The organism is Enterobacter cloacae complex sp. HYC003_NIDB, assembly GCF_056673375.1.
In genome coordinates this window covers 2,359,801-2,470,829 of record NZ_CP114220.1, presented here as the reverse complement: position 1 = coordinate 2,470,829, position 111,029 = coordinate 2,359,801, and the positions used below count along the sequence as shown (strand labels likewise).

Below are 111,029 nucleotides of genomic sequence, written 5' to 3'. Positions count from 1 at the left end.
TTGCCCGGGCGCTCTCTTCGGATCCGGACATCATCGTGCTGGATGAACCCACCAGCGCGCTGGATATTTCCGTCCAGGCGCAGATCCTCAATTTGCTGGTTGCCCTGCAACAGCAGCGAAATCTGACCTACGTGCTGATCTCGCACAACGTCTCGGTGGTCCGTCACATGAGCGACCGGGTGGCGGTAATGTATCTGGGGCAGATCGTGGAGCTGGGTCCGGCGGACCAGGTGCTGGGCAAGCCACGGCATCCGTATACGCAGCTGCTGCTTGACTCCGTTCCCCGTACCGGAGAACCGCTGGACGAAGATCTGGCATTACGCAAAACCGATCTCCCCGGTAATCGCCGCCTGCCCGATGGCTGCTACTTCCGCGACCGCTGCCCGCTGGCAGCTGAAGGATGCGAACGGCCGCAGCCGCTTCAGCCCGCAGCCGGAGACCGAAGCGTACGCTGCTGGCGTAACCGCTAGATTTGCGCCATCCCGCCATCGACAAACAGCTCCGTGGCGTTTATAAAGCTGGCGGCATCGGACGCCAGAAACGCCACGGCTTTTCCGACTTCGCCCGGCGCGCCCAGGCGACCCAGCGGCACCTGGGCCGCCAGCGCATCGTATAATCCCTGACGCTGTTCTTCGGGAACCAGATCGCCAAGACCGGGCGTTTTCACGGGGCCAGGGCTGACGACGTTGACGCGTATCCCGCGGCCCTGTAAGTCCAGCGCCCAGGAGCGGGCAAAGTTACGCACGGCGGCTTTACTGGCGCTGTAGACGCTAAAATTCGCCGTCCCCTTAATTGAAACCGTCGATCCGGTGAGGATAATGGATGAACCAGAGGAGAGCAGCGGCAGCGCTTTCTGGACGGTAAACAGCACGCCGCGCACGTTGGTGGCAAAAATCCGGTCAAACTGCTCCTCGGTGATGGCGCCCAGCGGCAGCATGTCGCCGCCCCCGGCGTTGGCGAACAGAATATCGAGTCGTCCCTCTTCTTTAGCAATCTGCGCGTAAACCGCATCCAGATCGGCCATTCTGGAGACGTCCGCGCGGATAGCTACCGCCGCGGCGCCAATGTCTGCCCGCGCGGCATCCAGTTCGGCCTGACGACGTCCGGTGATATAGACCTTCGCTCCCTGCGCCGCCAGTTCCTGTGCCGTTGCGAGACCAATACCGGTGCTGCCGCCGGTCACCAGAGCGATTTTTCCTGCAAGCGTTGTATTCATACTCATAACCTTCTGTTGTGATGTAAAAGAGGAGCGTTTGCCCGCGTCAGGCAGACTTTAGATCTTGCGGGATTCGTGATAAACGGGCAAAAATGAAAATGAATTTTCACAGCAGGAAATAATCAGAGGAGATCTGTGTGGATCAGCTAATGGCAATGCGCGCCTTTACGCGGGTGGTTGAATCCGGAAGCTTTACCCGAGCGGCAGACTCCCTGAACATGCCGATAGCTACGCTGAGTAAGCTGGTAAAATCACTTGAAGCGCACCTGGAAACACGGCTGCTGCATCGTACTACGCGCCGGGTGGTCACGACGGCAGAAGGCATGGAATACTACGAGAAAGCGCTGCGGGTATTAATCGATATAGAGGACATTGATACCGCCTTTCGCGCATCGTGCTGCACGCCTAAAGGCCATTTGCGTATCGACGTGGGGGGGTCAACCGCCCGGGACGTGTTGATCCCCCTGCTGCCGGATTTTTTTCAGCGCTACCCGGACCTGCGCATCAACCTGGGGGTAGCCGACCGTCCGGTAGACTTAATCAGTGGAAACGTAGACTGCGTGATCCGCGGCGGCCCGCTGGATGACTCTTCGCTTATCGCCCGGCATATCGGTGACGCCCGGATGCTAGCCTGCGCGACGCCGGGCTATCTTAAGACTCACGGCATCCCTGCCTATCCGCAGGAGCTGCGCAACGGCCATAAGCTGATTAGCTACCTTTCCCCCGTTACCGGACGCGCATTCCCGTTTCGGTTCCTCGATCGGGGTGAACCGCTGGAGATCAGCGTTCCGCACCATCTTGGAGTCAATGAAAGCAACGCACACCTGGCCGCGGCGCTGGCGGGTTTAGGGATTATTCAGACGTTTGGCTATGCTGCGAGAGCGCATCTGGAAACGGGCGCGCTGGTAGAGATCCTGAGCGACTGGCGTCCTAAGGCGTATCCTTTTCACGTGGTCTATCCACAGAGTCGGCATTTAACACATCGCCTGAGAGTGTTTATTGCGTGGCTTGCCGAGGTCTTCCCTGCGGCGGTGAAAGGTTAGCCGGGCATTTGCCCGGCCAGATATCAGTTCAGTTTGTAATCCAGCGTGATTTCGGCTTTCAACAGCTGCGACACCGGACAACCCGCCTTCGCTTTCTGAATAATGCCGTCGAACTGCTGCGGATCGATACCCGGTACCGTCACCTTGCTTTGCAGCGCCACTTTGCTGATGGCAAAACCACTGTCGGTTTTATCCAGCGAGACATCCGCCGTGGTATCGATGGAATCGGCGGTATAACCCGCTTCGCCCAACATTAGCGACAGGGCCATAGAGAAACAGGCCGCGTGCGCTGCGCCAATCAGCTCTTCCGGGTTGGTCCCTTTTTCGCCCTCGAAGCGGGTGTTAAAGCCGTAAGGTTGCTGGTTAAGGACGCCACTTTCTGTTGAGACCGTCCCTTTGCCGCGTTTGATGTCGCCAGACCAGTGTGCTGAACCGTGCTTATGAATCGTCATTCTTGCTCTCCTTTTGGCTTACAAAGGGATAAGTATAGGACGCATAATCCATTTTGCAGGGAAGACAGATTAGTCCGAGCGCGTGGCAAGGTGGTTTGCCAGCGCGTCGAGGAACACACGCTGCGCCGCAGGCTGATAGTCTCGCGACTGATAAATACCAAAAATACCGATTGGTTTTGGCGTAAAGGCGCTGAGCACCGGCACCAGGCTGCCCTGCCGTAGCGCCGCGTCGGCCTCGCGCTCGGGCAGCATGGCAATACCACAGTGGTTTATCGCCGCCTCCATCAGCAGTGACGAGATGCTGGCGCTGAGATTGCCGCTGACCGCCGTCGTGATCGGCTCCCCTTCGGGCGTCAAAAAACGCCACGACTGACCGGCAAAAAAGCTGTAATGCAGGCAGTTGTGCCGGGCTAAGTCCTCCAGCTGCTCTGGAACGCCCCGGCTGGCAAGGTAGTGCGGCGAAGCGCAAAGTACGGACCGACACTCTCCCAGTCGGCGGGCGATCATGCCCGGTTCGGGGTTATCGGTGATGCGGATCGCCACGTCAATTCGCTCGCCCACCAGGCTTACCGGATGGTTATTAACATCCAGCTCAATGCGCAGCTGAGGGTAACGCTGCAACAGATCGGGCAGCACCGGAGCGATAATCTGCATCGCGGTGAAATGCGCGCAGGCGACGCGAAGCGTACCTGAGGGTAAATCCTTCACTGACTGATCTTCAATTTCCTGAGAAATTTGCGAGAGCGTACGCGTCTTTTGCAGGACCTTCTCTCCCGCCGCCGTCAGCGTCAGCTTGCGGGTGGAGCGATTCACCAGCCGCGCCCCGGCCCACTTCTCCATCTGCTCCAGATAACGGCTCACCATCGGACGGGAGATCCCCAGCGCCCGCGCCGCCGCGCTTAAACTCCCCAGCTCACAGATGCGGTTGTACACCTGGGCGGCAATAACGCGATCCATTTTGACCTCCATTTGCTCGATTTATGAAACTAAGCATCTCCTGTTTCAGGAATTCTGGCAAATGAAGAGATCCGTACAATAGAGACTTTCCTGAAGAACAGAGAGATGACCATGACCATCGCCCGCCTTGCTTTGCTGACAACCCTTTTCACTCCAGCCGTCTTTGCCGCGCCGTTGACCGTTGATACGTACAACCCGCAGGAAAAAGGCATTTTTGCCGTTTCTTCCACCCTGGTGTCTGGCCCGAAAGAGGCGGTACTGTTTGACGCCCAGTTCAGCGTGAAAGATGGCGAAGCGCTGGTAGAAAAAATTCGCCACAGCGGTAAAACGCTGAACAAAATCGTGATCACTTCCGGCGATCCGGATTTCTATTTCGGCCTGCAACCGCTGGTGAAAGCCTTCCCTAATGCCAAAGTTGTCGCCACGCAACAGGTGGTGGACCATATCAAGGCCACAAAAGACGCGAAGCTCGCCTTCTGGGGGCCACAGATGAAAGACGGCGCGCCGACGCAGCTCTACGTGCCGCAAGTGCTTGCCTCAACCACCTTTATGATTGACGGTGAGAGAGTGAATATTGAAGAGCCTGAGAGCTATGCGGCGTACGTCTGGATCCCATCCGCAAAAACCATCCTCGGCGGCACGGGCGTCTCATGGGGCATTCACGTCTGGACGGCAGATACCCAAACGCCGGAAAGCCGCAAACAGTGGCAGCAGACGCTGGATAGCATGGCAGCCCTTAAGCCCAAACACGTTATTCCGGGCCACTACCTGGGGACACCGCCAGCAGGTACCAGCGCTATCGACTTTACCCGTCGCTATCTACAGCAGTTTGAACAGGCCCTCACGGCAGATAAAGCGTCAACCGGCGTCATCAACACAATGAAAAAACAGTGGCCGAATCTGGCGGAAGCCAGTTCGCTGGAACTGAGTGCCAAAGTGAATACCGGCGAAATGAAGTGGTAATAGCCTGATTATCTCCTGCTATATTTAAATTTTTTATAGCAGGAGTTAACTATGCCATCTTCAGTAAGGGGCATCGACCATATCGGTATTACGGTGCCCGACATTGAAAAAGCCACCCTATTTTTTGAACGCGCTTTCGACGCCCAGGTTTTATATCATTCTGTCGATGCGCAAACCGATAATATTGATCAGCCCGCCCAGCAGCACACCTTAAAATTATTTCCCGGCACAAAAATTCACGCCATTCGCATGCTCGTCATGCCCCACGGACCCGGCATAGAACTTTTCGAAATGCATGGCCCTGAACAGGGAATGCCCGCTCGCGCCAGCGACTTTGGCCTCCAGCATTTTGCTGTTTATGTTGATGATTTTGATAAGGCGATAGCCGCTTTCACCGCTGCTGGCGGGGAGATGTTTACCGCGCCAAAGCCGCTCACGTTTCCGGATGAGCAAGGTGAAGGTAATGCTTTCTGCTATGGGCAAACCCCCTGGGGCAGCATTGTAGAATTGATTTCCTGGCCAACGCCCATGCCTTATGAAAAAACGACAAATTTACGCCGCTGGAAACCCTGAATTTTATTTCTGTGCTACGGGAGATGATATTTTTATTTCCAGGACGAATCTGAACCACAACGGCGAAAATATTTGCCAATCTGAATGCGAATTACGATTTTGCACGCCGTAACATTAAACAGACAACGACACGGAGGCAGCATGTTTACTTATTACCCGGCACATACCACAGCAGCACAACCCGAACTCGTTAACGCGATTGCGCAGGGTCTTCAGGCGGAGCACGGTGTTGTTACCGAAGATGACATTTTGATGGAACTGACCAGGTGGGTGGAAGCCACAGACAATGACATCCTCAGTGACATCTACCAGCAAACCATCAACTATGTCGTTAGCGGGCAAAATGCACCTTTGTAAAAACCTGCTAAGCTGGATCTGCAACCTAAGGGGTTACATTTCGTTTGCGTGAGCAAACTTGTCCTTAAAACTATCAACGGGATTGAGGAGTTAATATGAAATCGAACCGTCAGGCACGCCACATTCTGGGACTGAACTACAAGCTCTCAAACCAGCGCAAAGTGGTTATTGAAGAGGGGAGCGAAACGCAAGTGACCCACGCCACCGGCAAGAAACGTCAGGCAGGCAAGTAAGTTCCAGTACGAAATCCACAACACCATCGGTTACCCCGGTGGTGTTTTTGTTTATGTGTTGCGGTAATTAATATTTAGCTCCTTTATAATACCCCCCGACCGCACCCCGTAGCACAGGCCAGAAAGATGACAAACAGCAGTGTCAGGGACGGATCTTCTTAAAAAGAGTGAGTGACATGGACAACAAACTGAAAAAACATCGTTCCCTTTATATTCCTTACGCCGGTCCGGTTTTACTGGAGTTTCCCCTTCTGAACAAAGGCAGCGCCTTTAGCATGGAAGAGCGCAGCAGCTTTAACCTGCTGGGTCTGCTGCCTGAAGTGGTTGAAACCATTGAAGAACAGGCGGAACGCGCCTGGATCCAGTATCAGGGCTTTAAAACCGAAATCGATAAGCACATCTACCTGCGTAATATCCAGGACACCAACGAAACCCTCTTCTACCGCCTGGTGCAGAACCATCTCGAAGAGATGATGCCCGTCATTTATACCCCAACCGTCGGCGCGGCGTGTGAACGCTTCTCAGAGATCTACCGTCGTTCCCGCGGCGTGTTCATCTCCTATCAGAACCGTCACAACATGGACGACATTCTGCAAAACGTGCCTAATCACAACATCAAGGTGATCGTGGTAACCGATGGCGAACGTATTCTGGGCCTTGGCGACCAGGGCATTGGTGGGATGGGGATCCCCATCGGTAAGCTCTCGCTGTATACCGCCTGCGGCGGGATCAGCCCGGCCTACACCCTGCCGGTTGTGCTGGACGTGGGGACCAACAACCAGCAACTGCTGAACGATCCGCTGTACATGGGCTGGCGTCACCCGCGCATTACCGACGACGAGTACTATCAGTTTGTTGATGATTTCATCCAGGCCGTGAAGCACCGCTGGCCGGACGTGCTGTTACAGTTCGAAGACTTCGCACAGAAAAACGCCATGCCGCTGCTGAACCGCTACCGCGATGAGATCTGCTCGTTCAACGATGACATTCAGGGCACTGCGGCAGTGACCGTGGGGACGCTGATTGCCGCGAGCCGTGCGGCAGGCAGCCAGCTCAGCTATCAGAAAATTGTCTTCCTGGGTGCAGGCTCCGCGGGCTGCGGCATCGCCGAGCAAATTATTGCCCAGACCCAGCGCGAAGGCTTAAGCGAAGAGCTGGCTCGCTCCCGCGTCTTTATGGTGGACCGTTTTGGCCTGCTGACCGACGGTATGCCAAACCTGCTCCCGTTCCAGACCAAACTGGTGCAGAAGCGTGAAAACCTGAAAAACTGGGATACGGATAACGAAGTGCTCTCGCTTCTTGACGTGGTCCGCAACGTGAAGCCGGACATTCTGATCGGCGTATCCGGGCAGACCGGCCTCTTCACGGAAGAGATTATTCGCGAGATGCACAAGCACTGCGAACGCCCTATCGTGATGCCGCTGTCTAACCCGACTTCACGCGTGGAGGCAACGCCGCAGGATATTATCGCCTGGACAGAAGGTAAGGCACTGGTCGCGACCGGCAGCCCGTTTGATCCGGTGCTGTGGAAGGACAAACTCTATCCCATCGCACAGTGCAATAACTCCTATATCTTCCCGGGTATTGGTCTGGGGGTTATCGCCTCCGGTGCGTCACGCATCACCGACGAAATGCTGATGTCCGCGAGCGAAACGCTGGCAGGTCACTCACCGCTGGTGAATAACGGTGAAGGCCTGGTACTGCCGGAGCTGAAAGACATTCATAAAGTGTCCCGCGCAATTGCCTTCGCGGTAGGCAAAATGGCGCAGCAGCAAGGCGTCGCGGTGAAAACCTCTGCCGATGCGTTGCAGCAGGCGATTGACGATAACTTCTGGATGCCGGAATACCGTAGCTATCGTCGTACTTCTATTTAAGCATTGCCCCTCACCCAGCCCTCTCCCCAAAGGGGAGAGGGCTGGGTGAGGGGAATATACGGCACCTCCCACTAGCCAAACCCATTTTCCCCCGCTACACTCCCTTCATCCATTAACCTACTGAATATATAAGGAGGCCAATTATGCTGTACTGTGAAATTTTCAATGTTTCACATACATTTGGTGATCGCACCAGCTCAAGCGTTATCGGTATCGTGCTGCGATAACTTCCGCTTGAGCGAAGACACCAACCCCTGAAATCCCTTCTCTCGGGCTTACTGAGTTATCGTCAGCGATGTTTGACGAGGCATAAACATGCCTGTAACTCCTGGGTAAGCAACAATGAGCACTTTACTCACTGCACATTCTTTACGCGTTGATACGGCGTTCGGCACGCTCTTCGACTCTCTCTCCTTTACGTTGAAAAAAGGCGATCGCATCGGCCTGCTGGGTGATAACGGCTGCGGAAAAAGTACGCTGCTGAAAATCCTCGACGGGACGCAGTCCCCTGCTGCCGGAACCGTTTCACTGGCGGGGCATTGCCTGCTGGCGCGCGTGGAACAACATCTGCCGGAGGCCCTTTATCCCCTGACCATGCTGGATGCGGTGCTGGCGCAGCTGCCGATCGGTGAGCGCGACAGTTTGCGCTGGAAAGCCGAGACGCTGCTGGCCGGAATGGGCTTCACGACGCAGGAAACGGCGTTAACCTCCGCCACGCTGAGCGGCGGCCAGCATACGCGGTTGCTGCTGGCACGAGCGTTGATAAGCGATCCGGATCTGCTGCTTCTGGACGAACCGAGCAACCACCTTGACCTGCCGACCCTGCTGTGGCTGGAGCAGTTTCTACAAAACTGGTCCGGCAGCTTTGTGCTGGTCTCACACGACAGGCAACTGCTGGACGCGGTAACCAACGGCAGCTGGATCCTGCGCGATAAAAAGCTGCACGCCTTTGCCCTTCCCTGCACTGCCGCCCGTCTGGCGCTCGACGCAAAAGACGAAAGCGATGCGTTGCGCCATAAGGCAGAGCAAAAAGAGATCGACCGCGTCACGGCCAGCGCACGGCGTCTCGCGACCTGGGGCAAGGTCTATGACAACGAAGATCTCTCCCGTAAGGCTAAGCAGATGGAAAAACAGGTCGAACGCCTGAAAGAGACCCAGACGGAACTGACGGCGGGAAGCCCGTGGACCTTAACCCTGCGCGGGGACGCGCTTCGCGCCGACCGCCTGTTGGAAATGACTCACCTCGGCGTCCCCCCGGCGCCGGGTCTGCCAGACCTGTTTACTCTCAACAGCGCGCGGCTAAAGAGCGGCGATCGCGTGGCGATTGTGGGTCGTAACGGCTGCGGAAAATCGTCGCTGCTGAAGCTTATCTGGCGACATTTTCGCGACGAGATCGCGGACGAGCGGCTTAAGCGTCATCCGCGCGTCTCACCCGGCTACTACGACCAGACGCTGCACCAGTTGCCAGATGATGCAGCGCTGCTTGATGCACTGGAGCCTTTCGCGCCAGATCCGCAGACCCGTAAAATGGCGCTCATCAGTGCCGGGTTCCCGTGGGCGCGTCACGGGCAAAAAGTCAGTACGCTGAGCGGCGGGGAACGTTCGCGCCTGCTGTTCGTCGGCCTGACGCTTGCCCGTTATAGCCTGCTGATGCTGGATGAACCGACCAACCACCTGGACATGGAAGGCAAAGAGGCGCTGGCGGAAACGCTGCAACAGTTTGAAGGCGGAGTGCTGCTGGTGAGCCACGATCGTCAGTTAATTAGCCAGAGCTGTAACCGCTTCTGGCTGATTGAGGACGGCAGGCTGAGCGAATGGCACGATGCGGAGGCGGTGTTTGAGCGCCTGCGTGAGGACACCGCTCCGGTTGTACCTGAGGCATCGAATAACGCATTGAAGGCACCCTCTTCAGCGTCTGACGATCTGCTCGAACGCCTGGTTGCCCTGGAAACACTGCTGGAAGAAGATTTGGCGCGCAAGCCAAAACATCAAAAACCGCAGTTACAGGCGCAATGGCGAAAAGAGATTGAGGTAATAGAAGCGCAACTGTAAATCTGAGCCCGGCGGTGGCGTCGCCGGGCCAGTGTTTTTCACCCCAATTTATGAGGGGTACAGCCTTTTCTTAATCCGAAAATGCATCAAATAATGACATTATGTTGCGGTTACCTTGCATTACATCGCCAAAGTATTAATCCTTAATGGGTAATCAGACCTGCTATGCAGATACTCATCATGAAAGGAGAAACACATGAAGGCTGCTGTTGTCACTCAGGATCATCAGGTTAATGTCACAGAAAAAACCTTACGCGCGCTCAAACATGGTGAAGCGCTGCTGAAGATGGAGTGCTGTGGCGTTTGCCATACCGATCTCCATGTTAAGAATGGCGATTTTGGCGACAAAACCGGGGTGATCCTCGGCCACGAAGGGATTGGTATCGTCAAAGAGATTGGTCCTGGCGTCACGTCGCTAAAAGTAGGCGATCGTGCAAGCGTGGCGTGGTTCTTCGAAGGCTGTGGCCACTGTGAATATTGTAATACCGGCAACGAAACGCTGTGCCGTGACGTGAAAAACGCGGGTTACTCCGTTGACGGCGGCATGGCGGAAGAGTGCATCGTAACCGCGGATTACGCGGTTAAAGTTCCGGACGGACTGGACTCTGCGGCGGCCAGCAGCATCACCTGCGCCGGGGTCACCACCTACAAAGCGGTAAAAGTCTCTGACATCAAACCCGGCCAGTGGATTGCGATCTATGGCCTGGGCGGTCTGGGCAACCTCGCGCTGCAATACGCCAAAAATGTCTTCAATGCGAAAGTTATCGCCATTGACGTGAATGACGAGCAGTTGAAGCTCGCTGCCAGCATGGGCGCAGACTTAACCGTGAACTCCCGCAGTGAAGATGCGGCAAAAGTGATTCAGGAGAAAACCGGCGGTGCACATGCGGCGGTGGTGACGGCGGTAGCGAAAGCGGCCTTCAACTCTGCCGTTGACGCAGTTCGCGCCGGAGGCCGCGTGGTGGCTGTAGGCCTGCCGCCGGAAGCGATGAGCCTGGATATTCCACGTCTGGTCCTGGATGGGATTCAGGTAGTGGGTTCCCTGGTGGGTACCCGTCAGGATCTGCTCGAAGCCTTCCAGTTTGCGGCTGAAGGTAAGGTGAAACCGAAAGTTACAATGCGCCCACTGGAAGATATCAACGCCATCTTCAAAGAGATGGAACAGGGCCAGATCCGTGGCCGTATGGTGATTGATTTACGTTCTTAACCGCGGTGGCCGGGTAGCGGCTCTGCCCTGCCCGGCTTTTCACGTGGACGAACGGCGATCGGAAATCCATTCCTGAACCTCGATCTGGAACGTGTCCGGCGCTTTTCGATACATCTTCCGCGCCAGATCCAGGATGGTATGGCGCCCTAACTCCTCTTCCATCCGCTGCTGCGCGCTGTCCATGACCGAGCGCACCCCACACGGGCCGTCACAGACCCAGGCAGGTGGCGTTTCATCAAACACCGCCAGGCGCTGACGCACTTCCCGACACTCAAACATATTCTTCTCGCCGTCGATGGCGTGCGCCACGTCCAGCACGCTGATCAGCTCTGCCGGACGCGCCAGCCGGAAGCCTCCCCCTTTACCCTCGGTGCTGATGACCAGCCCCGCGCGTGATAAACGGGTGAAGATTTTTCCAAGATAGTCGTACGGCACGCCCTGCAAGGCCGCCATCTCCCGGACGCTCATCTCACGTTCATTGCCTTTTGCATCCACCATACACATCAGGCTATGAATGCCATATTCCACACCAGAACTGTAAAACGCCATGGCTCACTCCGGGTCATTGTTCGCTGCATTATAACGATTTTTAACTCAGAAAGAAGTTGTCGCAGTTAACTCCGACAAGTATAGTGGCAGTTATGTCAGACATACAGCCTGACGCACTAAAGGATCGAGTATGAAAAAGCAGATTTTAATTGTGGGTAGTGGGTTTTCCGGTATGTGGGCTGCGGTCAGCGCCGCGCGCCTTTCTGCTCTGGCGGGTAACAATAGCCTCAGCATTGCCGTGCTGGCCCCTGTTGCGGAGCTGCGCGTTCGCCCACGCTTTTATGAAGAGAACGTGTCGACGATGGTCGCGCCGCTGACCGAACTGTATGCTGAGCTGGGTATCGCCTTTATTGCGGGCGAAGCACAACGTATTGATACCTCGTCTAAAACCGTTTTGTATCTCGATTCAAACGGCGCGATTGCTGACGTCGCCTGGGAACGTCTGATCCTCGCAACCGGTAGCCAGACTAAACGTCCTCCTGTTGCCGGTCTGGCTGAATACGCCTTTGATATCGACCAACTCGACTCCGCCAGATTATTCGAGCAGCATCTTGATTCGCTGGTTTCGCGCCCCTCCACCCCGGAGCGTAATACCGTGGTCGTGTGTGGCGGCGGCTTTACCGGCATCGAACTGGCAACGGAACTCCCTGCCCGACTCCGTACTCGCTTCGGCGCTGATACAAAGACTAAAGTAATCGTAGTTGAAAGAGGTACAACCATCGGCGGGCGTTATAGCGAGGCGCTGCGTAACACAATTGAAGAAGCAAGCAACGCGCTGGGCGTTGAATGGCGTTTAAACAGTGAAATTGAAGCCATCGATGCCAGCGGCGTAACGCTGAAAAACGGAGAGCGCATTGCCAGCGCCACTGTAGTGTGGACGGCAGGGGTAGAAGCTAACCTCCTCAGCCTGCAAATTGACGGGGAACGCGATACTCAGGGACGGCTGATCGTCAACGACACGTTGCAGGTTCCTGCGCATCCGGAGGTTTACGCGACGGGTGATATGGCGCACGCCAAAACGGACGATGCGGGCAACACGGCGCTGATGACCTGCCAGCACGCGATCCAGCTGGGGAAATTCGCCGGACACAACGCGGCGGCCAGCCTGTTAAATCTGGAGCCGTACCCTTACCGTCAGGTGAACTACGTCACCTGTCTGGATTTAGGTGGCTGGGGCGCGGTATACACCGAGGGCTGGGAACAGCGCGTTAAATCCGTACGCGAGGAAGGCAAAAAGATCAAAGTCGCCATCACCAACGAACTGATTTACCCGCCAGCAGCAGACAAAGCGGTCGCTTTTGCCGCCGCTGACCCGCTGGCGAAATTCGTTTAGTCCCCTCCTGCGCCCGCGACCAGCGGGCAAAGTGTGTAATCAGGCCAGCGCACCTGCGTTGGCCTGACGCTTTTTGGCACATAAATAACCATACATCAGCAGAGAGGTCATCGCAGAGAAGGATAAAATCGCGGCCGGCAGCGTGACATAGCTCCAGCTAAAGCCGAGCGTAATCATCAATCCACCGAAATAGGCGCCAATTGCGCTGCCGAGGTTAAACGCCATTTGCCCGCCTGCGGCCCCCAGCATCTCGCCGCCTTTCGCATTTTGCAGCAGCAGAATTTGCAGCGGCGCAGAGAGCGCAAACAGCCCGGCGCAGCAGACAAATCCCATGACCAGTGAAGCTGTTTTAAGCTCGCCAAAGGCAAACAACGCCAGCAGCGAAGCCACAATCACCAGGTCGGTGGTGGCAGCAATGCGCAGCGGGCTAAAGCGTGACGACAGCTTGCCGCTGAAGACATTTCCCAGCACCATGCCCAGCCCCATCAGCATCATGATCGCGGTCATGACGCCCTCAGAAAAGCCTGATACGTTGACCATAAACGGCTTCACGAAGCTAAACCAGGCAAACACCCCGGCATTGCCAAACATCGTAGCGGCAAAAATCAGCCACGGTTCCGGTTTCTTCAGGAAGTGGAATTGTTCTGCCAGCCGGGTGGTTGTCGTGTCGTGAATGTCAGGCACCCACAGCAGAACAGACAGGATCACCAGCGCGTCAAAGACCGCAATCAAAAAGAAGGTGTAACGCCAGTTAAATTCATGTCCCAGCCACGTCCCGAGCGGCACGCCAAGCAGGTTGGCAACGGTCATCCCGGCAATCATCCCGGCCACAGCGACCGTCACTTTACCCGGCGGCGCGATTTTTGACAGGATTATCGCCCCCACTCCGAAAATCGCGCCATGCGGGAAACCAGAGATTAAGCGCCCCGCCGCCAGCCCCACGTAGGAGTCAGAGAAGGTAAAGAGCGCGTTACCGACGACGCACATCGCCACCAGAAACAGCAGCGTTGTTTTCAGCGAAAATTTGCTGGAGAACAGCGCCACAATCGGCGCGCCGATCACCACGCCAAAAGCGTAAAACGAAATCATATTTCCGGCGGAGGGAATCGAAATGCCCGTATCATGAGCCAGCTCGGTCAGCACGCCCATAATGCCAAACTCAGCCATCCCCAGGCCAAAGGTACCCAGTGCTAACGAAAAAATTGTCTTTTTCATACCGCGACCACTGTTAAAAAATATGCAGCGTGCATTATTGATTAAACTTGTATGGTGAACCAGTTCAAATCGGATTTCTGACACATTAATCCATTCATTCAGGCCGATTACACTCTTAGTACGGCCTCGATCCCGCGACCGGATACAAAGGGAGACCCACCATGGTCAGTAAGAAGAAAACCCATGTTGTTGATGATGTCGTTAAAAACGCGCCGCTCAAAACTAAAGCGTACGAGCAAGAGCTTCGCCGCCTCCATGTTGAACTGGTTAAGCTCCAGCAATGGGTAGTCGCCAAAGGGTTAAAGGTCTGTATTGTTTTTGAAGGGCGAGACGGCGCCGGTAAAGGCGGCGTCATCAAAGCCATCACCGAACGCGTCAGCCCTCGGGTGTTTCGCGTTGTTGCGTTACCGGCCCCCACCGATAAAGAGAAAAGTCAGCTCTATTTTCAGCGTTACGTTCCCCATCTGCCCTCTGCCGGGGAAATCGTTATTTTTGACCGCAGCTGGTACAACCGCGCGGGCGTGGAAAGAGTCATGGGTTTCTGTACCGAAGAGCAGGCCGAAAAATTTCTTGATGGAACGCCGGTAATGGAAAAAGCGATGGTCGATGCCGGGATCATTTTGTTGAAATACTGGCTTGAAGTAACGCCAAAAGAGCAGGAGCGCCGCCTGCGCGATCGCATTAATGATGGTCGCAAGATCTGGAAGCTGTCTCCAATGGATATTAAATCTTTCAATCTGTGGGATGAGTATACCCTCGCCCGCGACGCGATGTTTAAAGCGACCGACACCGCCTGGGCGCCGTGGTTTGTGGCGCGCTCAGAAGATAAAAAAAGGGTGCGGCTGAATATTATTTCGCATCTGCTTTCCCAGATCCCCTATAAAGAAATTCACGTAGACAAGGTGGATTTACCGAAACGCAAGATCGGCAAAGTGAAGCCTACAAAATATCCCTTCCGGTATATTGCAGAGCGATTTTGATATTACTGGAAGACGGCTCGCATAATGTAGATTACCAGGGGAAACAGTATTGTTTTTTGTTGGCTGCGGTTGATAATGACCGCACCAACAAAGGAGAAAACATGAAACCGAACCGCACAGAAAGATGTGTTACAACAAAGCCTTTTACGGGGAAAAAGCCTCGCCCACTCTCTACAACAGCAGAGCACAAGCGACAGCATCAACAGGATCAGGGATTTATTAAAGCGATGAATGAATTAACGGCCAAAGCAGGGCTATTATCGGATGACCCTTATTTTGGAGGGCTTTGATGTGTTTTCAGTTTGACGTTTATCGCAACCCATCAGACAGAACGCGTGAATACCAGCCCTATTTTATGATTATTCAGCACGATTTTTATGACGACTTATCAACGAGACTTATTGTACCGTTAAGCTATCATAATCATTTAAGAGGACATTCAAACGCTGCAACGCCACTGGTGAACATTGAATCCCAGACATATTTTCTTAATACAGCCAACATCACACACGTGGAGACAAAGAAACTTAATAATAAGAATTATGTATGTAATCTGCGCAGTGCAAGAAGTAGTGTTCTTGCAGGAATTGATGCGTTAATTACCAATACGTAGCTCAGAGCCGCGCAAGTGCAGCGCCGCCGGACAATGCCGACGGCGCGAGGTTTACTTCAACCCTTCCGAACTCTCTTTTTGCGCTTCAAGACGCTCAACGTCCCGATACCAGCGCGGATGGTGTTTTTGCGCCCAGCGGCGGCTCACCTTCCCTTCAATCATGCCTTTAATCGATCCTTTCACCCAGAAGGCCATATACATATGGATCAGGATGGCGTGAATCAGAATAATGGCCGAGGTCGCGTGGATCAGCAGTGCGTAGCGCACCACCTGGATCGGGAAATATTGGGCAAAATACGGACGCCAGATCATCACTCCGGTTACCAGCAGCACGAAAATCATGCTCATGATGGTCCAGAACATCATCTTCTGCCCGGCATTGTATTTGCCCACCTTCGCGACTTTATGCTCGTTGCCTTTCAGAACCTCAACAATCCCTTTAATCCAGGGAATATCCTGCTTGTCAGGGATGTTGTGATGAACGAAACGCACGAACATAAACATCAGCACCACGAAAATCAGCACGCCGAAGAACGGATGCAGAATGCGCCCCATCTGCGGTGTCCCGAAGGTTTCCGTGAGCCACTGTAGCGTCGGGAAGAAGAACGATATGCCGGATACCGCCACCAGGAAGAAGCAGATGACCACCGTCCAGTGACAGGCGCGATCGACAAATTTTGTGCGCACTATCATTTTCGACTTACTCATGATGCTCCTCCTCGTCGTCATCCACCTCTTTATTCGGCCCGATACCGATGTAGTGATAAATCAGCCCGGCAAAGGTGGCGATAAAGCCCGCTGCTGAGAGCGGCTTAAGCGCCCCTTTCCACAGGTTGATTGAGGTATCGATCGCCGGATCTTTCGGCAGATTGTGATACAGCTCCGGCTGGTCATTGTGGTGCAGAACATACATGACGTGCGTACCGCCGACACCCTGCGGGTTATAAATCCCGGCCTTGTCATAGCCGCGCGCTTTGAGCTTATCCACCCGCTGCTGTGCCACGTCCAGCATCTCTTTTTTGGTACCGAAGTGGATCGCCCCGGTAGGACAGGTCTTCACGCAGGCAGGCTCCTGGCCGACGCTGACGCGATCGACGCACAGCGTGCATTTATAGACCCGGTTATCCTCTTTATTGAGGCGCGGGATATTAAACGGACAGCCCGCAATACAGTAACCGCAGCCGATGCAGTTATCCTGCTGGAAGTCGACGATCCCGTTGGCGTACTGAATGATTGCCCCGGCAGACGGGCATGCCTTCAGGCAGCCGGGATCTTCACAGTGCATACAGCCGTCTTTACGGATCAGCCACTCCAGCTTGCCGTTCTGGTCGGTTTCGCTAAAGCGCATCACCGTCCAGGACTTGGCGCTCAGATCAGCAGGATTGTCATAGACCCCAACGCAGTGCCCCACCTCGTCGCGAATATCGTTCCACTCCGAGCAGGCCACCTGGCAGGCCTTACAGCCCACGCAGGAGGAGACATCGATCAGCTTGGCGACTTCTGCCTTGTAATCCCGCGCACGAGGCGCGGGCGTTATCGGGTTGGTCGCGGAGCGTTTAATAATGTCTTGTGTTTCCATCGCCATTTAATCGCTCCTTACGCTTTCTCGATGTTGACCAGAAACGCTTTATACTCCGGCGTTTGCGAGTTTGAATCGCCGACGTTTGGCGTCAGGGTATTGGCGATGTAGCCTTTCTGCGCTACCCCTTCAAAGCCCCAGTGCAGTGGTATACCGACGGTTTCCACCTGCTGGCCATGCACGTTCAGCGTTTGCAGACGACGGGTGACCACCGCCACCGCGCGAATAAAGCCGCGCTTGCTGCTGACCTTCACGCGATCGCCGTTGGCAATGCCTTTCGCCTTCGCCAGCGTTTCGCTTATCTCCACAAACTGTTCCGGCTGCGCGATGGCGTTAAGCCGCGCGTGCTTGGTCCAGGTATGGAAATGCTCGGTCAGGCGGTAGGTGGTGCCGACATACGGGAACTTATCCTTTTTACCTAAACGCAGCACGTCGTCTTCATAGATGCGTACCACCGGACTGGAGACCACATTCGGGTGCAGCGGGTTAGTGCCGAGCGGCGTTTCCATCGGCTCGTAGTGTTCCGGGAACGGCCCTTCCGCCAGTTTGTCGATAGCAAACAGACGTCCCAGCCCTTCCGGCTGCATGATAAACGGCCCGGTGTTGCTGCCCGGCGCGGCGGTGTTGAAGTCCGGGATATCGTTCCCCGTCCACTTCGTGCCGTTCCACTCGATCAGCATGCGTTTCGGATCCCACGGCTTACCGTTCACGTCTGCGGAGGCACGGTTGTACAGTACGCGGCGGTTTAACGGCCACGCCCATGCCCAGCCCAGGGTATTGCCCAGGCCTGACGGATCGGCGTTATCGCGATTGGCCATCTGGTTACCCTGCTCCGTCCAGCTGCCTGTGTAGATCCAGCAGGAAGAGGCCGTGGTACCGTCGTCACGCAACAGCGCGAAGCTATTGAGCAGCTGTCCTTTCTTCGCCACCAGATTGCCGTTGGCATCGTACAGGTCGGCCAGCGCCACGCCGTTGTTCTCTTTTGCCACCTCTTCGGACTCAGGATGATCCGGCTGCTTGTAGTTCCAGCTCATCTTCAGCAGCGGCTCAGCGCCTTTGCCGCCTTCGGCGCGGTACATCTCGCGCAGACGATGGTAAATCCCGGCCAGAATTTCGCCGTCATTACGCGCTTCGCCCGGCGCATCCTGACCTTTCCAGTGCCACTGTAGCCAGCGGCCAGAGTTGGCAATTGAACCGTCCTCTTCCGCAAAGCAGGTCGACGGCAGGCGGAACACCTCGGTCTGAATCGCTGCCGGATCGACATCGTTTGATTCACCGTGGTTCTGCCAGAACGTAGACGTTTCGGTGACCAGCGGATCGATAACCACCATGTACTTCAGCTTGCTCAGGCTGCGAACGACTTTATTTTTATCCGGGAATGACGCTACCGGGTTAAAGCCCTGGCAGATGTAACCCGTGACGTCGCCCTTATCCATCATGTTGAAATACTTGATGACATCGTAAGCCTGGTCCCATTTCGGCAACCACTCAAAGCCCCAGTCATTCTCTTTCTGCGCCGCGTCGCCGTAGAACGATTTCATCAGACTGACGGCAAACTTCGGATAGTTACTCCAGTAGTTCACCTGGTCCGGACGCGTCGCTTTTGGCGTGTTGGCGTCAAGCCAGCTTTGCCAGTCGGTCTGCTTCTCGGACGGCAGGGTCAGGTAACCCGGCAGGCTGGTCGACAGCAGGCCGAGGTCGGTTAAGCCCTGAATGTTAGAGTGCCCGCGCAGGGCGTTCACGCCGCCACCGGCCATCCCCATGTTGCCGAGCAGCAGCTGGATCATCGCCATGGTACGGATGTTCTGCGCGCCCACGGTATGCTGCGTCCAGCCCAGCGCGTACAGGAATGTAGTGGTTCTGTCGGCGGCACTGGTGGAAGCCAGCACTTCACATACTTTCAGGAAGTCCGCTTTCGGCGTACCGCAGATGTTTTCCACCACGTCCGGCGTATAGCGGGAAACGTGCTGTTTCAGCAAGTTCCACACGCAGCGCGGATCGCTCAGGGTCTCATCGCGTTTCGCGTAGCCGTTTTCGTCGAACTGATAGTTCCAGGATGATTTATCGTACTGACGTTTCTCTGCGTCATAGCCGCTGAAGAGGCCATCTTCGAAGGCGAAATCTTCCCTTACCAGCAGGCCGGCATTGGTGTAATGCTTAACGTATTCCGCGTTAATTTTGTTATTTTCGATCAGGTACAACAGCACGCCGGACAGGAACGTGATGTCCGTACCGGAGCGGATCGGCGCATAGATATCAGCCACCGATGCCGTACGCGTAAAGCGTGGATCGACGACAATCAGCGTCGCATCGTTGTTGTTTTTCGCTTCCATCGCCCAGCGGAATCCCACCGGATGGGCTTCAGCGGCGTTACCGCCCATTACCACCACGACGTTAGCGTTTTTGATATCAACCCAGTGGTTGGTCATCGCACCGCGACCAAATGTTGGAGCAAGACTTGCTACCGTTGGTCCGTGTCAGACGCGCGCCTGGTTATCAACCGCCAGCATGCCGAGGGAGCGCACAAATTTTTGCGTCAGCATGCCGGTCTCATTACTTGCCGCAGAGGCACACAGCATCCCGGTGGAGGTCCAGCGGTTTACCGTGATGCCCTGCTCGTTCTTCTCAATAAAGTTGGCGTCGCGATCCGCTTTCATCAGTTTTGCAATTCGGGAGAAGGCTTCGTCCCAGGAGATACGCTGCCAATTGTCAGAGCCCGGCGCACGATATTCCGGGTAGCGCAGACGGTTTTCACTGTGGACGTAGTCCAGCAGCCCCGCCCCTTTCGGGCAAAGCGCCCCGCGGCTCACCGGATGGTCCGGGTCCCCTTCAATATGATAAATCGCTTCTTTGGCGTTCTTTGCGCCATCACCCAGGCTATACATTAATAGCCCACAACCCACGGAGCAGTATGTGCAGGTGTTACGGATCTCTTTCGCGCGCAGCAGTTTATAGTTGCGTGCCTGAGCCAGCGCCATTTTGGGAGCGAATCCCAGCATTGCGGCTGTTGTTCCGGCCATACCGCCCGCGCAGATTTTAAAAAATTGTCTGCGGCTGACGTCCATTGCTGTCCTCGTTATCTGATAAGACTTCGCGCCGCAAACTAACAGCAAAGCCCCTGTTTTTTTTGCGTCAAATCAAGGTCGCCAGACTTCGCCCCCTTAATAGTCACTGCCGGTACGATTTGCTAATCCTTTCGGGTTAACAGGCTCTTTGAAAATTCGCCAGGTGTAGCAAATAGATGCTATAAGTTTTCCCTTTGATTTTTAGAAGACTGGCAGGGTAATGGACAGAAAAAGAGCAACGCTGACAGGCCTGGCGGCCATATTGTTGTGGAGCACCATGGTGGGTCTCATCCGCAGCGTCAGTGAAGGACTGGGCCCGGTGGGCGGCGCGGCGATGATTTACACCGTCAGCGGGCTGTTGTGTCTGGTGACGGTGGGTTTTCCCGATCTTCGGCGTTTTTCCACGCGCTATCTCATTGCGGGCAGCATCCTGTTTGTCAGCTATGAGATGTGCCTGGCCCTGTCGCTGGGGTATGCCGCGACGCGCTCACAGGCGATTGAAGTCGGTATGGTCAATTATCTGTGGCCAAGCCTGACGATTGCGTTCGCGATTTTGTTCAACGGGCAAAAAACCACCCTGTGGGTGATCCCTGGGCTTCTCATCTCGCTGTTGGGTGTGTGCTGGGTTTTAGGTGGCGAAAACGGTCTGCAACTGAATGACATCATGCAGAACGTCGTTTCCAGTCCGCTAAGTTATGGGCTGGCGTTTGCTGGCGCTTTTATCTGGGCCGCCTACTGCACCGTCACCAGCAAGTATGCCAAAGGGCAAAATGGCATTACCCTTTTCGTCCTGCTGACCGCCCTGAGCCTGTGGGTCAAATATGCCGTCAGCGATCAGCCCGAAATGGTGTTCAGCATCCCGGTTGTGGTGAAGCTATTGATGTGTGGGGTTGCGCTTGGCTTTGGCTACGCCGCCTGGAATATCGGTATTCTTCACGGTAACGTCACGGTGCTTGCGGCTGTCTCTTATTTCACGCCAGTTCTTTCCGCCGCACTGGCGGCTATTCTGCTGAGTTCTCCGCTTTCACTCTCATTCTGGCAAGGGGCATTGATGGTGTGCGCCGGATCGTTACTGTGCTGGTATGCCACCCGCAAATAGCATTTTTATTTTTGCCGGGTACCGAATATGCCCGGCAAAATATTAACAATATTTTAATATGTGATCACACCCTCGAATATAATTCGTAACATTAGAGAGTAATTAAATCTCTGTATAGAGTGCTGTCAGAAAGCCAGCGTTGTTGTGGAAATTGACATAAACTGACAACGCAGGTAATTAATTCAGCGCCAATATTCCCGCGCTATATAGCACAAAGTGCAATAGTTTATTTCTGAATATTTCTCTTAAAAAACAGGTTCTGGTTTCCCGAGAAATTTATAATCAACTGTTTTAAAAAAGGTTATCCTGCCACATGCTTTGACATTCCCTGCCAAACCCTTTTAATCCCACCAAAAAACTAAAACGTCCGACAACTATTCACAGCCATATTATCTTGATTGGTTAATAATCACTTTATGTCTATATATTAACCTAATTGGCCGATTTAAGGGCAATTTATCCGATCAGGATCACACTAATTGAAATTATCTTTAATATTTTGAAACTTATTATTGAAAGCAGTCTACGGAATTTTAAAAATAGTCTGCCATTGACGATAAGCCTCGTTTAAAAATCGCTCAGGTGGCTTAGGAAATACCTAAATAAAATTATAAGGATTATTTAAGATGAAACTTAAATTAGTTGCAGTGGCAGTGACTTCCATGTTGGCAGCTGGCGTTGTTAACGCGGCTGAAGTTTTTAACAAAGACGGTAACAAACTGGATCTGTACGGCAAAGTTACTGGTCTGCACTATTTTTCTGATGATGCTGGTAGCGACGGCGACAAAACGTATGTTCGTCTGGGCTTCAAAGGTGAAACTCAGATCAACGATCAGCTGACCGGATACGGCCAGTGGGAATATGAGTTCAAGGGCAATCGCTCTGAAGCTCAAGGTTCCGACGGCAACAAAACCCGTCTGGCGTACGCTGGTCTGAAATTCGATGAATTCGGTTCCTTCGACTACGGTCGTAACTACGGTGTGGCTTATGACATCGGCGCGTGGACTGACGTTCTGCCAGAGTTCGGTGGCGATACCTGGACGCAGACTGACGGCTTCATGACCGGCCGTACCACTGGCGTTGCAACCTATCGTAACACCGACTTCTTTGGTCTGGTTGACGGCCTGAACGTGGCTGCTCAGTACCAGGGTAAAAACGACCGTGACGATATCACCGAATCCAACGGTGACGGCTGGGGTCTCTCTTCTACCTATGAATTCGACGGCTTCGGTGTGGGTGCGACCTACGCGAAATCTGACCGTACCGACCGTCAGGTTCGTGCTGCAAGCGACCTGAACGCCGGTGGCGAAAACGCAGAAGTCTGGGCTGCTGGCCTGAAGTACGATGCGAACAACATCTACCTGGCAACCACCTACTCTGAAACCCGCAACATGACGGCGTTCGGTAACGGTCACGTTGCCAACAAAGCGCAGAACTTCGAAGTTGTGGCTCAGTACCAGTTCGACTTCGGTCTGCGTCCGTCCATCGCTTACCTGAAATCCAAAGGTAAAGACATCGGTTCTTATGGCGACCAGGACCTGGTTGAATACGTTGACGTTGGCGCGAGCTACTACTTCAACAAAAACATGTCCACCTATGTTGATTACAAAATCAACCTCGTGGATGACAGCCAGTTCACCAAAGATGCCAAAGTGGCTACCGACAACATCGTAGCTGTAGGTCTGACCTACCAGTTCTAAGATCTGTTAGTTCAAAAGGCCAGCCCTCGCGGCTGGCCTTTTTTATTACTGCTGCCCTCCGACCTTCGCCAGACTAAACCAGATCCCGACCGCCAGAATCAGCAGCATGCCTCCCGCACTGCCCAGGGCCACGCTGTGCGAGGTGATGAACGCGGTTTTCGCCGCCGTCATCACCGGCTCGGCCAGCGACGGCGTCAGCTCCTGCGCCACCTTCATCGCTTCACCGATGGACGACGAGGCTTTATCGGTCAGCGACGCGCTCAGCCCCTGCGGCAGTACAATAGACGCCGAAAAGCTGCGGGTTAACAGCAGACCGAAAATGGCGATCCCCAGACCAGCACCCAGCTCGTAGGACATGGTTTCGATCGCGCCTGCGGCGGCCGCTTTCTCTTTCGGCGCGGCAGCCATGATCGCTGACGTCGAGGCCAGCAGTGCGCTGGCGGCACTGAAGCCCAGCAGCACCATCAGGCTCCACGCCTGCCACTGTTGGGTGCTGAAATCGAGCGTCGACAGGCCGATAAAACTGACCGCGCTAAGCCCCATGCCTCCGGCCGCGACAATGCGCAGCCCCAGACGCCCGACCAGCACACCCGCGATCGGCCCGCTAAATCCGCTCGCCACCATCACCGGCAGCATAAATATCCCTGCTTCAAACGGCGTAAAACCATGCACGAACTGCAACTCCTGCGCCATCAGCAGTTCAAAGCCCACCAGCGCAATCATGGCGGTCATCGCCATGACCACGCCGCTTAAAATAATGCGATGGCAAAACAGGCGCATGTCGATCATCGGCACGCGCGCGCGTAGCTGGATACGGACGAAGATAAACAGCATTACCGCTCCGGTAAGCAGCGTACAGGCCACCATCCACGGCGACAGCACCCCTTTCAGGGCGGTTTTGGCGCTATAGACCAGCAGTAAAATCGCCACAATCAGCATAATGGCATGGCTGATATTGAGCGGCTGCTCGGGCCGCCCCTGCTGAGCAGGCACCAGGCGCGCAGCAAGCGAAACCACGATCAGCACGATCGGCACGTTAATCAGGAACACCGACCCCCAGTAAAAGTGCTCCAGCAGCATGCCGCCAATCAGCGGGCCAAACGCCGCGCCACCCGACCCAACGGCAGCCCAGACGCCGAGGGCGATATTACGGTGCCGCGCATCAATAAACAGGGTGCGGATCCCTGCAAGCGTAGCCGGAATGATCATCGCCGCGCCAATCGCCAGCGACGCGCGGGCGGCAATCAACCAGCCCGCGGACGGCGCAAAAGCCGCCGCTAACGATGACAGGCCAAACAGCACGCTGCCGATCATCAGCAGGCGCTTAAAACCTATGCGATCGCCCAGCGCGCCCATCGGCAGCACCATTCCCGCCATCACCAGCGAGTAAATATCAATAATCCACAGCAATTCGTTGCCGCTGGCACCCAGCGTCATGCTCAATGTTGGCGCCGCCACGTGCAGCACCGTCGCGTCAATCGCCACCGGGATATACACCAGCACGATAATCACTAACGCTAACCACTGACGAAACATAAATTTCCTTTTCAGTTAAAAACTGGACACATGTCCAGAATGCGATCCTACGTAAAGTTGAACGCTTGTCCAGCTCTTTGTTACACTCGTTTCGTTGCCATTGAGAGTGAGAAATTATGCGTTATCTGAGCAAGGACGAGCGGCGGGAAGAGATCCTCCAGGCCGCGATGCGCGTGGCGCTGACCGAAGGATTCGCTGCGATGACCGTGCGCCGCATCGCCACCGAAGCGGGCGTCGCCACCGGGCAGGTGCATCACCACTTTGCGTCGGCGGGCGAGCTTAAGTCGCTGGCGTTTGTCCGGCTGATCCGCGATTTGCTGGATGCTGAAATCGTTGGCGAAAACGCCGGCTGGCGTGAGCGCCTGCATGCCATGCTCGGCAGCGATGACGGCGGGTTTGAGCCCTACATTCGACTGTGGCGGGAGGCGCAAATTCTCGCCAGCCGGGATAGCGATATCAAAGGCGCCTACGTTTTGACCATGGAGATGTGGCACCAGGAAACGGTCGCGATTATCCGCGCCGGGGCGGAGGCCAACGCCTTTACGCTTGCTGACCAGCCGGAAAATATCGCCTGGCGTTTAATTGGTCTGGTATGTGGCCTGGATGGCATATACGTATTAAATATGCCTGAAATGGACGACGCGGCATTTAATAAGCATCTGGATAAGCTTATTTCCCTCGAATTGTTTTAATACTCCCATCGGGGTATTAATTTCCGCAAATAGTTACAATTAGTAACACATAAAGCGAACCCTGATTCCCATTCCAAACTCAGGGATTCGCTTTTTTATCTATCCTTTCAGATGTATCCCATAACATCCAAAAATTTCTACAAACTGCCGAAAGGTATATTTCTGTTTTCACTTCTTTTTTCTCTCCATTTGGGTAAGCAAGAGGGTGATATGTCACATCAAAGCGAGAAGAGTAATCAGCATCTGTTGAGTAACTGGAAACCGGAAAACGCGCAATTTTGGGAGAATAAAGGGAAACATATCGCACGTAGAAACCTGTGGATTTCCGTGGCGTGTTTGCTTCTCGCGTTTTGTGTATGGATGTTGTTTAGCGCTATTGCGGTAAATCTTAATAAGGTCGGATTTAATTTCAGCACCGATCAGCTTTTTATGCTAACGGCATTACCTTCTCTTTCCGGCGCGATATTGCGTGTCCCCTACTCTTTTATGGTGCCGATATTTGGCGGACGTTACTGGACCGTGTTAAGTACCGTTATCCTGGTCGTACCCTGTGTCTGGCTTGGGATCGCCATCCAGAATACCGCTACGCCTTACTGGGTCTTTATCATCATCGCACTGCTGTGCGGTTTTGCCGGGGCCAACTTCGCTTCCAGCATGGGAAACATCAGTTTCTTCTTCCCGAAAGCCAGACAGGGCAGCGCGCTGGGCATTAACGGCGGGCTGGGTAACCTGGGCGTGAGCGTGATGCAGCTGGTTGCGCCGCTGGTGATTTTTCTGCCGATGTTTACCTTTCTCGGCGTTCACGGCGTCCCCCAGGAGGATGGCTCGACGATGTGGCTGGCGAACGCGGCGTGGATCTGGGCCCCGCTGCTGATTCTTGCTACCCTTGCGGCGTTTTTTGGCATGAACGACATCGCCAGCTCGAAAGCGTCCATTGCCAGCCAGCTTCCGGTGCTTAAGCGCTTTCACCTCTGGCTGCTGAGCCTGCTTTATCTGGCAACCTTCGGCTCGTTTATCGGTTTCTCGGCAGGCTTTGCTATGCTGTCGAAAACCCAGTTTCCGGACGTAAATATCCTCCACCTCGCCTTCTTTGGCCCGCTGATCGGCGCCCTGGCGCGTTCGGCTGGCGGAATGATTTCAGACAGGCTGGGCGGCGTACGGGTGACGCTGATCAACTTCGTTTTTATGGCCATCTTTAGCGCCCTGATTTTCCTGACGCTCCCCGGGTCTGGTTCAGGCAGTTTTATCGCCTTCTATCTGGTCTTTATGGGCCTGTTCCTCACCGCAGGCCTGGGCAGCGGCTCGACCTTCCAGATGATCGCGATTATCTTTCGCCAAATCACCCTCGACCGCGTGAAAAAACAGGGTGGGAGCGACGAACAGGCACAGCATGAAGCGGTGACCGAAACGGCTGCCGCGCTGGGCTTTATCTCTGCCATCGGTGCGGTGGGCGGGTTCTTTATTCCCAAAGCCTTTGGCACATCCCTGGCAATGACCGGTTCCCCGGTGGGCGCCATGAAAGTCTTCCTCGTGTTTTACATCGTCTGCGTGCTCGTCACCTGGCTGGTGTACGGCCGCAAATCCTCACAAAAATAATAACTACCTCTTCGCCGGAGCGTGATGTCTCACCCTCCGGCCATGCTATCGAAGCAGGAGAAATGTCATGAGCAAACTGTTGGACCGCTTCCGTTACTTCAAAACAAAAGGCGACAGTTTCGCCGATGGGCACGGGCAGGTGTACCACACCAACCGCGACTGGGAGGACAGCTACCGTCAGCGCTGGCAGTTCGATAAAATTGTGCGATCCACCCACGGCGTTAACTGCACCGGCTCCTGTAGCTGGAAAATTTATGTCAAAAATGGCCTGGTAACCTGGGAAACCCAGCAGACCGACTACCCGCGCACCCGCCCTGACCTGCCTAACCACGAACCGCGCGGCTGCCCGCTGATGCGCCGCGCGATAAATGCACTCTATCTTGTGCGATAAATGGCATCCACGCGGCGTTTCATTATTTGAAAAAGAATTACATTTCAGGTTGCGTTATGACAGTCCCAACAGGGTGATAGCGGTAGATCGTTGACAGTCCAATATCATAGATAATTGCCAGCCGCTTTCTGTCATACCCTTTCTGGAGCAATCTTGCGATCTGCTCATGCTGCTCCTTCGTCAGTTTCGGGCGACGTCCTCCAACTCTCCCTTGTGCTCGCGCAGCAGCCAGTCCTGCCAGCGTGCGCTCAACTATCAGTTCACGCTCCATTTCTGCCAGTGCACCCATCATATGAAAAAAGAACCTTCCCATCGGAGTGCTGGTATCGATTGAATCCGTCAGACTGCGAAAATTGACACCTTTTGCGCGTAGCTCTTCTGTGAGAGCAATGAGGTGTTTCATTCTTCTACCCAACCGATCCAGCTTCCAGACCACCAATGTATCCCCTCTTTTAAGGCACTTTAAAGCGCGTTTCAGGCCTGGTCGTTCCGACTTGGTTCCGCTCATTTTGTCCTCAAAAATCTGTTCACATCCTGCGCACATTAATGCATTGCGTTGCAAATCTGTGTTTTGGTCATTTGTTGACACACGTATGTAGCCAATCAGCATTAAAAATACTCCCTTTTGAGTGGTTAAAGTACTGAGATAATGTGGGGAGGATTTGAGAGATAAACGTTGGTTTAGGAGAAGGCTCGGCGCTACCCGTTGGTGTGCCTGTTCCGTGGCCCACCGCCACACCGCCAGCAGGCTGGTTAAAGTGCGACGGGCGCACCTTTACAAAAGAACAATATCCTGTTCTGGCCAGAGTCTACCCGACCCTCCGTCTTCCCGATTTACGCGGTGAGTTTATCCGTGGATGGGACGACGGGCGCAAAGTTGATACAGGACGTAAGTTGCTGTCCGCACAAGGGGCAACGCTGTTAAGAACAGCAATGCTGGATTATTATAACCAGGACACTACGGGAACCTCGGGGATAGTCGGCATGGGATTCAACAATGAAGATTCCATTACAGACCTTCGTGAGGGCAGCTTTAAAATGCCGGACGGGACAACATTCAGCGATCCTGTCATGGCAATGTCAGACAATGGTATGCAGGCTACTATTCTGACCTCTATCAGAAGCGGGTATGCGAAGGGTATCACTGTCAGACCCCGTAGCATTGCACTTAATTACATTGTGAGGGCAGTTTAATGAGTAACACTGCAGTTCTGGATGAAAACGGTATCGCCACTGTAGCGGGCGATATCACTGTATATCACTATGACGAGGAAACCCGGGAATACACCTCATCCTCTGTGGAGTATCTCGCCCTTGGGGTGGGTACTCCGGCACATTCGTGCGCCGATGCACCGCCGGAGGCAATTTCGGGTTACGTGGTTTGTCGGACTGCCACGCTGAACGGGTGGGAGCATGTGCCTGATCACCGCGGCGAGACGGTATACAGCACGGAGAACGGTAACCCCGTTCTGATTACCCAACCGGGTGATTACCCGGCGGACACCACCACAAAACAGCCAGCCACGCCATGGGATACCTGGAACGGTGAGGCGTGGGTAACCGATACTGAACGGCAGCGAGCCGCAGAACTGGAGGTTGCCAGACAGCAACGCCAGCAACGAGTGAAACAGGCGATGGCGTCCGTCGATCTTATCAACCTCAAACTGCGTGCTGGTCGCAGTCTGACACCAGAAGAAACGGCAAAACTGAACGCCGTGCTGGATTATATCGACGAGCTGAACGCACTGGATATCAGCACGGCACCTGAAATCAGCTGGCCGGAAGCGCCACTGGCACTTGCCAGTTGAACGGTATCACGCCGCCCTCACGATATAGTTAAACGCGATATTGCGGGGGCGGGTTATGTTAAAGAATGCTCCGTTTAATTCGGCTTTTGCGCGACTGTTTGTTCCACCCAGCATTGCGTACCACAAATAATCGCTACGGTAATTCCCCGCAAACACCTTATCGCCGCCATAGTCAATATTATTTCCGTTACTCATGTACGAGATATCAAGCGAAGAATCGTTATCGTCATGACCGCCGACCAGTGTACCTTTCTGCCATGAAAGCAACTTACGCCCCTCGTCAATCTTGCGCCCGTCGTCCCATCCACGGATAAACTCACCGCGTAAATCGGGAAGACGGAGGGTCGGGTAGACTCTGGCCAGAACAGGATATTGTTCTTTGGTGAACGTAGCTCCGTTGCACTGTAACCAGCCTGCTGGCGGTGTGGCGGTGGGCCATGGAACCGGTACACCAACAGGCAATGCAGAGCCTTCCCCCAAACCAAGGTAATTGAGGACATCTTTTATACTGCCCTTAGCGATAATCGCGCGACCAATAGCTGTAAGGGTTGCCAGCGCTGCGCGGTCTGCTCCGGTAAAATAAGGCAACCGATCTGCTGCAGTGGCAAGTCCTGCCAGAGCAGTGAGCGTGGCATCTGCCGGTTGTTTTCCGTTTGCCAGATCGTATGCAGCCTTGACCGCTTTCGGTGTGGCGGCCAGTATTTCAGACGTGCTGTTGATGGCACTGCTCAATTGTACGGTGCCTTTTGCCGTCAGCGAGGCAGCAGGCACTCCCGTTATCTGACTCCACGGGTGAGTGTGGCTGACGGGCGCCTTGCCGGCTGCAAGGTCGTATGCAGCCTTGACCGCCTTCGGCGTGGCAGCCTCAGTTTCTGATTGACTGTCCGTGGCGCTGCTCAGTTGTACGGTGCCTTTTGCCGTCAGCGAGGCAGCAGGCACTCCCGTTATCTGACTCCACGGGTGAGTGTGGCTGACGGGGGCCTTGCCGGCAGCCAGGTCATATGCAGCCTTGACGGCCTTTGGTGTGGCGGCCAGCGTTTCAGAGGTGCTGTTGGTGGCACTGCTCAGTTGTACGATCCCTTTACGGGTCGTTGTTGCATCCTGGGCTGTGTATTTTCCCCGGGCCAGATCATACGCGATTTTCACAGCCTTCGGCGTGGCAGCCTCAGTTTCTGATTGACTGTCCGTGGCACTGCTCAGTTGTACGGTGCCTTTTGCCGTCAGCGAGGCAGCAGGCACTCCCGTTATCTGACTCCACGGGTGAGTGTGACTGACGGGTGCCTTGCCGGCTGCAAGGTCGTATGCAGCCTTGACGGCTTTTGGTGTGGCGGCCAGCGTTTCAGAGGTGCTGTTGGTGGCACTGCTCAGTTGGGTGAACCCCTTAGCTGTCAGTGTCGCGTCCGGGTGGTTACGGGAACGTACGTGTTCAGCCAGTGACTGTGCGGCTTCCTCCGTTTTTTTCTTCAGCCATTTCGTCCTGTTTGCCAGTTGCCGGGGGGCTCGATTTGATATCCCGTCAGCACCACCCAGAACCGGATCTGATGTCTCCAGTTGATAGATATTAGCGAATGGCCACAGACTGATACTCCAGGCTGGCCAGATGGCAGCGGGCCGGTGCAAATGCAGCGAGCGTCTGACGCAGCATCGCGGCCTGATCGTTAGTAATGGGCTGTTTCAGAATAACGCGATAAACCGCCCAGGCGGCTGCATCTCCATGAACAAACAGTCCGTTATAGCTGCGATTGCCGTCGTAACTGAGACGACCTGTGCCTTCAATCAGATCCACTTCACCAAAGCCAAAACGGCGGATAACTTCCCGGATTGACCACGGCGTCCCTTTATACCGGTGTAGTTCGATGGCTGCTTTTATAAGCATGCGGCGAACATCGTCCGATTCCGCCAGCTCCCAGCCATCGCCAGACAGTGAGAACTGCTCGCCCAGCCATGGCAGCGCAGAACTGTCGACGATATCGACGAGAAAGACCATCAGTACGCTCAGGTCGATGTTATCCAGCCGCCCTGCCAGTCTTCCCAGCGTCCTGAGACTGATATCACCCTCAAGCGGTGGCGGGAGTTGTAATGGCTCAGTCATCAGACACTCCACTCATGTTAAGTGTGATCGCCGTACAGTTTGCCCATTCGTTTTCTGCCACCACCCTCAGTGCCGGTGTCACCAGTTCAACCTGGTACACCCCGGAAACGGACAATGCACTGATAATCTGGCTGGGGACAATATCACGCCCCAGCGTGGCGGCATGTGATGCCACCCAGTTCTGTATGGCGCTGTTAGCGGCATCTTTTACAGACCTGGCATCCTGATCACGATAGATCGTAATCCTGGCTTCAATGGTGTAATCCACCTTCACTGGTGTTTTAGCCCGCACTGTATCAGTGAGTGGCCTGACTTTCTCATCAGAGCAGAAACTCTCTACCAGCGTGAGAACACCGCCGTCCGGCAGACCGGTACTGAGCAGCGGATACAGATCTACGGTCCCGGGAACCGGGGAAAGCACAGCAACATCGACAATGTTGGGATGGGCCTGCATGGCATGAAAGCGGTATGCGCCACGGCTTCCGGCATTGGTGAATGACTCCGGGGCCAGCCTGATACGCTCCCGGAGCCTGTCATCGTCTTCCTGTTCTGAACCGCCGGAACTAGCCGTCAGATTGCTCACCAGCAGGTCGACGTTATCAATCTCATCGAGTAACTGACTGACCTGCGCAGGTTGCCAGCCGTTACCAGCGGTACCGGGTTCGGTACAGGTGGACGTGACATTGACCAGCAGCAATCCGGCCTTCAGTACCACATCTGTATCGGTGGCGAAAATAACGCTGTCGGAAGCGCTGACGCGGGTGCCTGCCGGGATCAGCACATCAATGGCCAGTGCCTCATCTACGGAGAACTGGAGCGTGGTGGTGGCAGGCTGCGCGGCAAGACGGTATACACCGACCAGTTCACCGAGGTAATCAATCATCGGCTCACGGGCAAAGGCGACCAGATTCTGCTTTGCTGCCTCCTGTACCGCAACCCTGACCAGCATTTCGCGATAGGCCCACAGATCAATCAGCAGACGTTCTGCCTGTGCCGGGTACAGCGTTTTGCCGGTATCCGCTTCATACTTCGCAATCATTTCTGCCGTGATTTTGTCGGCATCGCGTTCAATAAAATCGGGTTCTGTCAGCGCCATAGCAGTTCCTGAGTCCGGGTCTGTCCGTCTGAGCCTTTCCAGCTCACCCGGAGCGTAAGATGTTCGCCGTCGACGGCGGGTTTAACTGACATAAGCTGGCAGCGGGGCTCCCAGCGCCGGATGGCATCGACGGATTCGCGCACCACATGCGGAATGGCCCGGTCTACAGGCCAGTCGATATAAAGATGCAGATTGCTGCCGAACTCCGGGCGATGCGGGTCGCTGCCGCGGGGAGTCCGCAGGATAATTTGAATCGCCTGCCGGATATCATCCAGCCCCCGGACAATTTCGCCGGGAGCCTGCAGGGCTGGTTGCCAGAATACTGAGGTCGTTTTCATGGGGGCAGTATTGCCCCCGTGCGGGAACGCTGATATTAAAGGCGTTTAAGAAGCTCAGTGGGAGTGGTGGCTGGAGTTTTCGCCATCAGACAGCATACTGCCCGTGGCATGGGCATTCCCTTTAATCTCGATATTGCCATGGATGGTCGCGGTAACACCTTTACCACCAGAACCCGCCATGCCTCCTTCGTAAATCAGCTTTCCCCTGACACGCAGATCTCCGGTAAGTTCGGTTTCCGGTGCGTCAATCGTGGCTTTCTGTGTTTTCAATACCACATCAGCACCACACTCAATGACAATATGCTCAATGCCGCCCCGGATGGTCAGAGTGTGCGTCTTCCGGTTGTAGCTGTACTCTGCACCATCAGCAAACCGGGTTCCCCGGATATTTTTGTCACTGAACGGTGGTTTATCGACGTCTGAATACACCGCGCCCAGAATAACACCATCCTCGCCGTTGGCATCGAGCAGCACCTCAACCTGCTCCCCCACGTCAGGGAGCCAGTAATCTTTGTTATCCTGGGTATTGCGCTGCAGCACGTTAAGCCAGTTTGTGCGCAGGTTATCGCATTCAGGCAGACGAACGCGGGCCTGAACCCTGTCGGCATCAACGGCACTGACCGTACCGACCTGACGAGTGACACCAGTCATTTTTTCTTCTCCTTAATCACCGTCGATGTACTGCCATCCGGGTGATAAACCGTGAGTTTCTGAGTTTTTTGTTTTTTCCCTCTTGTGACTGGCCCCCGTGCCACTTCCAGCTCTGTGGTGTAGCCGCTGTTACGGTCAAACGCATGGCGGGCAGTGGTTATGAGCCATGGCCCGGATAACTGCCCAAAACCCACCAGTTCAATTTTGTTGCCTGCTGTCAGTTGAGGTGTTCCCGTCAGCGTCAGGGAGCCGTTCTGCTGGTATTCGTTATGTCTGGCCAGTGCTGAATCCGCTTTAATCCGGGCACTGTCCGGGTCGCTGACGCGGCTGTTAACTTTAAGTGAGTCAGCGCTGGTAACCTTACCACCTTTGAGCTTTTTGTCGCTTTCACGGGTACCACCATCAGCTTCGTGGACGATCAGTTTTTTACTGCTGCTTTTCTGGTGTTTTACCTTTGCAGATTTATAGACCCGGTTGATGGTGTCACGCAGGGAAAAGCGGGCCACATCCTGCGGTTTTAACTGCCTGACCGTCTCCTGACTGCGCAGTGTGGCCAGATGAGAAAAAATCAGCTGGTCACTGACCACTTTCACTGCATAACCATACTCGCTGGCCAGCCGGCGCAGAAAACCCACGTCGGTTTCAGCATACTGGGTCACCCGGTCGATTCTGATGGACTCAATGCTGCCCACCAGTTTCAGCCGGTGCTTTCTGGCAATCCGCCCCGCAACAGCTGCCAGCGTGGTGTTCTCAAAACCACGGCTGGATTTAGTCCGCAGAGCACTATTAACCGAGGTGGCCACCCCACGGATAGAAACAACGGAAGCGGGCGAACTCACTTCGATCTCGTCTATAGAGAACGTACCGCAGGACAGCAGCTTCTCGCCCTGATAGCCCATTTTCAGCGTCAGCGTGTCACCCTTGCCCGGATACCACTTATCCAGCCAGCGGCCATCGGTGTCGTCCAGCTCCACCTCAATGGTATCGGACTCATTTTTGATGTTATCGCTCCAGGTCACACGGGTGACATAAGGCGCGATATCAGAGGTGATGTTTTTCTGCAGATACCACAGAGTGAACACCGGTGTCAGCACATCGCTGACGCCGGTTAACGCTGATGTGACTTGCGCAGTGCTGTTTATCTCAGCCATGGGGCAATATCCTCTTCTGTACGGGCTTCTTCAGTCTCAATCACCGGGATCAGTAACAACAGCCCGGAGGGCAGCACCGGCGTGATGGCCACGTGCGGATTGGCGGCAATAATCCGGGGATAGCCCAGCGGGTCACCGTAGTACTGCCATGCCAGCGAATCCCAGCGCTCTCCGTCACGGGTAACATGTTCAAGAAACATCACACACTCCTCGTCAGTATTCTGGCGGCCATTGCACTTAATCCCGGAGACATGCGGTTGAATGCTGTGCCGGCGGCGTTAAGCTGCCCGGAAACGGTATCCAGAGCACCTGCAATATTTCTTTTGTCCACACCACTCAGCGCAGACTGTGCCTGCTGTACATACGTGGCTGCTTCGCTGGCTGTTCTGGCCAGACTGATGGCATCGGGCATGGATTCAGAGAGTGCGTTAAACGCCGGAACACTTTTCCCCAGAGCCCCGGAGATATTACCCAGTCCGCTCATCAGCCCCGGCACACGGGTCAGTGCGACAACGGGGTTATCCTTCATTTTCTGTGTCACCCGAACGGCGCTGATAGTGGTCTGGAGTACAGACTGCGCCTGTTTCGCATAGTTGACGCCGTTGCGGATGAACTGCGCCACCCCTGAAGGTGAAGGAATGGCACCGGAGACCGCCCCGACACCCGGGAGCTTCGTGCGTATTGCCGGTGGTTGCAGAGGATTTTTCGGATCACCGGTGTATTCCCGGAGAGACACGGTGGCACTGACAGCCAGCACGTTACCGGTGCTGTCTGTCTGCTCGCTGGTTGCGGTCACATCGGTAATCACGAACCAGCCACGATAGTCACCGTTGCCGAAGACCAGCGCCAGTGCCTGATGGGCTTTCATGGCTGTTCGCAGTCTCGCCAGCTCCACATCGGGTACACAATAATGCTGATGGAAAACCAGAGTTATCTGGATTTCGTCCAGCCTGTCGCCGACGAACTGCAGGCCAGGCTTACCCCCGATGCGGGCATGCTCCGCATAATCGACGCCGAACGTGGCCTCGAAGCCGTCCCAGTAGGTAATCAGCTCAAACTCAATATCACCCAGTACGGCAAACATCAGCGGTACTCCTTACGTTGTTTCTGAGCCAGCAGACGCTCCAGCATTTTTTCCAGCTCATGCAGGCTCATATTCAGGGCGCCAGTCAGTCCGGCAGGCGCTGTGGTTTCCCTGCCATTGAGGAAAAACTGAGGATTAAAGCTGACCTGGATACCACCAGACGTTCCACCGCCGGTTGCAGCTGCACCACGGCCTGAATATCCGGCAGCCAGGATTTCAGGCGAGGGGATACGGGGAACATCCGGTGTCATCTCATTTGCCAGACGTTGCCCTGGTAAAATCGATGCCCGGGTGGAGAGCGGAATAGCGGGCATGGAAGACAAACTATTGATTACGGCTCCGATCGCATTTTTAGCAGACGACATAAACCCATTGATATCGGGCAACGGCATACTGAAGCGAACACCTGAAGTGTTATCCCGTATTTCTGGCCCCTGAATGCTCACGGGCATTTTGGGGAGCAGTTCACTGGCCATTCGCTGCCCGGCCAGAGCTGCAAGCGGAGTGGTCCGCTGCAGGCCAATGGCGGCCCCCTGCGCGATATTGTCACCAAAGCCCATAAACACGCGGCTCGGCGAATGAATGCCCAGCTTTTCGCTGAACCAGCCACTGATGCTGTCACCCATTCCGGTTACACTGGATTTGAGCGACTCCCATTTGTTTTTGATACCGTTAATCAGACCGTCGACAAGATGGCCACCGAAGTCGGTGAACTTTGCCGGCAGATCAACACCAAGATATTTCAGCGCAGCTGCAAAGGCTTTATAGAGCAGACCTGCCGGCGACCAGTTAATCAGCAGCTTACCAGTTCCCGCGATACCGCCGTTAAAGGCTTCCTGAATGTCAGCCCAGCACTGTTTAAACCAGCTACTGATGCTGTCACCCATTCCGGTTACACTGGATTTGAGCGCCCCCCATTTGTTTTTGATACCGTTAATCAGACCGTCGATAAGATGACCACCGAAGTCGGTGAACTTTGCCGGCAGAGCAACGCCGAAATATTTCAGCGCAGCCGCAAAGGCTTTATAGAGCAGGCCTGCCGGCGACCAGTTAATCAGCAACTTACCAATTCCCACAATGCCGCCGTTAAAGGCTTCCTGAATGTCAGCCCAGCGCTGTTTAAACCAGCCACTGACTGCCCCCCAGTTGCGGTAGATAAGGTAAGCTGCTGCCGCGACAGCGGTGATAACGAGACCGATGGGATTCATCATCAGCGCACGTCCAATCCAGAGAACAGCACGTCCGGCGAGCATAATTCCGCGAACCAGCCCCCCGGAGAGCACGCCACTCAGTGTTCTGGCTCCTCTGGCGACGGCGCTAAATCCGGTCACCAGCCAGCGGAGCTTACCGCCTTGCCCCAGTGCGAGCGACAGACGAAGCCAGTTGGCCCGAAGTAAAACAGCATTTTTCCAGACACTTACAAAGGGGGAAATAAGGAGATTCAGCCCCAGTTTGAGACCAATAGTCGCTATCTTAATCGCAAGGAGCGCACTGATGAGCTTAAAAGCCCCACTGACAAATTGCGGGTGAGTCGCTACCCAGTGTTTTGTCCCCTGAATGAGTGGGAGCAAGTCCTGAGTCAGAGAAATAAAAGATGGAGCTAATTGATCGCCCAGCGTAATTGCCAGATCGTGACTGCTGACCATAAGTGCTTTAGTGGCTTCAAGGGGAGATTTCAGCCGCTGATCATAAGCACTGGCAAGCAAATCGTTATCCGCAGCCCTGAGAGCACCGGCGCGGATCTCGCGATATCTGTCCATGTTGGCCAGCATCGGGCGGATAAATGCCATGACCTGCATATCCGCGAACATATCACCCAGACCAAAGTTTTTCGCCAGAGCCTGAAGTGCCTCATCTCTTGCCGTATCATTCTTTATTTTCATGGCGGATTTGAAGTCGGCCAGCGCTTCGGGGCTTTTGGCATTGAGGTAACGTTCTATAACACTCAACATCCCTTCAATCGGAGAGATCCCCGCAGCCTTATAACTCGCAATAGATCCCTGCAAATCAATACCCAGATCAGCAAACTGTTTCTGAGTATCGCGGGCAAAAATTTTGGTAAGAAAGTTTTTAAAATTATTGGCTGCCTCGTCGGTGGAACCTGCACCGATTTTTGCTATCTGGAGACTGGCCCCGATTTCAGCAACAGCCTCTTTTCCACTGGCAATACCCGCCATCATTGGGGCCAGGGACTGCATCCACTTGACCTGATCCGGGATTTCAAATGACCCCTGGTCACCGGCATAAGCCATAATATTCTGAACGGCACCAAAATCTCTGGCCGCACCTTTCAGGGAGTTTTGCCAGACTGCGGCCACTTTTGCCCAGTCCTGAGCAGACGTGCGTGTTGCCGTTGCCGCGCGGGCAATATCCGGCATCAGAAAACCGATATCTGACACATTATCAATATTGTCGCTGATGAGTGAACCCACCGCCTCCTGCAGCTCATCCTGATACTGATTGTATTTAAGCGCCCAGCCTTTTATCTGTCCGGCAAGTGCATCCCGCGTTTTATTGTCATATTTTGCGGTGATCGACATATCAATCATTTTGTCCTGAAAAGACATGGACTGCTGAACGGCAGGGGAAACCGTATGATAAACAGTCTGTGCCATGCTATACGCTTCAATCCCCTGACCATACAGCGCCATGCGGTTAGCTTTCAGCGCATCACTGGTAGCGGATGCCGCTGACAGACGGCGCTGCTGGCGCTCAATTTGCTCCATGGTGCGGCTTACCCGCAGCAGCTCGCTGTTGAGATGCTGCATCCGGGAAGAACCCAGTTGACCATAACGTTCTGTTGCACGGGTTAAAGCGTTCTGACGTTCCTGCAGGCGGCGTGAGGTATCGCTCAGGGAATCAAGCGCACGGCGGGTACCGCTCATTGCAGAACGGAATGTGCTGCCAATCATCCCGCCGATAACAACGCCGACTGAAAACTGTCCCGACATAGTGGTTAACCTCCGGGGAAGGTGAAAAGACGTGAGGGGATAACGCAGAACAGCCGCTACTGGCGGCTGTCTGTACTATGATTTGTCGCCGTACTCGCTTTTGATTTGCTCTTCAGCCTGCTCCAGCCACATCTCCAGATCGTCAGTATCGAGGGCATCAATCTCCCCCGGCTGAAACCGGAACCATCTCGCCAGCAGCCCCTGCGCCTGCGTCAGCGCCCTGGTTGCTCTCACCCATCCCCGTGATGAGCTGAAATCGTTTCTGTAACTGCAGGTAATCAGCCAGATCCATATTGTCGAGATCTTCCGGGAGAAGACCAGTACTGCGGGCAATCAGCGGTTCGTCCCAGTCTGCCGGGTTTTTGCTGATTTTGCGCACCTGCTTCAGGTCTTTTACCGTCAGGCGTTTCAGTTCAACCTGCTCAATTCTGGTGCCTGCAGCAGTGGTGAAGGGATAAGACAATTTAAAAGTATCGGATGGGGTCTGTGACATGATTGTGCTCCTGTGTAAGTTCAGGGCAGTATGTCGGGAGAAGCGCGTGACGGATATTAAAGGAGATTAAGAAGAAGGGGCCAGAGCCCCTGTGATGTCAGCAAGTGCGAAACCCCTTGCAGTTACGCAGGAAAGCGATGAGAAGCGTCTTTCCCTCAGATTTGCCGGTGCCGGAGAACCAGTGGTCGGGAGGCTCCCATGCTTCAATCAAATCCGCCAGTTTGCGGGCCTTTGAACGTGTGCAGTCAATCGGGTCATTGGTTTTACGGGTATTAAAAAGGGTTTCCACCCCCGGAATATCAAGGAGGGTAAACCACGTACCATTTGACATGCCCAGTGACGCACATCGCCCTCCTTTGTCAGTCAGTTCAACACTCACCGTCAGCCCCCGATATTGATTCGATAGTCAGTCAGTTGATCAACGCCACCGACGCGGAAGATGTTGGCCAGATAGTCCAGTTGCAGCAACTCTTCACCATCCAGTACCTGTCTGATATACGTGCAGGTGAAGCTACTGGAGAACTCGGCGTTCTCGTGCTGTTTGAACGTCCCCAGCGGGTTCTTCTTGAACATAATTGTCAGGAAGGTGACCAGCGGGATTTCGTCGATCAGCCCCTGCGAGCTGTAGCGCTGGACGCTGGAGCGACACTGCAGCGCCAGCGACTTGTACGGGTTCGCGGCAGACAACATCGCATCGCGGTAAAAGCTGTTCCATTTGATTTCGCCTTCCAGTTTGTCAAAACCAGCCGGGAGTTCCACCTTACCCACCATCCCCAGTGCCTTGTGCTCCTGCATAATCATGGAGACATCGGGGAGTTTAACTTCCTCAGCCCGTCCCAGCAGGTTAGTACCATCCAGATAGATGTTGGCATTCGTGATTCGGTTTATCTCAATCTTTGACATCAGTTGCCCCCTTTCAGGGTTAACAGGTATTCCGAGGTGATTTCAGTCTCAAACGTCAGTCGCTCCAGCGGCGGTGGTGGCGTATATTTGTAGCTCAGCAACAGGTGCCCGGCGGCCAGCTCCGTCTCCGGATTGCGGGCCGGATCAAACCAGCAACGGAAGCCCAGTACCGCACCATCACCAGTCATTTTGCGACCGTAGGCGTTGACCGACTCCGTCAGTGCATCAATCAGCGCCTGAGTAATCGGCATGTCGATGTACTGCTGGCTGAAGTAACGAATGGACTCGTTGATCACATCACCGGTGCGGCGAACGTTCTCAAAGTTACGCATATGGGTGACCGTTGGCCATGCTGCCGTCCGGTTACCCCACAGACGAAGGCCGCTGCCGTAACTGCTGAATACCGTGGTGATCCCCTGTTCGTTAAGCAGGTTCACCTCGCTCTGCGGATCGTCAATCATTGCCGACAGCTGGCGCTCCACGCCGGTGATCCCCAGAATTTCCTGATTGGAGGATGACCACCAGTACCCTTTGTCCAGGTCGACTTTGGCACGCAGGCCCGCCGCACGCTGGCTCAGTGGCTCCAGACGCTCCGTGTTCGTCACCGGGTCATATACCTTCACATGCGGGTAGCACAGGCGGACACGGTCAGAGCTGGTATTAAAGTTAATGGTGCCTTCCGGGCCACGTCCCGCCAGAGCCTGCGCAAAAGTGGTACCAACCGGAGCATCAATATAGGTTACTGCTCCCAGTTTCTCAGCCATGGCGATAAGCTCAACCGAGACGCTGTTCTGGGTGCAGAATACCGGAGCAATCAGGATTTTGGCGAAGTAGCCAAACAGGTTAAAACTGTCGTTAAGCAGCTTCATGCCGGTACGGTTGCCTGCAGCGTTAACGGTACCGATGATATCAGCCGGGGTGACTTTGGTCGGATCAGCATAGTTATAGCTGGCCTTCACCGTTGCATCTGCAGCAATGCTTTTACCCAGGTTAGTAATCACCCCGGTCTGTGCATCAAGCGAGTAGTCCTGACCTTCAACATAAGGCTGACCGTCGCTGTCCGGTTTCAGTACCAGCTGCGCGACCACCGGATTAGCCAGCCGGGCTCTGCCTGTCGCCTTGTCGAACGACACATTCTCACTGACCACAGCGATTTTATGCACAGACGGATCGAGTACGTTAATGACCAGAACGGTGCCTGCACCATGGTCATAAATCGCATCCAGCGCCTGCGGAATGGTAAAGCCGGTGAACTGGCTGCCAAATGCCGCAGCGTCTTTCTCAGACAGGCACTGTACCAGCGTATTGACATCCCCCATCGGGGCGGTACCAATCAGGCCAATAACGGCAGATTTCACCGTTTTAACCGGGCGGGCTCCGTTTTCCACCTCAATGGTTTCGACGCCATGCAGATAGTTAGCTGCCATGGGAGTCCTCCGTTTTCACTTCGCTGTCACTGCTGCTTCTGCGCTTTGGTGACTGCACAGCCGGTGTGACGGCGGGTTTAGTATCTTCTGGTACCGGCGTCAGATGCTTCAGCGCCACCAGTACCTTCACGTAGTCATGCTCCTCCGGCAGGGAAACCGTCTTCCCCGGCCAGAGCAGGATTTCGGTTCCGTCCGACAGCGTGACGCCGCTGGCCGGGCCGGAATAGCGGTATTCTTTCATCACTCGCTTTCCTCATAGTTCACTTCGGTTAACAGCGGGCCGGACGGTAAATCGCTGTCTTCGATAAAGACGCTTTCAGTCGCGAAGTCGAGGGCGTATTGCCACAGCCCCCTGACTTCACCGATAAACACCTCGCGGGTCAGCCAGATACGGCGGCGGCAGCCGGGCGGGGTGTGGCCGCCGAGAATGCGGCGGACAGCATCCAGGACATTAATCGCCCCTTTTTTACCGTTGAGCTGGCGGAAGACCACCGTGACGCAGAGCTGGATAGTCTGAGACTGGATCACCGCACCGGTATCATCCGGCCTGTCAAAGCGCGAACCGGCATAGCTCAGCAGCAACGCGCCAACCGGATGGTTCAGGCGATATTCAGCCGGTTTCTCCGGGAAGTACTCCACCTGCAGTTGCGGCAGCTTCTCGCGTAACCGGGCCAGTACCGCATCAAGGACGGGCAGAACGTTCATCAGTATTTCTCCAGTAAACCGTCACGACCGCCGAAAGTGGCCGGGCGGCTGCGTACACGAAACTCGCCAGGCTCAGGCACATCTTTCTGAGTGGACGGCAGCCCCAGCGTGAGCCTGTTATCACGTAACTCCCTGAGTTGCCGCAGCGCTTCTTTGTGGTCATCCTTCACCGTATCCGGGAGGTCACCTTCCGGGCGGCGGGCGTAGAGCCGGTAACGGACCAGCGTGATGGCAATGTCCCGCAGAACAGTCGGTATCTCTGCCAGTGGCAGGATATAGCGTCCGCGCAGATGGGCATCAATCAGCTCGTCGGCATAGCGGATACAGCTGTCCACCACACGGGTATTCACTGTTGCAGGCGAGTCGAAGTCCATCTCTTCACTGGTGAGCTCGATCAGCGTTCGTTCCGGCACCTGCGCAAGCAAATCCTCCAGGGTGCAGTACATGTCACACCCCGCGCAGGATACGAATGACGTCGCCTTCACCCCCGGCTTCATCAAGTGCAATACCACAGGATTTACCGTCGCCGGACTGCGGCACGGCTCTGGCCTGAGCATCTGACTGAACAGCCACACCACGGCTGACAGCGGCCCCGGCCTCGACAGCAATAATGCCCAGAACGCTCACCGGCGTGCTGTCGCCGGTAACAGCATCCACTTCGGCAACCCCGAGCGCTGCGGCACCGGCTTTACAGGGGGTATTATCTGCCCCGACAAAACGCTGCTGTGCCAGTGCGGCCCCTGCCGTTACGGTTGTGATCAGAATGACCTGCTGAGTGGTTCCCATAACGCCTCCTTATTTACTGATACCGGTAATGAGATACCCGGCATCGCCACCAACCACGGCGACTTTGTAGATATCGGTATAACGGCAGTACTTCACCTTGCCGCCGGCTCCGTCGTACTTGTCGGCAACAGGCATCCCCTTACGGCGCAGGGTGTAGCCGAAGGACGGCTCGTTCTCGTCCGCGCTGTCCGCCCCCGGCTGCGGCTTGCCGACGTAATGCAGCATCAGATTGTCTCCCCAGATATCCGTCGGCACGCTGTCCTTATCCATTGCCGCTTTCATGGACGGCAGGGAGACAGGAGCACCGATGACGATCTCTTCGATCTGAAAGAGGTCCTGCAGGATCTCCGTGGTGATGCGCTTGCGTTCGTTGGCTCCGATGGCTGCCTGAATTGCCGGGTGGAACTTCAGCAGCGCCATCACGCCGGCCCCCATGGTCATCAGGTTAGGACGCAGCCCCGTGGCCGTACGGACCGCTTCCATACCGGCTTCAATTACCCCGATGGGGTCCCCCTTACCACCGGCCCAGCGGTCGCCGGCTGTCAGTTTTTTAACGTGCCCGGTACGGTAGACCTTTTCATCCTGAGCCAGACGGGCAGCGATAAGTTCACGGCGCAGGTTCACGCCATTCGTGGCGCGACGGATGGCCTTGCTCTCTTCGTTAAACATGGACTCCGCCTGCTCGCGATAGTCCACCGGCGCAGCCAGATCGTGTTCACCCAGCACCAGGTCCAGCGTGCCTGTTTTTTCACGGACCAGAACATTGCTGTCCGCCCCGACGGCACGCTCGGTGTCATATTCCACAAAGGCGGTTTTCCCGAAGGTCGGTACACGCACGCCTTCCTTGTCCGTCAGCACGACGGGGAAAATACGTTCGCCGATGAATGCGGCATTTTTATAGCCACGGGCGATACTGGTCAGTACCGGATCAACGACACGTTTACCTTTTAAGTAATCAGACATGCTCTCTCCTTAAATTACAGGCAGCGTGCGACAGCAGCCTCATAGCTGATGCCTTCTTTTTTGGACAGGGCCACTGCTTTCTGATGCAGGGCCAGACGCTCAGGATCGGCTTCCGCAAACTCTGCCACATCCACCTTCACCGTGTCGCCGACACGCTCTTTTGTGGCCTGTTCGGCGAAATTCATCACCGGCTCCCCGTCGGAGAGCAATGAACGAAAGGCGGTGGCCAGCGGTGTGCGGCTTTCCCCCTCAGCAAACTCCACCGGCTTGTCGCCACCGGCGACGGCATCCAGCAGGGCAACCACCACGGAGGAGGCGCGGGGAGCCAGACGGCCCTCTGCGACCAGTTTTTCTGCAAAGGCCACATTGTCCTTATGCAGTTGCTCCTGTCTGACCTGTGCATCACGCGCATCGCGATCAGCAGCCTGCTGCTTCAGGCGGCGGTTCTCCTCCTGAAGGGCTTCAATCTCTTCTTTTGTCATCGATGATTCCTCGTTACTTGCGGAAGACGGCCCCGGGCCTGTCTCACTGAATTGTGCACCTGCTGCATCCTGCGACAGTGTGTCGCGGTACGCCTCTTCGCGCAGACTGTTGAGCTGCCATTCCGGCAGGACTTTTTCTGCCTCGTCCAGACTGAAGCGGGCGATCAGAAAATCGCGCAGCTTTCCCCACAGGGAGGCATTCGTGATGGCCTGCCAGTCGGCGAACTCCACCACACCTTCTTCCTGCTCACTGAAGGACACCTGTTTCAGCCCCTTGACGGAAGGTGGCTGTGCCCCGAGAAAGCCCACATGGCGAAGGTAGAGCACGCCGGGCTTCGGATTGGACGGTGAATCCGGGAGGTAGAAAGAGGCGGACACTTTTTTGAATCGTCCGTCGGTGACCATCTCAGCAAACTGCGGGTCCAGCTGGGCAGGCTCTGCCATCAGATCGACGCCGCTGAGCGACAGGGCTTTCACCCAGCCCCACGCCGGGTCTTCCGTTCTGGGATGACCAATCACGAGTGGTGCTTCATGGACGGACGGGTCATAGGCTTTCACGCAGGCGGCAAGATCGTCTGGCGTGAACGGCAGTTTTTTGCCGTGCATATCGGTATGAGTACCGGCTTTAAAAATGTGAATGGCTGACATTTTGCTGTCCCGCGTTATGTTGTCGGAGACAGTTTGTGAGAAATGCAGGCCCGGCGATTTTAATCTGCTTTAGAAAACATCAGGGGAGAAGGACAGGGAAAGCAATGCGGTGAACCGGAGGCGGTTATAAAACAGAGGCTGTAAAGCCTTTATAAAGGTAATACAGCCCCTCATTCGCTGGCAATGATAAATCACCCGCCTGAAGAGAGAAAACTCAGCGACGGGCCGCTGATTCAAGATGGCGGACAATGGTATCGAGGATGGGGATTACCACTTCAGGCTGTAGTTCTCCATCCCCCGTCACCGGCAGGAACGGGCGGGCCGGAAGTTCAACAGACTCATTACGCCCCGTTTTACCCCCGAACTGGTGAATGGCACCGTAAACAACGTTGGTCCCCACAACAGCCTGCCGGTCGTCATGGTCGGTTGATACTGACCCCATCAGACGCCCGGTATCCTGCAGTGTCTGCCCGTCACGTTCTTCCGCTGCCAGCGAGGGGATCCACCCCGGACGCCCCTCATCAAGAAAGTTAAACTGTGTTTCCGCCAGCAGGGTTCCGGCGATTTTGCGCATCGCGGGCTCCAGGTCTGTGGCAGCAAGATCCAGCGCACGGAGGCTCCGGCGCAGGGATTTATCGTTAATGGTGATACTGACCAGGTTATCGGAAGCCATTGTTATCCTCTCAGTTCCTGTTGTGCCAGTGGCTGAAGCGTACCCTGATAGCGGGCCAGGTCGGGACGGTATGCTGCCCCCGGTGCATAAGACCAGCCGACGTCGGTGGTCACCTTCGTGGTGCCGGTATTAAAGGTGGCCACGTTCCGCATTTCGCCGGTTTTCTCTGAGACCAGTTTCAGTTCCTGGCCCATGGCAGAGCCGGAGCTGATAACCTTCAGGCCACGGGCACGTACATCCGCCGCACTCAGGGCAATCACACTACAGCGGCAGCGCCAGCCGTTCGGCGGGTAAAATGCCTGCCAGAACGGGTCATCCCAGCGCAGCACCAGACCATGCAGCGCCAGATGGCTCCTGCGGGTATGGCTGTCGTTGATGCCGGTATACATCCAGTACGGCCTGTCGTCGACGTTTTCCATCTGTTCCGCCCAACGACCGGCGCTGTAGAGTACGGACATATTGGTGCGAAAGATGGTATCGAGCCGCCACGGACTGCCCTGCTGAATGGTGACCGGCTTACCCGTTACCGGGTCAGTCGTGTCACGTGGTCCCCACCATCCCTTACGCTTCAGCACCGGCTCCAGCTCCTGCCGGAACCAGCGATCGGTTTTTCCTTCATCGACAGCCTGCTGCAGTGCCCCGCGAATATCTTCCAGGATATCCAGGCGGGTCACTTTAGCAACGGTAAAGGCGCGGGCATGGGCCTCCTGCCACATTTCTTCCCAGTCCCAGGTAATCTGATACCCTTTGGACTTCAGGTAACTGACTGCCCGCTTCGGGGGAAGCGTCATGCAGTACGCCAGTTCAGCCGTTGTCACGCTCATGCAGACGTCCCCGGATATTTGCCACAAAGAGAATACGGGCCAGCCGTTCCTGCAGATCGTCCGTGTTCATCTGAGGGTAGAGCTCCGCCAGTTCGCCCAGCAGCTCAGTCGGGTTAACCCCGTTTTCGACCCGCTTAAACAGAGGTGCCAGGACGGGTTCCAGCGTGCCATTTAACACACCTCCGTTCATCAGAATGTCCAGCGCGTCGTCAAGCTGCTGCTGAGCCTGAATATCGGCATCAATCGCCTCGGCAAATGACAGCGGCAGCATGTTATTCTGGCGTTCCGACGGTGATGTCTCGTCAATATCGCCGTCCTGCAGTTGGTACTCACGCTTAAAGTATTGCGGGGTCAGACGCAGACCCGCCCGGGTGAGTTTTTCGTCGCGGGTGGCGCGGGTGTCATCAATGGTCTCCTGTTCCCACATGGCCCAGACCGGACACGGCACATCGCCGAAGTTCAGGGTGACCACCGTTCTGATAACCTGATTCACTGCTGCCTGAATGATGTCCGCATCCGCATCGCGGATATCAGCCGTTACCTCCAGCCCGGCCTGTGCAGAGGCCTTGTTACTGTTCGCTTCCGTGGTCTGATTCTGACCAAGTAATGCAATGGAGATCTCACTGCGTGACAGTGTGATCAGCTCGCGAAATACCTCGCTGCTGTCTGCCTTGCCATCCGCTGCCCTGAGCTCAATACTGCTGTCATCGGGGATGGCGGCCACCGCGTCCTCCACCATCTGCTCCATGGAGTCCAGCAGTTTTTCAATCTCTGCATCATTTGCGCCCCTCGGGTGCTTACCGATCACCCACGGGGAGCCAAACTTTTCGGCAAAGCGGAGCCAGAATTTCATCCCGCCTTTCTTGAAGGCGACCGGCCAGAAGCACATGGACAGGTCCGGGAAACCGTAAGGATTGTCATACGAGGCATCCTGTGCCGGCACCACGAATTTTGACGGTGACAGCAGCTCACCCTCCACACCCGCATCACGCGCCCGGAAGCGCAGGCAGTTGTCCGTATCAAACTGAAACCACTCAGGCGGTTTGCCGACAATATCCGTCACCGCCCACGACCTGACCGAACGGCCCCACATGATTTCACAGGGCTGATACCCGTAGAGCACGGCATCGCTCATTTCACCGATGATGCGGGACAGATCCAGATCGTCGAGCATGTCGCGGATGAAACGGAAGACCCGGGCAGAGGCGTGACCACGCTCCAGTCCACGCTCCAGCGATTTAAGCGCTGCTTTACGTCTGCGGATACAGCCCCCGACCAGCGGGTCGGTGCGCAGTTCGCGGTAGATACGGATATCCCGTCCCTGAGCCTTGAGAATGGGATCAGGATTGGGCAGATACATGCCCAGTCCGTAAAAGTCGATCGCGCGGCTGCGGGAGGCAATCTGCGCGGTCAGTGATTTCTGAGGCTCAGAAAAAGCAACAAATTCATCGGGTGAAACCCAGATACCCCTCGCCATCAGAATCCCTCCAGCATACGGGCCGCCTGACGACGACGGCGTGAGCTTGCCTTCACCGGCCCTTTGTTAATTTCACGGCTGGCGAAATACGCCAGCGCCAGTGCGATGGCTGAATCCCCGTGGCGTTTACCACCGTCAGCCTTTGCTTTTGAGCGTTGCTCCGGTACGCGGGGGACACCGTTCACCACCTGAACGGCCCGCAGGTCATCCAGTGTGTCTTCATCCTTTGGTAAGTCCACCAGGTTACCGTCTTCCAGTGCAGCTTTGACCGGAGGCATATGCTCCCGGTACCAGCCTTCGGTTGGCATCACCTGCTGAACCCGGCTGGAGCCGTAGCGCTGCATGGCGTATTCAGCCAGATAGGCACCATTACCACGGGCATCAAACGCTGCACCCAGCAGACCGGGCAGGCCATCCATCAGATACCAGGTGATTTGCTCCTGCTGTCTGAACGGCACGTTACGCAGCTCCAGTACGAATGGCACGCGTCGTACCAGGTTCTTCTCCTGCAGCAGGGGATAGTCCACCGACAAATCACCGCTACGGCCAAAGTCGCGCCCCAGGAAAGAGCGGGCATCAGTGGGGAGTGCCTCCAGCAAGGGTTTCAGATACTCATCAAGCCAGTCCTGCGTCTCGCGGAAGCGAACCTCATCAGACAGCAGTTCATAACCTTCCTTGCAGGTCAGACGCAATACCGGCGTATCAGCGGACATGCGGGACTCTATCAGGGCACGGGACAGCCAGGCACCGCCACCGTTGGCCGGAATACAGTCAAGCTCTTCGGATGCGCCGGCACCGTAGAATTTGTACACCGATGCCATCCAGGCCTGCTCGGATGCCTCCGACCATTCCTTCCCGGTGCGCAGACAGACGCGCCGGAACAGCCCCTCAGATACGGCTTCCCGGAAAGTGATGCGATGTATGCTGCCTCCCTGACGTCCGGCACGGATATCCCCGATAAGCGTATTGAACGGATTGTCGTCACCGTTATGGGTGGAGATAACGCGTACCTTTCCCCCCCAGATAAGCATCGCCAGCGCCGCTTTCAGCAGTTCGTCCAGTTGCTCATGGAACGCCGCTTCGTCGATAACAATAATACCCTGACGGCCACGCAGGTTAGACGGGCGGCTGGAGAGCGCAACAATACGAAAGCCGGAGTCAGGAAATTTGATGGTGTAAGTCCTGATGTGTTTGTCGTCGTCGTCCTCTTCCCAGAATCCTTCTTCAATTTCACTGGCCGCATAGTTGAATGCCCGTGCCCACATCGCACACGCCTGAATGTATTCGACGGTCATGTCCTGGTTATAAGCGATGTAATACACATTCATCCCGCCTGCTGGCGCAGAAGAGGCGGCGGTCAGTACGTTATCGGATGCCTCAGCCCATGTAATACCGGTACGACGGCTCTTTTCTATCACCTTAAGCGGAGAGGTGTCTGCCACCCAGCGCTGCTGGTAAGGCAACAGAACGGGAGGAGCATCCAGCGCCGAGGTATCAGGCAAAACGGGAGCAAGGTTATTCCTCCCGTCCATGGGACTCATCCCTTCGGGGCCACCGCCAGCGGCGTTTAAAATCACTCCGGATGATTTTGTCATGTGGCAATCCCCAGAATCTCGCGACGAAGCGCCTGTACTGCGTCGCTTGACAGTCCCCCCTTACGGGCAATTTTCTCGGCGTTGCTGGCTGCCTGCTGCGCTCTGGCCCGTACTTCAGACTGGAACTTTTTGAGGTTGACGGACGCGCGGGACAGCGTAGCCACATTCTTCGCCACCTTCGACAGCAGGGCCACGCGTTCTTTAGGATCGACTTCGCCTTCTTCCGCCTCCTGCAACTGGACAATACTCTCGAACAGCTCGGTCTGAATAAGGGCTATCACAGCCTCCGAACGCGCATCCTGATCGTCTGCTGCGCCTTCGGTCAGCATGCGGGCCGCTTCTGTTGCCGCACGGATAGCACCATAGCGGCGCTCAATCTTCTGTCCATAGCGATGGATAGCGGATTTGCTGATGACGTACCCCCGCTCACGCAGCAGGGACTCCAGCTCGTTATACCCGCTGAAGCCGGATTCAGTCAGCGCCCGTTCAAGCCAGCGGCGCACATCTTCCGGCAGCTTTTCTATTGTGCTGCGTCTGGCCATTATTCACTCCAGTACTTTTCCGGGCGGGCAATACCCGGACCACATTCCACGGTGTATTCCACCAGGTCTACGCCGAGGCGGGTCAGGTCAGCAAACCAGTCGCCAGAAGGTTTTTTCTCCAGATCAACCATTTTACGGTCAGCCAGATAATCCAGTTCGCGGCGCAGTTCCAGCGGTGTGGTGTCCGGGTAGATGGCACGGGACACATCCAGCAGCAGCGTCTCGCTGGCGGTGTAAGGGCGGGTCTTGTTCAGGGCAACCAGCAGACTCCAGCGCAGGGATTCGCGGCGTACCCGGGTAATATCGACCATTATTGACCTCCGGTATTGCGGTACTGCTGTACCACTTCCAGTTTGTTATAAAGCGCGTCCAGTTTGGCCTCAATGACTGTCTGGCCACGGATATAATCCTCTCGACGGACATAATTCAGCGGTAAATCCGCTTTAAATCGCATAAATTCTTTTTCCAGCTCGCCCCAGTTGGAGGCGGATTGTTGCAGGGCCTGTTCAAGGGAGGCGAATCGTGCCGCCTGGCGTTCTTCTGTTTTACTGAACAACCATTTGGCGAGCCCTCCCACAAACCCCATGAAGGTGAGCAGAAAACTCACCACCGTCCAGAATTCAACCTGCAGTGTCATTTCTGTAATCCTTCCCGTTCATCCAGTAACGCGTTTATCTGGTTCCGCCAGCGACGACATTGTCCTGCGTTGTCGATGATGTTGGCGAGAACGTCACGCTGGGAGACACCCGAATCGCGTAACCGGGTGTCAGTGGTTTCAGGTTGCCCGGTCGCTGTGCCAGAGCGGGTGCCAGCGGCGGCAACTGAGTCTGAATGACCGGTGTCGACGGATGCGTTGTCATATCCGAGTGCGGCGTTGTACTGGCGCACGAAACCGCGAGTAAACACGCACTCAATGGGATGGCTCTTACCTTTTTCATCAATCCAGCGCTGTGTGACATCGTTAATTTGCCCCTGTAGTTGTTTATTCCGGCTCTCCAGTTGAGCAATCTGCTCAAGATAACTGGCTTCAGCCCGCTGCCCGGCGGCCACCTGCTCCTGATACCGTCTGGCCCAGGTCCGCAGCGCAGCATTCTCAAGCGTTGCCTGCTCCGTTTTGTACGCGTCAAATGCTGACTGCAACTGACTGAGCGCGGTATCACCGTCACGCTTTGCAGAGTCATGACCACTTCTGTATCCCATGGCATACAGGCCGACCAGAAAGGCATTGATAAGAATGGCCAGCAGAATGCCGCGCCACGGCAGCTTTTTAACCAGATGCCACACAACTGCTGCCTCCCCATGTGAGATATCGCGGTGCCAGTTCGCGCAGGATGCGCTGCGGATAATGGCGGTTCTCCCGCCAGCTGGCCGCATTGCGTCCGGCATTCACCGTGGCGACATGTCCGAACCAGCGGGTGCTGTCCAGACCTTTCTGTGATGCAAGCCGCCTGTCCCGTTGTACCCAGCCCAGACCACCGTTATAGCCCGACAGTGTCATGGCCATACGCTCGCAGTCACTGGCGGCGCTGACACGCTGCCACAGCCAGCGGTCATAGCTGACCAGCGCCCGGATAGCCCATGCCGGATTAAACGGCTCACGACTGCTCAGCATCGGTATCAACTGGCTTATCCAGTCGGCAGTGGCAGGCATGAACTGCGCCAGTCCCTGAGCGCCAGCCGGCGAGATCGCATCAGGTCGCCAGCCGCTTTCCTGATGCAGTTGCGCGGCGAAATCGGCCACCGGCGCAGACAGTCCCCATTCAAGCCGGGCATTACGGATCACATCATCGCGATACTGCAGCGCAGCCTGCGGAGGTTGTGCTGCGCATGCCTGGCTAAAAAAGCCGCCACACCAGAGCAACATTGCGACAAAGAATACCCATGCCATATGAACCAGAAAGGTCCCGGCGCGGACTGACAGGCGTTCGGTTCTGATGAAGACCCGAAAGGCTTCGAAAGCCAGTTTCAGGGACATGCATACAATCCAGGTGATCTGCGGCCAGTTCATGATTAAAGCCCCATCGCAACAGCCAGGCAGACCGCTGCAACAATCAGTGCACGGCGGATTAACGCAGCAGAAAACACCAGGTGAAGGCCGGTCTGTACCGGGAAACGCCCTTCAGCCATCAGCCTGTCGTCATGTTTCAGGTACTGACCGGGACGGGCTTTGGGGAAGAGCGAACGGTCAAGCCAGTAACCCAGCACTGCTGCCAGCGTGATGAGTGCCAGCTTGTAGATCACAACAGGCAGCTGCTGTGGTGAGACCAGAGCGATGGTGCCCAGCAACAGCACTGAGGTCAGCAGCCAGCCGCTGAGGCGAGGTTTTTTAACAGGGGGAATGAATTTTTTCAGGTTTTTCATGTGTGTCTCCTTATCTGGTGGAGACAGCATCACAAATACAGGGCGCGAAGGATTTTAAAGCGCGTTAAGAGAGCCGGGGATACGGGATGTGCAGGATAAACGATGAATTATTCACAGAGGAGAATACGATATGACGCACACACTGAATCCGGTCATCACTGTCACTGTGTCCGGTCCTGTGGGCAGCGGTAAAAGTTACGTACTGGCGCGGATAGAAGAGATGGTGAAACAGGAACTCGGAAACAGCGTCATTGTCGATGCTGCTGACGTGGAGAATGAGCGCCGTATGAATGGCGAAGATCTGACGACCTGGCAGAAGCCACGGGGTGGCACAGTGATCAGGCTGGAGGAATACACGGGACAGGGCCTGTTGTCATACGGCGAGGAGCGTATCTGTCGGACGAATGAGCTGCTGGATGTTATATGCCCCACGGGCCGGCAACCCTGGATACTGCCCGATGCACTGCATGCCACCATTGCGGCACTGATGACAGTTTACGATCAGGAGCTGCTCATGAAGGAGTTACGTAAACTCACCGGTCAGCCAACAGAATGTTGTTCGTCTCCGAAGTACGGCAAACAGGAAAACGCCCCGGATAATCCTTAAGATACCTCCTGAACAGAAACAGCCCTGAAGGGCTGCACTAAAAAAAGAAGTGTATTATTGCCCAAACAGCTATAACGATGATTCCCAGCCCAAGAGCCGATTCTAACTTATCTTTGGCAGTCATTTTTACTGTTGTAGCGGGCGCAGGTAAGTCTTGCTGCTGTGGATTTTCTGTTAGTTGTTTACGAGAAGAAACATCGCCCCTGTTAGTTTGCTTCATGTTGATTACAGATGCGTTATGGGCATTATCAGCAGCAATTGACTGAAGTTTTACAAAAGTTTTTGAATCTGTTTTAGCCAGAAGTAACCTATTTCCCGTAAACATTGCCTTAAAAGTGATAGTTTTTTTCGTCTTGTCCGCCGCACCAAGCAAACCTCCAATGACCAACCCTGCACCACCAAAGATTAATCCACCAAGCAAACCTGCGCCTGCCGCCTTACCTATACGGCTTTCCTCTTCACTATCCGCAAGTTCAATCGATAAAAGCTCTTCTTTCAGATTTAATACAATATTTTCAGGAAAGCCTTGTTTTGGTTTTTTGGCAAACACGATGGTACCGAACCCCATGCTTGCCCACCCTTTAGGAAAACTTCCTGCGATAACCTGAATCCCTGCCATGTTCATCACCTTTTACATTAAAATTTCAGAACGCAGCATGATGCCGCCTTTGTCTTTTTTCTGATCCCATGGTAATTCAGCTGTTATTTTCTATTTAAGAATAAAACGGTATTTACTGTCAGGAGTGCTTTGCTGATCAAGTAGCAGTGAACGACATGGAGCAGTCAAAACCCGAGCATAACTACCATCAGGGCTTATGTTAATGTAACAAACCTTGCCCTTAACACTATAATTTTCGGGGACGGATGCCTTTGCTGATACAGTAAATTTAAGGGTATGCCAGCCCGTTTTTTGCTTGTAGCTTGAAACCGAATGGAAATCATCTGAGTACTTATTTAACCCTGGAAACATGCTGCGCAGTGCGGGGATGGAATCTTCTATTATTTTATCGTTGGTTTTAATGTTAAAAACGCTGGTTTCAGTAGAAGCTACTGCTTTGGCATTTCCCCATTTACCAGCGAACACAATCATTCCCACGAAAAATATTGCTACAAGAACTAACACTCCCCCCAACACTACTACATGAGGCTTCCGGCTTCTGGTTGGTACAGTTGCGACTGATTTTGCACCGCTTTCCGATGGAGGTGATAGAGTTTTACTCTCATCACGAATATTCAGCAGATCATCAAAATAACCAAACACAGCCTGCAACTGCTCTTTGTCTAGGCCTTTAAGATGGGTTGTACCGAAATGCTTCAGACAGTATCTGTCACGGTCAAGACGATACCCAGGGTCAGTAAGCGCCATTATTTTGCTGACCAGAAGATTACAGTCCTTCATATTCTGGATCTGTTGTGCATATCTCTGAAGGATCTCAACCGCACCATGATAATCAGCCGCAGTCATTTCATTAACTGTTTTGGTATTAAGTTTCGTGTGGATCGTCATCCATAGCTCGCGCTTACTTTCCCCCAGATCAACCAATTCATCCATCAATCTGTGTAAATCGCGTTTTTGCAGCAACGAAATTGGTTGCTGGGCCGAAGGAAGTATGTCAGCAGAATAGTTATGAATGGTAACATCACCGCTGACAACGTTACCCACATCCCCGTTAACTGTTTGCTTCTCTTTACTCATCTTCTCTTGGTATTTTTGTTCATTATTCCACCTGTTCCTATGGTTACGTTACCTTTGATAACATTCCCCAGAACATCTCCATGAATAACCTGTTCCGCCCGTTCTCTGGAGGAGCCAGTAGTCAAGGCCGACAAAACTGAACCTTTGACCTGTAATGGTGCCTGCCGGTAGTGCTGCAGTAACTCCATTTCATCACGTGATAAAGTTATACCTGATGACTCCCCGGTAAGAATGAACTGTACATTGGCCCCAATTCTTGCAAAGGCTGCAAGTAACTCACCTCCGGGAACAGCAACCCCTCGTTCATATTTCCCCCACATTTCTCTTGAAACGCCACAAAGGGCTGCTACTTCAGCCTGCTTGAGTGATAACCGCGAACGCTCAGCTTTGAACCGCGACGCGCAAAGAGAATCAAAATTCACATAAACCTCATTGACAATGAGAACAATAGTTCTCATAATCTATCACATATAAAACAAACATCATTGCATCAACAAAGGAGACAACAATGACTTCCGAACAAGTTAAAAATCTCTTCCGTCAGCGTGGTATCACGTTTACCCGCTGGGCCGAAGAACACGGCTACAGCCGCAATGAGGTCTATCGTGTTCTCAATGGACAGACCAAAGCTCGTTACGGCAAAGCCCATGAAATTGCCGTAAAACTGGGATTAAAACCCACGTCAAATGCGGCATAAATTTTCCACATATGCAACAGGTTATCACATATTGCAAAAATGGAAATGTGACATGAGTAAAGTAAATATTTCCAGTTCTGGGACCCGCATCCTACGTGTACTCAAAGCTCTACGCGGTCATGCTCTGAACGGTGTTTCTAACGGTGAACTGGCATCAGCCCTGGGGGAGTCCCCGGCGAATATCAATCGAGCACTTAATACCCTTATTGAAGAGGGACTGGCCATGAAATTAGAGAACGGACGTTTCGCACCGGGAATCCAGTTACTACAGATCGCCATGGCTCACAGTCACGAGATGGCGCGTGCACAGGATCGTATTAACGAAATCAACCAACGAGTTATTTCAGGTAGTCGTTTGTAAGGAGTAATCAATGGGACGCACCAAATCACCCGTTAACACTGAACTGAATGTTGAGGTTCCGCTGTCAGATAACATCAATGTCAATTTGAACGCTATGACACAGCATCGCATGGAAATTATGCAGCAGTTTGGTGATGGACTGCCTTATGAACGTGATCGCATTGTTCACGAAGCACGTTTTTATATGGCGCAGAGTGCTGAATCTATGCTGGAAGCGGGTAAGCGGCTGATCATCTTAAAAGAAAATGAGCCACACGGTGATTTTACAAACATTTTAGAAAATGAACTCGGACTTGCACCACAAGTTGCTCGCCGCATGATGCAAGCCAGTATGAAGTTTTTGGGAGAAGGTGATGAGCCAACAAAACGCTCAACGTTGAGCGTTTTGGGGAAAGCCAAACTGTACGACCTGATGGTTCTGGATAATGAAGAACTTGATGAATTGGCCGACGGCGGCACAGTTGCCGGCCTGACGCTTGACGACGTTGATCGCATGTCAGTACGTGAATTGCGTCAGGCCCTGCGCGAAGCGCGCGAAACCAACGCAGCACAACAGCGCGTACTCGCCGACAAAAATGAAAAAATAGATTCACTCTCCACCAGACTGGAGAAGAAATCCCGTATTCAGCCGCCTGAGCCTGATGAGGAGGTTAAGAAGCTGCGGGCGGAAGTAACAGCATTAGCGGTTGAGGCGGAATCTGCTATCGCCGTCCGACTGTCCAGCGCTTTTGAGACGCTGTGCGCATATTGTGCTGAAAACATGATTGATACCCCCAGAGACTTCATGGCAGGCCTGGTCTGTCAACTGGAAAGCACAGCGCGTAGCCTGCGCTCCACATTTGACCTGCCGGACGAGCCAACAGGCAATGCAGCGCCTTCATGGCTGACTGAGCCGACGCCACAGATTAACGGGCTGGAGGCATAACCAATGAATGCTGCCCTGACTGAACGACTGGTTTATGTCGCCCGCGCGGCACGTGACGCGGGGCATGGTAAACGCGGTGCAATATACGACGCTGCCTGTGCTGAACTTGGCATGTCCCGCGCCACTCTGCTGCGCAGGCTGAAGGAGGTCTCTGTGACTGATAAACGCAAAAAACGCGCCGATGCCGGGCGCAGCGCCCTGACCCGCGACGAAGCCGCGCTGATATCTGCCACACTGCGTGAGGCCACCCGCAAGAACGGTAAGCGTCTCTATTCCATCGCAGATGCAGTGGAAACCCTGCGGGCTAACGGCTTTATCACCGCAGGCAGAACAGATGAAACCACCAGTGAGTTTTTCCCGTTGTCTGAAGATGCCATCAGCCGTGCTCTGCGTAACTATGGCCTGCACCCGGAACAACTGGATGCCCCTGCACCACATACCGAAGTGGCCAGTCTGCATCCCAATCATGTCTGGCAGATTGACGCCTCACTCTGCACGCTTTACTACCTGAGCAATGGACATAAAGGGCTGCAGGTGATGGACAGCGCGAAGTTCTACAAGAACAAGCCCGCTAACCTTGCCCGTATCGCCAGTGACCGCGTGTGGAGTTACGAGATTACCGACCATGCCAGCGGCTGGATTTACGTTGAGTATGTGACGGGCGCGGAATCAGGTGAGAACCTGTGTTCTGTGCTTATCAACGCCATGCAGGAGCGTGGCGGCGCAGACGTGCTGCACGGCGTGCCGAAAATACTCTATCTCGACCCCGGCTCGGCAAACACCGCGGGTATGACGAAAAACATGTGCCGCTCACTGGGCATCGACCTGATAGCGCACAAGCCGCATAACGCCCGCGCCACCGGACAGGTGGAAAAGGCGCGTGACATTATCGAACGCAAGCTGGAGCCGGGTCTGAAGTTCCGGCCGGTTCACAGTCTGGAAGAACTCAACGCGCTGGCCGCGAAATGGCGCAGCCACTTTAACGCCACGGCTGTTCACAGCCGCCACGGTAAAACCCGCACGGATATCTGGCTGAAGATTACTGCTGAGCAGCTGAAAAAAGCGCCTTCCGTTGAGGTATGTCGTGAACTGGCTGTGGCGGCACCAGAACTCCGCAAAGTCACGCCAAAACTTCGTGTCTCGTTCCGGGGCACTGAATTTGACGTATCAACGGTACCGGGCGTACTGGTTGGTGAAAAACTGATGATTACCCGTAACCCATGGCGCAGCGATGTGGCACAGGTGGTTCTGACCGGTGAGGACGGCCACGAGACGTTCTTCCTGGTCGAAGAGGTCAGAAAGAACGAGTTTGGCTTTGCTGAAGGCGCGGCGGTATTTGGCGAAAGTTACAAAGCCCTGCCGGAAACCCCGGCACAGATGGCGGCAAAAGAAACCGAAGCGCTGGTTACCGGTACAGACAACGCCGCAGATGCAGCCGCCGCACGCAAGGCGAAGGCGCTGCCGTTCGGCGGGCGGCTTGACCCGTATAAACATATCGACGACACCACACTTCCGGCCTATATGCCGAAGCGTGGTCAGGCCTCTGACGTACGCGGGCCGCGCACTGAACAACGTCCCATGACTCATGTGGAGGCCGCGAAAGCCCTGCGCGATAAGTTCAGCGCCGACGGCCTTACCTGGACGCCGGAACATTACCGCCAGTTAACGGCACAGTACCCGGACGGCGTACCGGAAGCCGCACTGGATGAAGTCATGGCCACGCTGACCACACCGGCCCGCAGCAGTGTTATCAGCATTGTTAACGGCAACTGAGGAGGGAAACATGCTGGTACTGAAGCAGCAACTGAAAGAGGCCCGTATTCCACAGGCGGTGGTGGCGAGAGCTGTCGATGTTTCTGAGGCCACGCTGGCCCAGATTGTGAATCATAACGCGTGGCCCCGCACCAGCCCCGGAGAAGTGCGCCGGCGTCTTGCGTCCTGGCTGGAAAGTCAGGGGATTGATACAACGAAGAGTTTTGATGCTGTACAGGGCGCGGCCACGCCCCGTACAGCGGGTACCACAGATAAAACGAGCCTCAGTGAGGAAGAGAATATGTTACTCAAAAAACAGGTGTTATTTCCAGCAACCAAAAAAGCGTTTGGTCTTTTCCGTGACCCGTTCGCCGACGAAGCCATGCAGGGTTCTGATGATGTGTTCACCACCCCGGACATTCGCTACGTGCGTGAGGCGCTGTACCAGACAGCCCGTCATGGTGGGTTTATGGCCGTCATCGGTGAGTCCGGTGCGGGTAAATCCACGCTGCGCCGCGACCTGACTGAACGTATCAACCGCGAGAATGCGCCGGTAATTGTTATCGAGCCATACATCATCGCTATGGAAGACAACGATGTGAAAGGGAAAACCCTGAAGGCAGCAGCTATTGCCGAAGCCATTATCAGTACCATCGCACCACTGGAAAGCATCAGACGCAGTCAGGACGCCCGTTTTCGCCAGTTGCATCGCGTCCTGAAAGACAGCAGCCAGGCGGGGTTCAGCCACGTTCTGGTGATTGAGGAGGCCCACAGTCTGCCCATTCCGACACTGAAACACCTCAAACGCTTTTTTGAGCTGGAGTCCGGTTTCAAAAAACTGCTGTCCATCGTGCTGATTGGCCAGCCGGAACTGGCGACAAAACTGTCTGAACGCAATATGGAAGTCCGTGAAGTCGTTCAGCGCTGTGAGGTGGTCGAACTTCTGCCTCTGGACAATAACCTTGAAGAATTTCTGACGTTCAAACTGCAACGGGCCGGTAAACAGCTGACGGACATTATGGACGCCGGTGCAGTGGATGCCATACGTGCCCGCCTGAGCAATCCGGGAAGTCACCGTAAAAATATGGTCAGCCTGCTGTATCCGCTGGCCGTCAGTAACCTGGTAATAGCCGCCATGAATCTGGCCGCTGAAATCGGGGTTCCACAGGTCAACGCTGACGTTGTCAAAGGGGTTTAATAATGAAATCCACCACAGGTATCAACCAGCAAATCAGCAAAGTGCAGTCAGCCATTATGGCGCTTAAGGCGACGAACACGGATGTACAAAGCATCACCATCAGGGGTAACAAACCTGTCATCCGCGTTTCCCGGAGTGCGCATTGCATGCGCATGCTTGAGCAGGGAAAGGCCTGTTATCTGTATACCGGACATGACCACAGGGGATATTTCCGTCAGGGCGTTTTCGAACTGCACGGCTGTCGCGTCGTGTGGCCGGAATCTTTGTGGTAATCAGCACAACTGGAGAAATCATAAAAAATGGCAAAAAGTACAAAAGGTGCAAAACGTATCAAGGCCGCAGCAGCACTCTGGGTGCCGGGGACACGTGAAGAGGTCATTGAGGGAATCAGACTACTCGGTGACGCACAACGTGAACTGGTCAGGGCTGAAACAGAAATGAATGACGCCATTGGCGATATCACCGCACGTTATGCCCCGCTCACCGAGAGCCTGAAAAAACGCATGGCCGAACTGCAGTCCGGTATTCAGACATGGTGTGAGGCACACCGTGATGAACTGACCGGCAACGGGAAGGTGAAGTTCGCTAACCTCACCACCGGCGAGGTGCAGTGGCGAAACCGTCCGCCATCAGTCAGTATCCGTGGGGCGGATAATGTTATTGAATTACTGAGACGTCTGGGGCTTGAGCGCTTTATTCGTGTAAAAGAGGAAATAAATAAAGACGCTATCCTGAATGAAAAAGAGGCCGTGAAAAATATTCCCGGTATTTCCATTAAAAGCGACATTGAGGATTTTTCAATAATTCCTTTTGAGCAGGATGTGCAGTAAACACACCACGTTAATTATTTAATAAAAACATTTTCTTTTTTATTCCGACGTCAGCGCCGCGGGCTTCTGCACGCCGGAAACAGAGGAGAATTAAATCATGATATTTAAATGTATTCAGTGCGAGAGGGATATAACAGCCCTGCGTTTTCACAGCGCCATCGCCGTGATGTCCGGTAAATACCACATCCCTGCGGTACGCGTCACCCTGGTCTGCCCGTACTGCAGCCAGCATTTTTCGGCAGACGTGCCCGTCATGGAATTCTCCCGCCCTGACAGGGAGGACTCGCAATGATTACCCCACAGGAAGCACGACAGCGCACCCGAACCCTTGTTGAACACTATGTCAACGAGTGTGAATGCCGCGACCTCACCGATGTGAAGCACGTCCTGACGGCGCTAATCAGCATGACCGCTCAAGCCATTGTGGCGACCAACGGAAAGGCGGCTGCCCTGCAGGTACTGGTGAACACACTAACCCACACGGCAGCGCATGAGGTGCCGTACCGGATGGAAACCACTGCAGAAGGCGGCCTGCACATCACCGTCAGCCGGAAGCACTGAGGGCGCGGCATGACACGGAACACCATACTCACCCGCACCGCCCTCTACCGTCTGGCCCTGCAGCGTTTCGGGCCGGACGCACAGGCCCTGAAACTGACAGAAGAGGCCGCTGAACTGGCGGCCAGTGCTGCCCGCAATCTGAACGGACAGGGCAGCGAAAGCGACCTCGCGGCAGAGCTGGCAGACGTGGAAATCATGACAGAGCAATTGCGCCTTCAGGGGATGGACCGGCTGATTGACTTCCACAAACAGAAAAAACTGGAACGTCTGGCTGCACGACTGGGCGTGATTTACACGAACGAGTAACCGGGAGGCATTCAATGGCTGACATACTCAGGGAAATCACCGCATGGATACTGATTCTTACTGGCCTGGCGACATGCCTCAGTGCGGGGGCAGCCCTGGCTGCCCTGCTGATGCACATAACAACACAGTGGTTATGGGAAAAGCTTAAAGCAGCATACAGCCTGAAAGAGCTGTCCGACGCTGTCCGGGCATGGAAACGGCAGAAAAATACCGGAGATACAGAACAATGACAGACCAGAATAAACACATTGAGAAACTGAAAAAGTTGCTGGCGCTGGCCGCATCCGGCAACCCGCACGAGGCCGCTCTGGCACTGCGCCGAGCCCGTAAACTGATGGATGTTCACGGCATCACACATTCCGACATTGCTATGAGTGATATTGATGAAACCATCAGTCACTACTGGCCGACAGGCAGTCTCCGTCCACCGCGCTACATGCTGGGCCTGATGAACATCATCCGCGAGGTATTTGGTGTTAACTCCATCATTCACCCCGGCACGCATCCGTCTGTGGGGTTCTACGGCAACCGGGAACGTGCGGCACTGGCTGCATACACCTGGGAAGTGCTGGCCCGCCAGCTGAAAAAGGCGCGTCAGCAATATATCAGCGCACAGAACAAAAGAATAAAAACTGCCACCCGTACCAGCCGTGGTGACCAGTTTGCTGAAGGCTGGGTGCTGGCCGTTATCAGTGAAATACAGTCCTTCGCCCTGACCGATGACGAACGTGAACTGATGCAGCAGTGGCTGGAACATAAATACCCGCAAACGCAAACCACCAGAGCGCGTAAACCGGGAAGAAGCCGCAATGGCGACGCCTCGCGCTATGCGGGGTTTCTTGAAGGGCAGAACGTCAGACTGCACCGCCCGGTCAGTGGGCAGGAACAACAGAAACTGGAGGCCAGATGATTACGCTATCAGGTAAAAGCCGGAAATTAAAAGCCTGCCGAATATCTGCCAGATACCTTTTTGCCCGCGCCTTTTTTAAGAACGTCAGGCCGGGGATCACAATTGGTGTTATTGCCGGACGCGAACAGGTTGAAAAATACATGTCAGGTGCATGGTGGAATAACGACCCTGTCATTGCTGCCCGTAATATTCATATCAGTTGGGGGGATATTCAGAATGACTGCTGAATCTGTTGTATGTGCCCTGTTCTGGTATTGTTTTGTCGGTTGGTGTACTGCTGAACTGCACCGCCGTTCAGGGTTTTATTCACGTTACAGTGGTGCTGGCTACTGGATTAGCTGGTCGGTGATGTTCCTGTGCTGGCCTGTGGCGCTTCCTTTATATGTCGATTATATCGGTGGCGCAGGTAAAAGGAGCAACGATGATGACTAAACAACGTCTTATCCAGCTCATTCATATTGCCCGTAATGAACTGGGTATGGATGAAGACACCTACCGCCAGATGTTACAGGGGCTGACCGGTAAAGCCTCAACCAAAGGAATGGATACCACACAACTAAACTGCGTGCTGGAATCCATGAAAAGGAAAGGCTTTCGCGTTAAGCCTGCCGGAAAAGCCAGCTCCGGTTTACCGCTGGATAACCATCCGCAGTCCAGGAAAATCCGTGCGCTATGGCTTGAAATGGCTGCTGCCGGCATTGTTCGTGACCGTTCAGAAAATGCATTAGCGCGGTGGATCAAGCGGGAAACGGGCATCAGCGCCCTGCGCTGGCTCAATACTGAACAGGCAAGTAGTGTTATTGAGAAACTGAAGAAGTGGCAGCGCAGAGCTGCGGGAGTAAAACATGAGCGACCTGAATCAGTTTCGAAGTAAAGGGCCGGAACTCCTGGTGGAACTGGCACAGCATACCTCTGAGACCGTTCGCGAGATTATTGATATTGAGCCCGCAATTGCCGACCAGATTGGTCAGGCCGTCGCGAACCGAATGATGCAGGTCTGGGGCGGGCAAAACGTTTATTTCCCGATGGGCATGGTATGGAAGGTCAGTCAGCGCGACCGGGAAATCTTCAGGGAGTTTAACGGACGCAACCACCACGAACTGGCCCGCAAATTTGGTGTTTCGCTTCAGTGGGTCTACAGCGTGGTTAAGCGGGTAAGAAAAGAAGAACTGGATCGGATGCAGGGCAAGCTATTTGCTGATGAACCCGATGCAGATACGGAGAAAAAAGAGTAATATCTGCAATCAGGCTGGCGCGAGTTCTGTTTTTTTTTCGGGCCGGTCTGATTTTCACATACTGTAAGGTTATTGCATATTCCTCCTAGTCTCTTCCCATTTTGACCCAGTTCTTCCCATAAATATCTCACTTATTCCCTGTCATTTATCTCAAGTCTAATCAGCCCGCGTGGCGCAAGCTACTCCTGGTATCTCTACAGCGCCAACCGTCTCAAGTACCCGCTGGTACGCCGCAGGCTGATCGAACTCTGGCGAGAGGCGCTGGCGCAGCATACCGATCCGGTGCTGGCCTGGGATGCCATTCAAAACGATCCGCAGAAAGCGCAGAGCTACAGGAAAGCGCGCGGAAAAGGCGGTTTTATCCGCTCAAACTGGAAAGAGCTTAACCAGCTGATTGCTGCCGCCAACGTCTGGACCATCAAAAACTACGGCCCGGATCGGGTGGCCGGTTTTTCCCCCATCCCGGCCATGTCGATGGTCTCTTATGCCGCCGGTACGCGCTATCTCTCCCTGCTCGGCGGCACCTGCCTGAGCTTCTATGACTGGTATTGCGATCTGCCTCCGGCGTCGCCGATGACCTGGGGCGAACAGACCGACGTGCCGGAATCGGCGGACTGGTACAACTCCAGCTATATCATTGCCTGGGGCTCGAACGTGCCGCAGACGCGCACCCCGGACGCCCACTTTTTTACCGAAGTGCGTTACAAAGGCACCAAGACCGTCGCCATTACGCCGGACTTCTCGGAGGTGGCGAAGCTCAGCGACCAGTGGCTGGCCCCCAAACAGGGTACCGACAGCGCCCTTGCCATGGCGATGGGCCATGTGATCCTTAAAGAGTTCCACCTCGATAACCCGAGCGAGTACTTCCTCAACTATTGCCGCCGCTACACCGACATGCCGATGCTGGTCCTGCTGGATGAACAGGCTGACGGTCGCGTGGTGCCGGGCCGCATGCTGCGCGCGTCGGATCTGGCCGACGGGCTGGGTGAAACCAATAATCCGGAGTGGAAAACCATCGCCTTTGACGTGGCCGGAAATCTGGTGGCGCCGAATGGTTCCATCGGCTTCCGCTGGGGTGAAAAAGGCAAATGGAACCTGGAGTCGCTGGCAGCAGGACAGGAAACCGAGCTGACGCTTTCCCTGCTCATCACCCACGACAGCGTGGCAGACGTGGCCTTCCCTTACTTCGGGGGCAACGAGAATCCGCATTTCCGCAGCGTGAAGCAGGAGCCGGTGCTGACGCGCCGAGTACCGAGTAAAACCCTGACGCTGGCCGACGGCAGCCAGAGACGCGTGGTTAGCGTGTACGATCTGGTGCTGGCAAACTACGGCCTCGATCGCGGTCTGGAAGACAGTAACGCGGCGACAAACTACGCCGAGATAAAAGCCTACACCCCGGCCTGGGGCGAACAAATTACCGGCGTCCCCGCTTATCTGATAGAAAAAATCGCCCGTGAATTTGCCGACACGGCGCACAAAACTCACGGTCGTTCGATGATCATCCTCGGGGCCGGTGTGAACCACTGGTACCACATGGACATGAACTACCGCGGGATGATCAACATGCTGGTCTTCTGCGGCTGCGTCGGGCAGAGCGGCGGCGGCTGGTCGCACTATGTCGGCCAGGAAAAGCTGCGCCCGCAAACCGGCTGGCTGCCGCTGGCCTTCGCGCTGGACTGGAACCGTCCGCCGCGCCAGATGAACAGCACATCGTACTTCTACAACCACGCCAGCCAGTGGCGCTATGAGAAGCTCACCGCACAGGAACTGCTTTCTCCCCTTGCAGACGCATCGAAGTTTACCGGTCACCTGATTGATTTCAATGTCCGCGCCGAGCGCATGGGCTGGCTCCCTTCCGCGCCGCAGCTCAACCTCAACCCGCTGCACGTTAAGGCCCGGGCGGACGCCGCCGGTATGTCGCCGCAGGACTACACCGTTCAGGCGTTAAAATCGGGCGATATCCGCTTCGCCTGCGAACAGCCGGATAACGGTAAGAACCACCCGCGCAACCTGTTTGTCTGGCGTTCTAACCTGCTTGGCTCGTCCGGGAAAGGCGATGAGTACATGCTGAAATACCTGCTTGGCACCGAAAGCGGTATTCAGGGTGAGGATTTAGGCTCAACGGACGACGTGAAACCTGAAGAGGTGGAATGGCAAACCGCCGCCATTGAGGGCAAGCTGGATCTGCTGGTGACGCTCGATTTCCGTATGTCCAGCACCTGCCTGTTCTCGGATATCGTCCTGCCCACCGCCACCTGGTATGAAAAAGACGATATGAATACCTCGGACATGCATCCGTTTATTCACCCGCTTTCCGCAGCCGTTGACCCGGCGTGGGAGTCCCGCAGCGACTGGGAGATTTACAAGGGCATCGCCAAAGTCTTCTCTGAAGTGTGCGTCGGACATCTCGGCACCGAAACTGACGTGGTGCTACAGCCGCTTCAGCATGACTCCCCGGGGGAGCTGTCGCAGCCTTTTGATATTCTGGACTGGCGCAAAGGCGAGTGCGATCTGATCCCCGGCAAAACCGCGCCAAACATTGCAGTCGTCGAGCGCAACTATCCGGAAACCTACGAGCGCTTCACGGCCCTTGGGCCGCTGCTGGACAAGCTCGGCAACGGCGGAAAAGGCATATCGTGGAACACCCAGAATGAGGTCGATTTCCTCGGCAAGCTCAACTACGTCAAGCCTGACGGCCCGGCGAAAGGTCGTCCGCGCATCGAGACCGCCATTGACGCTTCAGAGGTGATCCTCGCCCTTGCGCCGGAAACTAACGGTCAGGTCGCGGTCAAAGCCTGGGAAGCCCTCGGCGAACTGACCGGACGCGATCACACTCATCTGGCGCTGAACAAAGAAGATGAGAAAATCCGCTTCCGCGATATTCAGGCGCAGCCGCGCAAAATCATCTCCAGCCCGACGTGGTCCGGCCTTGAGAGCGAGCACGTCTCCTATAACGCAGGCTATACCAACGTTCACGAGCTGATCCCGTGGCGCACGATTTCGGGCCGCCAGCAGCTGTATCAGGATCATGCCTGGATGCGCGCCTTCGGGGAGAGTCTGGTGGCCTATCGTCCACCGATTGACACACGCAGCGTTACCCATATGCGCGAAATCCCGCCGAACGGATTCCCGGAAAAAGCGCTTAACTTCCTGACGCCGCACCAGAAATGGGGCATTCACTCCACCTACAGCGAAAACCTGCTGATGCAAACCCTGTCGCGCGGGGGGCCAATCGTCTGGATCAGCGAAACCGACGCGCGCGAGCTGGGCATTGAGGACAACGACTGGATCGAAGCCTTTAATGCCAACGGCGCCCTCACCGCCCGCGCGGTGGTCAGCCAGCGCGTGCCGCCGGGTATGACCATGATGTACCACGCTCAGGAGCGCATCCTCAACATTCCGGGGTCAGAAGTAACCGGACGGCGCGGCGGGATCCACAACTCGGTCACCCGCGTCTGCCCGAAACCGACCCACATGATCGGCGGCTACGCGCAGCTGGCGTACAGCTTCAACTATTACGGCACCGTCGGCTCGAACCGCGACGAGTTCATCATGATCCGTAAAATGAAAAACATTAACTGGCTGGACGGCGAAGGTCGGGATCAGGTACAGGAGGCGAAAAAATGAAAATACGCTCACAGGTTGGCATGGTTCTGAATCTCGATAAATGCATTGGCTGCCACACCTGCTCGGTCACCTGTAAGAACGTCTGGACCGGGCGCGAAGGGATGGAGTACGCGTGGTTTAATAACGTCGAAACCAAACCGGGTATCGGCTATCCGAAAAACTGGGAAGATCAGGATGAGTGGCAAGGCGGCTGGATCCGCGGTATTCACGGCAAGCTGACCCCGCGCCTCGGCGGCAAAATGGGCGTGCTGTCGAAGATTTTCGCTAACCCCGTCCTGCCGCAGATTGACGATTACTATGAACCCTTCACCTTCGATTACCAGGATCTGCACCGCGCGCCAGAGGGCGATCACCTCCCTACCGCCCGCCCGCGCTCGCTGATTGACGGCAAGCGAATGGATAAAATCGAATGGGGGCCCAACTGGGAAGAGCTGCTGGGCGGCGAGTTCGAAAAACGCGCCCGCGACCGCAATTTCCAGAAGATCCAGAAGGAGATGTACGGCCAGTTTGAAAACACCTTCATGATGTACCTGCCGCGCCTGTGCGAGCACTGTCTGAACCCCAGTTGCGTTGCCACCTGCCCGAGCGGTGCGATTTACAAGCGCGAAGAGGACGGCATTGTGCTGATTGACCAGGACAAATGCCGCGGCTGGCGTCTGTGCATCAGCGGCTGCCCGTACAAGAAAATCTACTTCAACTGGAAGAGCGGCAAGTCAGAGAAGTGCATCTTCTGCTACCCGCGCATTGAGTCCGGTCAGCCGACCGTCTGTTCGGAAACCTGCGTCGGGCGCATCCGCTACCTTGGCGTGCTGCTGTATGACGCGGACCGTATCGAGGAGGCAGCGAGCACCGAGCATGAAACCGATCTGTACGAGCGCCAGTGCGACGTGTTCCTTAACCCGAACGATCCGGCGGTGATTGAGGAAGCGCTGAAACAGGGTATTCCGCAGAACGTCATCGACGCGGCACAGCGTTCCCCGGTTTACAAAATGGCGATGGACTGGAAGCTTGCCCTGCCGCTGCATCCGGAATACCGCACCCTGCCGATGGTCTGGTATGTGCCGCCGCTGTCACCGATTCAGTCCTACGCGGACGCGGGTGGTTTGCCGCAGAGCGACGGCGTGCTGCCTGCTGTCGAAAGCCTGCGCATTCCGGTGCAGTACCTGGCAAACATGCTCAGCGCGGGCGATACCGGTCCGGTGCTGCGCGCCCTGAAGCGCATGATGGCGATGCGCCACTACAAGCGTTCCCAGACAGTGGAAGGCGTGACCGACACCCGCGCCATCGAAGAGGTCGGCCTGACGGAAGAACAGGTAGAAGAGATGTATCGCTACCTGGCGATTGCCAACTACGAAGACCGCTTCGTGATCCCGACCAGCCACCGCGAAATGGCGCGCGACGCCTTCCCGGAGAAAAACGGCTGCGGCTTCACCTTTGGCGACGGCTGCCACGGTTCCGACACCAAATTCAACCTCTTCAACAGCAGCCGCATTGACGCGATCAACATCACCGAGGTGCGTGAACACGGGGAGGGAGAATAATGCAAATCCTCAAAATCATCGCGCTACTCATTGAGTATCCCGATGAGCTGCTGTGGGAAAACCGTGACGAAGCGCTTTCCCTGGTGGAACAGGACGCGCCCATGCTGCTGCCGTTTGCGCAGCAGCACCTGAGCGCCCCGCTGCTGGATAAGCAGGCCGAATGGTGCGAAGTGTTTGAACGGGGGCGCGCAACCTCGCTACTGCTGTTCGAACACGTTCACGCCGAGTCCCGCGATCGCGGTCAGGCGATGGTCGACCTGATGAGCCAGTATGAGAAAGCCGGGCTCCAGCTGGACTGCCGCGAGCTGCCGGACTATCTGCCGCTCTATCTGGAATATCTCAGTATCGTCAGCGATGACGAGGCGCGTGAAGGGCTGCAAAACGTCGCGCCGATTCTGGCGCTGATTGGCGGCCGGCTGAAACAGCGCGAGGTGGCACATTACCAGCTGTTTGACGCCCTGCTGACGATGGCCGGTACACGGCTTTCCAGCGACAGCGTGGCGAAGCAGGTGTCTGGTGAAAAACGGGATGATACCCGTCAGGCGCTGGACGCCGTGTGGGAAGAGGAACAGGTGAAGTTTATCGAAGACAACGCCACATCGTGCGACAGCTCGCCGATGCAGCAATATCAACGACGCTTTAGCCAGGACGTCGCGCCGCAGTACGTGGACGTCAGCGCCGGAGGCCCAAAATGACACATTACCTGAACGTGTTTTTCTATGACATTTATCCGTACATCTGCGCCACCGTGTTTTTCCTTGGCAGCTGGTTGCGCTACGACTACGGGCAGTACACCTGGCGCGCCTCGTCGAGCCAGATGCTCAGCAAGCGCGGTATGAACTGGGGCTCTAACCTGTTTCATATCGGGATTTTGGGGATCTTCTTCGGGCACCTGTTCGGCATGTTAACTCCGCACTGGATGTACGCCTGGTTTTTACCCGTCGCGGTTAAGCAGCAGCTGGCGATGATGGCGGGTGGTGTGTGCGGCGTATTGACGCTGATTGGCGGGTCGATGCTGCTTTACCGCCGCTTGTTCAACCAGCGGGTGCGTGCCACGTCCACCACGCCGGATATTATCATCATGAGTATCCTGCTGCTTCAGTGCATCCTTGGGCTGTCGACCATTCCTTTCTCCGCCCAGTATCCTGACGGAAGCGAGATGATGAAGCTGGTCGGCTGGGCGCAGGGGATCGTGACGTTGAAGGGAGGCTCGTCAGAAATGCTGAGCGGCGTCGCACCGATCTTCCGCGTGCATCTGGTGCTGGGGATGACGATCTTCCTTATCTTCCCGTTCACCCGTCTGGTGCACGTGTGGAGCGCGCCGTTTGAGTATTTTACCCGTCGCTATCAGGTGGTGAGATCGCGCCGTTGATTTTGTCGGGTGGCGGCTTCGCCTTACCCGACCTACGTTTCAAGCCGCTGTAGGCCCGGTAAGGCGTAGCCGCCACCGGGCTATTTACCTGCCTGTGGATGCGTATCAAACCCCGCCATCACGGCCGTCAGCTCGGCCGGGGTAAAGCCGTGCTTCGGGTCATCAACGCCCAGGCCAAACCGCGCCTGCATCAGCTTATACAGCGCCTCCGCATCCGGCAAATGGATCTGCTCCTCCACATGCCCGTTCTGCCAGTGGGTAAAATTAAAGTTGGTCAGCGTTAGCTTGCCCCCGTCCGGCAGGTGGCGACACATCAGCAGGTGATGACGGAAATGGGACTGCGGCCAGTGCGCCGACCAGAAGTTTCCCATCACGTAATCGTTGAAGTACTGGGTCGCCAGGTCGAAGTGGTACATCGACTGCCAGTGCTCGTGATGGCGGAATTGCAGTACCCAGTCGTTACCCTCGCTCAGCAAACGATAACTGCCGTGTGGGGTTTCCTGTTCCTCGTTGGCGATCAAACGAATCGGCGCCGTCAGCGTTTGTCCGCCAAATCCCACATCGGCGATCCAGCGCTCGCCGTTCAGCTCAACCAGCAGCAACCGGTGCGTACGTGGCGGCATCTGCGACGGATTAGCCAGCACAACCCGCCCCAGCACGCTGCGCACCGTAAACCCGACTTCGCGCAACACCCGCTCAAACAGGCCGTTTTGCTCGAAGCAATACCCCCCCCGACGCGCGGTGACCAGTTTATCCACCAGACACCCGTCGTCCAGATGGATTTCCCGCGGCAAAACAACATCGATATTTTCGAAAGGGATTGCGCAGTTATGGTGTAAATGCAGCCCCCGCAGGGTATCAATATCAACCTGCACGGGCTGCTGCCAGCCCGTGCGGGCGAAATAAGCACTCAGAAATGGGGACATGATTTGCTCCAGGATGTGATATCCCCTGTTTATAAACTATTTTCCCTTATGCATATGCGCAAAAGTGCTTTTTCGTCATACTCATCGTGTACATGAGGAGATCCTATGAACCACTTTCGCTCTGTTGAATTACGTCATGCCAGCCGTCTTCTTAATCACGGTCCAACCGTGCTCATCACCAGCCGGGATGAGACCATCGATCGTCGCAACGTCATGGCCGCCGCATGGTCTATGCCGGTGGAATTTGAGCCCCCGCGTATCGCGATTGTGGTAGACAAAAGCGCGTGGTCACGGGAGTTGATCGAACGCAGCGGGAAATTCGGCATTGTGATCCCCGGCGTGGCGGCAGCCAACTGGACCTGGGCGGTCGGCAGCGTCAGCGGGCGCGACGAGGATAAATTTAACTGCTACGGGATCCCGGTTATTTATGGCCCTGAGCTTGGGCTGCCGGTTATAGAAGAGAAATGTCTGGCGTGGATGGAGTGCCGGTTATTACCTGTAACCTCTGCGGCCGAGAAATATGACACTCTGTTTGGCGAAGTGGTTTGCGCCGCGGCGGATGAACGCGCATTTGTCGCCGGACGCTGGCAGTTTGACGGGGATAAGCTGAATACGCTGCATCATCTGGGTGCGGGTACGTTTGTCGCGAGCGGGAAAATGGTGAAGGCGCTGGATTAACGCACCTCAAAAAAGAAAAGCCCTCTTCCTGAGGAAGAGGGCTTTTTATTACTTCACACGCTTCGCAATAATCTCATCCGCCACATTCCGCGGAGCTTCCGCAAAATGATGGAACTCCATCGTATACGTCGCGCGACCCTGTGACATCGAGCGCAGCGTGGTGGCGTAGCCAAACATCTCAGCCAGCGGGACGTCAGCGCGAATAATCTGGCTGCCGTACTGCTCTGCCATCCCCTGCACCAGGCCGCGACGGGAGGAGAGATCGCCCATAATGTTCCCGGCGTACTCTTCCGGCGTTTCCACCTCAACGTGCATGACCGGCTCAAGAATAACCGGATCCGCCCGCCGTGCGCCCTCTTTGAAGCCGAGGATCGCCGCCATGCGGAAGGCCATCTCCGAGGAGTCAACGTCATGGTAGGAACCAAACGTCAGGGTCGCTTTCACATCTACCACCGGATAGCCCGCCAGCACTCCCGTATTCATGGCTTCTCGCAAGCCTTTTTCCACCGACGGGATGTACTCCCGCGGCACCACCCCGCCTTTCGTGGCATCTTCAAACACAAAACCACTCCCGGCGGCTAACGGCTCAAGGCTAAGGACCACATGACCGTACTGCCCTTTCCCGCCGGACTGTCGGACAAATTTACCTTCTATATCCTTCACCGCTTTACGCAGGGTTTCACGGTAGGTGACCTGCGGACGACCAATGTTCGCCTCAACGCCAAATTCACGCTTCATGCGGTCAACGATGATCTCCAGATGCAACTCGCCCATCCCGGAGATGATGGTCTGTCCGGACTCTTCGTCCGTGTGCAGGCGAAACGACGGATCCTCCGCAGCCAGGCGCTGTAGGGCGATCCCCATTTTCTCCTGATCGGCCTTGGTTTTCGGCTCAATCGCCAGCGAAATAACCGGATCCGGGAACTCCATCCGTTCAAGGGTGATCACCGCATTCGGATCGGTCAGCGTGTCACCGGTGGTAACGTCTTTCAGCCCGACACAGGCTGCGATATCCCCTGCGCGCAGCTCGTCCACCTCATGGCGATCGTTGGCATGCATCAGCACGATGCGCCCGATACGTTCTTTCTTGCCCTTCACCGGGTTGTACACCGCGTCGCCTTTGCGCAGTATGCCGGAATAGACGCGGATGAAGGTCAGCTGGCCAACGTACGGATCGCTCATCAGCTTGAAGGCCAGTGCCGAGAACGGTTCATCATCGCTTGGGTGGCGCTCGGCGTGCTGTCCGTCTTCGTCAACCCCATCAATAGCGGGCACGTCCAGTGGGGACGGCATCAATTCAATTACCGCGTCGAGCATGCGCTGCACGCCCTTGTTCTTGAAGGCGCTGCCGCACAGCATGGGCTGTATTTCACCGGAGATGGTCCGGACGCGCAGCCCCTGGATGATTTCCGCTTCATCCAGTTCGCCCGTCTCAAGGTACTTATCCATAAGCTCATCGCTGGCTTCTGCCGCAGCCGAAACCATTTTTTCTCGCCACGCCTGGGCGGTACTCAGCAGATCGTCAGGCACTGGCGCATAGCTGAACGCCATGCCCTGCGTCGCATCATCCCAAAGAATAGTGCGCATCCTGATGAGATCCACCACGCCGGTGAAGTGTTCTTCTGCCCCCACGGGGATCACAATCGGGACCGGATTGGCTTTCAGCCGCTCCTGCATCATCCGCACCACGCGGAAGAAATCCGCACCCGGGCGGTCCATTTTATTGACGAACGCCAGACGCGGAACGTGATATTTATTCGCCTGACGCCAGACGGTCTCCGACTGCGGCTGCACGCCACCGACGGAGTCATAGACCATCACCGCACCGTCGAGCACACGCATGGAACGTTCCACCTCAATGGTGAAATCCACGTGCCCGGGGGTGTCGATAATATTGATGCGGTGCGGTTCAAAGCCTCTGTCCATACCGGGCCAGAAACAGCTTACCGCCGCCGACGTAATGGTGATCCCGCGCTCCTGCTCCTGCGCCATCCAGTCGGTGGTTGCCGCGCCATCGTGTACTTCACCCAGCTTGTGGCTCATCCCGGTGTAAAACAGGATGCGCTCAGTAGTGGTTGTTTTGCCCGCATCGATATGCGCGGAGATACCGATGTTGCGATAACGTTCGAGTGGAATGGGTCGGGGCATGATATTTCCTTAAGTCTTCATGACTGGTTTGTGACGACCGGAATGGTCGCGTGTTCGTTCGTTTGTTATAATAGTCCTATTGTACGAGTATTATCGAACTATTTTTTAACGGTTGACCTATTGTTGATATAGCTCAATCTCACGCGAGACGCAGGAAAACGATGATCCCAAACCACCCGGAACCTGAACAAATAGTGTTGGAAAATGTGCTGTTCGCCCTCGGCAACCCGCTGCGATTAGCGATTATCCGCAGGCTGGCCGACGGCAGCGAACTGAGCTGTAACGCGCTGCGCCCGGAAGAGGTGGTGAAATCTACTATGACTCACCACTGGCGCGTGCTGCGCGACAGCGGCGTGATCTGGCAGCGCCCGCAGGGGCGCGAGAATATGATCTCACTGAGAAGAGAAGATCTGGACGCCCGCTTTCCTGGGCTACTGGCGATCCTGCTCCAGGCTAAGTAGCGGCAGCGTCCTCGTCCTCAAGACGATAAACCGGAATGCGCCGTGTTGTTCCGGTAAGGGTGTCGAACACCTCCGTATCGGACGTCACTATTCTCATCCCGGTCTTCCTTAACCGCTGCACCTCGGCGGCTATGCGCTGGAGGCCAAACCAGAAAAGCCCGTCAAGCGCGGTGACCGCAAGCCCCTGTTCCAGCGCCAGCTGGAGGCGCTCGCGGGGGGCTTTCACCTGCTGAGCGATTTGCCGGTAAGGCACTTCCGAACCGCCGGACGCATCGATCCGCTGAATACGGGTCTTCAGGTGGTAGGTAAATTCATCGGGAATGCCGTTCAAATCCCGTTTAAGGCTGTAGACGCAGCCAAACCGCTTCCCGTTGAACAGGACATTTTTTTGACTGAGCTGAAACTCATTTCTGATGCTATCAATCAGCTGCGGTGCACGGGTAAGAAGTAACCGGAAGGGAAGCTCAAAGCTGGTCACATAATCCACGTTCAGCAGCGCGAGACGCAGCCGCTCTTCTGCCCCGGATTTCTGGTCGTGACATTCGCGCATCACCTCGGCCCACTGGCGCGTCAGACGTTCCGGCTCGCCGGCTTCGGTGAGGACGTATTTTTCTAGATGATAATCGACTCTTCCGGTCATGTGGGGCATCCCGTCAATATGGATGCGGTAATTCTATCCAGCGCGGCAGGATTTATAAAGGGCGGAGCGCACCGGCATCCGCCCTGCCGGGCTACTGCTGGATACTCGACCGGTCCGAAATATCGCTGGCAGAAAAGGTTCTTGCAGTAGACGCGACCTGTTTTTTGCGTTTATACCGGTCCGGCTGGCCTTCAGGGCGGGTTTTGAACCGGCGATGCAGCCACATATATTGCTCAGGCGCCATCATCACGGCGCGCTCAATCGCTCTGTTCATTTGCGTGGCCACCGACGCTTTGTCGCCTCCCTGCAAGGTATCGCTAATATCTTCCAGAATAATCAGCTCATACCCTGTGCCGTCTGCTTTTCTGCGCGGTACAAACGGGATCACGGCCGGTCTGGCACTTTTCACCAGCATGTAGCTCCCGGCAGTTGTCGCGGCGTCCGGGACGGCAAAAAACGGCACAAACACGCTATTCGTTTTGCCATAATCGTGGTCCGGGGCATACCACAGGATCTCGTTTTGCTTCAGCGCGCGGATCATGCCCTTCAGGTCATAGCGGTCAAGCATGGTTTTATTGGAACGCAGACGACCGCGCGTTTGCAGCCAGTCGAGCAACGCATTATTGTTGGGACGATACACACCAATACCCGCGTTAAGCATGCCAAAGATGCGTGCGCCTAATTCCAGCGTGAGAAAATGCATTCCAATGAGCACCACGCCCCTTCCTTGCGCCCGCGCCTGTTCCATATGTTCATAGCCGGTTACGCTGAAGTGTTTCCGTACGCGCCAGTCTGGCCAGAACCACGCTATCCCCGTTTCGATGACGCCCATTCCAACCGATTCAAAATTACGCTCAAGTAAACGCTCGCGCTCGTCCTCTTTCATATCAGGAAAGCAAAGCTCAAGATTTCGTCTGGCGATCTCCACGCGGCGTGGAAGCAGACGCATAGCCAGACGCCCAAGCCCGTGACCTGTTTTCAACAGCAGCGGGTACGGAAGCTGAACCGTGCACCAGAGCGCGGCAATGCCTGCCCAGCTGAGCCAGTAACGAGGATGAATAAAGGCGAGTGAAAACTGAGGTAATTTTGTCATGGAAAAATTATCCTTTTACTAATTTGTACTTAATCTGGTGCAGTTGCAGTGCTTACCTGCTGATTTAACGAATATTGTTCGGAAGGATGAATTGTAGCGGAATCGTTATGGTTTTTATTATCGATTTTTGCGAAAGGGAATAAAAGCGAGGAGCGCCGGGTGATATTGCACCACCCGGCAGGCAAGTTACATCGAATAACCGGGCTTCTTAATCAGTTCATCCAGTTTCGGGCCGATCTCGGTATCCCAGACCTGCGCCTTCCAGTCAGCTTCCTGAACCTCCTGAAGCGCCACGGAGATTGAGCGATCTTTGCTGTTCAGATGACGGGCGATCGCTTCGGCGATATCCGCCGCCAGGGCCGTTTTTTGTTCGTCAGTCAGATCGCGTGGAAAACATTTGATATCAACGTGTGGCATGGGCAGGGCTCCTTTTATAGGTGAGCGTTCCACGTTATCAGATTATATCGTTAGCTTTTAGCACCTTGTGCAGTTCCGGCAGCGCGCAGACGGCATCCGCGACGGCGGTAATATTAGGCGTGTTAGTGGCAAACCACTCATGACGTGGCCCCCAGGTACGCGCAACGGCAATATAGACGTCAAGCAGCGTCAGCTGTTTGCCAAACGCAAACGGCGAGGCGCTGAGCTGGCTGTCGAACCACAGATAGAGCGATTTTCGGTACTCAATGCAATTTTTCTTCAGCTGTTCCGGGGCATCAGGCACCCAGCGTTCCGGGTAATCTGCATACGTAAAGGTGGGATAGACGTTCGCCACAAACCAGATGAGCAGGCGCTGAAACTGCTGGCGCTCGGCCTGCCCTACGGGCGGCGCGAGGTCGGGACGTCTGTCGAGCACCATCAGGGCGATCGCTGCGGTTTCCGTCTCGATCGCCCCATTTTCCAGCTCCAGCGTCGGCACCTGGCACAGCGGGTTCAGTTTCAACAGCAATTCGCGCTGCGGGCCGGGCTGGTCAAACCCGTCCACGTTGACGAACTGATACGGGATGTCTGCCAGAGTCAGCATCACTTCACTGATTGCCGATCCCCAGCCGGGTACGCCATAGAGTTTGATCATGTTGCCCCCTCAGGGATGAAAACCCTAAGTGTAGAGCACCATTAGTAGGTTATCCCGGGCGGGTTAACGTCAGAAGACGTCACCGCTTCGCCCGCCTCCCCCCAGCGCGCCAGCACCTTTTGATAATCCCCGCGCTTAATCGCACCGTCCAGCGCAGCCTGCAACGCATACACCAGCCCATTACCTTTTTTGGTTGTGGTGGCGACATAGGCTTTCTTCGGCCCTAATCCCACGACGCGGGTTCTGCCGGTTAACGCGGCTTTGTAGGCCGAAACGGACTGCGGTCCAAAGAAAACATCCGCCCTGCCGGACTGAATATAAAGATTGCCTGAGGCGTCGTCGGTCAGATAAACCGGCAACGCAGGCTCGCGCCCGGCCTTTTTATTCTCTTCGTTCCAGCCCAGCAGAATACGTTCCTGATTGGTGCCTGACCCGACAATCACCTTTTTACCGGCCAGATCTTTCGCACGGGTGATCGACTGTACGTTGCTGGTGGATTTCACCGAGAAGGCGAGGGAATCGACGCGATAGGTCGCAAAATCGAACTTCGCCTTACGTTGCTCGGTGACGGCGATATTCACCAACGCCACGTCATAACGCCCGGAAGTGATCCCCAGCGGCCAGTCTTCCCACGCAGTTGGCACCAGCTTCAGCTTCAGCCCCAGACTGCCCGCCAGCAACCGGGCGATATCCGGGTCGCTGCCAATACGGGTGCGGTTATCACTGGCCAGCAGCGCCAGCGGCGGAGAATTCAGGGCTGAAATCGCCACCGTGAGGGTACCCGGCTCAACAAATTTATAGTTCGCCGGGATTTTCGCCACTGCCTGTTGATCAACCGTCACCGGCAGCGGCTGTTCGTTGGCCTTTAAATCAATGCTGGCGTAGCTCGCCGTCGTGAAGACCAGCCCCGCCAGGAGTCCATATTTCATCTGCGCTCCTTACAGCACTTTTGAGAGGAACTGGCGCGTTCGCGGATGCGACGGTCGGTTTAACACGTCGTCGCTGCTGCCCTGCTCCACAATTTTACCGTCGACCATAAATACCACCTGGTCCGCCACTTCCCGGGCAAAGCCGATCTCATGGGTGACCACCACCAGCGTAGTGCCGGAACGGGCGAGCTTTTTAATCACGTCCAGCACTTCGCCAACCAGTTCCGGATCCAGCGCCGAGGTGGGTTCATCAAACAGCATCACGCGCGGGCGCAGCGCCAGCGCGCGGGCAATGGCGATACGCTGCTGTTGGCCGCCGGAGAGGTGACGCGACCAGGCATCGGCTTTATCGCGCAGACCTACCACATCCAGAAGGCTGTAGGCGTTTTCAACAGCCTCTTTTTTACTGAACTTTTTATGCGCGATGGGTGCTTCAATCAGGTTTTCCAGCACCGTGAGATGCGGAAAAAGATTGAAGTTCTGAAACACGTACCCAACGTTGACGCGCTGTTTAAGGATCTCTTTCTCTTTGAGCTCGTAGAGTTTGTCACCCTGACGGCGATAGCCGATGTAATCCCCGTCAATCTGAATAAAGCCTTCGTCTACGCGCTCAAGATGGTTAATGGTGCGCAGCAGCGTCGATTTTCCCGATCCAGAGGGGCCGAGGATCACCGTCACGGAGCCCGGCAGGATCTCAAGCGTGACGTTATCGAGCGCTTTATGTCGGCCAAAAAACTTACTGACGCCGGTAATGGAAATGTGTCCTTCAGGAGAGGCTTGCATGAACAGGCTCCTGTGCTGGCGAAGTGGTGACGGAGCGCGCGCGACTGGCCGCCCGGTTCTGGTTAACGGCGGAGCGGCGCTCGCTGCGGGCGAGTCCACGCTCAATAACATGCTGGATGGCAGACAGTACGGTGGTGATCACCAGATACCAGACGGCCCCCACCATCAACAGCGGGATCACCTCCTGGGTGCGGTTGTAGATCATCTGGATCGTGTAGAACAGTTCCGGCATCGCCAGCACGTAAACCATCGCCGTCCCTTTGGCGAGGCTGATAATTTCGTTAAACCCGGACGGCAGGATGGTGCGCAGCGCCTGAGGGAGAATTATGCGCACCGTGCGACGCCATGCCGGCAGACCTAGCGCAGCGGCCGCCTCATACTGACCGTGGTCGACCCCAAGGAACCCCCCGCGAATGATCTCCGCAGTATAGGCGCTCTGCACCAGCGTCAGCCCCACGATGGCGGTAGAAAACTGCCCGAGAACATTGATGGTTTCAAAGCTGCCCCAGGTAATGCCGGTAAAAGGCACGCCGAGAGAGAGCGTGTCGTAGAGATAGGAGAAGTTATAGAGGATAATCAGCACCACGATCAGCGGCAGCGATCGGAACAGCCAGATGTAACCCCACGCCAGGCTGCTCAACAGCCATGATGACGAGAGCCGCGCCAGCGCCAGTATGCCGCCAATCACCACGCTCAGTACGGTGCTTATCAACGTCAGCAGCAGCGTCTGGCCGACGCCTTCGAGGATCACCGGGTCGAAGAACCAGCGGGCAAATACCGCCCATTCCCAGCGCGGATTAAAGGCCACGGACTGGATCACGACCGCCAGCACAAACAGCGCCACCACGGCGCCAGCAGCGCGCAGCGGATAACGTGCCGGGACCACTTTTATGGTTTCAACGTTGCTCATCGTCGCTCCTTATGCGGTTTTGCTGAGCGCTTCGCGGATCAGCGTCTTGGTGAAACGCAGCCGACCGTCGAACGGCGGCTGGCTATACTCTTCCGGATCACGGTTAAGATCGAACTGCGGCTGGTACCCCTGGCTGAGATAGAGCCGCACCGCCTCCGGCTGGCGAAACCCCGTGGTCAGGTAGATGTGGCTGTAGCCCGCCAGCACCGCCCGGCGCTCCAGCTCCTGTACCACGCGCGCGGCCAGTCCCTGCTGGCGCAGCGTTTTATTCGTCCAGATGCGTTTGATCTCTGCGGTATGTTCGTCGAAGGGCTTGTACGCACCGGTGGCGATGATCTCGCCATCGCGCTCCAGGACGATAAACAGCCCCTGCGGCGCCAGGTACCACTCTGTCAGCTCGACTTCCGCATCCTTTGAAAAGTAGTCGCCGTAACGAGCGGCGTACTCACCGAAAAGCCCCTCGATAATGGGCTGAAGATCGGCATCTTCCGGCGAAACGTCACGAAATTGTTCGCGCATAGCGCCTCCTTAATCGCCCAGACCCGCCGGGTTAACTTCGGAACTGGGGATACGCTCCACGCCTTCCCCCCAGCGGTTCAGCACCTTGTCGTAATCTCCGTTCTTGATCGCGCCGTTCAGCGCGGTTTGAACCGGCTCGACCAGGCCGCTGCCTTTTTTCAGCGTCACCGCGATATGCGCCGCCTTCGGCCAGCCACCGTCGACGCTGCCGACCAGTTTGGTTTTACCGTTAAGCGCCGCTTTCCAGGCACCGATCACGTTCGGGCCAAAGTAGGCGTCCGCGCGTCCGGACTGAAGCGCCAGCGTTTGGGCCGCGTCGTCTTTGGTGTAGATCGGCGTAAAGGGTTTAAGCCCTTTTTTGAGGTTCTCTTCGTTCCATGCCAGAAGGATGGCCTCCTGGTTGGTGCCGGAACCCACGATGATGCGCAGCCCGGCGATATCCTCTGCCTTCACAAGCGAGTTGATCGGACTGGTGGATTTCACGTAGAAGCCAAGTGAATCCTTGCGGTAGGTGGCGAAGTCGAACTTCTCTTTGCGCGCTTTAGTGACGGTGATGTTGCTGATAGCCGCGTCGTATTTCCCGGAGGCAACCCCCAGCGGCCAATCCTCCCAGGAGGTGGGCACCACGTTCAGCTCCAGTCCGAGGCTGTCCGCTACCAGACGCGCGATGTCGACCTCACTTCCCAGCAGAGTTTTGTTGTCGTCGGAAAAGACCGTCAGTGGCGGTTGATTCAGTCCCGCCACCGCCACGGTAAATTTCCCCGGCACGGCAAAACGATAGTCTTTCGGCAGTTGCGCGATCGCATCGCTGTTTTTGGCGGTATTGATCGGCGTTTTATTGGCTTCAATGCTCACGCCGGTGCCGTTAATATTGACGTTCTCTGCCCAGACGGCAGGGGTAAAGGCCAGCGCAAGCGCCAGAATAAGTGATGATTTCTGCATAGCGTTTTTCTCTTTTATTGTTGTGTGAACTGATTTTTGGGCTCGTCTAAGCCCAGACTTTCGCGCAGCGTGGTGCCGGGATAGTCGGTGCGGAACAGGCCGCGCGCCTGTAAAACGGGCACCACCTGGTCAACAAAGCGCGGGAAGGTGTCCGGCGTGCCGCCCTGAATGATGAAGCCATCCGCCGCCTTCTCTTCGAACCAGGCCTGTAAACCATCGGCCACCTGCTCCGGTGTGCCGGAAAAACGCGGGCGCGGCGATGCGGCTTCCAGCGCGACCTGACGCAGAGTTAAGTTGCGCTCACGGGCGTTACGCTTGATTTCATCGGTGGTGCTGCGGAAGCTGTTTTTGCCCAAATCGCCAATATCCGGGAACGGCGCGTCGAGGGGATACTGGCTGAAGTCGTGATGCTCGAAATATCGTCCGAGGTAATTCAGCGCATCATTAATGGAGACCAGTGCCGCCGTAGTTTGATACTGGTTTTCTACGTCATCGGCGTCGTTTCCAACAATCACGCTGACGCCCTGGAATATATGTAAATCCTCTGCGCGGCGGCCGTGACTTTCCAGCTGCTGTTTAACATCGCGGTAAAAAGCCTGGGCTTCTTCCCGCGTGTCATGGTGGGTAAAGATGGCGCCAGCGTGTTTTGCCGCCAGCTTTTTACCGTCGTCGGACGCGCCAGCCTGAAAGACAATCGGACGTCCCTGCGGCGTGCGGCCAATATTCAGCGGGCCGGAAACCTGGAAGAAATCACCGTGGTGATCAAGAGTATGCAGTTTCGACGCATCAAAGAACTGTCCGCTCTCTTTATTGCGGATAAAGGCATCCCCTTCCCAGGAATCCCACAGCCCCTTCACCACGTCGAGATACTCATCGGCAATGCGGTAGCGCAGCGCATGCTCCGGGTGTTTTTCGCGGGAGAAGTTCCTGGCTGACCCTTCCAGCGGTGACGTCACCACGTTCCAGCCCGCGCGTCCGTTGCTCAGGTGATCGAGGCTGGCGAACTGGCGTGCAACGGTGAAAGGCTCGCTGTACGAGGTGGATAACGTGCCGACCAGCCCCAGGCGCGAGGTGATACTCGCCAGCGCGGACAACACCGTCAGCGGCTCAAAGCGGTTTAAAAAATGCGGAATGGATTTCTCGTTAATATAAAGGCCGTCGGCCACAAATATAAAGTCGAGCTTGCCCTCTTCTGCTTTTAAAGCCGTTTCTTTAACGAAATCAAAATTAATGCTGGCATCCGCGACCGCCGCCGGGTGGCGCCAGGCAGACATATTTCCGGATGCACCATGCAAAATGGTCCCCAGCCGCAATTGACGATGTGCAGACATATTCACCTCAAATTAATTAAACGTGTTGCAGGGCTTTTTCCGCGAGCTGAGCAAAATAGCGGGCAGCGGGTTCGATTAATGCTTCGTCCGGGTTAAATGCCGGGTGATGTAACCCAAACGGACTGTTGCTGCCAATGCTGACAAACGCGCCGGGTATGTTTTGCAGATAGACCGCGAAATCCTCCCCGCCCATGTGCAGTTCCGCATGCCGGGTTTCATATCCCGCTTCGCGCGCGACCGAGGTGGCAAACCCGGCCCAGTGCTCATCGTTCACCAGCGCGGTGGGCCCGGCGTACCAGGTGATGTTGATTTGCGCGCTAAAGGCGCTGGCAAATCCGGCGGCGATTTCACCGACGCGCGCTTTCACGTTCTGCTGCACTTCCGTGCGGTGCGTGCGCAGCGTGCCCTCCAGTTCAACGCTTTCCGGCAGCACGTTCCAGGTATTCCCCCCGGCGATGCGCGTCACGCTCAGAACAACCGAATCCAGCGTGTTGACGTTACGGCTGGCTACGCTTTGCAGCGCGGTTACCAGCTGGCTTGCCAGCACGATGGCGTCGTTGCCTTCATGGGGACGTGCGGCATGCGCGCCTTTGCCGGTCACGTGAATAACGAAGCGATCAACGTTGGCATAGAACGGGCCGCCGCGCGTGGCAAACTCGCCGACCGGCAGTGACGGCTCGTTATGCATCCCGAAAATCGCGCGTACGTCGCGTAACGCCCCGGCCCGCACCATGCTTTTCGCTCCGCCGAAATTCTCTTCCGCTGGCTGGAACAGGATCCGCACGCGACCGTTGAGCGAGGCTTCCCGCTCTTTCAGCTTTAGCGCGGCGCCGAGGATCACGCTGGTGTGAATGTCGTGTCCGCAGGCATGCATCACCCCGGCGCGCCGGGAGCTAAACGGCACCCCGCTGCGCTCGTCGATGGGTAACGCGTCGATATCGGCGCGCAGCGCAACCAGTGCGTTGCCCGTGCCGATCTCCGCAACCAGCCCGGTCTGGAGATCGTAAGGCAGCGGGGCAATCCCGGCTGCCGTCAGCCACTCGCGCAGGCGCGCCGTTGTTTCGACCTCCTGACCAGAGAGTTCAGGGTTCTGGTGCAGCTCACGGCGCCAGGCAATCAGTTGTTCGCTAAAGCTCATACGGTAACCTCCCTGTTAAGACGCGCCTCGGCCAGCAGTCGCAGGGACTGTACGCGCGTTGCGCCATCAGCGACCGGCGTGTCGATGATAAATTCGTCAATCCCCCACTGCTGATGCAACGCGTTGAGCTGTTCAAGCACCGACGCCGCCGTTCCGGCCAGCAGAGACTGCGCCCGACGCGCGATGCGCACCGGTTCACTCCCCGCCTGCCGCGCAAAGGCGTAGGCCTGTTCTTCGCTGGCGACGGTGACGCGCTGTCCGTTTGCCAGCTCCACGCCCCACACTTCAACCTTCTGCGCCAGCGCATCGGCCTCAGCCTGGGTTGGGGCAACAATGGCCTGCACGGCCACAATCACCTCCCGGACGCTGTGTTGACGCCAGGCTGTGACGACCTCGCGCAGCAGCTCAGGATCACCGTTCAGATGGGCGGCAAAGACAAAATGCCAGTCGAGGGAGGCCGCCAGCAGCGCGCTTTCTGTGCTGGCGCCCAGCAGAAACCCCCGGGCAGGCACCGGCGGCAGCGGCGTGGCGCGAACGTCCTCCTCCGCCGACTGATTTTCAGGGCGGATCCAGCGATCGAGCTGCGTCAGTTGTTCAGCAAAGCTGCCTTTTTCCTGCGGATTAAGGCCGTGCTGCAAGGCGCGGGTAGAGAGCGGCAGACCGCCGGGCGCTTTGCCAACGCCCAGATCAACCCGGCCCGGCGCAATGGCGGCCAGTACGTTAAAATTTTCGGCGACTTTATAGGGGCTGTAATGTTGCAGCATGACGCCGCCTGAGCCCACGCGAATACGTTTTGTTTGCCCGAGGATCCAGGCAATCAGCAGCTCCGGCGAGGGGCTGGCAAGCTGCGGGGTATTGTGGTGTTCGGCAATCCAGAAGCGGTGATAACCCAGCGTTTCTGCCTGTTGCGCCAGTGCTAAGGTTCGCGCCAGCGCATCGGCGGCTGTTTCGTGTTCTGCGACGGGGCTTTTATCCAGAATGCTGATTCGCCATGACATGTTGCGTTCTCGTTTGACTTAACATGTCGTCATTATTAAAGGTGGATTTCACCTCTGAGAAACAATTAATTTACATTTGGATTGCCGGAAAACGGCAATAGAGAGTCTGTCATCGGCGTGATTTGAGCGATGTAATGAGTCTTTCCGCATCCTGCCGTCGGGTAATGCGGAGAAAGCGAATGTGTGCGTACTGCGGGTTTTGCATATCCGCCTCATATCGTTTGCGGTTGCTGCGCCAGGTTTTGATCGTCCAGATGATAATAGAGTCCTTGCTAAGGAACGACCGACGAAAGCTTTCGCGGTTCCCCGTGCCGGGCCAGAGCTCCTGTTTGTGCCAGGCGCGTCTGGAGGCCCGCGTCACCGCCTGCCAGAGCGTGCGGATAAACCCACGATCTATCCACACCACCAGATCGACGTCGCGCCACTTAACGTCGCGTGTGCGGTTGTAATTCCCGTCCAGGACCCAGTCAGGCGAGGCGGCGAGCGCTTTTTCCAGGGTTGCAAGAAACTCATCATCCGGTGTTCCCTGCCAGTTCGCTCGCCAGTAAAGCCTGTCCATCTCAATGTAAGGGATAGCCAGCGCCTCCGCGATTCGCCTGCCAAACGTGCTTTTCCCACTTCCGCTGGTGCCTATGATATTGATTTTCACCGTTCCGCCTGCACATGCTGAAGAAAACGGATCGAATCATAACGTTAATAATTTGTTTACGAAACGCCAGACTACTCGTTCGGATACTGCTCGTCGGTGACCTTCTCCAGCCATGCCACCGGGCTCCCGTCGACAGCTTCTGCGATGGCGATATGGGTCATGGCCGTCTGCGCGCTTGCGCCGTGCCAGTGCTTCACGCCGGGTGGGATCCAGGCGATATCACCCTGATTCAGCGGTTCCGCCTCTTTCCCCCACTCCTGTAACCAGCCGCGCCCCTGCGTCACGATCAGCGTTTGTCCAAGAGGATGCGTATGCCAGGCGGTACGTGCGCCGGGTTCAAAGGTGACGGTCGCGCCGCCGACTTTTGCCGGTTCAGTCGCCTGGAAAGGCGCGTCAATGCGCACGCAGCCGGTAAACCAGGCCTCTGGCCCCTGAACGGAAGGTAACGAACCGCTACGGATAATTTTCATGATTAACTCCTCGTTTGCTGTTGCGTTAACAGTAGCGTAAAGCCATGGGGAGCATTAGAGTGCATAATCAGAAAGGAACCATGAATTCATTTCATAAATCGAGTAAACCACCATGTTAAAAGACAACTTCAACGATCTGCTTTCCTTTATGGTCGTCGCCCGGGAGCGCAGCTTTACCCGCGCCGCGGCGCAGCTTGGGGTATCTCAGTCGGCGCTCAGCCACGCAATGCGCAATCTGGAAACGAGGCTGGAAGTCCGTCTGTTAACCCGCACCACCCGTAGCGTGGCCCCTACCGAGGCCGGCGAGCAACTCTTCATGCGCTTAAGCCCCCATCTGCTGGAGATCGAGCAGGAACTCACCGCGCTGCGTGATACCCGCGACAGACCTGCCGGGAATATTCGCCTTACCGCCGGGGAGCACGCCATGTCTGCGGTGCTGTGGCCTGTGCTTAAACCCTTTATGGCGCAGTATCCTGATATCAACGTTGAAGTCACGGTGGACAATGGGCTGACTGATATTGTCGATGGCCGCTTTGACGCGGGGGTGCGTCTGGGTGAGCAGGTGGCGAAAGATATGATTGCCGTTCGTATTGCGCCGGACATGCGCATGGCGGTCGTCGGGTCGGCAGATTATTTGCAACGTTTCGGCGTACCGGAAACGCCGGAGCAGCTTGATCAGCACCGCTGCATTAATATGCGCCTGCCCACACGCGGCGGATTATATGCCTGGGAATTTGAACGGGACGGACGTGAGCTGCGCGTGCGGGTTGACGGCCAGCTGATCCTCAACAGCCTGCCGCAACGCATCGATGCCGCCGAAAACGGTCTGGGGCTGGCGTACGTCCCGGAAGATGCGGTTCAGGACGCCCTTGCTGAGAGCCGGTTAGTGCGTGTGCTTGAAGCCTGGTGCCCGGCTTTTACGGGATACCATCTGTACTATCCGAGCCGCCGCCAGCACACTACCGCGTTTGCATTACTTATTGCAGCCCTGCGGCATTCATAAGCTCTACCTATAAGTAACTATTAAGTAAACCTGATGATTAAATCAGAATTCGCAGACCTTTTTGCCTAAAAAAACGTCACGATTCAGCGCGTTGTGATCGCCGTCTGCTCTGACCACACGATTTCCTTCGACGAGCATCACTTTCGACACGGTTATATTTTGCGTCGCTTAACAATTGCGGGTAGGATGCCTCGCCATGTTTTGCCTTATCCATACACAGAATGACTGGAAAGGCGGCATGTGTCTGCGCAGAAGCAATCGTTTGTTTCGGCTTCTGCCAGGCAGGACTATCACGTTAATGGTTCAGACAGGCAAACAGGTAACTCAATGAAAACAAGCAATAAAAGCGCAGCCGATCATCATGCTGCGAAACGTCGCTGGTTGAACTCTCATGAAGAGGGCTATCACAAGGCGATGGGCAACCGTCAGGTGCAGATGATCGCCATCGGCGGCGCTATCGGTACAGGTCTGTTTTTAGGTGCAGGCGCACGTCTGCAAATGGCTGGCCCCGCTCTCGCCCTGGTCTATCTGGTGTGCGGGATCTTCTCTTTCTTCATCCTTCGCGCCCTCGGCGAACTGGTACTCCACCGCCCTTCCAGCGGCAGCTTTGTCTCTTACGCCCGCGAGTTTCTTGGTGAAAAAGCCGCGTATGTCGCGGGCTGGATGTACTTCGTTAACTGGGCGATGACCGGTATCGTCGATATCACCGCCGTTGCGCTGTACATGCACTACTGGGGCGCGTTTGGCGATGTGCCGCAGTGGGTGTTCGCCCTTGGGGCGCTGGCAATTGTCGGGACCATGAACATGATCGGCGTGAAATGGTTCGCCGAGATGGAGTTCTGGTTCGCACTGGTGAAGGTGCTGGCCATTGTGATCTTCCTGGTGGTCGGAACCGTATTCCTCGGTACCGGTAAACCACTGGACGGTAACGCAACCGGCTTCCACCTGATTACCGATAACGGTGGTTTCTTCCCGCACGGCCTGCTGCCTGCGCTGGTGCTGGTGCAGGGGGTGGTGTTCGCCTTTGCTTCCATCGAACTGGTCGGTACGGCGGCAGGCGAATGTAAAGATCCGCAGACAATGGTGCCAAAAGCCATCAACAGCGTGATATGGCGTATCGGTCTGTTCTATGTGGGTTCCGTGGTGCTGCTGGTGCTGCTGCTGCCGTGGAATGCATACCAGGCGGGGCAAAGCCCGTTTGTAACCTTCTTCTCTAAGCTGGGCGTGCCGTACGTGGGCAGCATCATGAACATAGTGGTACTGACCGCCGCGCTCTCCAGCCTGAACTCCGGGCTCTATTCGACGGGCCGTATCCTGCGCTCCATGTCGATGGGGGGGTCTGCGCCGAAGTTTATGTCGAAGATGAGCAAGCAGCAGGTGCCTTACGCGGGTATTCTGGCCACGCTGGTGGTTTACGTCTTTGGCGTGTTCCTGAACTATCTGGTGCCGTCCCGCGTATTTGAGATCGTTCTGAACGTGGCTGCACTGGGGATTATCGCCTCCTGGGCCTTTATTGTGGTCTGCCAGATGCGTCTGCGCAAAGCGATCAAAGAAGGCAAAGCGGCTGATGTGTGCTTCAAGATGCCGGGCGCACCGGTGACCTCCTGGCTCACCCTGCTGTTCCTGTTCAGCGTGCTGGTACTGATGGCGTTTGACTACCCGAACGGTACTTACACCATCGCGACGATCCCACTGCTGGCGGTTCTGCTGATTGCTGGCTGGTTCGGCGTGCGTAAGCGCGTTCACGAGATCCACAGCACCGCGCCGCTTCATCACGACGATGAAAAGCACGACGCACCGCTGGTAGAAGAAACCTCGCGTTAATAAAAAAGCCGGGCGGCGGCTTCGCCTTACCCGGCCTACATCTCATGGTTTTGTAGGCCCGGTAAGCGCAGCGCCACCGGGCAATTCCACCATCACAGCGCGATACGAATCACATCGTCAGGCTGGGTCGCTTCCTGCTGACGGGTTGATTTCTGTTTCACCGTTACGTACAGCGTTTTACCGTCCGCAGACAGCGCCAGGCTGTTCGGGTAAACCGGGGTATCGTAGGTCCTGGTCACTTTGTAGGTTTTGGCGTCAATCACGCTCACCTTGCCCGCCTCGCGGTGCGTCACATAGGCTTCGTTACGCGCCGGGTTAAACAGTACGGCCAGCGATGCTGGCGCGGCGATTTTCTGCATCACGCTGCCATCTTTCAGATTCACCACCAGCACTTCTGGCTGTTTTGAATCCGTCACAAACGCACGCTGGCCGGCAGTGTCCAGGCTCAGGTTCAGGTAGAAGTGCTCTTTTCCGTCATCCTGCACTTTTTTACGACTGAGGATTTTGTTGGTTGCCGTATCAATGGTCACCAGCTCGCCGTCCGCATTGGTGGTATACAGGCGTTTTGCCTTCGCATCCAGGGCCAGACCGGTGCTGAACGTACCGGTGTTGGTGATGGTGTCCTTCAGCTTCAGCGTTGCGCCATCAACAACCCAGATCACGCTCTCCTTGCCGATACCGGTAATGTACACCGTATTGGTCGTGTCATCGGCCACCAGCTGGCGCGGCTGAAGCGGCTTCACCGTGTCGCTACGCTTGCGATCGTCCAGCACCAGGCGCCCTTTCACCTCGCTCGTTTTGGCGTCAATCGCCGTCACGGTGCTGTTGACGGTGTTACCGAACCACAGCGTCTGGGTGGCGTTATCGATCGTGGCGCCAAACGGCTTGAGATCGTTATGAATCGCCTGCGTCACTTCCAGCGTGACCGGATCCAGACGATAGACCACGCCGCCCTTATCGGTTTTGCGGCTTTGTGACGTCGCAACCCACAGCGCGTTTTCCTGCTGGCTGACGGCCATTTCATACGCGCCCTTGCCGACCGCTTTGCGCAGCATCTCTTCAGCGGCATGAACCTGGAACGTACCGGCAAACAGTAAAGAGCCCAACAGCAGAGACCCACGCAGGCGCGGCGAGCACAGATGACGTAAAGACATAACAATTCCTTTTTAAATGAGGAGATTTACCGCTGACATCACTTCCGGTGGGCAAAGTCATCGCTTTGCCGTTATTTTAATGAGAATAGTAATCATTAATGAGTTGAATGTGGAGTATTTCTTTCCTTCAAAACCTTACATTCACGAAATGTGCGGTTATAGTTTTCATAACATTTACAAAGGATTTAACATATATACACAGGTTCCAGTTGATTTGGTTCGAATTTTTCTTAACCGGTTTACTCCATGAAAATTATTACTGCCCGTAAGGCATCACTACCACTGCTCTTCGTTCCCGTCATTTTTGGCCCGCTGAGTGCGATGGCCGCGGATGAACAGACCCTGATCGTCAGCGCCACGCCGCAAACCGTCTCCGAACTGGACACCCCGGCCGCAGTCAGCGTGGTGAGCGGCGAGGATATGCGACATGCCACACCGCGCATCAACCTTTCTGAATCCCTTGGGAGCGTACCAGGCCTGCAAATCCAGAACCGCCAGAACTATGCTCAGGATCTGCAACTTTCCGTTCGCGGATTCGGCGCGCGTTCGACCTTCGGCGTACGCGGGATCCGCATGTACGTGGACGGCATTCCGGCAACCATGCCCGACGGCCAGGGGCAGACGTCAAACATTGACCTCAACAGCATTGAGAGCGTCGACGTGCTGCGCGGCCCCTTCTCTGCCCTGTACGGCAATGCCTCCGGCGGCGTGATCAACATCAACACCCAGACCGGACAACAGCCAGCCACAATTGAAGCCAGCAGCTATTACGGCAGCTACGGCACCTGGCGTTACGGCATGAAGGCCACCGGTGCGGTGGGCGACGGGACTCAGGCGGGGGATGTGGACTATGCGGTATCCACCACCCGTTTCACCACACATGGCTATCGTGACCACAGCGGCGCACGGAAAAACCTCGCCAACGCGAAACTGGGCGTGCGCATTGATGATGTCAGCAAGCTAACGCTGATTTTTAACAGCGTGGACATGAAAGCCAACGATCCGGGCGGACTGAGTTATCAGGAGTGGCAGAACAACCCGCGCCACTCACCCCGTGGCGATCAGTACAATACGCGTAAAACCATTAAGCAGACCCAGGCTGGGATCCGCTACGACCGTCAGCTGAGCGAACAGGACGACCTCAGCGTGATGATGTACGCCGGTGAGCGTGAAATGACCCAGTACCAGTCCATTCCGGATACCACGCAGACTGAAAATCCAGCGCATTCGGGCGGCGTAATTGATATGCAGCGCCACTATCAGGGTATTGATACCCGCTGGACCCACCGCGGCGAGCTGCTGGTGCCGGTAACGTTTACCACCGGCCTTAACTACGAAAATATGAGTGAAAATCGCCGCGGGTATGAAAACTTCGTGATGAACAACGGCGTGCCGGATTTTGGCGTGAAGGGTAACAAACGCCGTGACGAACGTAACCTGATGTGGAACCTTGATCCCTACCTGCAAACCCAGTGGCAGCTCACGCAAAAGCTGTCCGTTGAGGCGGGCGTGCGTTACAGCTCCGTCTGGTTTGACTCCAACGATCATTACATTACCCCGCAAAACGGCGATGACAGCGGTGACGCCAGCTACCATAAATGGCTCCCGGCTGGTGCGGTGAAATACGCCGTGACCGATGCCTGGAACCTTTATGCCGCGGCGGGACGTGGATTTGAGACCCCGACCATCAACGAACTCTCCTACCGTTCTGATGGCAAAGGCGGCCTCAATATTAATCTGCAACCGTCAACCAACAACACCTATGAGATTGGCAGCAAAACCCGCATCGGCAATGGCATCCTGACGGCGGCGCTGTTCCGCACGGATACCGACAACGAGATCGTGGTGGACGAAAACAAAGATGGTCGCACTACCTACAAAAATGCGGGGAAAACGCGCCGTCAGGGTGTGGAAATTGCGCTCGACCAGCAGTTTGCCGAAAACTGGAAGCTGAAAATGGCGTGGACCTATCTCGATGCGACCTACCGTACCAACGTCTGTAACAATGCAGACTGTAGCGGCAACCGGATGCCGGGGATTGCCCGTAACATGGGGTATGCGTCGTTTGGCTGGGAGCCTGAGGAAGGCTGGTACGCGGGGGCAGATGCCCGCTACATGAGCGACGTGATGGCAAACGACACCAATACCGCCAAAGCGCCCTCTTATACCGTGGTCGGTCTGAATACCGGGTATAAACTCAATTACGGCAAATGGGGAATGGACATCTTTGGTCGCGTCGATAACCTGTTTGATAAAGAGTACGTCGGTTCAGAGATTGTTAACGCTGGCTACAATCGCTATTACGAACCCGCCCCTGGCCGTAACTATGGCGTGGGCCTGTCGGTCTCTTATCGCTTTGAGTAAAACATTTTCCGGCAGCGCACGTTGCCGGTAAAAAATAACATCATTCCCGGTAGCCTTAAGCGCCGGGAATATACTCAGGGAAGTTTAAAACGAATAAAAAAATAAGTGCGCCAGTGCGATCCTTAACTGTAGTATTGCCGTTGCAGGAGGATATTAGCTTCATCAATGGCGCGGTCGATCGCTTCCCGACTGGCCGTCACGTCCCTTTGCTCAAGCGCAGAAAGCAGATCGGCATAATGGTAAGTCGTTGCAGGGATATCTTTCATCTCTTCGTGCAGGTAGTTGATACACGGACCAATCCGTACCCAGAGCTGCTCAATCAGCGAGTTCAGGGTCGGCATTTCGGCATACTGATAAAGCGTAAACCGGAACACGCGGTTGGCATGGATCGCCTTCTGCACGTCGCCCTGATGCATGGCGGTGCTGAAGTTATCTGACAGCGCGCGTAATGCATCCAGTTTGGTCTCGGTCATATTCTGACACGCCGCCGCAACGGCCATCGGCTCAAGCTGTTTTCGAATGGCGTTAATTTCGTTATAACGCTCCAGCGTAACCTCTGGCACCAAAAACGCCTGAGCAGGCGTGGCCTGTAATGCGCCTGCCGACACCAGGCGCAGCAGGGCTTCGCGCACCGGTGTGATGCTGGTGCCTAATTTATCCGCAATCTCTTTCGTGATGAGTCGAGCCCCAGGTTTTAATGAGCCCGTAATTAACGCTCCCTTTAAACTGTTCTCAACTTGCATCGTCAGACTGATTCTTTGTGCTTTTTCCAGGTTTTCCAAATCAAGCATGTTTAATTCCCGTAGCCAAAACAAAATGCCATTTTCAGCGACTGTTTAAAAAAACATCGCCGGTTTGATATATCCTGTATCGTCATGCCTGGTATGAAGGGCGCGCGTTAAAATAAAAATTGTTCAATTAATATTACGTTTACCACTTCTGGCTCAGCTGGGCCGATGGCGCGCAATGCTTATGGATTAATTAAAGACAATATATCGTATCTTCACAAATAATTATGGCGGACTTTGCCCGCCATAACCGATGCTCTGTTTAGTCCGCCGCCACGCGGATCACGACCTTGCCGAAGTTTTTCCCTTCCAGCAGCCCAATCAGCGCCTCCGGCGCCGCGTCCAGCCCTTCGGTGACCTGCTCGCGATAGTGAATTTTGCCTTCCTTCACCCAACGTCCCATTTCCTGCTGGAACTCGTCGATACGATGACCATAGTCCTGAGCGATGATAAAGCCCTGCATGCGGATGCGTTTTTTGAGGATGGTCCCCATTAGCAGCGGCAAGCGATCCGGACCATCCGGCAGGTTGGTCGCGTTGTAGCCGCTGACCAGTCCGCAAACAGGTACGCGCGCGGAGGTATTCAGGAGCGGCAGTACGGCGTCAAAGACTTTACCGCCGACGTTTTCATAATACACGTCAATGCCCTGCGGGCAGGCTTTCGCCAGCTGTTCGGAAAAATCATCCGCATGGTGATCCAGACAGGCGTCGAAACCGAGCACGTCGACCGCATAGCGGCATTTCTCCTCCCCGCCGGCCACGCCGATAACCCGGCACCCCTTGATTTTACCGATCTGCCCCACCGTTGCGCCGACCGGCCCCGTGGCTGCCGCCACGACAAGCGTTTCCCCCGCCTGAGGCTGGCCGATATCAAGCAGCCCCATATACGCGGTGAAGCCCGGCATTCCCAGCACGCCGAGTGCCCATGAAGGGTGCGACGGGTTTTCGCCCAGCCTGACCAGTCCTTTCCCGTCGGAAAGTTCATACTCCTGCCAGCCGCTGTAGCCCAGAACCCACTCGCCCTCTTTATAATCCGGATGGCGGGAGGTCTCGACGCGGCTTACCGTGCCGCCCACCATCACCGCGCCAATCTCGACAGGAGGTGAATAGGATGGGGCATCGCTCATACGGCCACGCATGTACGGATCAAGCGAGAGCCATACGGTGCGTAATAACACCTGCCCCTCTGCGGGCGAGGGGATCGGCTGCTCTTCCAGGCGGAAATTTTCGGCAACCGGTGCGCCGTGTGGACGGGAAGCCAGTACCCAGCGTCGGTTTTGCGTAGTTGATTGACTCATTCATCGCTCCTTACAGCTGAAAATGTCATTCAAGTCTGGCACGTTATCCTGCGGATCGCCTTTGCATTATGAGCCGGACTGATTAAGCCGCACGACCAGATAAAGGCACGATTCATCCGTTTCGTTAATAAACCGGCAGTCGTTCGGCGGCCCGAGTTCCAGACAATCTCCGGCCTTCATTTCATGGCGGGTGTCCCCCTCCAGAAAGACCAGTTCACCTGCCTGCAACCAAATCAGCTGTCGCGCTAGCGCATAAGAGGAGGCGGGCATCGGCACATCGCTGCCCGCGGGCAGTTCCACCTGGACGAGGTCAATAGGCATATCGCTGCGCGGCGACACATGACGACGTAAATAGTGGGTTTGCGGATCGCGCCAGACGGGCTGGTTCGCCAGACGTAACAGTTTGCCCTCCTGCATTTCCGCGCGCGCAATGAGCGTAGACATGCTAATACCGAAGGCACCGGATAACCGGGCAAGCAGCGTCGCCGTTGGGCTACTGTCCCCCCGTTCAATCTTATGGATCATGGCGCGTGAAATACCTGCCCGTTCGGCCAGTTCGCTTAATGACCAGCCCCGCGACTCGCGTTCAAGGCGTATGCGGGCGCTAATGCGTTGATTCATATTGTCTGTCATTGTGTTCATGACGTCATACTATAGTGTACGGATGGTTTTTCGGGGCAGTTTGGTGACAAAAAAATAGGGATTTTGTCGTAGCGATGCAACACAAGAACTGTGTAATATTGTGAGTGAATCGTACTACTATAGTAAACAACACAGCCAGAGGTTAACCATGATCGTTCGTCATGCCTGCAAAGAAGATTGTGCCGCTATCGGTGAAATTTATAACCATGCGGTGCTGCACACCGCCGCCATCTGGAACGATACAACTGTCGACACCGATAACCGTATTGCATGGTTTGAGGCGCGCACGCTGTTGGGTTATCCGGTGCTGGTCAGTGAAGAAGAAGGTGTTGTGACGGGATACGCCTCATTTGGCGACTGGCGAGCGTTCGACGGTTTTCGCCATACGGTGGAGCACTCGGTTTACGTTCATCCCGATCATCAGGGCAAAGGCATCGGTCGGCTGCTGATGACGGAATTAATCAAGGAAGCCCGCCAGATTGGTAAACATGTGATGGTTGCCGGTATCGAGGCGCAGAACCAGGCGTCGATTCATCTGCACGAAACCCTGGGCTTTGTTACCACCGGTAATATGCCGCAGGTGGGAACCAAATTCGGTCGCTGGCTGGATTTAACCTTCATGCAACTCCAGCTCGATGAGCGCAGCGATCCGGATGCTCTGCCATGAATCAATCGTTGACGTTAGCGTTTCTGGTGGCCGCCGGGATTGGGCTGGTGGTACAAAACACCCTGATGGTGCGCATTACGCAATCCTCTTCCACCATTCTTATCGCCATGCTGCTGAACTCGCTGGTGGGGATTGTGCTGTTTGTCAGCATTTTGCTGGTGAAAAATGGCCTGGCGGGGTTTAGCGAACTGGCGTCAACGGTGCGCTGGTGGACGTTGATCCCCGGCCTGCTGGGGTCATTTTTTGTCTTTGCCAGTATTAGCGGGTATCAGAATGTGGGCGCGGCAACGACCATTGCCGTGCTGGTAGCAAGCCAGCTGATTGGCGGCCTGGTGATGGACATCCTCAAGAGCAACGGTGTCCCCCTGAGGGTGCTGGTTGGCCCGGTCTGCGGCGCAGCGATGCTGGTGGTCGGCGCCTGGCTGGTGGCACGGCGCCAGTTTTAACCCTTACAGGATAGTCCCACCCTGCGTGAGGTGGGCATGGCGCGCCTCCGCCTCTTCTTTATGCTGCTTACCATGATGCGCAATCGCGGTACGCAGGCGCTGCTGCTGGGTATAGCGATCTTCACGGCTGAGCTCTGCATCGTCGCTTAATTCGATCAGCAGTTCGTTCATGTGGGTAATTATGCTCTCTTCGATGGCGGCATCGACGCGGGCGATAACATCGTTTAAATGTGACATTGTCACTCCTTTTCACGTGCCCGGTGGCGCTACGCTTACCGGGCCTACGGGTGCTAAATGTAGGCCCGGTAAGGCATAGCCGCCACCCGGCAAGAATACGATCAGTTCAGCTTCGCTTTCGAGAAGTCACTGCCCATCAGACTCACGCTGTACCCGGTCACGTTGCTGCGGGTCGCGTAGAACGTTTTGCCGTTAGCTAACGCAATCCACGGTGCCTGCTGGTAGAAAATATCCTGTGCCTGGCCATACAGCTTCGCACGTTCGTCCGGGTTGCTGGTCAGTTTGGCCTTTTGCACCAGCTCATCATACCCCTTATCACACCAGCGCGCGGCGTTAGATCCGGTTTTGATGCTGTTACAACCCAGCAGCACATCGGCGAAGTTGTCCGGATCGCCGTTATCAGACATCCAGCCGAACAGCGCGGAATCATGCTCGCCTTTACGCATGCCGGAGAGATATTCCCCCCACTCGTATGAGACGATTTTCGCCTTCACGCCCACTTTCGCCCAGTCAGCCTGGATCATCTCCGCAATGCGTCGCGAGTTCGGGTTGTACGGACGCTGAACCGGCATGGACCAGAGGGTCACTTCCGCGCCCTTATCCAGACCCGCCTGCTTCAGCAGCGCTTTCGCTTTTTCCGGATCGTAGCCGTAATCCTTCAGGTCTTTGTTAAAGCCGAGCATGTTCGGCGGGATCGGCGATTTAGCGACCGTACCAGACCCCATAAAGACCGCGTTAACAATGGCCTTTTTGTCCGTTGCGTAATTCAGAGCCTGGCGCACCAGCACGTTATCAAACGGTTTTTTCTCCGTGTTGAACGCCAGGTACCCCACGTTCAGCGCATCCACCGAGTGCAGGGTCAGGTCTTTGTTTTTCTTGATCGCTTCAAACTGCACCGGCGACGGCGCAGGAATGATCTGACACTCGTTCGTTTGCAGCTTAGCCAGACGCGTCTCAACGTTTGGCGTGATGGAGAAGATCAGGTGTTTGGTCGGCACCTCTCCCTCCCAGTAGTTCGGATTGGCGACGTAGCGGATCAGCGAATCCACCTTGTACTGCTGAAGCACATACGGGCCGGTGCCGATTGGCCAGGTATCCACATTTTCAGGCGTACCCTTTTTCAGCATCGCGTCCGCGTACTCGGCAGAGAGGATCGAGGCGAAGTCCATTCCCCAGTCGGCCAGGAACGCCGCGTTGGGTTCACTCAGCGTGAACTGAACGTGATAATCGTCGATCTTTTTCACATCCTGAATGAGCTTGTCGAGGCCCACGTCATTAAAGTATTCGTAATTACCCTGGGAAACATTGTGATAGGGATGCTTAGGGTCTTTCTGACGCATAACGGAGAAAATAACGTCATCAGCGTTAAAATCACGGGTCGGTTTGAAGTATTTATTGCTGTTGAACTTTACCCCTTTACGCAGGGTAAACGTGTATGTTTTGCCGTCTGGCGAAATGGTCCACGACTCGGCCAGAGAAGGCACCGGCGTGTTTTTTACCGGGTCGAAGTTAATCAGACGGTTATACAGCGTTTGCGAGCTGGCGACAAATGAGGGCCCAGAGCTGGCGATCTGCGGGTTAAACGACTCCGGCGACGCCTCGGAGCAGTAGATAATGGTGTCTTTGTTTGCCGCCCATGCGGCGCTTGCCGGTAGCAGCGCGCTCAGCGCGAGGGCGAGCACAGTTTTCCCTGTAGACATGGTTATTACCCTTTCGGTTTTATTATAGTGAACAGTAATAACAGCACAGACGTTTTGGCCTGACAAATAACGAATCACTATCAGGTTATTCTAAAGCCGTACATTTCGCTGGTTTTAGCATCAGCCCGCAGAAACCGATTTGCCTTAAGGTCCATTATTCGTCAAGCACAACCGTCACGATCAATGCCGCAAGAAATCGTCCCTTTTGCCGTCTCCTCAGCCGTTTGCTTGCTTACCTGATTCGCTAAAGTAATGGCGTGAAAAAGTCTACAGGACCAAATCGTGGCAAAAACACTTTTACGCAGCGGTAATCTGGATGATTTTCAGGCCGTTGGCGGCGGCGGACAGGCCGTTTTTGAATCAGCGCTGCAAATCCGCGAAGCGCTTCGGTTGCGCAAACAACAGGCTATCGTTGATTGCCTGGCCATCCCCCAGGTCAACGACGGCGGCGATCGCGTTGACTGGTACTCCCCGGTTGAGGGAACCGTCTCCAGCTGGAAGGCGGCGGATGAAGATGATCGTTATCGCGCCCTGCGCTATCTGGAAAACACGCTCACCAGCGTGGAGTCGCTGAGTAAAAAATGCCTTCAGTCACCGAAAACGGCGCAGCAACTGTTTGGCTCTCTGCTCTCAAAAGCCTTTCAGTTTCCCGGTGAAAACTTTGTTTTCCTGGTGGATGGCAAACCGGTGATCTGCTTCTGGGGTTTCGTCAACCTTAACGAAAACGCGCGCGACGACGTGCTGGACTGCCTGCGCGAATCGTTGGTCCCTGAACCTGAGCCAGTGGTGATTAACGAGCCAGAACCTGAACCGGAGCCAGAACCGGCCCCGGTGGTGACCTTTGAGCAGGCCGACGCGCCGCTTATCACGCCTGTGACTACAGTCCGTATCACCGACGATGAACTGTATACGCCAGAGCCGGTGCACATGAACGCCGCGCCGCCAGAGCCCGCACCGGCGGCCATACAGAAAAAACGTCGCTCCCCCCTGTGGTTGCTGCCGGTTGCCGCCGTCATTATTGCAGCCATCGCCACCCCGCTGCTCTGGCCAAAACAGGCCCCGACCGCAGCGCCTGTTGCCACACCAGCGCCAGTACCCGTCGCCATTGCTCCGGCCCCCATAAAGACGGTTGAGCCGCTTGAACTGAAACTCCCGCTGCACCAGGCCGAAGTGGTAGAGCCGAAGGTGAAAACGCCTGCCCCGGCAGCCGAACCGGTGGTCATTACCGCGATACCGAAAGATGCGATGGTGATGGAGGCAAACCAGGTCAAAGCGGGGTTAACGCGCTTCCTGAACGGCACCTGGCGCGCGTTTCTCGATGTGCAGGATCCGCTCACCGGCAAACCGCCGTCGCTGCGCTACCAGATCCAGAACAATAAAGGTTTTGCCCGGGTCGTGCATGGCGACAACATTGTCTGCCGGGTAGACGTCTTTTCCGGATTACACAGCAACGGCGAGCTGTTGATCAAAACGCGCGGAAACGCGCGTTGCACCGACGGTTCACGCTATCCGATGCCGGAAGTGACCTGTAAGGCAGGTGCCAGTGATGTGGCGGAATGCACCGCACGTTACGATGCCAACACCGTCGTTCCTCTGACGTTCAAGAAAGCAGGTGTTTGATCCTATGCTGGTTAATCTTTGCGACTATAAACAGAGCGTGACGCTGATTGCTAACAGCGGCGTGCAGTTTCTCGATTTTGGCCTGACTCCGCAGGACACCGCCAGCAACGGGCGTTTCGTGCGTAAAACGGCAAATGGCCCGCTGCTGCGTCTGGATTTTGACCTGGTTAACGGCCGGTACACGCTCCCTGCCACCGATGGCGGGCAGCCGGAAGTGGTCAAGCCTGAAAGCACCATTCCACTGCATGACTCCCTGACCGTGCTGGACGGCGTCTGGCTGCCGATCCCTTTCCTGCGCTTTAACCCGCCGCGGACGTTTGTTGAAGGCCCGGATAACTGGGCGCGCGTCCAGGTACGAAAGCTTTCCACGCCCGACGCAGCTGGCAATACGCACCGGGTCACCGTCGCGCTCGACAGCCAGATTGCAGAGCATGCGACGTCTGCCCTGTCGCCGGTTGAAAACGATATCCTGAACGGCACGCGTTTCGCGCTCGCCTGGCGCGACAGTGAGGTTGAGAGTTTCCTCGACCAGACCTGGATTGACGGCTGGCTACGCGAAGCCTTCACGCAGTTTGCCGACGGGGTTGAAAAACGCTCCGAGCGCGAGCTGCATCAGGCCATGCGCAGCTTTGAATATCAGGCGCACTGGCTCAACCTGCTCTCCATGCTCGGTGAACAACTCACCGTGCCGGAAGTGAAGTTTGTCACCCATACCCTGAGCACCCCTGCTATTCCTGTCGATTTGATCCTTGACGTAGGCAACACCCATACCTGCGGCGTGATTATTGAAGATCATGGTGATGCCAACGACGGCCTGCGCCAGACGGCTGAACTTCAGGTACGATCTCTGAGTGAGCCGCAGTTCCTGAATGAGCCGCTGTTTACCAGCCGACTTGAGTTTTCTGAAGCGCGTTTTGGCAAACAGCACTTCTCCGTGGAAAGCGGCCGGGAGGATGCGTTCGTCTGGCCGTCGATTGTCCGCGTGGGTGATGAAGCGCGTAAGCTGGCGATGCAGCGTCTGGGCACGGAAGGCAACAGCGGCATCTCCAGCCCGCGTCGCTATCTGTGGGACGAGACGCCGGTGGTGCAGGACTGGCGCTTTAGCCAGATGAACAGCAAAACCCAGCGCGAACCGCTGGCAACTGCGTTTCCGCTGATGAACCTGATGAACGACGACGGGGAACCGCTCTTTACGCTGCCGCAGGATGAGCGCCTGCCGGTGTTCTCTCCGCAGTACAGCCGCAGCACCCTGATGACGCACATGCTCTGCGAACTGCTGGCTCAGGCGCTTGGCCAGATTAACAGCGTGGCCACCCGCCTGCGGCTCGGCTTCCCGGCCTCTCCCCGCCAGCTGCGGACGCTGATCCTTACCCTGCCGTCGGCAATGCCGAAACAGGAGCGCGAGATTTTCCGTCGCCGCATGTTCGAAGCCATCGCCATCGTCTGGAAGGCGATGGGCTGGCACCCGCAGGATGAAGATTTTGCCAGCCGCAAGCAGCAGGAAAAAAGCGTGGTGCCGGTCCCTGAGATCCAGATGGAGTGGGACGAGGCCAGCTGCGGCCAGCTGGTGTGGCTGTATAACGAAGCCATTTCCCATTTTGGTGGCCAGACCGAGGCCTTTTTCGCCTCCCTCGCCCGTCCGGATCGCGCGCCTGAGCCTGGCGTCCAGCCGGGGCGTGCGCTGCGCGTGGCCTCGATTGATATCGGCGGCGGCACGACGGATATGGCCATCACGCACTATCAGTTAGATGATGGTTCCGGGAATAACGTCAAAATCACCCCGCAGCTGCTGTTCCGCGAAGGGTTCAAGGTCGCTGGCGATGATACGCTGCTGGACGTGATCCAGCGCTACGTTCTGCCCGCCCTGCAAACCCAGCTTCAGAAATCCGGCATAGCCGATGCCTCCCAGCTGATGGCATCCCTGTTCGGTGACTCCGGGCGGATCGATACCCAGGCGATCCTGCGCCAGCAGACGGCGCTTCAGCTCTTTATGCCGATCGGTCACGCGATCCTGGCGGCGTGGGAATCGAGCGATGTTGACGATCCGCTGGCCGGGCTGCATGCCACCTTTGGCGATCTGCTTGCGCAAAAACCGACGCGCAACGTGATGAATTATCTCCAGCAGGCGATCGACCATGCGTTGCCTGCCGGCTCAGAACACTTTGATCTGTTCAGCGTACCGCTGCACGTCAGCTTCCGGGAGATGCGGGACGCCATGCTGGCGGGTCAGTTCACGCTTGCCGCCCCGCTTCATGCGGTATGTGAGGCGATCTCTCATTACAGCTGCGATATCCTGCTTATCACGGGACGGCCGGGCTGTCTGCCGGGCGTTCAGGCCTTGATTCGCCACCTGCAACCGGTGCCCGTCAACCGCATCGTCTGGCTGGATAAATACCAGGTTCATGAATGGTATCCGTTCAGCCAGCAGGGACGGATCGGCAACCCGAAATCCACCGCTGCGGTGGGAGCGATGCTCTGTAGCCTGGCGCTGGATCTTCGTCTGCCGCGATTTAACTTTAAAGCAGCGGATATCGGCGCGTACTCTACGGTGCGCTATCTGGGCGTGCTGGATAACACGATCAATACCCTGCGGGACGAGAACGTCTGGTATCACGATATCGACCTCGATAAACCCGGCGCGAAACTGGACGCCCGTCTGCACTTCCCGCTGCGCGGCAACGTTACGCTCGGCTTCCGGCAGTTGGCCAATGCCCGCTGGCCCGCGACGCCGCTCTATACCCTGAGCATCAACTCAGCCGAGCTGGCGAAAGCCATTGCGGGCGACGGCGTACTGAACGTGCGCCTGAAGCTGCGTGGCGGCACTAAGCAGGAAGGCCCGGAATCTTTCGAGCTGAGTGATGCCTGGCTACAGGACGGCACGCCAGTGCCGCCGGATTCCCTGACCTTTAAACTGAATACTCTGGCCGATCGCCGACACAGCGGCAGCCACTACTGGATCGACAGCGGGAGCGTATACCTCAAATGACTGCGACGACTGCCACCACTCAGGCCTTAATCGGGTGGATCAACGAGACGCGACAGCACGCCCCGATGCTGGATAACGAAGCCGACGCCCTGCTTGCCCGCCTTAACGCAGTAAGCGCGCGTGAAGAGGCGCTCGATCGCGCCCTTGTCAGCCAGGGCAGTATCGGCTTACACGGCCACTCGCAGGCCGCGAAAGCGCACCTGCTGGCTGCACTTTGCGGCAGCGGGGACGAACGGCTGAACGTTACGCCGGGTCAACGCACGTTTGATTACTTCTCGCATATTAACCCCGGGCATGCACCGACCAACATGGCCGTGCGTTTCAGCAGAGCGTCCCGCGAGGTCGCAGACGACGCGTTTCCCTTACGCCTGCGCCTGGTAACGGAGGCCGAGCTGGTGCAGCTGTTTATCGCGCGCACCACGCTGGATCCGCAGATCCGCGCGGTGGATAAATCGGTGATTGAAACCCGGCTTGAAAAGTGGCGGGCGCTGCGTCAACCGCAGAGCGTGCCGGGAATGACGGCGCGGGAAGTCGCGACCATTGCCCGGTTCTGGCAAAGCGTAGTACCCGGCGCTAAGCAGCATATTGATGATGCCCTGTGGCACCAGTTTGCCCTGCTGGTTCCGTCGCTTGATCTCAGCACCCGCGCCAGCGTCTGGTCTCTGCTGTGGGGGGAGCAGCAGGAGTTAACCCAGCAGTGGCTTAAATTCGCCCAGGTGCTGCATCAAACCAGCCATGCCAGCGCGCTTGCGGCGCCGTTGAGTCTGCTGGTTGACAGCTTTGGTCTGCCCTGCGAAGGCTTCCTTACTCACGGGGCGTTTACCGTGCCGGAAGCACAGGAAACACTGCTTCATCCGGTAAAAAACGGCGAGCTGCTTAACGCCATTAGCCTGCCGGTCGATGTACTGGCATCTCTGACCCGCGAAGTGGTGCTGCCCGTTGAGAACTGCGTGCTGGATAACGTTGACGTCATTGATATTCCTGCCATTTCTGAGGAAAACACGCCGCTGATGATGCAGGCAAAATGTCTGTGGTTGCTGGAGCATTATCGGCAGCACATTCAGCCGGATGTCCTGGTTATCTGTAATGCGACGGCGCACCACCAGCAGACCGCAAAAACGGCCAGGCTCCTGCAAAACTGGATCAAAGAGACTCAGCCGGTTGAAGAATCCGCATTGCCGGGGCTGGTCTGGGCCATTACCCCTCATGATGCGCGGTTTACCACAAAGCAGAATCTGGACGAAGCGGTGCAGCAATTGCTGGGCCAGCCGGGCCTGCGCTGGGGCACGCTCCAGGCGCTCGATACCCACAGCATGCAGCGGGTGATTGAGTGGCTGTCGCAGGCTACCCTGCCGGCACAGCGCCAGAAGCGTCTCCGCGCGCTAAAAAGGCTGTTACAAGAGTCGGTGTCGACGCTGATGCGCCCATATGTCGCGCCTCTCACTCAGGAGCCAGGCGCAGGGCGGGCACAGGCCGAAAAAATGGTCCGAACGCTGCAAGGCAGTGCCGCTCGTCATGGTGAACTGCTTGAGGGGCTTCTGCCGCCGTTAAACGCGTTTGAGACGCTGCTGACCGTTCACCAGCCTCGTGAGGAACAGGTCAACGGCCTGTTTAACGATGTTATCGATCTGTTTGCGGAAGAGACGCAGGAAAATCCAGGCGCGTTGCAGACCAAAGACAAGGCGCGGCTGGCCCATAACGTGTGGGTTAACCATCTTCGTCAGTGGAGTCGCAACGACGCGGCGGCTGCCCGTCTGGGCCTGGACGCAGAGGTATTACAGCAGATTGCGGATGTGCTGATCGTTACCAGCTACCGGCTGGATCTGCCGCTGCAACTGCAACGCATTGCAGAAAAAGATAAAAGCAGTGCCGCGCAGCTGCATGCCGCGACAGGCAATTTCATTAGCTGGCTTGGCTATGAAATGACGCCCGTTTCTGAACGGCCTGCAAGCCGGATCCGCAAAGGTCAGCCAATTTTTGTGACGCCAGTTGTGAGCAGCGCTTCACCCCGTCTTACCCGACTTGGCGAGCAGCCTGTCCATGCGGCGACAGCCTATGTTTATGACTGGCTGGTTGCGCTCTACACCCGCGCGATTGAGAACGTGGATTATCAGTGCCCGTATGACGTTCAGCCTGCTGCGCGGAAAGCCTTGTCTGCCTTGCTGTCTTAATCATTGCAGCCCGCAGCAATGCGGGCTACCCCTTCATGAGCCGTTTATGAAGCCAGACAAAGCCTGAGCCAACGCTGACGGGTTTTCCCAGGACATTGAATGGCCCGCATCAGGGATAATTTTTACAGCAACGCCGTTTTGTTGCAGGCGATTAAAATCGTCATCAGGCAGGGATCGCTCACCAAAAACTAATATTACCGGGCAGCTCAATGACAAGAACAGGTGTGCCCAGTCAGGTTTAACGCCCTCGACCAGGCTTGTTGCGCCGCGCCAGACGGCCCAGGGGGCATTGCTTTGAAGGCTTCCAGCCCACGGCGACGTTTCCGCCCGCAGCATGTCATCATAGCCCTGTTCCAGAAAATGTTGTTCCGTTTGGGCCGCAATTGCTCGGCTGAACATCCCGCCACCCGCATGAAAATTGGGTTCAGACACTATCAGGCCCTTAACGCGCGACGTTAACAGCGTTGCCGTTTCGATCGCGATACTCCCCCCCATGCTATGGCCATAGAGCCAGAGACTATCCAGGCCGAGATGGTTTAACAGTTCAACCACCACCTGCGCCTGTTCACTCGTGCGATAACGGTAGTTGTCAGGTTTATCACTGTAGCCGCTACCGGGAAGATCGATCAGAATGGCTCTGCGCCCCCCGAAACGGGTATCACAGACAATACGAGGATATTCATATGACGATGCGCAGCCCAACCCGTGGATAAACACAACCGGGTCACCGAAACCGGGAAGATCTTGCCAGCGCACAGTGCAGCCTGCTTGCTGCGAATAGAAACTGTTCATAAGCACTCCATGTATGATGGACTGTATATTTATACAGCCTCAATGTATGGAATGCTATGGCTGGATGCCGATTCTGGAAGCGTGCTTCAGAAAAGAGAGATCAACAGGGCAACAGGAAAGCTCATCGGCCAGGTGGAACCCACCAGGAATGCGCTCAACAGGCGAATACGTTTACGATCTTTAGACAGGAACCAGGTGATTAATGCGCAGATGGAGGCCATGATTGCGTAGAACACCAACATCTTTTGATACAACGTCATTCTGTTTACCTGAGCCGAAAAATAACCGCACGCAATATGCGTCATATGTTGACACAGATCAAGTTTTTTCGTTACATCATAACCACTTAAATACTAAGGATAATAACAACTGAGTACCTTGTGTAACAACGCCGGATAAAGCAAAACGGTTATTATTGATAAGATGCATATTAAATGCACTTTTTGATAAATCCATCCCCTCAGAAAGCAGTTTAATACCAGCAGGCTTTTAAGGGAGGAAACATGCTACGCATTCCGCAGAGTTGCATTCACACCCGTTCCACGCCTTTCTGGAACAAAGAAACGGCCCCCGCCGGCATTTTTAAACGTCACCTTGATACGGGCACGCGTCCGGGCGTTTACCCTCGCCTGTCGGTGATGCGTGGCGCAGTGCGTTATCTGGGCTATGCTGATGAATTTACCTCTGAGCCTGACAGCGAGCTCGTCATTGAAGCGGGTCGTTTCGGCGTTTTCCCGCCAGAGAGATGGCACCACATTGAGGTGATGACCGACGACACCCTGTTCAATATTGAATTCTTTGTTGAACCTGAGGTGCTTAAGTCCCTTTAAGCGCCCGCCAACATGAAGGAAACTATGATGTTACGTATTCCTGAAAACTTTGTTCATACCCGCTCGACGCCGTTCTGGAATAAAGAGACCGCCCCAAAAGCGCTTTTTACCCATCACAACACCAAAGCCGGCGTGTACGGTCGGTTGTCCGTCATGCAGGGTGCGGTGCGTTACTTTGGCTTTGCCGATGGCGACGCCACCGAGCCCGATCTGGAAGTGGTCATTGAGGCCGGTTCTTTTGGCATCTCCCCACCACAAAAATGGCACCGCATTGAGCTACTGACCGACGACACCTATTTTAATATCGACTTTTTCGCGGATCCTGCCGTCACGCTCAGCGGTGCGGGCATCGGTAAAGTGGTCAACACGCATAAGGAGTAAATAATGGGTAAGGCTACCTATACCGTGACCGTCACCAACAACAGCAACGGCGTGTCGGTGGATTATGAAACAGAAGCGCCAATGGAGCTGTTGAGCCCGGACGTCGCGGCAGATGTCGTGAAGGATCTGGTGAACACCGTTCGCGCCTACGATACGGAAAATGAACACGAGGTCTGTGGCTGGTAAGCTGAATCGCCCGGCACTGCGCCGGGCATGAGGGTTTAGTGTTTGATCATTACATGCCGGACTACCGTGTAATCCTCAAGTCCGTAGACCGACATATCTTTGCCATAACCGGATAACTTCATCCCGCCGTGCGGCATTTCGCTCACCAGCATAAAATGGGTATTGACCCAGGTGCAGCCATACTGCAACCGTGCGCTGAGGCGATGGGCGCGTCCGACGTCTTTTGTCCAGACGGACGAGGCCAGGCCGTATTGCGAATCGTTGGCCCAGTTCAGCACCTGCGCTTCATCCTCAAATTCTGTCACGCTGACCACCGGGCCAAACACTTCTCGCTGGACGATCGCATCTTCCTGCTTCGCCCCGGCCAGCAGCGTTGGCTGGAAGTAATATCCTGCCCCCTCTCTTTTACTGCCACCGGTGACGACGCGGATATGTCCAAGGGTTTTGGCTTCGTCCACGGCAGCACAAACGCGGGAAAGATGCGCTGCGGAGCTGAGCGGGCCCAGCTCGGTTGACGCATCGTCCGGCGCGCCCATTTTCAGGCTGGCAACGGCTGCGCCCAGCTTTTCGACCAGCGCGGGGTAAATCCCCTTCTGGGCATAGATACGACAGGCTGCGGTACAATCCTGACCAGCATTGTAGAAACCAAACGTACGCACGCCTTCAACCACGGCATCCAAATCTGCATCGTCAAAGACAATGACCGGGGCTTTTCCGCCCAATTCCATATGGGTACGTTTAACTGAAGATGCGGTATGCCCGATAATATGTTCTCCGGTAGCAATAGAGCCGGTGAGAGAAACCATACGGACTTTTTCGTGGCCGGTCAGCGGATCTCCTACGGTTTTTCCGCGACCAAACAGCACGTTCAGCACGCCTGGCGGGAAGATATCTTTCGCCAGTTCCGCCAGCTTCAGCGCCGTCAACGGGGTGATTTCAGACGGCTTGATGACGACACAGTTTCCCGCCGCCAGCGCGGGCGCCAGCTTCCACGCCGCCATCATCAGAGGGTAGTTCCAGGGCGCAATAGAGGCGACAACGCCAACCGGGTCGCGGCGGATCATTGAGGTATGTCCTTCGAGGTATTCTCCGGCAGCCAGCCCGTTCAGGCAGCGGGCGGCCCCGGCAAAGAAGCGAAACACATCGACCACGGCCGGGATCTCATCCCCCTGAACACAGTGCAGCGGTTTCCCGCAGTTAAGGGACTCCACTTTTGCGAACGCGTCAGCGTTGGCTTCTATCACATCAGCCAGTTTCAACAGACAATCGGCGCGCGTTTTCGGCGTCGTTTGTCCCCACTCTGTGAACGCGCGATCGGCAGCCTGGACGGCAGCGTCCACCTGTGCTGCCGACGCTTCAGCAATCTCCAGCAGCACTTCACCCGTGGCAGGATTATAAACCGCCTGCTTCTCACCTTCGCCGGTCACCAGTTCACCATTAATCAGCAATTGATTTTGCATAGCATCGTCCTGTTGAAATCGACATTGTTTTCGCTGTCAGCACACGTTCTGGCGGGCAGAAACGTGACAACGTCACGTTAACAATCCGCGCTCCCTTACTAAAGGTAGACCGCGCGTCATGTCGCTTCAGGAATTTTCATCAAGGTGTGACTGGGTGCAGCATCATTTCGCGGATTAACCCCGCCAGTTGGACGACCGCCTGCTCCTCCCGCTCGCCCCAGCCCCATGAGGTATTGAAACGGAAAAACGGTGTCCAGATATTGGAGGTGGAAAACATCTTGCCGGGCGCAATGCTGATTTGATGGGTTAACGCCTTCTCACTCAACCGCCCCGCATCCAGCTGTTCAGGCAGTTCAAGCCATAAAAAATAGCCGCTGTCGTTATGATGGATTTTGACGCCGGCAGGCATATGACGCAAAAGCGATTGCCAGGCCTGCTGTTTGCGTTCAGCAAGCGTGCGTCGCAGGCGACGAAGGTGGGCGTCGTAACGTTTGGTCGCCAGGTAATCTACCAGCGCCAGTTGCATGGGAGAGCTGGTGGACAACGTACTCATCAGCTGCAACTGCTGAATACGGCGCGCATGTTTTCCCGCCGCCACCCAGCCAATACGGAAACCGGCCACCAGACACTTGGAGAATGAGGAGCAGTGCAACGTCATATCCTGCTTATCCCAGGCCTTTGCCGGAAGCGGCTTTTCGCGGCCAAAGTAGAGTTCGCTGTAAACATCGTCTTCAATCAGCGTGACGTTATGCCGGGTGAGTAAGGCCACCAGCTGAGCTTTCTTCTCTGCACTCAGCGTGAAGCCGAGCGGGTTCTGACTGTTGGTCATCAGCCAGCAGGCTTTCACCGGATAATCATTTAACGCCTGCTCAAGGGCATTGAGATCGATGCCCTCACGCACGTCAGTGGCAACCGACAGCGCTTTCAGTTTCAGACGTTCAAGCGCCTGGAGTGCGCCATAAAAACAGGGGTTTTCAACGATAACCCAGTCCCCTGGTTCAGTCACAGCCTGCAAACTGAGGTTGAGCGCCTCAAGCGCGCCCGCGGTGATCACAATTTCATCCGGGGAGATATTCATTCCCTGCTGAGCGTAGCGACGGGCAATGGCATGACGTAAGTCGACGTTACCCGGCGGCAGGTTTTCGATCACGCTCATGGCGGTAGCCGTTTTGCTGACGTTAGCCAGCGATCGGTTGAGTTGCTGAAGCGGGAAAAGGCGCGGATCGGGAAACGCCGAGGCAAAAGGGACAACGGAGGGGTCGCGGCTGGCCTGTAGCACGTCGAAAATATAGGTGTTGATGTCGACCACTTCATCGCGCATCACCTGCGCGGGCGGTGCAGGCTGGTGTGTGGTCGGGCGGGCGGCAACGTAATAGCCTGACTGCGGTCTGGCAACAATGCGCCCCTGACTTTCCAGCATCTGATACGCGTGGCCCACGGTCATAAAACTCATGCCGCTGCTTGCCACCTGCTCTCGCAGAGAAGGCAGCTTATCGCCCGGCAACCATACGCCAAGCTCAATCTGCGAGATAATTTGTTGCGCCAGACGCTGGTATTTTTTCATCAGATTCTCCTTATTGCTGACAGTGTATATCAGCAGGAGAAAAAGAGAAGATTTTGCTAACTGTTATAGGAAACGCGGCAGATTACTTGCGGTACTCTGTAATGTGATTCTGAGCAGAACGCGCTGCGGCCAGGTGGTCGAGCGTGATCATCGACGATTTGCAGAAAATGCATTTCGCGCCGAACGGATTTTTGTCAGACACATCAAAAGCTGAGGTGCGGTACTGCGAGCCATGACAGCATGGGCAGCGGAAATGGATATAAGAAGTCATAGGATTCTCCTGTAAACGTAAAAACGTAAATTACTCATGAGCCGATCAGGCAATAAATGGTTCGATACAAAACTAATCGGAATGTAGATAAAGACCCAAGAGAGGCTGCGGAGAGGCACAACGTGATGAGAACTGCTTTATAAAACTACGTCAGATATTTATTTGGATTCAAAACCAGAAATCCATTAACGCATGTTGCTGGCGACAAAGCAAGCTGTTTAATGCGTAAAAATCATAAAAAGAAATTTTTTATTCTTCCTTGTTACCTATATCAGCCAGATAAAGTTCAGCTTTTCCCACAACTGTTATAGATAAATTATCGATTTCTGCTTCTGATATCTCACTTGCCGCCTCTCTATCATAACAGTACACCGTTTAACATTGAGGCAGTGCATGTTTGGTCCAGATGCGTTTCATCTTGCGCGAATACAGTTCGCCTTTACCGTATCCTTTCATATTATTTTTCCGGCGATAACCATTGGCCTGGCGAGCTATCTCGCCGTGCTGGAAGGGCTGTGGTTGAAAACAAAAAATCCCGTCTGGCGCTCGCTGTACCATTTCTGGTCGAAGATCTTCGCCGTCAACTTTGGGATGGGTGTGGTCTCCGGCCTGGTGATGGCTTATCAGTTTGGCACTAACTGGAGTGGGTTTTCCCAGTTCGCGGGCAGTATTACCGGCCCCCTGCTGACCTATGAAGTGCTTACCGCGTTCTTCCTTGAGGCGGGGTTCCTCGGGGTAATGTTGTTTGGCTGGAATAAGGTCGGGCCGGGGCTGCACTTCTTTTCGACCTGCATGGTCGCACTGGGGACCCTCATGTCTACGTTCTGGATCCTCTCGTCAAACAGCTGGATGCAGACACCGCAAGGGTATGAAATCATCAACGGTCAGGTCGTTCCGGTGGACTGGTTTGCCGTGGTGTTTAACCCCTCCTTCCCTTACCGCCTGCTGCACATGTCGATAGCGGCATTTCTCAGCAGCGCGCTGTTTGTCGGTGCTTCCGCGGCCTGGCATTTGCT

Annotated in this window: 120 protein-coding genes and 4 pseudogenes (2 of these 124 only partly in view); 56 read left to right on the top strand and 68 right to left on the bottom strand. The window is 55.6% G+C overall.

Annotated features, from left to right (window positions below; genetic code table 11):
* On the top strand, positions 1-470 hold the 3' portion of the coding sequence (locus tag O1722_RS11750; protein WP_015570491.1) for an oligopeptide/dipeptide ABC transporter ATP-binding protein. Its footprint begins 457 nt before the window's first position; only the last 470 of its 927 coding nucleotides appear in the window; its start codon lies off the left edge, out of view; its stop codon occupies positions 468-470.
* Here O1722_RS11750 and O1722_RS11745 read toward each other — a convergent pair.
* Positions 467-1,216: an SDR family oxidoreductase gene (locus O1722_RS11745; RefSeq protein WP_003857073.1), complete on the bottom strand. Its 750-nt coding sequence runs from the start codon at positions 1,214-1,216 to the stop codon at positions 467-469. The genes O1722_RS11750 and O1722_RS11745 overlap by 4 nt on opposite strands.
* A gap of 137 nt (positions 1,217-1,353) precedes the next feature.
* Here O1722_RS11745 and O1722_RS11740 point away from each other — a divergent pair, with 137 nt between their 5' ends.
* Positions 1,354-2,259, top strand: coding sequence for a LysR family transcriptional regulator (locus O1722_RS11740; RefSeq protein ID WP_017382315.1), 906 nt, complete (start codon positions 1,354-1,356; stop codon positions 2,257-2,259).
* A 23-nt stretch (positions 2,260-2,282) separates the two neighbouring features.
* On the opposite strand, the gene O1722_RS11735 is transcribed toward O1722_RS11740, so the two are convergent.
* Entirely contained in the window at positions 2,283-2,711 is a 429-nt protein-coding gene (locus tag O1722_RS11735) for an OsmC family protein (protein ID WP_003857069.1), read from the bottom strand.
* Positions 2,712-2,780: 69 nt separating this feature from the next.
* Positions 2,781-3,668: a LysR family transcriptional regulator gene (locus tag O1722_RS11730; RefSeq protein WP_023303768.1), complete on the bottom strand. Its 888-nt coding sequence runs from the start codon at positions 3,666-3,668 to the stop codon at positions 2,781-2,783.
* A 111-nt stretch (positions 3,669-3,779) separates the two neighbouring features.
* On the opposite strand from O1722_RS11730, the gene O1722_RS11725 reads away from it, so the two are divergent.
* The 7 genes from O1722_RS11725 (at position 3,780) to adhP (ending at position 10,927) form a co-directional block, all read left to right on the top strand.
* Positions 3,780-4,631 carry a Vmh family MBL fold metallo-hydrolase gene (locus O1722_RS11725; protein ID WP_033487834.1) on the top strand — a complete coding sequence of 284 codons (852 nt, stop codon included), beginning with the start codon at positions 3,780-3,782 and terminating at the stop codon, positions 4,629-4,631.
* Positions 4,632-4,682: 51 nt separating this feature from the next.
* The gene (locus tag O1722_RS11720) at positions 4,683-5,204 is read left to right on the top strand and encodes a VOC family protein (RefSeq protein ID WP_017693390.1); all 522 of its coding nucleotides are present in this window, start codon (positions 4,683-4,685) and stop codon (positions 5,202-5,204) included.
* A 141-nt stretch (positions 5,205-5,345) separates the two neighbouring features.
* The gene (gene bdm / locus O1722_RS11715) at positions 5,346-5,561 is read left to right on the top strand and encodes a biofilm-dependent modulation protein (protein ID WP_015570485.1); all 216 of its coding nucleotides are present in this window, start codon (positions 5,346-5,348) and stop codon (positions 5,559-5,561) included.
* A 95-nt stretch (positions 5,562-5,656) separates the two neighbouring features.
* Positions 5,657-5,794 (top strand): stationary-phase-induced ribosome-associated protein, encoded by a 138-nt coding sequence (gene sra / locus O1722_RS11710; protein WP_033487793.1) that lies wholly within the window; start codon positions 5,657-5,659, stop codon positions 5,792-5,794.
* Positions 5,795-5,970: 176 nt separating this feature from the next.
* Positions 5,971-7,668 (top strand): NAD-dependent malic enzyme, encoded by a 1,698-nt coding sequence (locus tag O1722_RS11705; protein ID WP_006810704.1) that lies wholly within the window; start codon positions 5,971-5,973, stop codon positions 7,666-7,668.
* Positions 7,669-8,010: 342 nt separating this feature from the next.
* Positions 8,011-9,720, top strand: a complete 1,710-nt coding sequence (locus O1722_RS11700) for an ABC-F family ATP-binding cassette domain-containing protein (protein WP_033487795.1) — start codon at positions 8,011-8,013, stop codon at positions 9,718-9,720.
* A gap of 196 nt (positions 9,721-9,916) precedes the next feature.
* Positions 9,917-10,927 carry an alcohol dehydrogenase AdhP gene (gene adhP, locus O1722_RS11695; RefSeq protein WP_006810706.1) on the top strand — a complete coding sequence of 337 codons (1,011 nt, stop codon included), beginning with the start codon at positions 9,917-9,919 and terminating at the stop codon, positions 10,925-10,927.
* Between the two features lie 39 nt (positions 10,928-10,966).
* Here the strand turns inward: adhP and O1722_RS11690 are convergent, their stop codons facing one another.
* The gene (locus O1722_RS11690; protein WP_015570482.1) at positions 10,967-11,476 is read right to left on the bottom strand and encodes an RrF2 family transcriptional regulator; all 510 of its coding nucleotides are present in this window, start codon (positions 11,474-11,476) and stop codon (positions 10,967-10,969) included.
* A gap of 130 nt (positions 11,477-11,606) precedes the next feature.
* On the opposite strand from O1722_RS11690, the gene O1722_RS11685 reads away from it, so the two are divergent.
* Positions 11,607-12,809 carry an NAD(P)/FAD-dependent oxidoreductase gene (locus tag O1722_RS11685; RefSeq protein ID WP_033487796.1) on the top strand — a complete coding sequence of 401 codons (1,203 nt, stop codon included), beginning with the start codon at positions 11,607-11,609 and terminating at the stop codon, positions 12,807-12,809.
* Between the two features lie 39 nt (positions 12,810-12,848).
* Here the strand turns inward: O1722_RS11685 and araJ are convergent, their stop codons facing one another.
* Entirely contained in the window at positions 12,849-14,024 is a 1,176-nt protein-coding gene (gene araJ, locus O1722_RS11680) for an MFS transporter AraJ (protein ID WP_017693387.1), read from the bottom strand.
* Between the two features lie 161 nt (positions 14,025-14,185).
* Between araJ and ppk2 the strand changes: the two genes are divergently transcribed.
* Genes ppk2 through O1722_RS11665 form a run of 3 tightly spaced genes read left to right on the top strand, consistent with a single transcriptional unit; the run spans position 14,186 to position 15,617 of the window.
* Complete coding sequence (ppk2, locus tag O1722_RS11675; RefSeq protein ID WP_033487797.1) at positions 14,186-15,004, top strand: polyphosphate kinase 2; 819 nt, start codon at positions 14,186-14,188, stop codon at positions 15,002-15,004.
* Positions 15,001-15,294 (top strand): hypothetical protein, encoded by a 294-nt coding sequence (locus O1722_RS11670; protein ID WP_127353594.1) that lies wholly within the window; start codon positions 15,001-15,003, stop codon positions 15,292-15,294. Before ppk2 ends, O1722_RS11670 begins: the two co-directional genes overlap by 4 nt.
* On the top strand, positions 15,294-15,617 hold the full coding sequence (locus O1722_RS11665; RefSeq protein WP_071963960.1) for a CcdB family protein: 324 nt from the start codon (positions 15,294-15,296) through the stop codon (positions 15,615-15,617). The genes O1722_RS11670 and O1722_RS11665 overlap by 1 nt, the downstream gene beginning before the upstream one ends.
* Before the next feature lie 51 nt (positions 15,618-15,668).
* Here the strand turns inward: O1722_RS11665 and fdnI are convergent, their stop codons facing one another.
* Genes fdnI through fdnG form a run of 3 tightly spaced genes read right to left on the bottom strand, consistent with a single transcriptional unit; the run spans position 15,669 to position 20,261 of the window.
* A complete protein-coding gene (fdnI, locus tag O1722_RS11660) occupies positions 15,669-16,325 on the bottom strand; it encodes a formate dehydrogenase-N subunit gamma (RefSeq protein WP_033487798.1) in 657 nt (218 codons plus the stop codon).
* Positions 16,318-17,202: a formate dehydrogenase subunit beta gene (gene fdxH / locus O1722_RS11655; protein ID WP_015570476.1), complete on the bottom strand. Its 885-nt coding sequence runs from the start codon at positions 17,200-17,202 to the stop codon at positions 16,318-16,320. The genes fdnI and fdxH overlap by 8 nt, the downstream gene beginning before the upstream one ends.
* A gap of 11 nt (positions 17,203-17,213) precedes the next feature.
* Positions 17,214-20,261 carry a formate dehydrogenase-N subunit alpha gene (gene fdnG / locus O1722_RS11650; protein WP_096152361.1) on the bottom strand — a complete coding sequence of 1,016 codons (3,048 nt, stop codon included), beginning with the start codon at positions 20,259-20,261 and terminating at the stop codon, positions 17,214-17,216.
* A 220-nt stretch (positions 20,262-20,481) separates the two neighbouring features.
* On the opposite strand from fdnG, the gene yddG reads away from it, so the two are divergent.
* Together yddG and ompC are read left to right on the top strand one after the other, a co-directional pair.
* The gene (gene yddG, locus O1722_RS11645; protein ID WP_032671174.1) at positions 20,482-21,360 is read left to right on the top strand and encodes an aromatic amino acid DMT transporter YddG; all 879 of its coding nucleotides are present in this window, start codon (positions 20,482-20,484) and stop codon (positions 21,358-21,360) included.
* Positions 21,361-21,986: 626 nt separating this feature from the next.
* A complete protein-coding gene (gene ompC / locus O1722_RS11640; protein ID WP_033487801.1) occupies positions 21,987-23,060 on the top strand; it encodes a porin OmpC in 1,074 nt (357 codons plus the stop codon).
* 45 nt (positions 23,061-23,105) lie between these two features.
* Here the strand turns inward: ompC and O1722_RS11635 are convergent, their stop codons facing one another.
* Positions 23,106-24,596, bottom strand: a complete 1,491-nt coding sequence (locus O1722_RS11635; RefSeq protein WP_033487802.1) for an MFS transporter — start codon at positions 24,594-24,596, stop codon at positions 23,106-23,108.
* A gap of 116 nt (positions 24,597-24,712) precedes the next feature.
* Here O1722_RS11635 and O1722_RS11630 point away from each other — a divergent pair, with 116 nt between their 5' ends.
* The 3 genes and pseudogenes from O1722_RS11630 to O1722_RS11620 all read left to right on the top strand — a co-directional run.
* On the top strand, positions 24,713-25,288 hold the full coding sequence (locus O1722_RS11630; protein WP_015570471.1) for a TetR family transcriptional regulator: 576 nt from the start codon (positions 24,713-24,715) through the stop codon (positions 25,286-25,288).
* Positions 25,289-25,498: 210 nt separating this feature from the next.
* Entirely contained in the window at positions 25,499-26,884 is a 1,386-nt protein-coding gene (locus O1722_RS11625) for a NarK family nitrate/nitrite MFS transporter (protein WP_003857034.1), read from the top strand.
* Positions 26,885-26,951: 67 nt separating this feature from the next.
* A pseudogene (locus O1722_RS11620) lies at positions 26,952-27,233 on the top strand (nitrate reductase); the annotation flags it as partial.
* Between the two features lie 79 nt (positions 27,234-27,312).
* On the opposite strand, the gene O1722_RS11615 reads toward O1722_RS11620, so the two are convergent.
* Positions 27,313-27,885 carry a recombinase family protein gene (locus tag O1722_RS11615; protein ID WP_000904922.1) on the bottom strand — a complete coding sequence of 191 codons (573 nt, stop codon included), beginning with the start codon at positions 27,883-27,885 and terminating at the stop codon, positions 27,313-27,315.
* A 101-nt stretch (positions 27,886-27,986) separates the two neighbouring features.
* Between O1722_RS11615 and O1722_RS11610 the strand changes: the two are divergent.
* The 3 genes and pseudogenes from O1722_RS11610 to O1722_RS11600 form a co-directional block, all read left to right on the top strand.
* Positions 27,987-28,067 (top strand): annotated as a pseudogene (locus tag O1722_RS11610) (phage tail protein); the annotation flags it as partial.
* Positions 28,068-28,169: 102 nt separating this feature from the next.
* Positions 28,170-28,469 (top strand): hypothetical protein, encoded by a 300-nt coding sequence (locus O1722_RS11605; protein WP_240755145.1) that lies wholly within the window; start codon positions 28,170-28,172, stop codon positions 28,467-28,469.
* The gene (locus tag O1722_RS11600; RefSeq protein ID WP_000072166.1) at positions 28,469-29,083 is read left to right on the top strand and encodes a tail fiber assembly protein; all 615 of its coding nucleotides are present in this window, start codon (positions 28,469-28,471) and stop codon (positions 29,081-29,083) included. Before O1722_RS11605 ends, O1722_RS11600 begins: the two co-directional genes overlap by 1 nt.
* 6 nt (positions 29,084-29,089) lie before the next feature.
* On the opposite strand, the gene O1722_RS11595 is transcribed toward O1722_RS11600, so the two are convergent.
* From O1722_RS11595 to O1722_RS11455, 29 genes are all read right to left on the bottom strand, one after another.
* A complete protein-coding gene (locus tag O1722_RS11595) occupies positions 29,090-30,703 on the bottom strand; it encodes a phage tail protein (RefSeq protein WP_479954627.1) in 1,614 nt (537 codons plus the stop codon).
* The gene (locus O1722_RS11590; RefSeq protein WP_479954624.1) at positions 30,645-31,175 is read right to left on the bottom strand and encodes a phage tail protein I; all 531 of its coding nucleotides are present in this window, start codon (positions 31,173-31,175) and stop codon (positions 30,645-30,647) included. Before O1722_RS11590 ends, O1722_RS11595 begins: the two co-directional genes overlap by 59 nt.
* Positions 31,168-32,271, bottom strand: coding sequence for a baseplate assembly protein (locus tag O1722_RS11585; RefSeq protein ID WP_016240628.1), 1,104 nt, complete (start codon positions 32,269-32,271; stop codon positions 31,168-31,170). Before O1722_RS11585 ends, O1722_RS11590 begins: the two co-directional genes overlap by 8 nt.
* Positions 32,262-32,609 (bottom strand): GPW/gp25 family protein, encoded by a 348-nt coding sequence (locus O1722_RS11580; protein WP_000859111.1) that lies wholly within the window; start codon positions 32,607-32,609, stop codon positions 32,262-32,264. The genes O1722_RS11585 and O1722_RS11580 overlap by 10 nt, the downstream gene beginning before the upstream one ends.
* A 54-nt stretch (positions 32,610-32,663) precedes the next feature.
* A complete protein-coding gene (locus tag O1722_RS11575; RefSeq protein ID WP_001404342.1) occupies positions 32,664-33,260 on the bottom strand; it encodes a phage baseplate assembly protein V in 597 nt (198 codons plus the stop codon).
* Positions 33,257-34,411, bottom strand: a complete 1,155-nt coding sequence (locus O1722_RS11570) for a phage late control D family protein (RefSeq protein WP_001545521.1) — start codon at positions 34,409-34,411, stop codon at positions 33,257-33,259. The genes O1722_RS11575 and O1722_RS11570 overlap by 4 nt, the downstream gene beginning before the upstream one ends.
* Positions 34,399-34,611: a tail protein X gene (locus O1722_RS11565; protein WP_001404340.1), complete on the bottom strand. Its 213-nt coding sequence runs from the start codon at positions 34,609-34,611 to the stop codon at positions 34,399-34,401. Before O1722_RS11565 ends, O1722_RS11570 begins: the two co-directional genes overlap by 13 nt.
* Complete coding sequence (locus O1722_RS11560) at positions 34,611-35,495, bottom strand: phage tail protein (protein ID WP_000458386.1); 885 nt, start codon at positions 35,493-35,495, stop codon at positions 34,611-34,613. Before O1722_RS11560 ends, O1722_RS11565 begins: the two co-directional genes overlap by 1 nt.
* Entirely contained in the window at positions 35,495-38,446 is a 2,952-nt protein-coding gene (locus O1722_RS11555; protein WP_016240627.1) for a phage tail tape measure protein, read from the bottom strand. The genes O1722_RS11560 and O1722_RS11555 overlap by 1 nt, the downstream gene beginning before the upstream one ends.
* 157 nt (positions 38,447-38,603) lie before the next feature.
* Positions 38,604-38,939, bottom strand: a complete 336-nt coding sequence (locus O1722_RS11550; protein ID WP_001513982.1) for a phage tail assembly protein — start codon at positions 38,937-38,939, stop codon at positions 38,604-38,606.
* 97 nt (positions 38,940-39,036) lie between these two features.
* A complete protein-coding gene (locus O1722_RS11545; RefSeq protein ID WP_044325560.1) occupies positions 39,037-39,318 on the bottom strand; it encodes a hypothetical protein in 282 nt (93 codons plus the stop codon).
* A gap of 2 nt (positions 39,319-39,320) precedes the next feature.
* On the bottom strand, positions 39,321-39,845 hold the full coding sequence (locus O1722_RS11540; protein ID WP_162828734.1) for a phage major tail tube protein: 525 nt from the start codon (positions 39,843-39,845) through the stop codon (positions 39,321-39,323).
* Positions 39,842-41,269: a phage tail sheath subtilisin-like domain-containing protein gene (locus tag O1722_RS11535; protein WP_016240625.1), complete on the bottom strand. Its 1,428-nt coding sequence runs from the start codon at positions 41,267-41,269 to the stop codon at positions 39,842-39,844. The genes O1722_RS11540 and O1722_RS11535 overlap by 4 nt, the downstream gene beginning before the upstream one ends.
* Positions 41,259-41,510: a hypothetical protein gene (locus O1722_RS11530; protein WP_000666498.1), complete on the bottom strand. Its 252-nt coding sequence runs from the start codon at positions 41,508-41,510 to the stop codon at positions 41,259-41,261. The genes O1722_RS11535 and O1722_RS11530 overlap by 11 nt, the downstream gene beginning before the upstream one ends.
* Positions 41,510-41,974 carry a Gp37 family protein gene (locus O1722_RS11525; RefSeq protein WP_001101804.1) on the bottom strand — a complete coding sequence of 155 codons (465 nt, stop codon included), beginning with the start codon at positions 41,972-41,974 and terminating at the stop codon, positions 41,510-41,512. The genes O1722_RS11530 and O1722_RS11525 overlap by 1 nt, the downstream gene beginning before the upstream one ends.
* Positions 41,974-42,420 (bottom strand): gp436 family protein, encoded by a 447-nt coding sequence (locus O1722_RS11520; RefSeq protein ID WP_000271668.1) that lies wholly within the window; start codon positions 42,418-42,420, stop codon positions 41,974-41,976. Before O1722_RS11520 ends, O1722_RS11525 begins: the two co-directional genes overlap by 1 nt.
* 1 nt (position 42,421) lies before the next feature.
* Positions 42,422-42,760, bottom strand: a complete 339-nt coding sequence (locus O1722_RS11515) for a DUF2190 family protein (RefSeq protein ID WP_000537457.1) — start codon at positions 42,758-42,760, stop codon at positions 42,422-42,424.
* Between the two features lie 9 nt (positions 42,761-42,769).
* Complete coding sequence (locus tag O1722_RS11510) at positions 42,770-43,723, bottom strand: major capsid protein (RefSeq protein ID WP_001286905.1); 954 nt, start codon at positions 43,721-43,723, stop codon at positions 42,770-42,772.
* Positions 43,724-43,737: 14 nt separating this feature from the next.
* Positions 43,738-44,853: a hypothetical protein gene (locus tag O1722_RS11505; RefSeq protein WP_001273074.1), complete on the bottom strand. Its 1,116-nt coding sequence runs from the start codon at positions 44,851-44,853 to the stop codon at positions 43,738-43,740.
* A 214-nt stretch (positions 44,854-45,067) separates the two neighbouring features.
* Positions 45,068-45,526, bottom strand: coding sequence for a phage virion morphogenesis protein (locus tag O1722_RS11500; RefSeq protein ID WP_000135513.1), 459 nt, complete (start codon positions 45,524-45,526; stop codon positions 45,068-45,070).
* Between the two features lie 2 nt (positions 45,527-45,528).
* On the bottom strand, positions 45,529-46,350 hold the full coding sequence (locus tag O1722_RS11495) for a phage head morphogenesis protein (protein WP_000117560.1): 822 nt from the start codon (positions 46,348-46,350) through the stop codon (positions 45,529-45,531).
* Positions 46,331-47,827, bottom strand: coding sequence for a DUF935 domain-containing protein (locus O1722_RS11490; protein ID WP_016240624.1), 1,497 nt, complete (start codon positions 47,825-47,827; stop codon positions 46,331-46,333). Before O1722_RS11490 ends, O1722_RS11495 begins: the two co-directional genes overlap by 20 nt.
* The gene (locus O1722_RS11485; protein ID WP_171822805.1) at positions 47,827-49,368 is read right to left on the bottom strand and encodes a hypothetical protein; all 1,542 of its coding nucleotides are present in this window, start codon (positions 49,366-49,368) and stop codon (positions 47,827-47,829) included. The genes O1722_RS11490 and O1722_RS11485 overlap by 1 nt, the downstream gene beginning before the upstream one ends.
* A 50-nt stretch (positions 49,369-49,418) precedes the next feature.
* Positions 49,419-49,964 carry a DUF3486 family protein gene (locus tag O1722_RS11480; protein WP_000124060.1) on the bottom strand — a complete coding sequence of 182 codons (546 nt, stop codon included), beginning with the start codon at positions 49,962-49,964 and terminating at the stop codon, positions 49,419-49,421.
* The gene (locus O1722_RS11475; RefSeq protein WP_000227700.1) at positions 49,964-50,275 is read right to left on the bottom strand and encodes a hypothetical protein; all 312 of its coding nucleotides are present in this window, start codon (positions 50,273-50,275) and stop codon (positions 49,964-49,966) included. The genes O1722_RS11480 and O1722_RS11475 overlap by 1 nt, the downstream gene beginning before the upstream one ends.
* Complete coding sequence (locus O1722_RS11470) at positions 50,275-50,601, bottom strand: membrane protein (protein WP_000175097.1); 327 nt, start codon at positions 50,599-50,601, stop codon at positions 50,275-50,277. Before O1722_RS11470 ends, O1722_RS11475 begins: the two co-directional genes overlap by 1 nt.
* Positions 50,598-51,248 (bottom strand): lysis system spanin subunit, encoded by a 651-nt coding sequence (locus tag O1722_RS11465; RefSeq protein ID WP_016240623.1) that lies wholly within the window; start codon positions 51,246-51,248, stop codon positions 50,598-50,600. Before O1722_RS11465 ends, O1722_RS11470 begins: the two co-directional genes overlap by 4 nt.
* Positions 51,232-51,972: a transglycosylase SLT domain-containing protein gene (locus tag O1722_RS11460; RefSeq protein ID WP_001104440.1), complete on the bottom strand. Its 741-nt coding sequence runs from the start codon at positions 51,970-51,972 to the stop codon at positions 51,232-51,234. Before O1722_RS11460 ends, O1722_RS11465 begins: the two co-directional genes overlap by 17 nt.
* Before the next feature lie 2 nt (positions 51,973-51,974).
* A complete protein-coding gene (locus O1722_RS11455; protein ID WP_000793146.1) occupies positions 51,975-52,325 on the bottom strand; it encodes a putative holin in 351 nt (116 codons plus the stop codon).
* Positions 52,326-52,455: 130 nt separating this feature from the next.
* On the opposite strand from O1722_RS11455, the gene O1722_RS11450 reads away from it, so the two are divergent.
* Entirely contained in the window at positions 52,456-52,932 is a 477-nt protein-coding gene (locus O1722_RS11450) for an ABC transporter ATPase (RefSeq protein ID WP_000149906.1), read from the top strand.
* Positions 52,933-52,969: 37 nt separating this feature from the next.
* On the opposite strand, the gene O1722_RS11445 is transcribed toward O1722_RS11450, so the two are convergent.
* The 3 genes from O1722_RS11445 to O1722_RS11435 form a co-directional block, all read right to left on the bottom strand.
* The gene (locus O1722_RS11445) at positions 52,970-53,551 is read right to left on the bottom strand and encodes a hypothetical protein (protein WP_000907412.1); all 582 of its coding nucleotides are present in this window, start codon (positions 53,549-53,551) and stop codon (positions 52,970-52,972) included.
* 90 nt (positions 53,552-53,641) lie between these two features.
* Positions 53,642-54,628, bottom strand: a complete 987-nt coding sequence (locus tag O1722_RS11440; protein WP_000031883.1) for a hypothetical protein — start codon at positions 54,626-54,628, stop codon at positions 53,642-53,644.
* Positions 54,625-55,086 carry a helix-turn-helix domain-containing protein gene (locus O1722_RS11435; RefSeq protein ID WP_001259268.1) on the bottom strand — a complete coding sequence of 154 codons (462 nt, stop codon included), beginning with the start codon at positions 55,084-55,086 and terminating at the stop codon, positions 54,625-54,627. Before O1722_RS11435 ends, O1722_RS11440 begins: the two co-directional genes overlap by 4 nt.
* A 50-nt stretch (positions 55,087-55,136) precedes the next feature.
* Here O1722_RS11435 and O1722_RS11430 point away from each other — a divergent pair, with 50 nt between their 5' ends.
* The 20 genes and pseudogenes from O1722_RS11430 (at position 55,137) to narI (ending at position 69,943) form a co-directional block, all read left to right on the top strand.
* Positions 55,137-55,325 (top strand): DNA-binding protein, encoded by a 189-nt coding sequence (locus O1722_RS11430; RefSeq protein ID WP_000200153.1) that lies wholly within the window; start codon positions 55,137-55,139, stop codon positions 55,323-55,325.
* Positions 55,326-55,377: 52 nt separating this feature from the next.
* Positions 55,378-55,686 carry a helix-turn-helix domain-containing protein gene (locus O1722_RS11425; RefSeq protein WP_000049025.1) on the top strand — a complete coding sequence of 103 codons (309 nt, stop codon included), beginning with the start codon at positions 55,378-55,380 and terminating at the stop codon, positions 55,684-55,686.
* Between the two features lie 10 nt (positions 55,687-55,696).
* Positions 55,697-56,611, top strand: coding sequence for a DUF3102 domain-containing protein (locus tag O1722_RS11420; protein ID WP_000533821.1), 915 nt, complete (start codon positions 55,697-55,699; stop codon positions 56,609-56,611).
* 3 nt (positions 56,612-56,614) lie between these two features.
* Positions 56,615-58,384 (top strand): integrase catalytic domain-containing protein, encoded by a 1,770-nt coding sequence (locus O1722_RS11415; RefSeq protein ID WP_001545516.1) that lies wholly within the window; start codon positions 56,615-56,617, stop codon positions 58,382-58,384.
* Between the two features lie 10 nt (positions 58,385-58,394).
* Complete coding sequence (locus tag O1722_RS11410; protein WP_000960679.1) at positions 58,395-59,561, top strand: ExeA family protein; 1,167 nt, start codon at positions 58,395-58,397, stop codon at positions 59,559-59,561.
* A 2-nt stretch (positions 59,562-59,563) separates the two neighbouring features.
* Positions 59,564-59,833, top strand: coding sequence for a hypothetical protein (locus tag O1722_RS11405; protein ID WP_000843446.1), 270 nt, complete (start codon positions 59,564-59,566; stop codon positions 59,831-59,833).
* Positions 59,834-59,860: 27 nt separating this feature from the next.
* Positions 59,861-60,391, top strand: coding sequence for a host-nuclease inhibitor Gam family protein (locus O1722_RS11400; RefSeq protein ID WP_001140136.1), 531 nt, complete (start codon positions 59,861-59,863; stop codon positions 60,389-60,391).
* 97 nt (positions 60,392-60,488) lie between these two features.
* Positions 60,489-60,683 carry a hypothetical protein gene (locus O1722_RS11395; protein WP_001295928.1) on the top strand — a complete coding sequence of 65 codons (195 nt, stop codon included), beginning with the start codon at positions 60,489-60,491 and terminating at the stop codon, positions 60,681-60,683.
* The gene (locus tag O1722_RS11390) at positions 60,680-60,952 is read left to right on the top strand and encodes a hypothetical protein (RefSeq protein ID WP_001381531.1); all 273 of its coding nucleotides are present in this window, start codon (positions 60,680-60,682) and stop codon (positions 60,950-60,952) included. Before O1722_RS11395 ends, O1722_RS11390 begins: the two co-directional genes overlap by 4 nt.
* A gap of 9 nt (positions 60,953-60,961) precedes the next feature.
* Positions 60,962-61,258, top strand: coding sequence for a nucleoside triphosphate pyrophosphohydrolase family protein (locus O1722_RS11385; RefSeq protein WP_001299260.1), 297 nt, complete (start codon positions 60,962-60,964; stop codon positions 61,256-61,258).
* Positions 61,259-61,272: 14 nt separating this feature from the next.
* The gene (locus tag O1722_RS11380; protein WP_000763553.1) at positions 61,273-61,488 is read left to right on the top strand and encodes a hypothetical protein; all 216 of its coding nucleotides are present in this window, start codon (positions 61,273-61,275) and stop codon (positions 61,486-61,488) included.
* Positions 61,485-62,168, top strand: coding sequence for a DUF2786 domain-containing protein (locus O1722_RS11375; protein ID WP_016240622.1), 684 nt, complete (start codon positions 61,485-61,487; stop codon positions 62,166-62,168). Before O1722_RS11380 ends, O1722_RS11375 begins: the two co-directional genes overlap by 4 nt.
* Positions 62,165-62,395, top strand: a complete 231-nt coding sequence (locus O1722_RS11370; protein WP_016238301.1) for a hypothetical protein — start codon at positions 62,165-62,167, stop codon at positions 62,393-62,395. Before O1722_RS11375 ends, O1722_RS11370 begins: the two co-directional genes overlap by 4 nt.
* Entirely contained in the window at positions 62,385-62,600 is a 216-nt protein-coding gene (locus O1722_RS11365; protein ID WP_000123379.1) for a hypothetical protein, read from the top strand. Before O1722_RS11370 ends, O1722_RS11365 begins: the two co-directional genes overlap by 11 nt.
* A complete protein-coding gene (locus O1722_RS11360; protein WP_016240621.1) occupies positions 62,593-63,042 on the top strand; it encodes a gp16 family protein in 450 nt (149 codons plus the stop codon). Before O1722_RS11365 ends, O1722_RS11360 begins: the two co-directional genes overlap by 8 nt.
* On the top strand, positions 63,014-63,403 hold the full coding sequence (locus O1722_RS11355) for a Mor transcription activator family protein (RefSeq protein ID WP_001281694.1): 390 nt from the start codon (positions 63,014-63,016) through the stop codon (positions 63,401-63,403). Before O1722_RS11360 ends, O1722_RS11355 begins: the two co-directional genes overlap by 29 nt.
* 165 nt (positions 63,404-63,568) lie before the next feature.
* A pseudogene (locus O1722_RS11350) lies at positions 63,569-67,030 on the top strand (nitrate reductase subunit alpha); the annotation flags it as partial.
* Positions 67,027-68,571, top strand: coding sequence for a nitrate reductase subunit beta (gene narH / locus O1722_RS11345; RefSeq protein WP_015570469.1), 1,545 nt, complete (start codon positions 67,027-67,029; stop codon positions 68,569-68,571). The pseudogene O1722_RS11350 and the gene narH, both read left to right, overlap by 4 nt.
* A complete protein-coding gene (gene narW / locus O1722_RS11340) occupies positions 68,571-69,266 on the top strand; it encodes a nitrate reductase molybdenum cofactor assembly chaperone (RefSeq protein WP_032102973.1) in 696 nt (231 codons plus the stop codon). Before narH ends, narW begins: the two co-directional genes overlap by 1 nt.
* Positions 69,263-69,943, top strand: a complete 681-nt coding sequence (gene narI, locus O1722_RS11335; protein WP_033487805.1) for a respiratory nitrate reductase subunit gamma — start codon at positions 69,263-69,265, stop codon at positions 69,941-69,943. The genes narW and narI overlap by 4 nt, the downstream gene beginning before the upstream one ends.
* A gap of 80 nt (positions 69,944-70,023) precedes the next feature.
* Here narI and nhoA read toward each other — a convergent pair whose 3' ends face one another.
* On the bottom strand, positions 70,024-70,869 hold the full coding sequence (gene nhoA, locus O1722_RS11330; protein ID WP_033487806.1) for an N-hydroxyarylamine O-acetyltransferase: 846 nt from the start codon (positions 70,867-70,869) through the stop codon (positions 70,024-70,026).
* 105 nt (positions 70,870-70,974) lie between these two features.
* Here nhoA and O1722_RS11325 point away from each other — a divergent pair, with 105 nt between their 5' ends.
* Entirely contained in the window at positions 70,975-71,547 is a 573-nt protein-coding gene (locus O1722_RS11325; protein ID WP_033487807.1) for a flavin reductase family protein, read from the top strand.
* A gap of 48 nt (positions 71,548-71,595) precedes the next feature.
* Here the strand turns inward: O1722_RS11325 and fusA are convergent, their stop codons facing one another.
* Positions 71,596-73,695, bottom strand: coding sequence for an elongation factor G (gene fusA, locus O1722_RS11320; RefSeq protein ID WP_058686497.1), 2,100 nt, complete (start codon positions 73,693-73,695; stop codon positions 71,596-71,598).
* A 161-nt stretch (positions 73,696-73,856) separates the two neighbouring features.
* Between fusA and O1722_RS11315 the strand changes: the two genes are divergently transcribed.
* The gene (locus O1722_RS11315; RefSeq protein ID WP_000612740.1) at positions 73,857-74,156 is read left to right on the top strand and encodes an ArsR/SmtB family transcription factor; all 300 of its coding nucleotides are present in this window, start codon (positions 73,857-73,859) and stop codon (positions 74,154-74,156) included.
* Here the strand turns inward: O1722_RS11315 and O1722_RS11310 are convergent.
* From O1722_RS11310 to O1722_RS11250, 13 genes and pseudogenes are all read right to left on the bottom strand, one after another.
* Complete coding sequence (locus tag O1722_RS11310; protein ID WP_033487808.1) at positions 74,149-74,796, bottom strand: ECs1377 family protein; 648 nt, start codon at positions 74,794-74,796, stop codon at positions 74,149-74,151. The two genes, O1722_RS11315 and O1722_RS11310, sit on opposite strands and share 8 nt — an antisense overlap.
* Positions 74,797-74,887: 91 nt before the next feature.
* Positions 74,888-75,889 (bottom strand): Kdo(2)-lipid IV(A) acyltransferase, encoded by a 1,002-nt coding sequence (locus O1722_RS11305; RefSeq protein ID WP_032648397.1) that lies wholly within the window; start codon positions 75,887-75,889, stop codon positions 74,888-74,890.
* A 186-nt stretch (positions 75,890-76,075) separates the two neighbouring features.
* Positions 76,076-76,306, bottom strand: a complete 231-nt coding sequence (gene pptA, locus O1722_RS11300) for a tautomerase PptA (protein WP_003857012.1) — start codon at positions 76,304-76,306, stop codon at positions 76,076-76,078.
* Positions 76,307-76,343: 37 nt separating this feature from the next.
* Entirely contained in the window at positions 76,344-76,961 is a 618-nt protein-coding gene (locus O1722_RS11295) for a glutathione S-transferase family protein (protein ID WP_033487809.1), read from the bottom strand.
* A 41-nt stretch (positions 76,962-77,002) separates the two neighbouring features.
* On the bottom strand, positions 77,003-77,890 hold the full coding sequence (locus tag O1722_RS11290; protein WP_033487810.1) for a transporter substrate-binding domain-containing protein: 888 nt from the start codon (positions 77,888-77,890) through the stop codon (positions 77,003-77,005).
* 9 nt (positions 77,891-77,899) lie between these two features.
* Positions 77,900-78,673 carry an amino acid ABC transporter ATP-binding protein gene (locus O1722_RS11285; RefSeq protein WP_033487811.1) on the bottom strand — a complete coding sequence of 258 codons (774 nt, stop codon included), beginning with the start codon at positions 78,671-78,673 and terminating at the stop codon, positions 77,900-77,902.
* The gene (locus O1722_RS11280) at positions 78,657-79,583 is read right to left on the bottom strand and encodes an amino acid ABC transporter permease (RefSeq protein WP_033487812.1); all 927 of its coding nucleotides are present in this window, start codon (positions 79,581-79,583) and stop codon (positions 78,657-78,659) included. Before O1722_RS11280 ends, O1722_RS11285 begins: the two co-directional genes overlap by 17 nt.
* Before the next feature lie 9 nt (positions 79,584-79,592).
* Positions 79,593-80,102 carry a GNAT family N-acetyltransferase gene (locus O1722_RS11275; RefSeq protein ID WP_003857004.1) on the bottom strand — a complete coding sequence of 170 codons (510 nt, stop codon included), beginning with the start codon at positions 80,100-80,102 and terminating at the stop codon, positions 79,593-79,595.
* A gap of 9 nt (positions 80,103-80,111) precedes the next feature.
* Positions 80,112-82,375: pseudogene (locus O1722_RS11270) on the bottom strand (NtaA/DmoA family FMN-dependent monooxygenase).
* A 16-nt stretch (positions 82,376-82,391) separates the two neighbouring features.
* Positions 82,392-83,513, bottom strand: coding sequence for an amidohydrolase (locus tag O1722_RS11265; protein WP_017382285.1), 1,122 nt, complete (start codon positions 83,511-83,513; stop codon positions 82,392-82,394).
* Complete coding sequence (locus O1722_RS11260; RefSeq protein ID WP_032653686.1) at positions 83,510-84,511, bottom strand: LLM class flavin-dependent oxidoreductase; 1,002 nt, start codon at positions 84,509-84,511, stop codon at positions 83,510-83,512. The genes O1722_RS11265 and O1722_RS11260 overlap by 4 nt, the downstream gene beginning before the upstream one ends.
* A 109-nt stretch (positions 84,512-84,620) precedes the next feature.
* Positions 84,621-85,160, bottom strand: a complete 540-nt coding sequence (locus O1722_RS11255; RefSeq protein WP_017693371.1) for a shikimate kinase — start codon at positions 85,158-85,160, stop codon at positions 84,621-84,623.
* A 71-nt stretch (positions 85,161-85,231) separates the two neighbouring features.
* On the bottom strand, positions 85,232-85,630 hold the full coding sequence (locus O1722_RS11250; RefSeq protein WP_015570456.1) for a (R)-mandelonitrile lyase: 399 nt from the start codon (positions 85,628-85,630) through the stop codon (positions 85,232-85,234).
* Positions 85,631-85,742: 112 nt separating this feature from the next.
* On the opposite strand from O1722_RS11250, the gene O1722_RS11245 reads away from it, so the two are divergent.
* Both O1722_RS11245 and ansP read left to right on the top strand, forming a co-directional pair.
* Positions 85,743-86,633, top strand: a complete 891-nt coding sequence (locus O1722_RS11245) for a LysR family transcriptional regulator (RefSeq protein WP_033487813.1) — start codon at positions 85,743-85,745, stop codon at positions 86,631-86,633.
* 327 nt (positions 86,634-86,960) lie between these two features.
* Positions 86,961-88,457 (top strand): L-asparagine permease, encoded by a 1,497-nt coding sequence (ansP, locus tag O1722_RS11240; protein WP_032671185.1) that lies wholly within the window; start codon positions 86,961-86,963, stop codon positions 88,455-88,457.
* Between the two features lie 92 nt (positions 88,458-88,549).
* On the opposite strand, the gene yncE is transcribed toward ansP, so the two are convergent.
* Positions 88,550-89,611, bottom strand: coding sequence for a 7-bladed beta-propeller protein YncE (gene yncE / locus O1722_RS11235; protein WP_023303790.1), 1,062 nt, complete (start codon positions 89,609-89,611; stop codon positions 88,550-88,552).
* A 246-nt stretch (positions 89,612-89,857) separates the two neighbouring features.
* On the opposite strand from yncE, the gene pqqU reads away from it, so the two are divergent.
* Complete coding sequence (gene pqqU / locus O1722_RS11230) at positions 89,858-91,975, top strand: TonB-dependent receptor PqqU (protein WP_033487814.1); 2,118 nt, start codon at positions 89,858-89,860, stop codon at positions 91,973-91,975.
* Positions 91,976-92,097: 122 nt separating this feature from the next.
* On the opposite strand, the gene O1722_RS11225 is transcribed toward pqqU, so the two are convergent.
* The 3 genes from O1722_RS11225 to O1722_RS11215 form a co-directional block, all read right to left on the bottom strand.
* Positions 92,098-92,766 (bottom strand): GntR family transcriptional regulator, encoded by a 669-nt coding sequence (locus O1722_RS11225; RefSeq protein ID WP_003856981.1) that lies wholly within the window; start codon positions 92,764-92,766, stop codon positions 92,098-92,100.
* Between the two features lie 259 nt (positions 92,767-93,025).
* Positions 93,026-94,060 carry an NADP-dependent oxidoreductase gene (locus O1722_RS11220; RefSeq protein WP_033487815.1) on the bottom strand — a complete coding sequence of 345 codons (1,035 nt, stop codon included), beginning with the start codon at positions 94,058-94,060 and terminating at the stop codon, positions 93,026-93,028.
* A gap of 66 nt (positions 94,061-94,126) precedes the next feature.
* Positions 94,127-94,702, bottom strand: a complete 576-nt coding sequence (locus tag O1722_RS11215) for a helix-turn-helix domain-containing protein (protein WP_017382277.1) — start codon at positions 94,700-94,702, stop codon at positions 94,127-94,129.
* Between the two features lie 148 nt (positions 94,703-94,850).
* Between O1722_RS11215 and O1722_RS11210 the strand changes: the two genes are divergently transcribed.
* Complete coding sequence (locus tag O1722_RS11210) at positions 94,851-95,369, top strand: GNAT family N-acetyltransferase (protein WP_015570449.1); 519 nt, start codon at positions 94,851-94,853, stop codon at positions 95,367-95,369.
* On the top strand, positions 95,366-95,815 hold the full coding sequence (locus tag O1722_RS11205; protein ID WP_033487816.1) for a DMT family transporter: 450 nt from the start codon (positions 95,366-95,368) through the stop codon (positions 95,813-95,815). Before O1722_RS11210 ends, O1722_RS11205 begins: the two co-directional genes overlap by 4 nt.
* Positions 95,816-95,818: 3 nt before the next feature.
* Here O1722_RS11205 and O1722_RS11200 read toward each other — a convergent pair whose 3' ends face one another.
* Complete coding sequence (locus tag O1722_RS11200) at positions 95,819-96,052, bottom strand: YdcY family protein (protein ID WP_017382275.1); 234 nt, start codon at positions 96,050-96,052, stop codon at positions 95,819-95,821.
* Positions 96,053-96,153: 101 nt separating this feature from the next.
* Complete coding sequence (locus tag O1722_RS11195; RefSeq protein ID WP_033487817.1) at positions 96,154-97,752, bottom strand: ABC transporter substrate-binding protein; 1,599 nt, start codon at positions 97,750-97,752, stop codon at positions 96,154-96,156.
* Between the two features lie 282 nt (positions 97,753-98,034).
* On the opposite strand from O1722_RS11195, the gene O1722_RS11190 reads away from it, so the two are divergent.
* The 3 genes from O1722_RS11190 to O1722_RS11180 are packed head-to-tail and all read left to right on the top strand — an operon-like array spanning position 98,035 to position 104,529.
* Positions 98,035-99,372: an SrfA family protein gene (locus O1722_RS11190; protein ID WP_032671189.1), complete on the top strand. Its 1,338-nt coding sequence runs from the start codon at positions 98,035-98,037 to the stop codon at positions 99,370-99,372.
* A gap of 4 nt (positions 99,373-99,376) precedes the next feature.
* Positions 99,377-102,358 carry a virulence factor SrfB gene (locus O1722_RS11185; protein WP_033487818.1) on the top strand — a complete coding sequence of 994 codons (2,982 nt, stop codon included), beginning with the start codon at positions 99,377-99,379 and terminating at the stop codon, positions 102,356-102,358.
* On the top strand, positions 102,355-104,529 hold the full coding sequence (locus tag O1722_RS11180; protein WP_033487819.1) for a virulence factor SrfC family protein: 2,175 nt from the start codon (positions 102,355-102,357) through the stop codon (positions 104,527-104,529). Before O1722_RS11185 ends, O1722_RS11180 begins: the two co-directional genes overlap by 4 nt.
* 33 nt (positions 104,530-104,562) lie before the next feature.
* Here the strand turns inward: O1722_RS11180 and O1722_RS11175 are convergent, their stop codons facing one another.
* Together O1722_RS11175 and O1722_RS11170 are read right to left on the bottom strand one after the other, a co-directional pair.
* A complete protein-coding gene (locus O1722_RS11175) occupies positions 104,563-105,321 on the bottom strand; it encodes an alpha/beta fold hydrolase (protein WP_033487820.1) in 759 nt (252 codons plus the stop codon).
* 86 nt (positions 105,322-105,407) lie between these two features.
* Positions 105,408-105,581 carry a GhoT/OrtT family toxin gene (locus O1722_RS11170; RefSeq protein ID WP_003856960.1) on the bottom strand — a complete coding sequence of 58 codons (174 nt, stop codon included), beginning with the start codon at positions 105,579-105,581 and terminating at the stop codon, positions 105,408-105,410.
* Between the two features lie 243 nt (positions 105,582-105,824).
* Here O1722_RS11170 and O1722_RS11165 point away from each other — a divergent pair, with 243 nt between their 5' ends.
* Genes O1722_RS11165 through O1722_RS11155 form a run of 3 tightly spaced genes read left to right on the top strand, consistent with a single transcriptional unit; the run spans position 105,825 to position 106,718 of the window.
* The gene (locus O1722_RS11165) at positions 105,825-106,151 is read left to right on the top strand and encodes a TehB family protein (RefSeq protein WP_023303799.1); all 327 of its coding nucleotides are present in this window, start codon (positions 105,825-105,827) and stop codon (positions 106,149-106,151) included.
* Positions 106,152-106,178: 27 nt separating this feature from the next.
* Positions 106,179-106,532: a TehB family protein gene (locus tag O1722_RS11160; protein WP_003856958.1), complete on the top strand. Its 354-nt coding sequence runs from the start codon at positions 106,179-106,181 to the stop codon at positions 106,530-106,532.
* Positions 106,533-106,535: 3 nt separating this feature from the next.
* Positions 106,536-106,718 (top strand): DUF1869 domain-containing protein, encoded by a 183-nt coding sequence (locus tag O1722_RS11155; RefSeq protein ID WP_033487822.1) that lies wholly within the window; start codon positions 106,536-106,538, stop codon positions 106,716-106,718.
* Between the two features lie 35 nt (positions 106,719-106,753).
* On the opposite strand, the gene patD is transcribed toward O1722_RS11155, so the two are convergent.
* From patD to ymcF, 3 genes are all read right to left on the bottom strand, one after another.
* Entirely contained in the window at positions 106,754-108,178 is a 1,425-nt protein-coding gene (patD, locus tag O1722_RS11150; protein WP_033487823.1) for an aminobutyraldehyde dehydrogenase, read from the bottom strand.
* 139 nt (positions 108,179-108,317) lie between these two features.
* Positions 108,318-109,742, bottom strand: a complete 1,425-nt coding sequence (locus tag O1722_RS11145) for an aminotransferase-like domain-containing protein (protein ID WP_033487824.1) — start codon at positions 109,740-109,742, stop codon at positions 108,318-108,320.
* A gap of 82 nt (positions 109,743-109,824) precedes the next feature.
* Positions 109,825-110,013 carry a cold shock small protein YmcF gene (ymcF, locus tag O1722_RS11140; RefSeq protein ID WP_017693360.1) on the bottom strand — a complete coding sequence of 63 codons (189 nt, stop codon included), beginning with the start codon at positions 110,011-110,013 and terminating at the stop codon, positions 109,825-109,827.
* Positions 110,014-110,406: 393 nt separating this feature from the next.
* Between ymcF and O1722_RS11135 the strand changes: the two genes are divergently transcribed.
* Positions 110,407-111,029, top strand: the 5' portion of a protein-coding gene (locus O1722_RS11135; protein ID WP_479954587.1) for a cytochrome ubiquinol oxidase subunit I. The gene runs 772 nt beyond the window's last position; 623 of the gene's 1,395 nt are visible here — the first part of the coding sequence; the start codon lies at positions 110,407-110,409; the stop codon falls past the right edge of the window.

Excerpts from the sequence above, each read along its gene's own strand:
- O1722_RS11745 (WP_003857073.1), bottom strand. The coding sequence starts at position 1,216 with ATGAATACAACGCTTGCAGGAAAAATCGCTCTGGTGACCGGCGGCAGC.
- O1722_RS11735 (WP_003857069.1), bottom strand. The coding sequence starts at position 2,711 with ATGACGATTCATAAGCACGGTTCAGCACACTGGTCTGGCGACATCAAA.
- O1722_RS11730 (WP_023303768.1), bottom strand. The coding sequence starts at position 3,668 with ATGGATCGCGTTATTGCCGCCCAGGTGTACAACCGCATCTGTGAGCTG.
- O1722_RS11725 (WP_033487834.1), top strand. The coding sequence starts at position 3,780 with ATGACCATCGCCCGCCTTGCTTTGCTGACAACCCTTTTCACTCCAGCC.
- O1722_RS11720 (WP_017693390.1), top strand. The coding sequence starts at position 4,683 with ATGCCATCTTCAGTAAGGGGCATCGACCATATCGGTATTACGGTGCCC.
- bdm (WP_015570485.1), top strand. The coding sequence starts at position 5,346 with ATGTTTACTTATTACCCGGCACATACCACAGCAGCACAACCCGAACTC.
- sra (WP_033487793.1), top strand. The coding sequence starts at position 5,657 with ATGAAATCGAACCGTCAGGCACGCCACATTCTGGGACTGAACTACAAG.
- O1722_RS11705 (WP_006810704.1), top strand. The coding sequence starts at position 5,971 with ATGGACAACAAACTGAAAAAACATCGTTCCCTTTATATTCCTTACGCC.
- O1722_RS11700 (WP_033487795.1), top strand. The coding sequence starts at position 8,011 with ATGAGCACTTTACTCACTGCACATTCTTTACGCGTTGATACGGCGTTC.
- adhP (WP_006810706.1), top strand. The coding sequence starts at position 9,917 with ATGAAGGCTGCTGTTGTCACTCAGGATCATCAGGTTAATGTCACAGAA.
- O1722_RS11690 (WP_015570482.1), bottom strand. The coding sequence starts at position 11,476 with ATGGCGTTTTACAGTTCTGGTGTGGAATATGGCATTCATAGCCTGATG.
- O1722_RS11685 (WP_033487796.1), top strand. The coding sequence starts at position 11,607 with ATGAAAAAGCAGATTTTAATTGTGGGTAGTGGGTTTTCCGGTATGTGG.
- araJ (WP_017693387.1), bottom strand. The coding sequence starts at position 14,024 with ATGAAAAAGACAATTTTTTCGTTAGCACTGGGTACCTTTGGCCTGGGG.
- ppk2 (WP_033487797.1), top strand. The coding sequence starts at position 14,186 with ATGGTCAGTAAGAAGAAAACCCATGTTGTTGATGATGTCGTTAAAAAC.
- O1722_RS11665 (WP_071963960.1), top strand. The coding sequence starts at position 15,294 with ATGTGTTTTCAGTTTGACGTTTATCGCAACCCATCAGACAGAACGCGT.
- fdnI (WP_033487798.1), bottom strand. The coding sequence starts at position 16,325 with ATGAGTAAGTCGAAAATGATAGTGCGCACAAAATTTGTCGATCGCGCC.
- fdxH (WP_015570476.1), bottom strand. The coding sequence starts at position 17,202 with ATGGCGATGGAAACACAAGACATTATTAAACGCTCCGCGACCAACCCG.
- yddG (WP_032671174.1), top strand. The coding sequence starts at position 20,482 with ATGGACAGAAAAAGAGCAACGCTGACAGGCCTGGCGGCCATATTGTTG.
- ompC (WP_033487801.1), top strand. The coding sequence starts at position 21,987 with ATGAAACTTAAATTAGTTGCAGTGGCAGTGACTTCCATGTTGGCAGCT.
- O1722_RS11635 (WP_033487802.1), bottom strand. The coding sequence starts at position 24,596 with ATGTTTCGTCAGTGGTTAGCGTTAGTGATTATCGTGCTGGTGTATATC.
- O1722_RS11630 (WP_015570471.1), top strand. The coding sequence starts at position 24,713 with ATGCGTTATCTGAGCAAGGACGAGCGGCGGGAAGAGATCCTCCAGGCC.
- O1722_RS11625 (WP_003857034.1), top strand. The coding sequence starts at position 25,499 with ATGTCACATCAAAGCGAGAAGAGTAATCAGCATCTGTTGAGTAACTGG.
- O1722_RS11615 (WP_000904922.1), bottom strand. The coding sequence starts at position 27,885 with ATGCTGATTGGCTACATACGTGTGTCAACAAATGACCAAAACACAGAT.
- O1722_RS11600 (WP_000072166.1), top strand. The coding sequence starts at position 28,469 with ATGAGTAACACTGCAGTTCTGGATGAAAACGGTATCGCCACTGTAGCG.
- O1722_RS11590 (WP_479954624.1), bottom strand. The coding sequence starts at position 31,175 with ATGACTGAGCCATTACAACTCCCGCCACCGCTTGAGGGTGATATCAGT.
- O1722_RS11585 (WP_016240628.1), bottom strand. The coding sequence starts at position 32,271 with ATGGCGCTGACAGAACCCGATTTTATTGAACGCGATGCCGACAAAATC.
- O1722_RS11580 (WP_000859111.1), bottom strand. The coding sequence starts at position 32,609 with ATGAAAACGACCTCAGTATTCTGGCAACCAGCCCTGCAGGCTCCCGGC.
- O1722_RS11575 (WP_001404342.1), bottom strand. The coding sequence starts at position 33,260 with ATGACTGGTGTCACTCGTCAGGTCGGTACGGTCAGTGCCGTTGATGCC.
- O1722_RS11570 (WP_001545521.1), bottom strand. The coding sequence starts at position 34,411 with ATGGCTGAGATAAACAGCACTGCGCAAGTCACATCAGCGTTAACCGGC.
- O1722_RS11565 (WP_001404340.1), bottom strand. The coding sequence starts at position 34,611 with ATGTTTCTTGAACATGTTACCCGTGACGGAGAGCGCTGGGATTCGCTG.
- O1722_RS11560 (WP_000458386.1), bottom strand. The coding sequence starts at position 35,495 with ATGTTTGCCGTACTGGGTGATATTGAGTTTGAGCTGATTACCTACTGG.
- O1722_RS11555 (WP_016240627.1), bottom strand. The coding sequence starts at position 38,446 with ATGTCGGGACAGTTTTCAGTCGGCGTTGTTATCGGCGGGATGATTGGC.
- O1722_RS11550 (WP_001513982.1), bottom strand. The coding sequence starts at position 38,939 with ATGTCACAGACCCCATCCGATACTTTTAAATTGTCTTATCCCTTCACC.
- O1722_RS11535 (WP_016240625.1), bottom strand. The coding sequence starts at position 41,269 with ATGGCAGCTAACTATCTGCATGGCGTCGAAACCATTGAGGTGGAAAAC.
- O1722_RS11530 (WP_000666498.1), bottom strand. The coding sequence starts at position 41,510 with ATGAAAGAATACCGCTATTCCGGCCCGGCCAGCGGCGTCACGCTGTCG.
- O1722_RS11525 (WP_001101804.1), bottom strand. The coding sequence starts at position 41,974 with ATGAACGTTCTGCCCGTCCTTGATGCGGTACTGGCCCGGTTACGCGAG.
- O1722_RS11520 (WP_000271668.1), bottom strand. The coding sequence starts at position 42,420 with ATGTACTGCACCCTGGAGGATTTGCTTGCGCAGGTGCCGGAACGAACG.
- O1722_RS11515 (WP_000537457.1), bottom strand. The coding sequence starts at position 42,760 with ATGGGAACCACTCAGCAGGTCATTCTGATCACAACCGTAACGGCAGGG.
- O1722_RS11510 (WP_001286905.1), bottom strand. The coding sequence starts at position 43,723 with ATGTCTGATTACTTAAAAGGTAAACGTGTCGTTGATCCGGTACTGACC.
- O1722_RS11505 (WP_001273074.1), bottom strand. The coding sequence starts at position 44,853 with ATGTCAGCCATTCACATTTTTAAAGCCGGTACTCATACCGATATGCAC.
- O1722_RS11500 (WP_000135513.1), bottom strand. The coding sequence starts at position 45,526 with ATGGCTTCCGATAACCTGGTCAGTATCACCATTAACGATAAATCCCTG.
- O1722_RS11495 (WP_000117560.1), bottom strand. The coding sequence starts at position 46,350 with ATGAGCGTGACAACGGCTGAACTGGCGTACTGCATGACGCTTCCCCCG.
- O1722_RS11490 (WP_016240624.1), bottom strand. The coding sequence starts at position 47,827 with ATGGCGAGGGGTATCTGGGTTTCACCCGATGAATTTGTTGCTTTTTCT.
- O1722_RS11485 (WP_171822805.1), bottom strand. The coding sequence starts at position 49,368 with ATGAGTCCCATGGACGGGAGGAATAACCTTGCTCCCGTTTTGCCTGAT.
- O1722_RS11480 (WP_000124060.1), bottom strand. The coding sequence starts at position 49,964 with ATGGCCAGACGCAGCACAATAGAAAAGCTGCCGGAAGATGTGCGCCGC.
- O1722_RS11475 (WP_000227700.1), bottom strand. The coding sequence starts at position 50,275 with ATGGTCGATATTACCCGGGTACGCCGCGAATCCCTGCGCTGGAGTCTG.
- O1722_RS11470 (WP_000175097.1), bottom strand. The coding sequence starts at position 50,601 with ATGACACTGCAGGTTGAATTCTGGACGGTGGTGAGTTTTCTGCTCACC.
- O1722_RS11460 (WP_001104440.1), bottom strand. The coding sequence starts at position 51,972 with ATGAACTGGCCGCAGATCACCTGGATTGTATGCATGTCCCTGAAACTG.
- O1722_RS11455 (WP_000793146.1), bottom strand. The coding sequence starts at position 52,325 with ATGAAAAACCTGAAAAAATTCATTCCCCCTGTTAAAAAACCTCGCCTC.
- O1722_RS11450 (WP_000149906.1), top strand. The coding sequence starts at position 52,456 with ATGACGCACACACTGAATCCGGTCATCACTGTCACTGTGTCCGGTCCT.
- O1722_RS11445 (WP_000907412.1), bottom strand. The coding sequence starts at position 53,551 with ATGGCAGGGATTCAGGTTATCGCAGGAAGTTTTCCTAAAGGGTGGGCA.
- O1722_RS11440 (WP_000031883.1), bottom strand. The coding sequence starts at position 54,628 with ATGAGTAAAGAGAAGCAAACAGTTAACGGGGATGTGGGTAACGTTGTC.
- O1722_RS11435 (WP_001259268.1), bottom strand. The coding sequence starts at position 55,086 with ATGAGAACTATTGTTCTCATTGTCAATGAGGTTTATGTGAATTTTGAT.
- O1722_RS11430 (WP_000200153.1), top strand. The coding sequence starts at position 55,137 with ATGACTTCCGAACAAGTTAAAAATCTCTTCCGTCAGCGTGGTATCACG.
- O1722_RS11425 (WP_000049025.1), top strand. The coding sequence starts at position 55,378 with ATGAGTAAAGTAAATATTTCCAGTTCTGGGACCCGCATCCTACGTGTA.
- O1722_RS11420 (WP_000533821.1), top strand. The coding sequence starts at position 55,697 with ATGGGACGCACCAAATCACCCGTTAACACTGAACTGAATGTTGAGGTT.
- O1722_RS11415 (WP_001545516.1), top strand. The coding sequence starts at position 56,615 with ATGAATGCTGCCCTGACTGAACGACTGGTTTATGTCGCCCGCGCGGCA.
- O1722_RS11410 (WP_000960679.1), top strand. The coding sequence starts at position 58,395 with ATGCTGGTACTGAAGCAGCAACTGAAAGAGGCCCGTATTCCACAGGCG.
- O1722_RS11405 (WP_000843446.1), top strand. The coding sequence starts at position 59,564 with ATGAAATCCACCACAGGTATCAACCAGCAAATCAGCAAAGTGCAGTCA.
- O1722_RS11400 (WP_001140136.1), top strand. The coding sequence starts at position 59,861 with ATGGCAAAAAGTACAAAAGGTGCAAAACGTATCAAGGCCGCAGCAGCA.
- O1722_RS11395 (WP_001295928.1), top strand. The coding sequence starts at position 60,489 with ATGATATTTAAATGTATTCAGTGCGAGAGGGATATAACAGCCCTGCGT.
- O1722_RS11390 (WP_001381531.1), top strand. The coding sequence starts at position 60,680 with ATGATTACCCCACAGGAAGCACGACAGCGCACCCGAACCCTTGTTGAA.
- O1722_RS11385 (WP_001299260.1), top strand. The coding sequence starts at position 60,962 with ATGACACGGAACACCATACTCACCCGCACCGCCCTCTACCGTCTGGCC.
- O1722_RS11380 (WP_000763553.1), top strand. The coding sequence starts at position 61,273 with ATGGCTGACATACTCAGGGAAATCACCGCATGGATACTGATTCTTACT.
- O1722_RS11375 (WP_016240622.1), top strand. The coding sequence starts at position 61,485 with ATGACAGACCAGAATAAACACATTGAGAAACTGAAAAAGTTGCTGGCG.
- O1722_RS11370 (WP_016238301.1), top strand. The coding sequence starts at position 62,165 with ATGATTACGCTATCAGGTAAAAGCCGGAAATTAAAAGCCTGCCGAATA.
- O1722_RS11365 (WP_000123379.1), top strand. The coding sequence starts at position 62,385 with ATGACTGCTGAATCTGTTGTATGTGCCCTGTTCTGGTATTGTTTTGTC.
- O1722_RS11360 (WP_016240621.1), top strand. The coding sequence starts at position 62,593 with ATGACTAAACAACGTCTTATCCAGCTCATTCATATTGCCCGTAATGAA.
- O1722_RS11355 (WP_001281694.1), top strand. The coding sequence starts at position 63,014 with ATGAGCGACCTGAATCAGTTTCGAAGTAAAGGGCCGGAACTCCTGGTG.
- narH (WP_015570469.1), top strand. The coding sequence starts at position 67,027 with ATGAAAATACGCTCACAGGTTGGCATGGTTCTGAATCTCGATAAATGC.
- narW (WP_032102973.1), top strand. The coding sequence starts at position 68,571 with ATGCAAATCCTCAAAATCATCGCGCTACTCATTGAGTATCCCGATGAG.
- narI (WP_033487805.1), top strand. The coding sequence starts at position 69,263 with ATGACACATTACCTGAACGTGTTTTTCTATGACATTTATCCGTACATC.
- nhoA (WP_033487806.1), bottom strand. The coding sequence starts at position 70,869 with ATGTCCCCATTTCTGAGTGCTTATTTCGCCCGCACGGGCTGGCAGCAG.
- O1722_RS11325 (WP_033487807.1), top strand. The coding sequence starts at position 70,975 with ATGAACCACTTTCGCTCTGTTGAATTACGTCATGCCAGCCGTCTTCTT.
- fusA (WP_058686497.1), bottom strand. The coding sequence starts at position 73,695 with ATGCCCCGACCCATTCCACTCGAACGTTATCGCAACATCGGTATCTCC.
- O1722_RS11315 (WP_000612740.1), top strand. The coding sequence starts at position 73,857 with ATGATCCCAAACCACCCGGAACCTGAACAAATAGTGTTGGAAAATGTG.
- O1722_RS11310 (WP_033487808.1), bottom strand. The coding sequence starts at position 74,796 with ATGACCGGAAGAGTCGATTATCATCTAGAAAAATACGTCCTCACCGAA.
- O1722_RS11305 (WP_032648397.1), bottom strand. The coding sequence starts at position 75,889 with ATGACAAAATTACCTCAGTTTTCACTCGCCTTTATTCATCCTCGTTAC.
- pptA (WP_003857012.1), bottom strand. The coding sequence starts at position 76,306 with ATGCCACACGTTGATATCAAATGTTTTCCACGCGATCTGACTGACGAA.
- O1722_RS11295 (WP_033487809.1), bottom strand. The coding sequence starts at position 76,961 with ATGATCAAACTCTATGGCGTACCCGGCTGGGGATCGGCAATCAGTGAA.
- O1722_RS11290 (WP_033487810.1), bottom strand. The coding sequence starts at position 77,890 with ATGAAATATGGACTCCTGGCGGGGCTGGTCTTCACGACGGCGAGCTAC.
- O1722_RS11285 (WP_033487811.1), bottom strand. The coding sequence starts at position 78,673 with ATGCAAGCCTCTCCTGAAGGACACATTTCCATTACCGGCGTCAGTAAG.
- O1722_RS11280 (WP_033487812.1), bottom strand. The coding sequence starts at position 79,583 with ATGAGCAACGTTGAAACCATAAAAGTGGTCCCGGCACGTTATCCGCTG.
- O1722_RS11275 (WP_003857004.1), bottom strand. The coding sequence starts at position 80,102 with ATGCGCGAACAATTTCGTGACGTTTCGCCGGAAGATGCCGATCTTCAG.
- O1722_RS11265 (WP_017382285.1), bottom strand. The coding sequence starts at position 83,513 with ATGAGCTTTAGCGAACAACTGATTGCCTGGCGCCGTGAGCTGCACCAG.
- O1722_RS11260 (WP_032653686.1), bottom strand. The coding sequence starts at position 84,511 with ATGTCATGGCGAATCAGCATTCTGGATAAAAGCCCCGTCGCAGAACAC.
- O1722_RS11250 (WP_015570456.1), bottom strand. The coding sequence starts at position 85,630 with ATGAAAATTATCCGTAGCGGTTCGTTACCTTCCGTTCAGGGGCCAGAG.
- O1722_RS11245 (WP_033487813.1), top strand. The coding sequence starts at position 85,743 with ATGTTAAAAGACAACTTCAACGATCTGCTTTCCTTTATGGTCGTCGCC.
- ansP (WP_032671185.1), top strand. The coding sequence starts at position 86,961 with ATGAAAACAAGCAATAAAAGCGCAGCCGATCATCATGCTGCGAAACGT.
- yncE (WP_023303790.1), bottom strand. The coding sequence starts at position 89,611 with ATGTCTTTACGTCATCTGTGCTCGCCGCGCCTGCGTGGGTCTCTGCTG.
- pqqU (WP_033487814.1), top strand. The coding sequence starts at position 89,858 with ATGAAAATTATTACTGCCCGTAAGGCATCACTACCACTGCTCTTCGTT.
- O1722_RS11225 (WP_003856981.1), bottom strand. The coding sequence starts at position 92,766 with ATGCTTGATTTGGAAAACCTGGAAAAAGCACAAAGAATCAGTCTGACG.
- O1722_RS11220 (WP_033487815.1), bottom strand. The coding sequence starts at position 94,060 with ATGAGTCAATCAACTACGCAAAACCGACGCTGGGTACTGGCTTCCCGT.
- O1722_RS11215 (WP_017382277.1), bottom strand. The coding sequence starts at position 94,702 with ATGAACACAATGACAGACAATATGAATCAACGCATTAGCGCCCGCATA.
- O1722_RS11210 (WP_015570449.1), top strand. The coding sequence starts at position 94,851 with ATGATCGTTCGTCATGCCTGCAAAGAAGATTGTGCCGCTATCGGTGAA.
- O1722_RS11205 (WP_033487816.1), top strand. The coding sequence starts at position 95,366 with ATGAATCAATCGTTGACGTTAGCGTTTCTGGTGGCCGCCGGGATTGGG.
- O1722_RS11200 (WP_017382275.1), bottom strand. The coding sequence starts at position 96,052 with ATGTCACATTTAAACGATGTTATCGCCCGCGTCGATGCCGCCATCGAA.
- O1722_RS11195 (WP_033487817.1), bottom strand. The coding sequence starts at position 97,752 with ATGTCTACAGGGAAAACTGTGCTCGCCCTCGCGCTGAGCGCGCTGCTA.
- O1722_RS11185 (WP_033487818.1), top strand. The coding sequence starts at position 99,377 with ATGCTGGTTAATCTTTGCGACTATAAACAGAGCGTGACGCTGATTGCT.
- O1722_RS11180 (WP_033487819.1), top strand. The coding sequence starts at position 102,355 with ATGACTGCGACGACTGCCACCACTCAGGCCTTAATCGGGTGGATCAAC.
- O1722_RS11175 (WP_033487820.1), bottom strand. The coding sequence starts at position 105,321 with ATGAACAGTTTCTATTCGCAGCAAGCAGGCTGCACTGTGCGCTGGCAA.
- O1722_RS11170 (WP_003856960.1), bottom strand. The coding sequence starts at position 105,581 with ATGACGTTGTATCAAAAGATGTTGGTGTTCTACGCAATCATGGCCTCC.
- O1722_RS11165 (WP_023303799.1), top strand. The coding sequence starts at position 105,825 with ATGCTACGCATTCCGCAGAGTTGCATTCACACCCGTTCCACGCCTTTC.
- O1722_RS11160 (WP_003856958.1), top strand. The coding sequence starts at position 106,179 with ATGTTACGTATTCCTGAAAACTTTGTTCATACCCGCTCGACGCCGTTC.
- O1722_RS11155 (WP_033487822.1), top strand. The coding sequence starts at position 106,536 with ATGGGTAAGGCTACCTATACCGTGACCGTCACCAACAACAGCAACGGC.
- patD (WP_033487823.1), bottom strand. The coding sequence starts at position 108,178 with ATGCAAAATCAATTGCTGATTAATGGTGAACTGGTGACCGGCGAAGGT.
- O1722_RS11145 (WP_033487824.1), bottom strand. The coding sequence starts at position 109,742 with ATGAAAAAATACCAGCGTCTGGCGCAACAAATTATCTCGCAGATTGAG.
- ymcF (WP_017693360.1), bottom strand. The coding sequence starts at position 110,013 with ATGACTTCTTATATCCATTTCCGCTGCCCATGCTGTCATGGCTCGCAG.